Annotated in this window: 101 protein-coding genes and 1 pseudogene (2 of these 102 only partly in view); 47 read left to right on the top strand and 55 right to left on the bottom strand. The window is 64.1% G+C overall.

Annotation, left to right across the window (positions count from 1 at the left end; translation table 11 throughout):
* The 3 genes in view from catA to ACS13N_RS15810 are tightly spaced (at most 52 nt apart) and all read right to left on the bottom strand, a layout consistent with a single transcriptional unit that may run on beyond the window.
* Window positions 1-313, bottom strand: the 5' end (the start) of a protein-coding gene (gene catA / locus ACS13N_RS15820; RefSeq protein ID WP_438932512.1) for a catechol 1,2-dioxygenase. The gene continues 623 nt to the left of window position 1, outside the view; only the first 313 of its 936 coding nucleotides appear in the window; the start codon lies at window positions 311-313; the stop codon falls past the left edge of the window.
* A 52-nt stretch (window positions 314-365) separates the two neighbouring features.
* A complete protein-coding gene (gene catC, locus ACS13N_RS15815) occupies window positions 366-656 on the bottom strand; it encodes a muconolactone Delta-isomerase (protein WP_438932511.1) in 291 nt (96 codons plus the stop codon).
* Between the two features lie 38 nt (window positions 657-694).
* Window positions 695-1,804: a muconate/chloromuconate family cycloisomerase gene (locus tag ACS13N_RS15810; protein WP_438932510.1), complete on the bottom strand. Its 1,110-nt coding sequence runs from the start codon at window positions 1,802-1,804 to the stop codon at window positions 695-697.
* Window positions 1,805-1,914: 110 nt separating this feature from the next.
* Between ACS13N_RS15810 and ACS13N_RS15805 the strand changes: the two genes are divergently transcribed.
* The gene (locus ACS13N_RS15805; protein ID WP_438932509.1) at window positions 1,915-2,826 is read left to right on the top strand and encodes a LysR family transcriptional regulator; all 912 of its coding nucleotides are present in this window, start codon (window positions 1,915-1,917) and stop codon (window positions 2,824-2,826) included.
* A 101-nt stretch (window positions 2,827-2,927) separates the two neighbouring features.
* Complete coding sequence (locus ACS13N_RS15800) at window positions 2,928-5,963, top strand: transglycosylase domain-containing protein (protein ID WP_438932508.1); 3,036 nt, start codon at window positions 2,928-2,930, stop codon at window positions 5,961-5,963.
* Between the two features lie 274 nt (window positions 5,964-6,237).
* On the opposite strand, the gene ACS13N_RS15795 is transcribed toward ACS13N_RS15800, so the two are convergent.
* Window positions 6,238-7,803: an MFS transporter gene (locus tag ACS13N_RS15795; protein ID WP_438932507.1), complete on the bottom strand. Its 1,566-nt coding sequence runs from the start codon at window positions 7,801-7,803 to the stop codon at window positions 6,238-6,240.
* A gap of 64 nt (window positions 7,804-7,867) precedes the next feature.
* Between ACS13N_RS15795 and ACS13N_RS15790 the strand changes: the two genes are divergently transcribed.
* The 12 genes from ACS13N_RS15790 to ACS13N_RS15735 all read left to right on the top strand — a co-directional run bounded on the left by ACS13N_RS15790 (window position 7,868) and on the right by ACS13N_RS15735 (window position 19,910).
* Window positions 7,868-8,833: a LysR family transcriptional regulator gene (locus ACS13N_RS15790; protein WP_438932506.1), complete on the top strand. Its 966-nt coding sequence runs from the start codon at window positions 7,868-7,870 to the stop codon at window positions 8,831-8,833.
* 40 nt (window positions 8,834-8,873) lie between these two features.
* On the top strand, window positions 8,874-9,368 hold the full coding sequence (locus ACS13N_RS15785; protein WP_021194452.1) for a CreA family protein: 495 nt from the start codon (window positions 8,874-8,876) through the stop codon (window positions 9,366-9,368).
* A 161-nt stretch (window positions 9,369-9,529) separates the two neighbouring features.
* Window positions 9,530-9,706 (top strand): hypothetical protein, encoded by a 177-nt coding sequence (locus ACS13N_RS15780; protein ID WP_021194451.1) that lies wholly within the window; start codon window positions 9,530-9,532, stop codon window positions 9,704-9,706.
* Between the two features lie 377 nt (window positions 9,707-10,083).
* Window positions 10,084-10,608, top strand: a complete 525-nt coding sequence (locus ACS13N_RS15775; protein ID WP_438932505.1) for a (2Fe-2S)-binding protein — start codon at window positions 10,084-10,086, stop codon at window positions 10,606-10,608.
* Between the two features lie 20 nt (window positions 10,609-10,628).
* Window positions 10,629-13,007 carry a xanthine dehydrogenase family protein molybdopterin-binding subunit gene (locus ACS13N_RS15770; RefSeq protein WP_438932504.1) on the top strand — a complete coding sequence of 793 codons (2,379 nt, stop codon included), beginning with the start codon at window positions 10,629-10,631 and terminating at the stop codon, window positions 13,005-13,007.
* Between the two features lie 9 nt (window positions 13,008-13,016).
* A complete protein-coding gene (locus ACS13N_RS15765) occupies window positions 13,017-13,823 on the top strand; it encodes an FAD binding domain-containing protein (RefSeq protein WP_438932503.1) in 807 nt (268 codons plus the stop codon).
* An 8-nt stretch (window positions 13,824-13,831) separates the two neighbouring features.
* The gene (locus ACS13N_RS15760; RefSeq protein WP_438932502.1) at window positions 13,832-14,728 is read left to right on the top strand and encodes an AAA family ATPase; all 897 of its coding nucleotides are present in this window, start codon (window positions 13,832-13,834) and stop codon (window positions 14,726-14,728) included.
* Window positions 14,729-14,730: 2 nt separating this feature from the next.
* Complete coding sequence (locus ACS13N_RS15755) at window positions 14,731-15,954, top strand: vWA domain-containing protein (protein ID WP_438932501.1); 1,224 nt, start codon at window positions 14,731-14,733, stop codon at window positions 15,952-15,954.
* Window positions 15,945-16,610 carry an SRPBCC family protein gene (locus tag ACS13N_RS15750; RefSeq protein WP_438932500.1) on the top strand — a complete coding sequence of 222 codons (666 nt, stop codon included), beginning with the start codon at window positions 15,945-15,947 and terminating at the stop codon, window positions 16,608-16,610. Before ACS13N_RS15755 ends, ACS13N_RS15750 begins: the two co-directional genes overlap by 10 nt.
* 50 nt (window positions 16,611-16,660) lie before the next feature.
* A complete protein-coding gene (locus ACS13N_RS15745; protein ID WP_438932499.1) occupies window positions 16,661-17,692 on the top strand; it encodes an XdhC family protein in 1,032 nt (343 codons plus the stop codon).
* Between the two features lie 282 nt (window positions 17,693-17,974).
* Complete coding sequence (locus tag ACS13N_RS15740) at window positions 17,975-19,078, top strand: SDR family oxidoreductase (protein ID WP_438932498.1); 1,104 nt, start codon at window positions 17,975-17,977, stop codon at window positions 19,076-19,078.
* 109 nt (window positions 19,079-19,187) lie between these two features.
* A complete protein-coding gene (locus ACS13N_RS15735; RefSeq protein ID WP_438932497.1) occupies window positions 19,188-19,910 on the top strand; it encodes an MgtC/SapB family protein in 723 nt (240 codons plus the stop codon).
* Between the two features lie 4 nt (window positions 19,911-19,914).
* Here ACS13N_RS15735 and ACS13N_RS15730 read toward each other — a convergent pair whose 3' ends face one another.
* The 3 genes from ACS13N_RS15730 to ACS13N_RS15720 form a co-directional block, all read right to left on the bottom strand.
* The gene (locus ACS13N_RS15730) at window positions 19,915-20,382 is read right to left on the bottom strand and encodes a hypothetical protein (RefSeq protein ID WP_438932496.1); all 468 of its coding nucleotides are present in this window, start codon (window positions 20,380-20,382) and stop codon (window positions 19,915-19,917) included.
* 124 nt (window positions 20,383-20,506) lie between these two features.
* Window positions 20,507-22,048 carry a methyl-accepting chemotaxis protein gene (locus tag ACS13N_RS15725; RefSeq protein ID WP_438932495.1) on the bottom strand — a complete coding sequence of 514 codons (1,542 nt, stop codon included), beginning with the start codon at window positions 22,046-22,048 and terminating at the stop codon, window positions 20,507-20,509.
* Window positions 22,049-22,210: 162 nt separating this feature from the next.
* Complete coding sequence (locus ACS13N_RS15720; protein ID WP_438932494.1) at window positions 22,211-23,443, bottom strand: DUF2252 domain-containing protein; 1,233 nt, start codon at window positions 23,441-23,443, stop codon at window positions 22,211-22,213.
* Between the two features lie 35 nt (window positions 23,444-23,478).
* Here ACS13N_RS15720 and ACS13N_RS15715 point away from each other — a divergent pair, with 35 nt between their 5' ends.
* Together ACS13N_RS15715 and ACS13N_RS15710 are read left to right on the top strand one after the other, a co-directional pair.
* Entirely contained in the window at window positions 23,479-25,368 is a 1,890-nt protein-coding gene (locus ACS13N_RS15715; protein WP_438932493.1) for a glycoside hydrolase family 15 protein, read from the top strand.
* A 43-nt stretch (window positions 25,369-25,411) separates the two neighbouring features.
* Window positions 25,412-25,645 (top strand): DUF1289 domain-containing protein, encoded by a 234-nt coding sequence (locus tag ACS13N_RS15710; RefSeq protein WP_438932492.1) that lies wholly within the window; start codon window positions 25,412-25,414, stop codon window positions 25,643-25,645.
* 56 nt (window positions 25,646-25,701) lie between these two features.
* Here the strand turns inward: ACS13N_RS15710 and ACS13N_RS15705 are convergent, their stop codons facing one another.
* Window positions 25,702-27,138, bottom strand: coding sequence for an aldehyde dehydrogenase family protein (locus ACS13N_RS15705; protein ID WP_438932491.1), 1,437 nt, complete (start codon window positions 27,136-27,138; stop codon window positions 25,702-25,704).
* A gap of 152 nt (window positions 27,139-27,290) precedes the next feature.
* Here ACS13N_RS15705 and ACS13N_RS15700 point away from each other — a divergent pair, with 152 nt between their 5' ends.
* Entirely contained in the window at window positions 27,291-27,818 is a 528-nt protein-coding gene (locus ACS13N_RS15700; RefSeq protein WP_438932490.1) for a hypothetical protein, read from the top strand.
* An 81-nt stretch (window positions 27,819-27,899) separates the two neighbouring features.
* Here ACS13N_RS15700 and ACS13N_RS15695 read toward each other — a convergent pair whose 3' ends face one another.
* Both ACS13N_RS15695 and ACS13N_RS15690 read right to left on the bottom strand, forming a co-directional pair.
* Window positions 27,900-28,370: a DUF1348 family protein gene (locus ACS13N_RS15695; protein ID WP_438932489.1), complete on the bottom strand. Its 471-nt coding sequence runs from the start codon at window positions 28,368-28,370 to the stop codon at window positions 27,900-27,902.
* Window positions 28,367-28,999, bottom strand: coding sequence for a pyridoxamine 5'-phosphate oxidase family protein (locus ACS13N_RS15690; protein WP_438932488.1), 633 nt, complete (start codon window positions 28,997-28,999; stop codon window positions 28,367-28,369). Before ACS13N_RS15690 ends, ACS13N_RS15695 begins: the two co-directional genes overlap by 4 nt.
* Before the next feature lie 203 nt (window positions 29,000-29,202).
* On the opposite strand from ACS13N_RS15690, the gene ACS13N_RS15685 reads away from it, so the two are divergent.
* On the top strand, window positions 29,203-30,126 hold the full coding sequence (locus tag ACS13N_RS15685) for a LysR family transcriptional regulator (RefSeq protein ID WP_438932487.1): 924 nt from the start codon (window positions 29,203-29,205) through the stop codon (window positions 30,124-30,126).
* 88 nt (window positions 30,127-30,214) lie between these two features.
* On the opposite strand, the gene ACS13N_RS15680 is transcribed toward ACS13N_RS15685, so the two are convergent.
* The 6 genes from ACS13N_RS15680 to ACS13N_RS15655 all read right to left on the bottom strand — a co-directional run bounded on the left by ACS13N_RS15680 (window position 30,215) and on the right by ACS13N_RS15655 (window position 36,105).
* Window positions 30,215-31,837, bottom strand: a complete 1,623-nt coding sequence (locus tag ACS13N_RS15680) for an ABC-F family ATPase (RefSeq protein ID WP_438932870.1) — start codon at window positions 31,835-31,837, stop codon at window positions 30,215-30,217.
* Between the two features lie 112 nt (window positions 31,838-31,949).
* Window positions 31,950-32,873 carry a muramoyltetrapeptide carboxypeptidase gene (gene ldcA / locus ACS13N_RS15675; protein WP_438932486.1) on the bottom strand — a complete coding sequence of 308 codons (924 nt, stop codon included), beginning with the start codon at window positions 32,871-32,873 and terminating at the stop codon, window positions 31,950-31,952.
* Window positions 32,874-32,887: 14 nt separating this feature from the next.
* Window positions 32,888-33,430: a tRNA adenosine(34) deaminase TadA gene (tadA, locus tag ACS13N_RS15670; protein ID WP_438932485.1), complete on the bottom strand. Its 543-nt coding sequence runs from the start codon at window positions 33,428-33,430 to the stop codon at window positions 32,888-32,890.
* Between the two features lie 19 nt (window positions 33,431-33,449).
* Window positions 33,450-33,926 carry a 6-carboxytetrahydropterin synthase QueD gene (gene queD / locus ACS13N_RS15665; RefSeq protein WP_438932484.1) on the bottom strand — a complete coding sequence of 159 codons (477 nt, stop codon included), beginning with the start codon at window positions 33,924-33,926 and terminating at the stop codon, window positions 33,450-33,452.
* 75 nt (window positions 33,927-34,001) lie between these two features.
* Complete coding sequence (queE, locus tag ACS13N_RS15660) at window positions 34,002-34,640, bottom strand: 7-carboxy-7-deazaguanine synthase (RefSeq protein ID WP_438932483.1); 639 nt, start codon at window positions 34,638-34,640, stop codon at window positions 34,002-34,004.
* A 247-nt stretch (window positions 34,641-34,887) separates the two neighbouring features.
* A complete protein-coding gene (locus tag ACS13N_RS15655) occupies window positions 34,888-36,105 on the bottom strand; it encodes an MFS transporter (protein ID WP_438932482.1) in 1,218 nt (405 codons plus the stop codon).
* Window positions 36,106-36,241: 136 nt separating this feature from the next.
* Between ACS13N_RS15655 and ACS13N_RS15650 the strand changes: the two genes are divergently transcribed.
* The 5 genes from ACS13N_RS15650 to ACS13N_RS15630 all read left to right on the top strand — a co-directional run bounded on the left by ACS13N_RS15650 (window position 36,242) and on the right by ACS13N_RS15630 (window position 40,882).
* Window positions 36,242-37,186, top strand: coding sequence for a LysR substrate-binding domain-containing protein (locus ACS13N_RS15650; protein ID WP_438932481.1), 945 nt, complete (start codon window positions 36,242-36,244; stop codon window positions 37,184-37,186).
* A gap of 66 nt (window positions 37,187-37,252) precedes the next feature.
* The gene (locus ACS13N_RS15645; RefSeq protein ID WP_438932480.1) at window positions 37,253-38,092 is read left to right on the top strand and encodes a CmcJ/NvfI family oxidoreductase; all 840 of its coding nucleotides are present in this window, start codon (window positions 37,253-37,255) and stop codon (window positions 38,090-38,092) included.
* Window positions 38,085-38,756, top strand: coding sequence for a 2-hydroxychromene-2-carboxylate isomerase (locus ACS13N_RS15640; protein WP_438932479.1), 672 nt, complete (start codon window positions 38,085-38,087; stop codon window positions 38,754-38,756). Before ACS13N_RS15645 ends, ACS13N_RS15640 begins: the two co-directional genes overlap by 8 nt.
* A 3-nt stretch (window positions 38,757-38,759) precedes the next feature.
* The gene (locus ACS13N_RS15635; RefSeq protein WP_438932478.1) at window positions 38,760-39,596 is read left to right on the top strand and encodes an isocitrate lyase/PEP mutase family protein; all 837 of its coding nucleotides are present in this window, start codon (window positions 38,760-38,762) and stop codon (window positions 39,594-39,596) included.
* A 71-nt stretch (window positions 39,597-39,667) separates the two neighbouring features.
* Entirely contained in the window at window positions 39,668-40,882 is a 1,215-nt protein-coding gene (locus ACS13N_RS15630; protein ID WP_438932477.1) for an MFS transporter, read from the top strand.
* Between the two features lie 8 nt (window positions 40,883-40,890).
* On the opposite strand, the gene ACS13N_RS15625 is transcribed toward ACS13N_RS15630, so the two are convergent.
* Together ACS13N_RS15625 and ACS13N_RS15620 are read right to left on the bottom strand one after the other, a co-directional pair.
* Window positions 40,891-41,835 (bottom strand): endonuclease/exonuclease/phosphatase family protein, encoded by a 945-nt coding sequence (locus tag ACS13N_RS15625; protein WP_438932476.1) that lies wholly within the window; start codon window positions 41,833-41,835, stop codon window positions 40,891-40,893.
* A gap of 55 nt (window positions 41,836-41,890) precedes the next feature.
* The gene (locus ACS13N_RS15620) at window positions 41,891-42,793 is read right to left on the bottom strand and encodes a LysR family transcriptional regulator (protein WP_438932475.1); all 903 of its coding nucleotides are present in this window, start codon (window positions 42,791-42,793) and stop codon (window positions 41,891-41,893) included.
* A 111-nt stretch (window positions 42,794-42,904) separates the two neighbouring features.
* Between ACS13N_RS15620 and ACS13N_RS15615 the strand changes: the two genes are divergently transcribed.
* Both ACS13N_RS15615 and ACS13N_RS15610 read left to right on the top strand, forming a co-directional pair.
* A complete protein-coding gene (locus ACS13N_RS15615; RefSeq protein ID WP_438932474.1) occupies window positions 42,905-43,786 on the top strand; it encodes an MBL fold metallo-hydrolase in 882 nt (293 codons plus the stop codon).
* A 13-nt stretch (window positions 43,787-43,799) separates the two neighbouring features.
* Window positions 43,800-44,495: a DsbA family protein gene (locus ACS13N_RS15610; protein ID WP_438932473.1), complete on the top strand. Its 696-nt coding sequence runs from the start codon at window positions 43,800-43,802 to the stop codon at window positions 44,493-44,495.
* Between the two features lie 23 nt (window positions 44,496-44,518).
* Here the strand turns inward: ACS13N_RS15610 and thpR are convergent, their stop codons facing one another.
* The 3 genes from thpR to pcaH all read right to left on the bottom strand — a co-directional run bounded on the left by thpR (window position 44,519) and on the right by pcaH (window position 46,671).
* Window positions 44,519-45,103 (bottom strand): RNA 2',3'-cyclic phosphodiesterase, encoded by a 585-nt coding sequence (gene thpR / locus ACS13N_RS15605; protein ID WP_438932472.1) that lies wholly within the window; start codon window positions 45,101-45,103, stop codon window positions 44,519-44,521.
* A 132-nt stretch (window positions 45,104-45,235) separates the two neighbouring features.
* Window positions 45,236-45,931 (bottom strand): protocatechuate 3,4-dioxygenase subunit alpha, encoded by a 696-nt coding sequence (pcaG, locus tag ACS13N_RS15600; protein WP_438932471.1) that lies wholly within the window; start codon window positions 45,929-45,931, stop codon window positions 45,236-45,238.
* Window positions 45,931-46,671 carry a protocatechuate 3,4-dioxygenase subunit beta gene (gene pcaH / locus ACS13N_RS15595; RefSeq protein ID WP_438932470.1) on the bottom strand — a complete coding sequence of 247 codons (741 nt, stop codon included), beginning with the start codon at window positions 46,669-46,671 and terminating at the stop codon, window positions 45,931-45,933. The genes pcaG and pcaH overlap by 1 nt, the downstream gene beginning before the upstream one ends.
* 105 nt (window positions 46,672-46,776) lie before the next feature.
* Here pcaH and pcaQ point away from each other — a divergent pair, with 105 nt between their 5' ends.
* Window positions 46,777-47,736, top strand: a complete 960-nt coding sequence (pcaQ, locus tag ACS13N_RS15590; protein WP_438932469.1) for a pca operon transcription factor PcaQ — start codon at window positions 46,777-46,779, stop codon at window positions 47,734-47,736.
* A 471-nt stretch (window positions 47,737-48,207) separates the two neighbouring features.
* Entirely contained in the window at window positions 48,208-48,642 is a 435-nt protein-coding gene (locus ACS13N_RS15585) for a hypothetical protein (RefSeq protein WP_438932468.1), read from the top strand.
* A gap of 93 nt (window positions 48,643-48,735) precedes the next feature.
* Here the strand turns inward: ACS13N_RS15585 and ACS13N_RS15580 are convergent, their stop codons facing one another.
* The 4 genes from ACS13N_RS15580 to ACS13N_RS15565 all read right to left on the bottom strand — a co-directional run bounded on the left by ACS13N_RS15580 (window position 48,736) and on the right by ACS13N_RS15565 (window position 53,176).
* A complete protein-coding gene (locus ACS13N_RS15580; RefSeq protein ID WP_438932467.1) occupies window positions 48,736-50,124 on the bottom strand; it encodes an L-cystine transporter in 1,389 nt (462 codons plus the stop codon).
* Window positions 50,125-50,252: 128 nt separating this feature from the next.
* Complete coding sequence (locus ACS13N_RS15575) at window positions 50,253-51,470, bottom strand: DUF418 domain-containing protein (protein ID WP_438932466.1); 1,218 nt, start codon at window positions 51,468-51,470, stop codon at window positions 50,253-50,255.
* Window positions 51,471-51,600: 130 nt separating this feature from the next.
* Window positions 51,601-52,416 (bottom strand): DUF2182 domain-containing protein, encoded by an 816-nt coding sequence (locus ACS13N_RS15570; protein WP_438932869.1) that lies wholly within the window; start codon window positions 52,414-52,416, stop codon window positions 51,601-51,603.
* On the bottom strand, window positions 52,397-53,176 hold the full coding sequence (locus ACS13N_RS15565) for a DUF899 domain-containing protein (RefSeq protein WP_438932465.1): 780 nt from the start codon (window positions 53,174-53,176) through the stop codon (window positions 52,397-52,399). The genes ACS13N_RS15570 and ACS13N_RS15565 overlap by 20 nt, the downstream gene beginning before the upstream one ends.
* A 110-nt stretch (window positions 53,177-53,286) precedes the next feature.
* On the opposite strand from ACS13N_RS15565, the gene ACS13N_RS15560 reads away from it, so the two are divergent.
* From ACS13N_RS15560 to ACS13N_RS15525, 8 genes are all read left to right on the top strand, one after another.
* Entirely contained in the window at window positions 53,287-54,507 is a 1,221-nt protein-coding gene (locus ACS13N_RS15560) for a helix-turn-helix domain-containing protein (RefSeq protein ID WP_438932464.1), read from the top strand.
* 37 nt (window positions 54,508-54,544) lie between these two features.
* Window positions 54,545-55,213, top strand: a complete 669-nt coding sequence (locus ACS13N_RS15555) for a Vgb family protein (protein ID WP_438932463.1) — start codon at window positions 54,545-54,547, stop codon at window positions 55,211-55,213.
* A 147-nt stretch (window positions 55,214-55,360) separates the two neighbouring features.
* Window positions 55,361-55,735 (top strand): CHAP domain-containing protein, encoded by a 375-nt coding sequence (locus tag ACS13N_RS15550; RefSeq protein WP_438932462.1) that lies wholly within the window; start codon window positions 55,361-55,363, stop codon window positions 55,733-55,735.
* 8 nt (window positions 55,736-55,743) lie between these two features.
* Window positions 55,744-56,205, top strand: coding sequence for a DUF3828 domain-containing protein (locus tag ACS13N_RS15545; RefSeq protein ID WP_438932461.1), 462 nt, complete (start codon window positions 55,744-55,746; stop codon window positions 56,203-56,205).
* Between the two features lie 139 nt (window positions 56,206-56,344).
* Window positions 56,345-56,797, top strand: a complete 453-nt coding sequence (locus ACS13N_RS15540) for a MarR family winged helix-turn-helix transcriptional regulator (RefSeq protein ID WP_438932460.1) — start codon at window positions 56,345-56,347, stop codon at window positions 56,795-56,797.
* A gap of 16 nt (window positions 56,798-56,813) precedes the next feature.
* Complete coding sequence (locus tag ACS13N_RS15535) at window positions 56,814-57,143, top strand: hypothetical protein (protein ID WP_438932459.1); 330 nt, start codon at window positions 56,814-56,816, stop codon at window positions 57,141-57,143.
* Window positions 57,140-58,396, top strand: a complete 1,257-nt coding sequence (locus tag ACS13N_RS15530; protein WP_438932458.1) for an MFS transporter — start codon at window positions 57,140-57,142, stop codon at window positions 58,394-58,396. The genes ACS13N_RS15535 and ACS13N_RS15530 overlap by 4 nt, the downstream gene beginning before the upstream one ends.
* 374 nt (window positions 58,397-58,770) lie before the next feature.
* Window positions 58,771-61,104, top strand: coding sequence for a putative bifunctional diguanylate cyclase/phosphodiesterase (locus ACS13N_RS15525; protein WP_438932457.1), 2,334 nt, complete (start codon window positions 58,771-58,773; stop codon window positions 61,102-61,104).
* A 62-nt stretch (window positions 61,105-61,166) separates the two neighbouring features.
* Here ACS13N_RS15525 and pbpC read toward each other — a convergent pair whose 3' ends face one another.
* The 5 genes from pbpC to pedF all read right to left on the bottom strand — a co-directional run bounded on the left by pbpC (window position 61,167) and on the right by pedF (window position 72,336).
* Complete coding sequence (pbpC, locus tag ACS13N_RS15520; protein WP_438932456.1) at window positions 61,167-63,548, bottom strand: penicillin-binding protein 1C; 2,382 nt, start codon at window positions 63,546-63,548, stop codon at window positions 61,167-61,169.
* 1 nt (window position 63,549) lies between these two features.
* Entirely contained in the window at window positions 63,550-69,456 is a 5,907-nt protein-coding gene (locus tag ACS13N_RS15515) for an MG2 domain-containing protein (RefSeq protein WP_438932455.1), read from the bottom strand.
* Between the two features lie 809 nt (window positions 69,457-70,265).
* Window positions 70,266-70,463, bottom strand: a complete 198-nt coding sequence (locus ACS13N_RS15510; RefSeq protein WP_438932454.1) for a 3'-5' exonuclease — start codon at window positions 70,461-70,463, stop codon at window positions 70,266-70,268.
* A gap of 400 nt (window positions 70,464-70,863) precedes the next feature.
* Entirely contained in the window at window positions 70,864-71,757 is an 894-nt protein-coding gene (locus tag ACS13N_RS15505; RefSeq protein ID WP_438932453.1) for a substrate-binding periplasmic protein, read from the bottom strand.
* A 93-nt stretch (window positions 71,758-71,850) separates the two neighbouring features.
* Complete coding sequence (gene pedF, locus ACS13N_RS15500; protein WP_438932452.1) at window positions 71,851-72,336, bottom strand: cytochrome c-550 PedF; 486 nt, start codon at window positions 72,334-72,336, stop codon at window positions 71,851-71,853.
* 271 nt (window positions 72,337-72,607) lie between these two features.
* Between pedF and ACS13N_RS15495 the strand changes: the two genes are divergently transcribed.
* A complete protein-coding gene (locus ACS13N_RS15495) occupies window positions 72,608-74,617 on the top strand; it encodes a sigma-54-dependent Fis family transcriptional regulator (RefSeq protein ID WP_438932451.1) in 2,010 nt (669 codons plus the stop codon).
* On the opposite strand, the gene ACS13N_RS15490 is transcribed toward ACS13N_RS15495, so the two are convergent.
* Complete coding sequence (locus tag ACS13N_RS15490; RefSeq protein ID WP_438932450.1) at window positions 74,603-75,547, bottom strand: alpha/beta fold hydrolase; 945 nt, start codon at window positions 75,545-75,547, stop codon at window positions 74,603-74,605. The genes ACS13N_RS15495 and ACS13N_RS15490 overlap by 15 nt on opposite strands.
* Window positions 75,548-75,646: 99 nt before the next feature.
* Between ACS13N_RS15490 and pqqA the strand changes: the two genes are divergently transcribed.
* The 5 genes from pqqA (at window position 75,647) to pqqE (ending at window position 78,892) form a co-directional block, all read left to right on the top strand.
* Window positions 75,647-75,721 (top strand): pyrroloquinoline quinone precursor peptide PqqA, encoded by a 75-nt coding sequence (gene pqqA / locus ACS13N_RS15485; RefSeq protein WP_009277446.1) that lies wholly within the window; start codon window positions 75,647-75,649, stop codon window positions 75,719-75,721.
* A gap of 137 nt (window positions 75,722-75,858) precedes the next feature.
* Complete coding sequence (gene pqqB, locus ACS13N_RS15480; protein WP_438932449.1) at window positions 75,859-76,776, top strand: pyrroloquinoline quinone biosynthesis protein PqqB; 918 nt, start codon at window positions 75,859-75,861, stop codon at window positions 76,774-76,776.
* Complete coding sequence (gene pqqC, locus ACS13N_RS15475) at window positions 76,773-77,483, top strand: pyrroloquinoline-quinone synthase PqqC (RefSeq protein ID WP_438932448.1); 711 nt, start codon at window positions 76,773-76,775, stop codon at window positions 77,481-77,483. Before pqqB ends, pqqC begins: the two co-directional genes overlap by 4 nt.
* Window positions 77,464-77,736 (top strand): pyrroloquinoline quinone biosynthesis peptide chaperone PqqD, encoded by a 273-nt coding sequence (gene pqqD / locus ACS13N_RS15470; protein WP_048932035.1) that lies wholly within the window; start codon window positions 77,464-77,466, stop codon window positions 77,734-77,736. Before pqqC ends, pqqD begins: the two co-directional genes overlap by 20 nt.
* Window positions 77,708-78,892 (top strand): pyrroloquinoline quinone biosynthesis protein PqqE, encoded by a 1,185-nt coding sequence (gene pqqE, locus ACS13N_RS15465; RefSeq protein ID WP_438932447.1) that lies wholly within the window; start codon window positions 77,708-77,710, stop codon window positions 78,890-78,892. Before pqqD ends, pqqE begins: the two co-directional genes overlap by 29 nt.
* Before the next feature lie 62 nt (window positions 78,893-78,954).
* Here pqqE and ACS13N_RS15460 read toward each other — a convergent pair whose 3' ends face one another.
* From ACS13N_RS15460 to exaC, 6 genes are all read right to left on the bottom strand, one after another.
* Window positions 78,955-79,287 carry a c-type cytochrome gene (locus tag ACS13N_RS15460; protein WP_438932868.1) on the bottom strand — a complete coding sequence of 111 codons (333 nt, stop codon included), beginning with the start codon at window positions 79,285-79,287 and terminating at the stop codon, window positions 78,955-78,957.
* Window positions 79,288-79,368: 81 nt separating this feature from the next.
* Window positions 79,369-81,123, bottom strand: coding sequence for a PQQ-dependent methanol/ethanol family dehydrogenase (locus ACS13N_RS15455; RefSeq protein WP_438932446.1), 1,755 nt, complete (start codon window positions 81,121-81,123; stop codon window positions 79,369-79,371).
* A 219-nt stretch (window positions 81,124-81,342) separates the two neighbouring features.
* Window positions 81,343-81,930 carry a cytochrome b gene (locus ACS13N_RS15450; RefSeq protein ID WP_438932445.1) on the bottom strand — a complete coding sequence of 196 codons (588 nt, stop codon included), beginning with the start codon at window positions 81,928-81,930 and terminating at the stop codon, window positions 81,343-81,345.
* Window positions 81,917-82,990, bottom strand: a complete 1,074-nt coding sequence (locus tag ACS13N_RS15445) for a beta-propeller fold lactonase family protein (RefSeq protein WP_438932444.1) — start codon at window positions 82,988-82,990, stop codon at window positions 81,917-81,919. Before ACS13N_RS15445 ends, ACS13N_RS15450 begins: the two co-directional genes overlap by 14 nt.
* A 22-nt stretch (window positions 82,991-83,012) precedes the next feature.
* Entirely contained in the window at window positions 83,013-85,613 is a 2,601-nt protein-coding gene (locus ACS13N_RS15440; RefSeq protein ID WP_438932443.1) for a TonB-dependent receptor family protein, read from the bottom strand.
* 275 nt (window positions 85,614-85,888) lie between these two features.
* A complete protein-coding gene (exaC, locus tag ACS13N_RS15435) occupies window positions 85,889-87,409 on the bottom strand; it encodes an acetaldehyde dehydrogenase ExaC (protein ID WP_438932442.1) in 1,521 nt (506 codons plus the stop codon).
* A gap of 276 nt (window positions 87,410-87,685) precedes the next feature.
* On the opposite strand from exaC, the gene ACS13N_RS15430 reads away from it, so the two are divergent.
* From ACS13N_RS15430 to ACS13N_RS15415, 4 genes are all read left to right on the top strand, one after another.
* Complete coding sequence (locus tag ACS13N_RS15430) at window positions 87,686-88,456, top strand: quinoprotein dehydrogenase-associated SoxYZ-like carrier (protein WP_438932441.1); 771 nt, start codon at window positions 87,686-87,688, stop codon at window positions 88,454-88,456.
* Window positions 88,453-89,400 (top strand): quinoprotein relay system zinc metallohydrolase 1, encoded by a 948-nt coding sequence (locus tag ACS13N_RS15425; protein WP_438932440.1) that lies wholly within the window; start codon window positions 88,453-88,455, stop codon window positions 89,398-89,400. Before ACS13N_RS15430 ends, ACS13N_RS15425 begins: the two co-directional genes overlap by 4 nt.
* Before the next feature lie 40 nt (window positions 89,401-89,440).
* Window positions 89,441-90,370 carry an MBL fold metallo-hydrolase gene (locus ACS13N_RS15420; protein ID WP_438932439.1) on the top strand — a complete coding sequence of 310 codons (930 nt, stop codon included), beginning with the start codon at window positions 89,441-89,443 and terminating at the stop codon, window positions 90,368-90,370.
* Window positions 90,371-90,637: 267 nt separating this feature from the next.
* The gene (locus tag ACS13N_RS15415) at window positions 90,638-91,768 is read left to right on the top strand and encodes a porin (protein WP_438932438.1); all 1,131 of its coding nucleotides are present in this window, start codon (window positions 90,638-90,640) and stop codon (window positions 91,766-91,768) included.
* Window positions 91,769-91,910: 142 nt separating this feature from the next.
* Here ACS13N_RS15415 and ACS13N_RS15410 read toward each other — a convergent pair whose 3' ends face one another.
* The 16 genes from ACS13N_RS15410 to ACS13N_RS15335 all read right to left on the bottom strand — a co-directional run bounded on the left by ACS13N_RS15410 (window position 91,911) and on the right by ACS13N_RS15335 (window position 112,218).
* The gene (locus tag ACS13N_RS15410) at window positions 91,911-93,098 is read right to left on the bottom strand and encodes an acetate/propionate family kinase (RefSeq protein ID WP_438932437.1); all 1,188 of its coding nucleotides are present in this window, start codon (window positions 93,096-93,098) and stop codon (window positions 91,911-91,913) included.
* On the bottom strand, window positions 93,095-94,540 hold the full coding sequence (locus ACS13N_RS15405; RefSeq protein ID WP_438932436.1) for a bifunctional enoyl-CoA hydratase/phosphate acetyltransferase: 1,446 nt from the start codon (window positions 94,538-94,540) through the stop codon (window positions 93,095-93,097). The genes ACS13N_RS15410 and ACS13N_RS15405 overlap by 4 nt, the downstream gene beginning before the upstream one ends.
* A 9-nt stretch (window positions 94,541-94,549) precedes the next feature.
* A complete protein-coding gene (locus ACS13N_RS15400) occupies window positions 94,550-95,056 on the bottom strand; it encodes a hypothetical protein (RefSeq protein ID WP_438932435.1) in 507 nt (168 codons plus the stop codon).
* 9 nt (window positions 95,057-95,065) lie between these two features.
* Window positions 95,066-96,217 (bottom strand): ABC transporter permease, encoded by a 1,152-nt coding sequence (locus ACS13N_RS15395; RefSeq protein WP_438932434.1) that lies wholly within the window; start codon window positions 96,215-96,217, stop codon window positions 95,066-95,068.
* Window positions 96,218-96,227: 10 nt separating this feature from the next.
* Window positions 96,228-99,002 (bottom strand): ribosome-associated ATPase/putative transporter RbbA, encoded by a 2,775-nt coding sequence (gene rbbA / locus ACS13N_RS15390; RefSeq protein ID WP_438932867.1) that lies wholly within the window; start codon window positions 99,000-99,002, stop codon window positions 96,228-96,230.
* A 23-nt stretch (window positions 99,003-99,025) separates the two neighbouring features.
* Window positions 99,026-100,099, bottom strand: a complete 1,074-nt coding sequence (locus ACS13N_RS15385) for an HlyD family secretion protein (RefSeq protein WP_438932433.1) — start codon at window positions 100,097-100,099, stop codon at window positions 99,026-99,028.
* Window positions 100,096-101,610 carry an efflux transporter outer membrane subunit gene (locus tag ACS13N_RS15380; RefSeq protein WP_438932432.1) on the bottom strand — a complete coding sequence of 505 codons (1,515 nt, stop codon included), beginning with the start codon at window positions 101,608-101,610 and terminating at the stop codon, window positions 100,096-100,098. The genes ACS13N_RS15385 and ACS13N_RS15380 overlap by 4 nt, the downstream gene beginning before the upstream one ends.
* Window positions 101,611-103,368, bottom strand: coding sequence for a PHA/PHB synthase family protein (locus ACS13N_RS15375; protein ID WP_438932431.1), 1,758 nt, complete (start codon window positions 103,366-103,368; stop codon window positions 101,611-101,613). It lies immediately after the preceding gene.
* Between the two features lie 153 nt (window positions 103,369-103,521).
* On the bottom strand, window positions 103,522-103,974 hold the full coding sequence (locus ACS13N_RS15370; protein ID WP_438932430.1) for a hypothetical protein: 453 nt from the start codon (window positions 103,972-103,974) through the stop codon (window positions 103,522-103,524).
* Window positions 103,975-104,113: 139 nt separating this feature from the next.
* On the bottom strand, window positions 104,114-106,741 hold the full coding sequence (gene mgtA / locus ACS13N_RS15365; RefSeq protein WP_438932429.1) for a magnesium-translocating P-type ATPase: 2,628 nt from the start codon (window positions 106,739-106,741) through the stop codon (window positions 104,114-104,116).
* Window positions 106,742-106,744: 3 nt separating this feature from the next.
* Entirely contained in the window at window positions 106,745-108,319 is a 1,575-nt protein-coding gene (locus tag ACS13N_RS15360) for a thymidine phosphorylase family protein (RefSeq protein ID WP_438932428.1), read from the bottom strand.
* Between the two features lie 20 nt (window positions 108,320-108,339).
* Window positions 108,340-108,618 carry a DUF1488 domain-containing protein gene (locus tag ACS13N_RS15355; RefSeq protein ID WP_438932427.1) on the bottom strand — a complete coding sequence of 93 codons (279 nt, stop codon included), beginning with the start codon at window positions 108,616-108,618 and terminating at the stop codon, window positions 108,340-108,342.
* 55 nt (window positions 108,619-108,673) lie between these two features.
* On the bottom strand, window positions 108,674-109,636 hold the full coding sequence (locus tag ACS13N_RS15350; RefSeq protein WP_438932426.1) for a ribose-phosphate pyrophosphokinase: 963 nt from the start codon (window positions 109,634-109,636) through the stop codon (window positions 108,674-108,676).
* Between the two features lie 2 nt (window positions 109,637-109,638).
* The gene (locus tag ACS13N_RS15345; RefSeq protein WP_438932425.1) at window positions 109,639-110,997 is read right to left on the bottom strand and encodes an MBL fold metallo-hydrolase RNA specificity domain-containing protein; all 1,359 of its coding nucleotides are present in this window, start codon (window positions 110,995-110,997) and stop codon (window positions 109,639-109,641) included.
* Window positions 110,998-111,012: 15 nt separating this feature from the next.
* Window positions 111,013-111,435: an Hsp20/alpha crystallin family protein gene (locus ACS13N_RS15340; RefSeq protein WP_438932424.1), complete on the bottom strand. Its 423-nt coding sequence runs from the start codon at window positions 111,433-111,435 to the stop codon at window positions 111,013-111,015.
* Between the two features lie 189 nt (window positions 111,436-111,624).
* On the bottom strand, window positions 111,625-112,218 hold the full coding sequence (locus ACS13N_RS15335; RefSeq protein WP_438932423.1) for a rhomboid family intramembrane serine protease: 594 nt from the start codon (window positions 112,216-112,218) through the stop codon (window positions 111,625-111,627).
* Between the two features lie 177 nt (window positions 112,219-112,395).
* Here ACS13N_RS15335 and polX point away from each other — a divergent pair, with 177 nt between their 5' ends.
* Both polX and ACS13N_RS15325 read left to right on the top strand, forming a co-directional pair.
* Entirely contained in the window at window positions 112,396-114,144 is a 1,749-nt protein-coding gene (polX, locus tag ACS13N_RS15330) for a DNA polymerase/3'-5' exonuclease PolX (protein WP_438932422.1), read from the top strand.
* Window positions 114,145-114,351: 207 nt separating this feature from the next.
* Window positions 114,352-114,843, top strand: a complete 492-nt coding sequence (locus tag ACS13N_RS15325; protein WP_438932421.1) for a hypothetical protein — start codon at window positions 114,352-114,354, stop codon at window positions 114,841-114,843.
* A 37-nt stretch (window positions 114,844-114,880) separates the two neighbouring features.
* On the opposite strand, the pseudogene ACS13N_RS15320 reads toward ACS13N_RS15325, so the two are convergent.
* Together ACS13N_RS15320 and ACS13N_RS15315 are read right to left on the bottom strand one after the other, a co-directional pair.
* Window positions 114,881-115,057: pseudogene (locus ACS13N_RS15320) on the bottom strand (ABC transporter permease); the annotation flags it as partial.
* A 107-nt stretch (window positions 115,058-115,164) separates the two neighbouring features.
* Window positions 115,165-115,343, bottom strand: the end of a protein-coding gene (locus tag ACS13N_RS15315; protein ID WP_438932420.1) for a response regulator. It continues 469 nt past the right edge of the window; the window shows 179 of its 648 coding nt (coding positions 470-648); its start codon lies beyond the right edge, outside the window; the stop codon is at window positions 115,165-115,167.

The raw sequence follows: 115,343 nt of genomic DNA, 5'->3' as shown, positions 1-115,343 counted from the left end.
TCGTGCGCGGTGTCCCGCCGTTGAGGCCCAGCGCCGCGTCCGCAGCGTCCATGCGGATGTCGAGGTACTTCTCCAGGCCCACGCCAGCGGCAAGCAGTGCTGCCTCCCCATCCTGGCCAAGCTTGTTCAGATAGTTGATGCCCGCCCAGACTTCATCCGGCGTGATGTCGAGATCATCAATGGCCTTGAACAGGTCGGCCAGCAGACGGTGGGTGATCTGCTTCAGGCGGGCGTTGCCCTGGTTGCCATCCAGGTTGGTGGCGGCTTTCAGCAGGTCCTGCACTTCTTTCGTTTGGAATACGCGCGCGTTCATGATGGGTGTCTCCATGTGGTTTTCTGGGGAATGTCCGGGCGATCTTTCAGCTTCAGGCGTCGTCGCCGTGAATCGATGACGGGTGACGGCACAGCGGCGTCACGGCAATCTGCATGTACGGAAACAGCGGCAACGCGGTCAGGATGTCGTGCAGTTCGGCATTGCTCTGCACGTCGAAGACGCTGACGTTCGCGTACTCGCCAACGAGACGCCAGAGGTGGCGCCACTTGCCGCTGCGCTGCAGCTCCTGCGAGTAAGCCTTCTCGCGCGCCTTGATCTCGGTGGCGACATCGGCGGGCATGTCGGGCGGCAACTGGACATCCATGCGGACGTGGAACAGCATCGCGGTCTCCTTGGTGGGTTGTCTTGGTGTTGGTGTTTTTATTGCCGGCGCAAGCGGGTGAGCTTGTCGCGGTCGATCTGGATGCCGAGGCCGGGGCCGGTTGGCACCTGCAACATGAAGTCGCGGTACTGCAGCGGCTCGGTCAGCAGTTCTTGCGTGAGCAACAAGGGCCCGAACAGCTCGGTGCCGAACTGCAGGTCGCCGAAGGTGGAAAACACGTGGGCCGATGCCGCTGTGCCGACCGCACCTTCGAGCATCGTTCCGCCGTACAGGCTGATACCCGCAAGCTGCGCGATGGCCGCCACCTGCATGGCGGGGACGAGACCGCCGGACTGGGCGATCTTCACAGCGAAGACATCGGCGCTGGCGCTGCAGGCCAGCTCGAAGGCATCCAGCGGACCGTGCAGCGCTTCGTCGGCCATCATCGGCACGGCGAACTGGCGGGCGAGGCGTTCGAGTGCGGCGCGGTTTTCGGCGCGCACCGGTTGTTCGATCAGGTCGATGCCACCGGCTTGCAGCACGGCGATGCCGTTGGCGGCGTCGAGTTCGCTCCAGGCCTGGTTGACGTCCACGCGTACGCTCACGGCATCGCCCAGCGCGCGCTTGATCGCCAGTACGTGGGCCACGTCCTCGGCCACCGGGCGCAGGCCGATCTTCAGCTTGAAGATGCGGTGGCGGCGCTCGGCGAGCATCGTTTCTGCCTCGGCAATGTCTTTCTTCGTGTCGCCGCTGGCGAGCGTCCAGGCCACCGGCAGCACATCACGCAGACGGCCGCCGAGCAGTTCCGACAGCGGCACGCTCAGCCGGCGCGCCTGCGCATCGAGCAGCGCCGTTTCCAGCGCGCACTTGGCAAAGCGGTTGCCCTGGATGGTCTTGCGCACGCGTGCCATGGCAGCGGCCACGTTGCGCGCATCCATGCCGATCAGCAGCGGCGCGATGTGTGTGTCGATGTTGACCTTGATGCTCTCGGGGCTCTCTTCGCCGTAGTTCAGGCCGCCGATGGTGGTGGCCTCGCCCCAGCCTTCGATGCCGTCTTCGCAGCACACGTGCACGAGAACCAGCGTCTGCACGTGCATGGTGGCAACGGAGAGCTTGTGGGGACGGATGGTCGGCACATCCACTAGAATGGCCTCAATCGAGCGAATCATGTTTTCCAGGTATCAGAGTGACTGCGATCAACTTGGAAACCAGATTACGCAGCGCGATTTATTGCGTCCAACACCGATTTAGTATCAGCTTCATACCTATAAGGTTGGATATGGAACTGCGCCACCTGCGCTACTTCGTGGCTGTCGCTGAAGAGCTGAACTTCACCCGAGCGGCCGAGCGGCTGCACATCGCGCAGCCGCCCTTGAGCCGGCAGATCCAGCAGCTCGAAGAGGAAATCGGCGTGCTGTTGTTCGAGCGCGGCAGCCGCCCGCTCAAGCTGACGGAGGCCGGCCGCTTCTTCCACGCGCACGCGCGGCAGTTGCTCGCCCAGACAGCGGAGCTGGCCTCGATGACGCAGCGCATCGGGCAGATCGAGCGCCGCGTGTCGATCGGTTTTGTTGCCTCGACGCTGTACGGGATGCTGCCGAAGGTCGTCCGGCGCTTCCGGGCGGAGTACCCGATGGTCGAGGTCACGATGCATGAGATGACCACCATGGATCAGATTCAGGCGCTCAAAGACGGCCGCATCGACGTCGGCTTCGGCCGTATCCGCTACGAAGACCCGAACGTGCGTCGCATCCTGCTGCGCGATGAACGGCTGATCGTTGCCCTGCCATCTGGCCATCCGCTACTGAATGCCAAGCCGACAGCATCGCTGCGCGACCTGGTTGGCGATACGCTCATCATCTACCCGCGCGCGCCGCGCCCGAGCTATGCGGATCAGGTGCTCGCCCTGTTCCATGATCGCGCGCTGGAACCGAGCAAGATTTACGAGGCACGAGAATTGCAAATCGCGCTCGGGCTGGTAGCGACGGGCGAAGGCGTGTCGGTGGTGCCGCGCAGCGTGGCGGGCCTGAAGCGCGAAGACGTCTGCTACATGGAACTTGACGATCCGCAACTGGTCTCGCCCATTATCTTCAGCACACGGTTGTTGGATGAGTCCGAAGACATCCAGGCCATGCTGGCCCTGACCTACCGGTTGTACGACGAGCAGAAGATTCCGTATTACGCGCCGTCGTAATCCTTGCAACGGCGGCGCAAAGTTACACACCGCTGGACACGACGGCTGCATGGGCTAGATTGGAGCAAGGCGCCCGTCTGCCTGCGATTGGAGCGTAGCGAGTGAAAACAATACGCCGCCCCGTCAAGTTGGCCCTGATTGCCGCGCCGCTTCTGCTGCTTGCGGTGGCTGCCTGGCTTGTCTCCGACGAGTTGAAGACCTCCGCGTGGCAGGCCAGCTACCTCGCCCGTCTTGGCAAGTCGCAAACCTTTCCCGTCAAGCCAGGGCCCAACGCCTCCGCGCGCTACCCGAACTCCGGCCCGTACGATCAGCGCCTGGGTTACGACCAGCTCTCCACGTTTCTGGATCGCCTGCACACGCGCGGCTACATCGTCGCCCAGCAGGCGGTGCCGTCAAACGACATGCTCTCGCTCATGGAACGCGGTCTGAATGCCCCGTACCGTGAAAAGGATCAGGCCGGCCTGGAACTGCTCGACGATGACGGCCGCCCGATCTACCGCGTACGCCATCCCGAACGCATCTACGACCGCTTTGACGCCGTTCCGCCGCTGCTGGTCAATTCGCTGCTCGGGATCGAGAACCGCACCCTGTTTCAAACCGAGTATCCCAAGCGCAACCCCGCTGTTGAATGGACTCGCCTGGCGCGCGCCGTGTGGGACCGCGCCTTGCGCCTGGCCGATTCGGAACATGAATCCCCCGGGGGTAGCACGCTCGCCACGCAAATCGAAAAATACCGTCACTCACCCGAAGGCCGCACCGAATCCCCCAGCGAGAAGCTGCGGCAGATGGCTTCCGCCTCCGTACGCGCTTATCTGAACGGCGAAGACACCACGGCCACGCGTCACCAGCTCGCGGTCACGTACCTGAATACCGTGCCGCTGGGCGCGCGTGCCGGCTTTGGCGAGATCCAGGGCATTGGCGATGCGCTGTGGGTCTGGTACGGGCGTGACTTTGCGGAGGTGAACAAACTGCTGGCGCCAGACTCGACTGCGCCGGTGGCCGCCCGTGCGCTGGCGTACAAGGAAGCGCTGAGCCTGCTGGTATCGCAGCGGCGGCCGTCGTACTACCAGGAGAATCTCGACGATCTCGAATCGCTGACGAACGCCTACGTGCGCATCCTGGCCGCGGCGGGTGTCATCCCAGCGGACTTGCGTGACTCGGCACTTGCCCAATCGCTCAAGCAGCAGGCCCAGCGCGTGCACCCACCCACCACACCCATCGAGCGCAAAGGCACCAACGCTGTGCGGGTCAACCTGGCTGGCATGCTGGGCATGCCGCGCATGTACGCACTCGACCGGCTGGACCTGACGGCCAGCAGCACGCTCGACGCGCCGCTGCAGCATGAAATCACCACCGAGCTGCGCAAGCTGCAAGACCCGGCACGCGCCAAGGCCGCCGGCCTCGTCGGCGACAAGATGCTGGAGCACGGCGACCCGCGCGGCGTCACCTACAGCTTCACGCTCTACGAACGTGCGCCCGGCGGCAACCGCGTGCTGGTGCAGGCCGACACGTTCGACCAGCCGTTCGACATCAACGAGGGCGTGAAGCTGGACTTGGGATCGACCGCCAAGCTGCGCACGCTGGTGACGTATCTGGAGATCGTGGCCGAGCTGCACAAGCGTTATGTCGACCAGCCGCCGGCCGCGCTGCGCAAGCTCAACATCTCCCCGCAGAATCCGATCGAGCGCTGGGCTGTCGACTACCTCGTCCACGCACAGGACCGCTCGCTGAGCGCCATGCTGGAAGCATCCATGGAGCGCAAATACTCCGGCAACGCCGGTGAATGGTTTACCACCGGCGGCGGCATGCAGAGCTTCGAGAACTTCGAGAAATGGGAAGGCACCCAATTCTTCACGGTGCGCGAGGGGCTCAAGCACTCCGTCAACCTCGTCTTCGTGCGGATCATGCGCGACATCTCGCGCTATTTTCAGCACCAGTTGCCCAGCGCCGGCGCAGAGGCACTGGAGGACACGGACTCCCCCCAACGGCAGATCTACCTACAGCGCTTTGCCGACCGAGAAGGCAAGCTCTTCATGGGCCGTTTCTATAAGAAGTACCGGGGCAAAACGGCCGAAGAGCAGGAGGACACGCTCGTGCAGAGCACGCATGCGACCCCCGTGCGGCTGGCCACGATCTTCCGCAGCCTCAACCCGCAAGCCGGGCCCGACAAGCTGGCCGCATTCATCCGCGCCTATCTGCCAGGCGCCAAGCTGGATGAGGCGACGCTCGCCAAGCTCTACAACAACTATTCGGTCCAGCGCTTCGACCTGGCGGACCGCGGCTACATCGCACGGCTGCATCCGCTGGAGCTGTGGCTGGTGGCCTACCTGCGCGAGCATCCGCAGGCCACGTTGGCGCAGGTCAACCAGGACAGCGCAGCCGAGCGGCAGGCCGTCTACAAGTGGCTGCTGCAATCCCACCGCAAGGGCGCGCAAGACAAACGCATCAAGCAGTTGCTGGAGATCGAGGCCTTCCAGTCCATCCACACGATGTGGAAGCGGCTTGGGTATCCATTTGAATCGCTGGTGCCATCGTACGGCACAGCCATCGGCGCCTCGGCAGATCGACCCGCCGCGCTGGCGGAGCTGATGGGCATCATCGAAAACGACGGCGTGCGCCTGCCCAGCGTGCGCATCGATCGCCTGCGCTTTGCCGCCAACACCCCCTATGAAGTGCTGCTGTGCCGAGACCCAAGCGCGGGCGAACGCATGCTGCCCCCTGAAATTCCACGCATCGTCAAAGCCGCGCTGGCCGGCGTGGTGCAAGGCGGCACCGCCAAGCGCATCGACGGCACCTTCGTCGACACAGATGGCAAACCCATCCCAGTGGGCGGCAAGACCGGCACCGGCGACAACCGCTTCAAGACCTTCAGCCGCGGCGGCGGGCTGATTTCCGAGCGCGTAGTCAGTCGCTCAGGCGCCTTCGTCTTCTATCTAGGGGATCGCTACTTCGGCACCGTCGTGGCCTACGTGGCCGGCACGGATGCGGCCAAGTACAAGTTCACCAGCGCATTGACGGTGCAAGTGCTCAAGGTGCTGGCGCCCACCCTGATGGGCTACCTGGACTTGAACGACGCAGCACCCGCGTTCAACTGCAAGGTGCCGCAAGCCTCTGCACCGGAACAAAAACTGGATTGACCCCCAGCCAGCCAAGCACACCCAGCGTCAGCACATGCCCCCAGATGGTGTGGCCGTACCCTGCCCTAGATGGCGCCTTGAATTTGTGTAAGCGGGCGGAAAAAAGACGGGGAACTGTCTGAGCGCAGCGAGTTTTCCCCGTCTCCGCCCGGTTACAGAAATTCAAGGGATGGGTCGCCATCTCGGGCGCGCCTTTCTTTGCTTACCTTTCTTTGGCAAGACAAAGAAAGTAAGTCGGCCCCGGCAGGGGATGAAATAGGGATGCACCACAAACTCAGCGCAAATGCCGCTGCAACCAAATCGCCCCAGCACACACCAGAGCAACCACCGCCCCCCAAGCAAACAAATCGTTCACAGCCAACAACGTAGCCTGCCGATCAATTTCCGCAGAGATGCGAATCAACTCCACCCCTTGCAACGGATGCGGCCACTGCCAAGCAGGCGTGAGCGCACTCACATGCCCCACCAGATCCGTCCGATGCTGCGCCTGCCCACGCTGCAGCAGCAGCGTGGCGCCCATCGTGCCGAAGGCCTGCGCCCAGGCCCGCATGATCCCCTTGAACTGATAAGCGTGACCAAAATCCTTGGCCGGCAGATCCACATACGTCAGCCCCGCCACCTGGATCACCACGAACATCCCCACCATGCCCTCAATCATGAACCCGGGCACAAGCATGGAGACCGACGCACCGGGCATCGCCACATGCGACATCCACAACAGCGCCGTCGCCATCAGCACAAAGCCAATGGAAATCAGCACCCGCTTGGGCGGCAACACATTGGTCAACTGAAAGTTGAGGAACCCCAGCACGATCGTCACCAGCCCGCCCAGGCTCATGAGCTGCGCGGTGGTCTCATAGCGGAAGCCCAGGCCGTTCTGCACGAGGCTCGACGAGAGAAAGCCCCATGCGCTCGCAAACACGTAGTAGATGGCATAGAACACCATGCCCACCATGAAACGTCGCTGCAGCGTGGCACGCAGGTCCACCCACGGCAGCGGGTGCCCGGTCTGGCGAATGCCAATCCAGATGATCAGCGCCACCACGGCAATGATCGGCAGCACCTGCGCGGGCGAGCCATCCGGGTGCACGAAGCGCGCCTGCTGAAAGCCGTGCAGCGCAATCAGCGCCGCCAGCCCGAATGCAATGGCCGACGGCCAATCCAGCGAGGCAAAGTCGCCCTTTCGCTCCTGCATCTTCGGGTGCGGGTAGAACGCCGCCACCAGTGCACACACCACCACCGCCACCAGCAACTGCGCAATGAAGATCGCGCGCCAGCCAAATTGCTCGGTGAGCGCGGCTGAGAGCATGGGCGACACGCAACTCAGCCCGAAGATGCCGTAGATCATCCCCTTCATCAGCGTGCGGCGTTCGTGCGCGGGGCTGTGCTGCACGAAGATGCGCGAGGTGGAGAGCATCGGCCCACCGCCAAACCCCTGCACCGCCCGGCCGATGACCAGCATCGTGCCGCCCTCGGCCGACGCGCACATCAGTGTGCCGACAATGAAAACCGCCAGCGACAGCAGCGTGTGTTTGCGATACGTCATGTGATCGGCCAGTCGCCCCATGACCAGAATCGCCAGGCTGGCCGCCGCCGCATAGGCTGTCACGGCCCACAAGTACACATCCTGTGATGCCAGCACCCCGCCCTCGATATGCGGCCCGGCAATCGAGAACATCAGGTTGGTCATGTAGTCCACGCCCGTCGCCAGCCCGATCACCACGCCGACCATGCGCAACTCCAGCCGGCTGCCGACCGTGGATTCGGCAGGCTGGCCGGCCGCTTGACGGCGGGGCGCAGGGCTCGGGGAAACCATGTGGTCTGTGCTTGGCGTGTTCATGCTGGGATGGTAATTTGCCTGAAAACCGGCGGAAACCGCCATCCCACAAATTCATTGTTCAACCATGCGAACGACGGACTGGAACGACTGGGACACTTTTTGCACCGTGGCTACCCTCGGCAGCTTCACGCGTGCGGCTGACCGGCTGGGGCTGCCCAAGTCATCGGTCAGCACAGCGGTGTCACGACTGGAAGGCAAACTGGGTGTACGCCTGTTCGAGCGTAGTACGCGCCGCCTGCGCCTGACCGATGCCGGCGAGGCCCTGCTGCGCGACGCCGGCCCATTGTTCCAGCGGCTGCGCGAAGTGTCGGAAGATGCGGCGGCGACGTTTCAGTCGCCGGCGGGCACCCTGCGCATTGCCATGCCCTATGAATTTGCCGCCAGACAATTTGCCGAGGTCGTGCTGGAAGTCATGCGCGAGCACACCGGTCTGCGCATCGAGGTGGACGTGGCCCCGCGCCAGATCGACCCGCTCGCCCAGGGCTACGACATCATGCTGACGGTGCCGCGCGGGCCGCTGCCCGATTCCGGCCTGGTTGCCCAGCGCGTGTTCGACCTGCGGCGCGCGGTGGTGGTCGCCCCGCAGCTGCTGGAACGCCTGGGGCCGCTCACGCACCCGGACCAGTTGGTCGATTGGCCCTGCCTGGGCGTCTCGAACGAATCCGAATGGCAGTTCCGCACGCCCGGCGGCGAGACCATCAACCTGCCGCTGGATTTCCGCATGCGTACCTCCAACAGCGAACTGCGCATGCAGGCGGCCATCGCCGGTTTGGGTGTCGCACGCATCACTTCCGTATTTGCCACCGACCTGATCGCCTCGGGCGGGCTGCAAGAGGTGCTGACCGATTTCCAATCCCCACCGATGCGCGTGTATGCCATCTTCCCGGGGCGCCGCCTGATGCCAGCCAAGGTGAAGGTGTTCATGGACGCCCTGCACCGCCGCATCGAGCACTCCCGCCAGCATGCCGACGTCCGGCCCACCTTCGTCGACGAAACGACGCCGCCGTGGCCGCCGGAATCCTTGCTCTGACCTTGCCCCAAGACGCTTTCTTCTAGATACCCATACGACGATGCGCCCCTTTGCCCGCTCCCCCATCCGCGTTCTGACGCTTCTCCTGACCGTCGGCACGCTGTGCACGACGGCCTGCTCCCGTGCTGAAGACATCGGCAGCGTCAGCACCAATTTCCGCATCACCGGCTCCGACAAGATCGTCATCGAGGCCTTTGACGATCCGCTCGTGCAAGGCGTCACCTGCTACGTGTCGCGCGCCCGCACGGGTGGCATCAAGGGCACGCTCGGCGTGGCCGAAGACGTGAGCGAGGCTGCCGTGGCCTGCCGCCAGGTCGGCGACATCACTTTCGTCAAGCCGTTGCCGCAGCAGGACGATATGTTTACGCAGCGCCTGTCACTCATCTTCAAGACGCTGCACGTGGTGCGCACGGTCGACCGCAAGCGCAATGTGCTGGTCTACCTGACCTATTCGGACAAGGTCATTTCCGGCAGCCCCAAGAACAGCGTGACGGCGGTGCCGATCCCGGCCAGCCAGCCGATTCCCGTCAAGTAAGCGGCTTCATGCGGCGCTCGCACCGCATTGGTGCGTCGCAACGCAAGCGTGGCGGCCAAACAACGCCGACTGGTGCATACGTAGGCTTACGTATGGTGCATTGCAATATTTGGTCTATCATACGGGTATTCCCTAACCGGGAAATCCCTAAGAGGCCAATCATGCAAAACACGAACGACCTGAAGCTGACCGACCAACTCGAACGCGAACTCATCGAGCGCGAAATGTCGGAAGGTATCTACTACTATCGCCGCCCGTCGGGCCACGCGTTCTCCTTCGCCCAGTTCTTCTCGGCAATCGCGAACCTGTTCAGCACGCAACGCACCGCCAAGGCCTAATCCGCCGTTATTGTCGATGGGCGTGTGCCCGAGCTAGCTGTAGCGTAGTCATCGCAATACCAGCAGTACCGTGCGCCGGCCTGTGTCTTCACACAGCAGCCGCCACACCCGCCAGGTCATGACCGCCTGGTGCCAATCGAGGGCCGGATTCCGGCCCTTTGTCATTTCTGCGGTGCATATTTTGCGCAACCCGTTGCGTGCCGCGGCATCCTCCTTTCGCCCCTGCTGCCCCCAACCGCGCTGCGGTTGTCTTCTCATTCGCCTGTGCTTTACTGAGTAGAGCCGCGACCACCGATATCGAGACCACGCGCGCATTTCCGCTGTAAGAGGAAGGCACACAGCGTGGCACCCGGCGCCCATCCCCCAAGGAGACTTCCATGGCGATCAGCCTCAAGCTGTCGGTCAACGGTGCGCCTGTCACCGTCAGTGTCGAATCCCATACCCTGCTGGTCCAATTGCTGCGCGAGCACCTGCGTCTGACCGGTACGCACGTTGGCTGCGATACCGCGCAGTGCGGCGCCTGCACCGTGCACATGAATGGGCGCGCAGTGAAGTCATGCAACGTCCTGGCCGTGCAGGCCGACGGTGCCGAGGTGACCACGATCGAGGGGTTATCCAAAGATGGTGCGCTGCACCCGATGCAGGAAGCCTTTCGCGAATGCCACGGCCTGCAATGCGGCTTCTGCACCCCCGGCATGGTGATGGCGGCGACCGCTCTGGTCGCGCAACACCCACATCCGGATGAACACATGGTGCGTGAGCAGCTCGACGGCAACCTGTGCCGCTGCACCGGGTATCACAACATCGTGCGCGCCGTGATGAAGGGGGCTGAAGCCATGGCCGAAGACGGCGACAGCGCCTCCCTGCAAAGCCTGGCCGCCGCGCGCGCCCACGCTGCCTGACCCCCAGCGAGGAGACCACCATGAACGCTCCCGCAGAACCCAACAACCACCTGATCGGCGCGGCCGTCAAACGCAAGGAAGACTATCGCTTCCTCACTGGCGCCGGACAGTACACGGACGATGTCGTCCAGGCCCACCAGTCGTATGCCGTGTTCCTGCGCTCGCCTTATGCGCATGCGCGCATCAAACACATCAACGTGGATGCGGCGCGCCACCATCCAGGCGTGCTGGCCGTGCTCACGGGCGACGACCTGGCCGCCGACAAGGTCAACGGCCTGCCGTGCGGCTGGCTGATCCACAGCATCGACGGCACCCCGATGAAGGAGCCGCCCCACCCCGTGATCGCCCAGGGCAAGGTGCGCCATGTGGGCGACCAGGTGGCGCTGGTGGTGGCCGAATCGGTGAAGATCGCCAAGGATGCCGTCGAGATGATCGACGTGGAGTACGACGAGCTGCCCGCCGTGGTGGACACCGTCACCGCGCCGACCGCCGGCTCCGCTGTCCACGATGAGGTGCCCGACAACACCTGCTACACGTGGGGCCATGGCGACAAAGCCGCCACCGATGCCGCCTTTGCCAAGGCCGCGCATGTGACGCAGCTCCATATCGTCAACAACCGGCTGATTCCGAATGCGATTGAGCCGCGCGCCGTCAACGCCAGCTACTCGCGCCAGGACGACAGCTACACGCTCTATGTCGCCAACCAGAACCCGCACGTGGAACGCCTGCTGATGTCGGCCTTCGTGCTGGGCCTGACCGAAGCCAAGGTGCGCGTGATTGCGCCGGATGTGGGCGGCGGGTTTGGCTCGAAGATTTTCCTGTACCCGGAAGATGTGGCGCTCACGTGGGCTTCCAAGAAGGTTGGCCGGCCGATCAAGTGGACGGCGGAGCGGTCCGAATCCTTCCTGACCGACGCGCATGGCCGCGACCATGTCACGCACGCTGAGTTGGCGCTCGATGCGCAAGGTAACTTCCTCGCCATGCGCGTGCACACCACGGCCAACATGGGCGCGTACCTGTCGACGTTTGCCAGCAGCGTGCCGACCATCCTGTATGCGACGTTGCTGGCCGGCCAGTACAAGACGCCTGCGATTTACGCCGAGGTGAAGGCGGTGTTCACGAACACTGCGCCGGTCGATGCCTATCGCGGCGCCGGTCGACCGGAAGCGACCTACGTCGTTGAACGCCTCGTCGAAACTGCCGCGCGCGAAATGCAGATCGACCCTGCAGAGCTACGTCGCCGCAACTTCATCCGCACCTTCCCATACGCCACGCCCGTTGGCCTGACGTACGACACCGGCGACTACGAACCCCTCCTGCAACGCGCCATCGAACTGGCCGACGTGAAGGGTTTCCCTGCCCGCCGCGACGCATCACGTGCCAAGGGCAGGCTGCGCGGCATGGGCTACTCCTGCTACATCGAGGCGTGCGGGCTCGCGCCGTCCAACATCGCTGGGGCGCTGGGGGCACGGGCTGGCCTGTTTGAAGCCGGTGAAATCCGCGTGCACCCGACGGGCTCCGTCACGGTGTTCACCGGCTCGCACAGCCACGGCCAGGGCCACGAGACGACCTTTGCGCAAGTGGTGGCCGATCGTCTGGGCGTGCCCATCGAGAACATCGAGATCGTGCACGGCGATACGGGACGCATCCCCTTCGGCATGGGCACGTACGGCTCACGCTCGATTGCCGTGGGTGGCTCGGCCATCATGAAAGCGCTCGACAAGATCGAGGCCAAGGCCAAGAAGATCGCCGCGCACTTGCTGGAGGCCTCCGCCGAGGACATCGAGTTCAAGGACGGCGTCTTCCGCGTGGCCGGCACCGACCGCACCAAGACCTTTGGTGAAGTCGCGCTCACGGCGTACGTGCCCCACAACTATCCGCTCGACAAGCTAGAGCCGGGCCTCGACGAAAACGCCTTCTACGACCCGACCAACTTCACCTACCCGGCCGGCGCGTACATCTGCGAGGTGGAAGTCGACCCTGATACCGGCGAGGTCCACATTGACCGCTTTGTTGCGGTGGACGACTTCGGCAACATCATCAACCCGATGATCGTCGAGGGGCAGGTGCATGGCGGGCTTGGCCAGGGCATCGGCCAGGCGTTGCTGGAGCGCTGCGTATATGACGAAACCGGCCAGTTGCTGACCGGCTCGTACATGGACTACGCCATGGCCCGCGCCGGCGATCTACCCAGCTTCACGGTGGAAACCGCCAAGGGCACGCCGTGCACGCACAACCCGCTGGGCGTGAAGGGTTGCGGCGAGGCCGGGGCAATCGGCTCGCCGCCGGCACTCATCAACGCCATCGTCGATGCGCTGGCACCGCTGGGCGTGAAGGACATCCAGATGCCCGCCACGCCGCACCGTGTCTGGCAAACCATTCAAGCGGCCAAGGCCTAGGAGCGCACCATGTACGACTTCGAGTACCAGAAAGCCACCGATGCCCAGACCGCCGTCACCGCGCTGAAGACGCACGCAGACGCCAAGTACCTTGGCGGCGGGCAAAGCCTGCTGGCAGCAATGAAGCTGCGGTTGGCACAGCCCTCCACGCTGGTGGATGTCACGCGCATTCCCGGCATGTCGGGCATCCGCTCGCAGCCGGGCGTGATCACCGTGGGTGCGGCCACACGCCATGCCGATGTGGCCGAGAACGCCGACATCGTCCGCATGTTGCCCGCCCTGGCGGAGCTGGCGGGCGGCATCGGTGATCGCCAAGTGCGCGCCATGGGCACGCTGGGCGGGTCGCTCGCCAACAACGATCCGGCGGCGTGCTATCCGGCTGCCGTGCTGGGCCTGAACGCCACCGTCGTCACCGAGCGGCGCAATATCGCGGCGGATGATTTCTTCCTCGGCATGTACGAGACGGCGCTGGCACCCGACGAGCTCATCACCGAAGTGCAGTTTCCCGTGCCGGACCAGGCCGCTTACGTGAAATTCCGCAACCCGGCGTCGCGCTTTGCGCTGGTAGGTGTGTTTGTCAGCCGCAAGGGCAACAACGTACGTGTGGCGGTGACGGGCGCGGCGCCGTGCGTGTTCCGCTGTACGCCGCTGGAGCAGGCGCTTGCCGCCAACTTCACGGCAGAGGCTGCCCGCAAGGTGGTCGTGCCGGCCGATGAATTGGTGGGCGATCTGCATGCCTCGCCGGAATATCGCGCGCACCTGATCCCGGTGCTGGCGGCCCGCGCCGTAGAGCACGCCCTGGCGAAACACCACTAAGGAGCGGCATGCCGGTCGACTCCATCGACGACTGCATCGCGCAACTGCAAGGTCAGGGCTATTTCGCCAGCCGCGAGCTGGCCACGGCCCTGTTCCTCGCGCTGCGCATGCAGCGGCCGCTGTTTCTGGAAGGCGAACCCGGTGTCGGCAAGACCGAGCTGGCGAAGGCTGCAGCCGGGCTACTCGGCACGTCGCTGCTGCGGCTGCAATGCTATGAAGGGCTTGACACCGCCAGCGCCCTCTACGAGTGGGATTACCCGCGCCAGATCATGGCGCTGCGCCTGGCGGAAGCCGCCGGTGAAAAGCCCCACGCCGATACGCTCTACCGTGACGAATTCCTCCTCAAGCGCCCGCTGCTGCAGGCGCTGCTGCCTGACCCTGCCCATCCGGATACGCCCCGCGTTCTCCTGATCGATGAGATCGACCGCGCGGACGAACCGTTCGAGGCATTCCTGCTGGAGCTGCTGTCGGACTTTCAGGTATCGATTCCGGAATTCGGCACGGTGCGCGCACAGGTGATTCCGTTGGTCATCATGACCTCCAACCGCACGCGCGAAGTACACGACGCGCTCAAGCGGCGCTGCCTGTATCAGTGGATCGGCTACCCGGACAAAGCACGCGAGCTGCAGATCGTGGCGCAGCGTGCGCCCGAGACCGCCGCCCGCCTGCAGCAACGCGCGGTGGATTTCGTGCACCGCCTGCGCGGCATCGACCTGTTCAAGGCGCCGGGCATTGCCGAGGCCGTCGACTGGTGCCGTGCACTGGCCGCGCTGAACGTAACGGAACTCGACCCGCAATCGGTACAGGACACGCTGGGCGTGCTGCTCAAATACCAGGACGACCTCGCCCGCGTGGACGCGCCGACCATCGAGCAGTTGCTGGCCGCATCGGCGTTGCCGGAGTAGCCATGGACACATCGGCCGTGCCGCCCACGCCGTTACCCATCCTGGCCCGCAACGTGACGCACTTCGTGCGCTTGCTGCGCAATGCCGGTATGCCGCTGGCACCCTCGCGCGCCGTGGATGCCATCGAAGCCATGGCCCACATCGACATCGGCCGCCGTGATGACGTCGAGGCCGCCTTGTCCGCCCTGCTCGTCTCGCACCCAGACGAGCGCACGCTGTTCGATGCCGCGTTCAATGTGTTCTGGCGCGACCCGGACTGGGAAGGCAAGCTGCGCGCCCTGTTGCTGCCCAAGGTGCGTGGCGGCATTCCGGCCCCGCGCAGCAACCGCCTGGCCGATGCGCTGCGTGCGCAGCCATCAACGAACCTGCCACCCGGCCCCCAGCCCGATGGCGAGCGCCATGACATCGTTGCGCCGCTGGCGTTTTCCGCCAATGAAGCACTGCGCACGCGCGACTTCGACACGCTCAACGCGCAGGAATGGCGCACGCTACAACACATGATCCGGCGCCGACGCGCGCATCTGGCGCAGGAACGCACACGCCGGTTGAAAGCGGCCTCGCGCGGGCGCCATCCGGACCTGCGCGCAACGGCCCGCCAGGCCGTACGCGCCGGTGGTGAATGGACCGGCTGGAAGTACCGCCAGCCCGTCGACCGCACACCGCCGCTCGTGCTGCTGCTCGACATCTCCGGATCGATGAGCCGCTACTCGCGCGCGGTGCTGTACTACTGCCATGCGCTGGTGCAATCGCGCGAGCGCATCCAGGCCTTCCTGTTCGGCACGCGGCTGACAAACGTGTCGCGGCATCTGCGCGAGCGCGATCCGGACATTGCCGTGCAAGCCATCGCGCAGCTCGTGCCGGACTGGTCCGGCGGCACGCGCATCGGCGCGGCGCTGGCGGAGTTCAACCGCCGCTGGGCACGCCGCACGCTGTCCGGCCGCGCCACCGTGCTGCTCGTGACCGACGGGCTCGACCACGAACACATCGACCTGCTCGACGCCGAGATGGCCCGCCTGGCCCGCTTCGCCCACCGCGTCGTCTGGCTCAACCCGCTGCTGCGCTTTGCCGGCTTCGAGCCGCGGGCACGCGGTGTGCGAGCCATCCTGCCGCATGTCGACGCGATGATGCCGGCGCACCATTTCGATAGCCTGGCTGCGCTAGAACAGGAATTGGCGCATGCTCGGTATGCCCCCACTCCAGCCCGCCCGAGCGCACCATGGAACTGACCCAGACCCACCTCCTGCCCGTACCTCTGCAGACCGCCTGGGATGCGCTCAACGATCCGGCCGTGCTGCAGCGCTGCATCCCCGGCTGCGAGAGCATCACCGCCGCTGGCGAAGGTGGCAATCCCGCCTACGAGGTCGCCATGACCGCCGCCGTCGGCCCCGTCAAGGCGCGCTTCAAAGGGCGCATGGAACTCACCGACATGGCGCCGCCGCGCAGCTACACCTTGCATTTCGACGGGCAGGGCGGCGCCGCCGGTTTCGGCAAGGGCAGCGCACAGGTGCAACTCGCGCCCGAAGGCCCGACGGTCACGCGGCTGTCCTACACCGCCACTGCACAGGTGGGCGGCAAGCTCGCGCAGATCGGCTCACGTTTGGTCGACGGTGCTGCACGCAAGCTGGCGGATGAGTTCTTCCAGCGTTTTGCCGCAGAGTTCGGCCCCGCAGCCGATGGAACGGCCGTGCTCGACAGCAGGCCCGCTGAACAGGCCATCCCGGATCTGGCGGCCGGCGAACTGCGGGCGCATGGGGCACCGCCCCATGACGATGGGGCGCCGATCATCAGCCCTGCCGTGCAGCCTCGCAATCCGTGGCCGTGGATCATCGTGGCCGTCGTGGCCGTGGTGGCCGCCTACCTGTTTTTGCACCACGGGGCATAATCGGGCATCCCCCGCATTGAATAGCGCTCAATAAGCGCAGGAAACGCATCATGGACAGCGTCGATCTTGAAGTCTTGAAAACCAGCGTGCGCTGGCTGGCACAGGGGCGGCGCGTGCTGCTCGTCACCGTTGTGAAGACGTGGGGCTCGTCGCCCCGGCCCGAGGGCGCCATGCTCGCGCTGCGGGATGACGGTGTGGTGGTCGGCTCGGTCTCGGGCGGCTGCATTGAAGACGACCTCATCGACCGCGTCCGCCGCGAGGGCTTGCAGCAGGTCAAGCCCGAGGCCGTCAAATACGGCATCAGCGCGGAAGAAGCCCACCGCTTTGGCCTGCCCTGCGGCGGCACGCTACAGCTCGTGCTGGAGCCGCTGAACGCCGCCAGCGGTCTCGACGCCTTGCTGCATGCCGTGGAAGGCGGCCAGCTCGTCGCCCGCACGCTCGACATGGCAACGGGCGCGACGCTGCTGCAGCACGCCACCGTCACGGATGGCCTGCAGTTTGACGAAGAACGCCTGGTGACGATTCACGGCCCGCGCTATCGGATGCTCGTCATCGGCGCCGGGCAGCTCTCGCGTTATCTGTGCCAGATCGCCGTGGGCCTGGATTACCAGGTGACGGTGTGCGACCCGCGCGAAGAGTACAGCGAGGAATGGGACATCCCGGGCGTTGCCATGGTCCGCACCATGCCCGACGACACGGTGATGGCCATGAAGATGGATGAGCGCTGCGCCGTCATCGCCCTCACGCACGATCCCAAGCTTGACGACCTGGCGCTCATGGAAGCGCTCAAGACACCGGCCTTCTACGTGGGCGCGCTCGGCAGCCGCCGCAACAATGCCAGCCGCCGCGAACGCCTGAAGGAGTTCGATCTGTCCGAGGCGGAATTGGCCCGCCTGCACGGCCCGGTGGGCATCTATATCGGCAGCCGCACGCCGCCGGAGATCGCCATCTCCATACTGGCCGAGGTCACGGCGGCCAAGAACGGTGTCTCTCTGCCGACCATTCTGCAGGTGGAAGGGGCCAAGGCTGCGCGCGAAATTGCAGCAAATGCCACGTCCAGTTGCGCAGTGCCGCATGCGTGAAGTCAACTTTCTAGCGTGAAAGGTCTACAAAAGGACGTGCCGAAAGGCGCTTGAAAGGTTACATTCTTATAACTCGCTGATTCTGCGCGGGCTTCCGGCCGCACCGTACAACACCTGTGATGCGGCGCGGCGAGCCTCGCACCCTGCGCGCCCGCCGGATGTGCCCGTTCTGGGCTTGCGCGCACCACCAGCGTTTCGTGTCCGCGCATGCAGCGCCGATGCCGTTGTTTGCAGGCGAGTTGGTCGCTCGCCTCGCACGTCAAAGATTTCGAGCTTTCTCGCATGAGTATTCTGCTAACCGGCGCGACCGGTTTTGTGGGCGGCGCCATTGCCGCAGATTTGGCAGCCAAAGGTTTGCTAGCCGATACGCGTTTTGCCGTGCGTGGTGACACGCAGGCGGACGGGCTCGCGCGCCTGCGCAGCAACCTGCGCCGGTTTCAGATGCCTGAGTCCTTGCTGGACGGCATCACCGAGTCGCAGATCGTGCTGTTCGACCTGCGTGAAGGCGGCGCGGCCACGCTGGGCGATCCGGAAGTCATCATCAACTGCGCGGCACTGGCTACGTTCTCCAACCATCCGTCGCTGTGGGATACCAACGTGGGCGGTGTGCTGGCGCTGGGCAAACTGGCCGCACAGGGCTCGCGCCTCAAGCGCTTCCTGCAGATCGGCACGGCCATGTCGTGCGGCCAGTTGGCCAACCGCCATGTGCATGAGAGCTGGGATGTGCCGCCGATCGAGCAGCATGCCGTGCCCTACACGTATTCCAAGGGAATGGCCGAGCTGAAGCTACGTGAAGCCGTGCCCGAACTGCCGCTGGTCGTGGTGCGGCCGTCCATCGTGGTCGGCCACAGCACGCTGGGCTGCGAGCCCTCGGGCAGCATCTTCTGGATGCTGCGCATGGTGGCCATGCTGGAGACCTTCAGCTGCCAACTGTCGGATCGCGTCGACATCCTGCCTGTGGACGACTGCGCCGAGGCCATCGTCCGTCTGGCGACCAAGCCCACGCTGGCGCACGACCTGTACCACATCAGTGCCGGCGACGCGAACTCCGAGCGCATCGAAACACTGTACCCGCGCTTCAAGCGCTGCAAGACCCCAGAAGAAGATGCCCAGGCGCTGGCCGGGTACGTGTATCAGAAGAAAATCGCTGAGAAAGCCTTGGCACGTAAATTCCTGAGCATGACGGGAGATGGCAACGTGCGACTGGTCGCGCGTTGCATCCACCTGTACGCCAAGTTCGCCAGCATGAGCTACGTGTTCGACAACACGCGACTGGTGCAGGAGACCGGCTTCCAGCCGCGCTCCCTGCTCGCCTACCTCGACCGCTGCCTCGAGACGTCGGACGCTGTGCCGATTCCCGAGCAGATGCAGTGGGACTATAAGTAGCCGTCGGGTCCACCCGGCTCGCACGGCGTGTCATGGCGCCGTGCTATAACCATCGGCGCCTCATTTAGCACCTGAGCAAGACTCCGGTCTGCATAACAAGGAGCCGCCGATGCAGCTGCAAGCCATCACCCATCTCAACTTCGCCACACTGTTGGATTCATTCATCAGCCTTGCCGCCGCGTTTGCGCTCGGCTCGCTGATCGGTTTCGAGCGACAGGTCAGGCAGCGGACAGCGGGTTTGCGCACCAACGCCCTAGTGGCAGTCGCAGCGGCTGCCTTCGTGGACATGGCTGCGCAGATCGGCACCGCATCGGATACCACCCGCGTGATCGCCTATGTGGTCTCGGGGGTGGGCTTCCTGGGCGCCGGCACCATCATGAAGGAAGGGCTGAATGTACGCGGACTGAACACCGCCGCGACGCTGTGGGGCTCGGCCGCCGTGGGCGCGGCAGCGGGCTCGGACCTCATCGGTCAGGCGGTGCTGATCTCGTTGTTCGTGCTGGCATCGAACATTCTGCTGCGCCCCGTCGTGAACCGAATCAACCGCACGCCACTGGACAACCAGGCCAGCGAAGTCACGTACACGATGTGCGTGATCTCCACAAGCAACCGCCAGAAGGAAGCCCTGGCCGATCTGGAACGCCTGCTCGAAGAAGCCAGCTACCCGATCAGCGATCTGTCGGTCGAGCCCTTTGGCGAGGACCACGTGGAAATCGAAGCCATGCTGATGTCCACCGCAGTGAATGCCGCCGAGCTGGACCGCATCGTCGCGTCACTGCAGGCTCAGCCGCACGTTGCTCAGGCGTTCTGGAACCCGAGTACGACCGAGTAATCGCTCAAAGCTCCTGCGTTGCCGCCAGGGCGAAGATCTTCGCCCAGCGCTTCGCTTCTTGGCGATTGCGCATCGGGATCGGCCATTCCGCCTGCGCCTGATGCTTCAGGCGCAAATCCAGAGACCACGTTCCATCGCGTTCAACCGCATCGGCGCCGGCAATATCGGCAAAGAGGAATCGCGCGTCCTGGTCATGCAGGCACAATGACCCGCGCTTCTGTTCGGCGTCGACGGCAACCCGCCCCCAACTCCCGCTCAGAGACACGATCCGCTGCCCTTTCACGTTGACGCCATGCACCGCGCGATAGCGGCGGACAAGGCTGACGACGGCCCCGGCGATGAGCGCCGCTGCAAGCAATACCGCTGCGCCGCCTGCCACGGCTCCGTAAGCCGAGGCGACTTCTGCGTACAACCGGACTGCGCCGTAGATGAGCAGGCCAATCAGCGCAAGTGCGGCAATGATGAACGGCATGGTGTGATTCCTTGGTCCTTGAGTGAGCGTTCCGGTTATATCAACCGAAATGCCGCTCAAGGCAAGTCATTGCCACACATGCCGATCAAAACGACCGCTTGTATCAAATCCGGTATCGATACGGTCAGGCCAGCCGGAAGGCCGCGATGGCGGCGTTCAGCACCTGCGCCTGCTCTTCCAGTGATTCGGCCGCTGCAGCCGCCTGCTCCACCAGTGCGGCGTTCTGCTGCGTGGCTTCGTCCATCAGCGTGACAGCCTTGTTGACCTGTTCGATGCCCGAGCTTTGCTCGTTGGAGGCGGCAGCAATCTCGCCCATGATGTCGGTCACGCGGCGGATGGAGGCGACGATGTCCTCCATCGTGGTGCCGGCGCGCTCAGCCAGCGAGCTGCCCGTTTCCACCTTGGACAGCGACGCCTCGATCATCTCCTTGATCTCTTTGGCCGCTGCGGCGCTGCGCTGCGCGAGGTTGCGCACCTCGCCCGCGACTACGGCAAAACCACGACCCTGCTCGCCGGCGCGGGCGGCTTCCACGGCGGCGTTCAGCGCCAGGATGTTGGTCTGGAAGGCAATGCCGTCGATCACGCCAATGATTTCCGACACCGTACGCGACGACGCGCTGATCTCGCGCATGGTCGCCACCACGTCGGTCACCACCGCGCCGCCCTGGCTGGCCACGTGCGAGGCGCTGTCGGCCAGTTGGCTGGCCTGACGGGCGTTGTCAGCGTTCTGGCGCACGATGGAGGTCATCTCTTCCATGCTGGACGCGGTTTCTTCCAGCGAGCTGGCCTGCTCTTCCGTGCGTTGAGACAGGTCGGCATTGCCGGCAGCGATCTGCTTGGTGGCCGCGCCGATCGATTCGGAGCCGGTGCGCACGCGGCGCACGGTGTCGGTCAATGCACCTTGCATGCGGGCCAGACCTTCGAGCAGACGGCCCATCTCGTCCCCGCGGTCGACGTGCACGGGCTGTGTCAGGTCACCCGCGGCAATGCGGTCGAACTGCGCCAGCGTTGCGTTCAGCGGCCCGACAATGGCGCGCAGCAGCGACCATGCGCACACCAGCGCCACCAGCAATGCAAAGACGATGGCGGCAATCACGATCATGCGGAAACGCGCATAGGCTTCGCGCGACTCATCGTAGTTGGCCTTGGAGAAGGCGAGCTGCTTCTTGCTCAGTGCCAGGCTGGTGTCATTGGAATCGCGAAACGCCTTGGAGACGCCCTTATCCATGATCTTGTCGGCCGTGGCGCGGTCGCCGGCGCGCAGTGCCTTGATGATGTCGCGCAGCGTGCCCGATGCGGCCTCACGCTTGGTGGCGACATCCTTGGCCAGACGTTCCTCTTCATCGTCGCGCGGCAGGGCCAGGTATTTCTTCCACGCCTCGTCCGAGCGTGCGATCAGCTCTTCGGTGCGGTCGAGCAGCTGCATGGCACCCTTGTCTTCCGGATACAGCATCGCCTTGTCGAGCGCGGTACGGGCGCGCGTCAGACTCAGGTCGGATTCGCCCAGAGCAAGCGCAGACGGAAACTGATTGGTGAAGGTCTGTTCGTGCGCGCGATTGGCATCACGCAGGCCAAGCAGCCCGGCCACGCCAATCAGCAGGGCGAGCAGAAACAAAATGGAAACCGTGAGCACCAGACGGGTGCGGATGGTCAATCGGGCGGACATGGGCGCAGGAGGGCAACAAGCGGAGTGACGTGCGCGGCTTCTCACGCAGGCGCGACCATCGCGCCGGGCGGCCGGCTACCTTGGCACTATCGGTCACCCACGACGGGAACTTGAGGGCGGCATGCACAATGCATCACCTGACACCGCCCTTGCCCCGAGGCATCAGCCTGCCTTGCTGCCGCGCGCCTCGCGGTAGTCGTCCGCAAACTCCGCCCACTGTTTGAGCGACACCTTGCGCCCGTGCGTCGCCAGCTTCAGCGCAGACTTGCGCCACGCCGTGCCGGCAGCGTAGTCCTGCACCGTCTCGACCAGGTCCGTCCCGAGACGGCCACAACTGCGCAGATGGCACCATGCAGCCACGCGAGCCATAGTCTGCAGCGCATCGTCCAGGTTGGCGACGACGTGTTTGCCGGAGCCCAGCGCCACACGGTCAGCCGTCGGCTGCAGGCTCTTGACCACGTACGACTTCGGCTTTTCGCCCTTGGCCCCGTAGACCACGCCGCGCAGCAATGCCGGCGAGATCGCCTGCGAGATGCGCTGAATGCCGACCACGCGCCCGGCTTCGCTATGCCACGGCGCCACGCTGCACGAATCCCCCAGCACATCGGCCCAGACGCTCGGTACGGAGAGTTTGATGTCGATCAGGCGCAGGGTATCGGGGTCGTTCTCCGGGCGGGCCAGTACTGAATAGCGTTCCAGCCCAAGACTGCCGGTGCCGGCAATGCGGCGCGCCACATCCACGGCAACGAAGCGCTGGCCATGACCGTTGCCCTGCTCGGAATAGGCCTGGAGAATGCGGCGCGCACGGCGGACCTCATCCTTGCTGGCACGCAATGTGCGGCGTCCATCATTGCGCAGGTTGATCTGGTTGCCGTTACGTTCCGTGCGCTCGGCAATGTAGGCCGCGCGGTTGCGCCTGCGCAGATCGCGCAGCAGCGTACGCACGATACCGGTGGCGGTGGCACGCTCTACCCAGCGCGGTTTGCCGTCAACGAGCGCCGTGGCATAGGTGTCGAGAAACCGGCGGCAGAGGTTGTTCGCGTCTTCATCGGCCAGCTTCCAGCTATATGCAGCCACCTGCAGGCTCGACAGCACGCGTACGAGATCGACGGTAAACGGCGCGGTCAGCGCTTCGTCGAAATCGTTCATGTCGAAGTAAACGAGGCCGTTGTCGCCCTTGAAGCTGCCGAAGTTCTCCAGGTGCAGATCGCCGCAGACCAGTGTGCGCGGCGCCTCGTGCAGCAGCGGTGCCTCGATCATCGATGCCGCGTACAGATTGTTGGTGCCGCGGAAGAAGGAGAACGGATCGGCAGCAATGGCGGCCAGCTTGCGCGTGAGGCGCTCTGGGTCTCGCCCAGCGTTGTACTCAAGAATGACGCGGGTACTGTCGTGCATGGTCACGGCCCTATCGATTGTTGGAGTGGAGTGCAATGCCCTCGAAAATCGAAGATTACGCCCTGATTGGTGATTGCGAAACCGCCGCACTGGTTTCGCGCGACGGGTCCATCGATTGGCTGTGCTGGCCTCGGTTCGATTCAGGTGCCTGTTTTGCCGCGTTGCTGGGCACACCCGATCATGGGCGCTGGCAGATCGCGCCACAGGGTGGAGCGCGTTCGATCCGCCGCCGTTACCTGCCTGGCACGCTTGTGCTGGAGACTGTGTTCGAGACCGGCACCGGCACCGTCAGCCTGACCGACCTGATGCCTGTACGCCTGCCGGGCACGCCCAGCGCGCGCGACGATACGTCGGATCTCGTGCGCATCGTGCGGGGTATTTCGGGCGCGGTTGCCATGCGCATGGACCTGACGTTGCGCTTCGACTACGGCGCCTCCGTGCCGTGGGTCAGCCGCGTGGTCGAAACCACCGGCGCCCCTGCCGACAGCGCATGTGACACCCCCGACTGCGTGCTACGAGCCATTGCCGGCCCCGATATGGTGACGCTGCGCACGCCGGCCCCGCTTCGTGGCGAGAACCTCTCCACCGTGTCCGAGTTCACGGTGACCGAGGGCGAGGCCATGCCCTTCGTGCTAACGCACTCCCCATCGCACCTGCCGCTGCCGGCCTCCATCGACGCCCTGGAAGCCCAGTTCGACATCGAGGCGCGCTGGCGCGCGTGGTCGAGTCGGTGCCACGGCGCCGGTGAATGGACAGAGGCCGTCGAGCGCTCGCTCATCACACTCAAGGCGCTGACGTATCACCGCACCGGCGGCGTGGTCGCCGCGCCCACGACGTCGCTGCCCGAACGGCTCGGCGGCGTGCGCAACTGGGACTACCGCTACTGCTGGCTGCGCGACGCCACCCTTACGCTGCTCGCCCTCATGAACGCCGGCTACTACGACGAGGCAAGCGCCTGGCGCGCCTGGCTCGAACGTGCAATCGCAGGCAGCCCAGCGCAGGTGCAGATCATGTACGGCATTGCCGGCGAACGCCGCCTGGGCGAATGGACCATCCCCTGGTTGCCCGGCTATGAAGGCGCGCAACCCGTGCGCATTGGCAACGCTGCCGCCTTGCAACTCCAGCTCGATGTCTACGGTGAACTGATGGACGCGCTCTACCTCGCCCGCAAAGGCGGCCTGGCGGGCGACGACGCTTCATGGCGCTTGCAGCTCGCATTGATGACGCATCTGGAAGACATCTGGCAGTCCCCCGACGAAGGCATCTGGGAGGTGCGCGGCCCATCCCGGCACTTCACCCATTCCAAGGTGATGGCCTGGGTGGCCTTCGACCGTGCGGTCAAATGCATCGAGCAATTTGGCGTGGAAGGCCCACTTGAGCGCTGGCGCGCCGTTCGCGACCGCATTCATGCTGAGATCTGCACGCGCGGCATCCACCCACGCCGCGGCTGTTTTGTGCAGAGCTACGGCGGTGAAGAGGTGGATGCCGCCTTGCTGATGCTGCCGCTGGTTGGTTTCCTGCCCGCGACGGACAAGCGCATCCAGGCCACGGTGCGCGCCATCGAGGAGGATCTACTGGTCGATGGTCTCGTGCGCCGCTATCGCACGGAGGCCGTGGCGGATGGTCTGCCGGAAGGCGAAGGCGTCTTCCTCGCGTGCAGCTTCTGGTACGTCGACAACCTTGTCCTCCAGGGCCGCGACGAAGAAGCGCGCACGTTGTTCGTGAAGCTGCTGGCGCTGCGTAACGATGTGGGCTTGCTCTCGGAAGAGTACGACCCACGCGCATGCCGGCTGGTCGGCAACTTTCCGCAGGCGTTCTCGCATATCGCACTGGTGAATTCAGCGCTGACGCTATCTGCCGCCGCCGATCACGTCAGCCAGCGAACAGGGGCCCAGAACCCCGAATCCTCCGCCCCGGTAAAATAGCGGCCGAACTGACTCAACTGCGGATTCCACCGCCCTTGCCACCATGCCTGACGACATCTCCAGTGCGGCTGAAAGCACCCTGCTCGGCCGCCCCGACAGCCCGTGCGTCGGCATCTGCTCGACCCTTTTCGACGAGGTTTGCCAAGGCTGTGGGCGCACCCAGCTGGAAGTCAGCAACTGGGTCTTCATGACCGATGAGGCGCGCAACGCAGTCTGGACGCGCATCCTGGCCGAAGGCACGGCCCAGGGCTACAACCCCGACGGCAGCCGCAAGTAAGCCCCAAAAAGAAAACCCGGCCGAAGCCGGGTTTTTCATTGCTGCTGTAGCCCTCGTCAGGCCGTTTGCGCAGGCTTGAGCTGAAGCGCCTTGTACTCCAGGAACTCCTCCAACCCGTACTTGCCGTTCTCGCGCCCGTTGCCGGACTGCTTGTAGCCGCCAAACGGCGCCTGCATGTTGAACGGCCCGCCGTTGATGTCGACCTGCCCGGTGCGGATGCGTCGCGCCACGCGAATCGCCCGCGCCTCATCCCCCGACCACACGCCGCCACCCAGGCCGTAGATGCTGTCGTTGGCAATGCGGATGGCTTCGTCCTCGTTGTCGTAGCAGATCACGGTGAGCACGGGGCCAAAGATTTCTTCGCGTGCCACCGTATCGGTGGTTTTCACGTTACCCAGTACCGTGGGCTTGACGAAGAAGCCGGTGGACAGGCCCTCCGGCGCATCAGCGCCACCAGTGATGAGGTCGGCGCCCTCTTCCAAACCCTTGCGGATGTAGCCCAGCACACGATCGCGCTGCACAGCGGAGATCAGCGGGCCCAGGCGCGTGGTTTCCTGCGCCGGGTCACCCGGCACATAGGCCGCAGCAAACTGCGCAGCCAATGCCTTCACCTCTTCGTACTTGGCGCGCGGCACCAGCATGCGCGTGTGCGCCGAGCAGGTCTGCCCCGAGTTCAGGAAGCAGGCCGACAGCGTGCCCTTGACCGCCGCCGACAGGTCCGCGTCATCGAGGATGACCGAGGCCGACTTGCCACCCAGTTCCAGTGCCACGCGCTTGACCGATTGCGATGCCAGCTCGGCCACGCGCTTGCCTGCGCGCGTCGAACCCGTGAACGACACCATGTCGACATCCGGATGGCTCGCCAGCACCTCGCCCACCACCGGGCCATAACCCGTGACGAGGTTGAACACGCCCGGCGGCAAGCCGGCCTCTTCAATGACTTCCGCCAGCACGAACGCGTTGAGCGGCGCCACTTCCGATGGCTTGAGCACCACCGTGCAGCCAGCAGCCAGTGCTGGCGCCACCTTCAGCGTGATCTGGTTGAGCGGGTAGTTCCACGGCGTGATGGCGCCCACCACACCCACCGGCTCGCGCACCACTAGGGAGTTGCCTACCTGCTCTTCAAACTCGAACTTGCTGAGCAGCTTGGCGAAATTGCCCCAGTTGTAGACCGGACCGCCCACCTGGATCGCGCGCGCCAGCTTGATCGGCATGCCGACTTCACCCGCAATCAATTGCGCGAGTTCCTCGCTGCGGGCCTTGAGGCCGTCAGCAATCTTCTGGATGTACTCGGCACGCTTGGCCACGGGCGTGGCGGCCCAGCCATCAAACGCGGCGCGTGCTGCCGCCACCGCGGCTTCGGCATCGGCAGCGCTGCCTTCAGGGATCGTCCCCATCACCTCTTCGGTGGCCGAATGAATCACTTCAATGACGCCCTTGCCCTGCGGCGCCACCCACTTGCCATTGATGAAAAGCTTGTCGCGTTGCTGCATCGTTGCTTGTCTCGCTCTGGTGGATGCGCGGTTTGCGCGTTGTGCTATCCGGGTTGCGACTGAGATCGGCGCGCCCCCGGGGCGGTTATGATCGTCCTATTGTAGAGCCAGCAGAGCGCGCACTGCAGACGCGCCGGCCGAGGGAGACAAGCATGACCGCCAGCATCTATCAGAAGACGGACAAGGGGCAGGAAGAAATCCGAACACGCGCCTACCACCTGGATCAGAAGCACCGCGCGCTGCTGCTGATGGTCAACGGCGAGAAGACCTGTGATGAGATCCTCATCCAACTTGCACCCCTGGGCATGAACCGGGCGGTATTCGACGAGTTGGAGCAAGGCGGATATATCCGATCACATGGGGTTGGGGCAACGCCCGCCAAAAGTGAGCCGGCCTCCGCACCGGACACCCCTGCCGCACCTGTGCCAAACGCTACCTCCGGCGAGCACGGTGTTGAAGGCTATCAGCGCCTCTACCGCTTCTATACGGAAACCATCAGCCGTTACCTCGGCCTGCGCGGCTATCTGCTCGAAATGAAGGTGGAAAAGGCCGGCAATGTGGCCGACCTCGTCGCTCTGCGCGAAACGCTCAAGGCCGCCCTTGCCAAGGCGCGCGGCGAAACCGAGGCCAGCAACGTGATCGCGCAGCTTGATCTGTTGATTGACGAAGCAACAAGCTAACGCATCCGAGGCATTGAAGAACGCTTGCGGCCGAGCCTCCTGCGGGAAGTGCCACTGCTCTGCGCACGATACGCCGGGCCGCTAGAAGCCCAGGTCGCTCAGGCCCGGATGATCGTCAGGACGGCGGCCCAGCGGCCAGTGAAAACGGCGGTCAGCTTCGCGTATCGGCGCATCGTTGATGCTTGCGAGGCGACGGCGCATCAGCCCGTTTTCGTCAAACTCCCAGTTCTCATTGCCATAGGAGCGGAACCAGTTGCCGCTGTCGTCATGCCACTCATAGGCAAAGCGGACAGCAATGCGGTTCCCGTGGAACGCCCACAGTTCCTTGATGAGCCGGTAATCCAGCTCGCGCTGCCACTTGCGTGTCAGGAAGCCGACGATTGCCTCGCGCCCCTGTACGAACTCGGCACGGTTTCGCCATTGGCTGTCGACGGTATAGGCGAGCGCGATTTTCTCAGGGTCACGGCTGTTCCAGCCATCTTCGGCCAAGCGGACCTTTTCGATGGCGGTTTCCAAATTGAAGGGTGGAAAGGGCGGGCGCTGGGTGCTCATTGGCGGTCTCCATGATTCGCGAGGCGAGCACGTAGCTCGGCGTTTTCGGTTTCGAGCTCGGTCAGCCGATCGCGAAGCGGACGGACTGCCTCGCTGACTTCCTGCTCGGTAAAGCGCGACGTGATGTGCTGCGGGCAATTCCAGTCGAAGCTCGCGAGGTGCAGCCGGAAGATGCGTTCGGGCGTCGCCCGGTAGCCGGGCACGGCAACGCGTTCAGCCAGCTCCGGAGCCGCATCGAGTGCCAGCGTCTCAACATGGACATACATCTTCAGCCGCGCACGATGCGCGTAGTCCATCAAAAAGAGACAAGCACGATCGTCGGCCGCGAGATTGCCTGTGCTGATGTATTGGCGGTTGCCACGATAGTCGGCAAAGGCGAGCGTGCGGTCGTCCAGTAATTTGAGGAAACCGCGCGGGCCGCCGCGATGCTGCACGTAGGGCCAGCCCGTCTCTGAAACGGTTGCCATGTAGAAGCTGTCGCGATCGGCAATAAAGGCCGCTTCGTTGTCGGTGAACCGGTCGAATTCGCGGTGCCCCTTGAAGCCCTGCCAGACGTGCTCGACACCCATGCTGGCCTGCACACCCCGGACGCTGGGCGTCACGGCAATCACGAGAAAACCATACGACATGGGGGGGCTCCTCTCGTAAGAAAGCAGACCAGGGTTTCAGATGCCCCGGTCCATCGTCATCAGCCGCAAGGGCGGCGCGCACGACGGGAATCCCTGGGGAGTCGAGCCGGAACGCGCTCGACGAAACCGATCATGCCTCTTTCCATCCTTATTGATAATCCGGCAATATCAATAACGTCCCTACCAATTTTTGGAAGAATCAGATGGATCGCCTGGAAGCCATGTCGATGCTGGTGGCGGTCGCGGAGCAAGGCAGCCTATCCGCGGCAGGACGCGCGTTGAAGGTGCCGCTGGCGACCCTCAGCCGCAAGATTTCCGACCTCGAAGCGCTGGTTGGCGCGCGCCTGCTGATCCGCTCGACGCGCAAACTCGCGTTGACGGATGCCGGTATTGCCTACATTGCGGCTGCACGTCGCATCCTCGAAGCGGTCGAGGATGCCGAGCGAGAAGCTGCCGGCGAGTTCACCGTGCCCAAGGGTGAATTGGTCGTCACCGCACCACTCATGTTTGGGCGCTTGCATGTGCTGCCCGTTGTCGCCGATTTCCTGGCGGCGTTCCCCGAGATCAACATCCGGCTGATCCTGTCCGATCGGAACGTGGATCTGATCAGTGACCATGTGGACATGGCCGTGCGCATTGGAAAGCTGCCCGACAGTTCGATGGTGGCAACGCAAATCGGCGTCATGCGAACCGTCACGTGCGCCAGCCCCGGGCTCCTTGCCGATCGCAGCACGCCGCAGGTCCCCGACGACTTGCTGCACCTTCCCTGTGTGGCCGTGGATACGCCCATGCCGTCGCCATCGTGGTGGTTCCGCAATCCGCAGTCAGGCACCGCGATCGACGTCTCCATCCTGCCGCGCCTGAGCGTCACGACTCCGGAAGCCGCGGCACAGGCTGCAGTCTGCAAGGTCGGCTTCGTCCGATTGCTGCATTACCAGGCGGCTGAGGCTGTCGCGCGTGGCGAGTTGCAGATCCTGTTGGAGACGTACGAGCCGGAACCCGCGCCCATTCATCTTGTGCATGCGGCACGTGGGCAAATGCCGTTGAAAATGCGTCGCTTCCTTGACTTTGCCGCGCCGCGCCTCCGGCAGGCACTCAGCGAGATCCATTCCCCTCGGATCCAGTAAGCAACGCGCCCGCCTTACGTTGCGCGAAACTCCGGAAAAACAAAGGGCCGCACATTGGCGGCCCTTCGGTTGCGGCAGGGATGCTACCTCAGACTTCTACGCCCTGGCTCTGTAGATACTCGTCGTACGTGCCGAGGTAGTCGGTGAGCGTGCCGTCCGGGCGTACTTCGATGACGCGGGTGGCCAGGGCGCTGATCAGCTCGCGGTCGTGCGACACGAAGATCAGCGTGCCTTCGAACTTGTCCAGCGCGATCTGCAGCGACTCGATGGACTCCATGTCCATGTGGTTGGTCGGCTCATCCAGCGCCAGCACGTTGTGGCGGCCCAGCATCAGCTTGCCCCAGATCATGCGGCCCTTCTCACCACCGGAGAGCACCTTGACGCTCTTCTTGATGTCGTCGGCCGAGAACAGCAGGCGGCCCATCGTGCCGCGCAGGGATTGGTCATCGTCGCCGGCCTGCGTCCACTGGCTCATCCAGTCCATCAGGTCGCGGTCTTCGGGGAATTCTTCGTACGTGTCCTGCGGCATGTAGCCGACGTTGGCATTCTCGGCCCACTTGACGGTACCGCCGTCGATCTCGATGCCGCGCTGCACGCCGGTTTTGACCGCACCGTTGAGCAGCGAGCGCAGCAGCGTGGTCTTGCCTGCGCCGTTCTCGCCGATGATGGCGATCCGTTCTCCGGCCCGCACGGCCATGGTCAGGTTGTCGAAAATCTTGCGGTCGTACGTCTTGCGCGCGTTTTCGGTCTCGACGGCCAGGTTGTGCAGCTTCTTCTCGAACTCGAAGCGCACGAACGGGTTCTGACGCGACGACGGCTTGATGTCTTCCACCTTGATCTTGTCGATCATCTTCAAACGCGACGTGGCCTGACGCGCCTTGGACTTGTTGGCCGAGAAGCGGCGCACGAAGTCTTGCAGATCGGAGATGCGTTCTTTGGCGCGTGCATTGGCGGCCTGCAGGCGTTCACGTGCCTGCATGGAGGCTTCCATGTAGTCGTCGTAGTTGCCCGGGTAGACCTTGAGCGTGCCGTAGTCCATGTCGGCCATGTGCGTGCAGACCGAGTTCAGGAAGTGGCGATCGTGGGAGATGATGATCATGGTGGAATTGCGCTCGTTGAGCACCGACTCCAGCCAGCGGATCGTGTTGATGTCGAGGTTGTTGGTCGGCTCGTCCAGCAGCAGCACGTCCGGGTTCGAGAACAGCGCCTGCGCCAGCAGCACGCGCAGCTTCCAGCCGGGCGCGACGTCGCTCATCGGGCCGTTGTGCTGGTCGGTCGGGATGCCGACGCCCAGCAGCAGTTCACCGGCACGTGCTTCGGCGGTGTAACCGTCGTACTCGGCGTACTTGGCCTCCAGGTCGGCGGCCTTCATGTAGTCGTCGTCGGTGGCTTCCGGGTTGGCGTAGATGGCGTCGCGCTCCTGCGCGGCGGCCCACATTTCGGTGTGGCCCATCATCACCACGTCCAGCACGCGCATGTCTTCATAGGCGAACTGGTCCTGGCGCAGCTTACCCAGGCGCACGCCCGGTTCCAGCATGACGTTGCCTGCGCTCGGTTCCAGGTCGCCGCCCAGGATCTTCATGAAGGTCGACTTGCCGCAACCGTTGGCACCGATCAGGCCATAGCGATTGCCTTCGCCAAACTTGACCGAGATATTCTCGAACAAGGGCTTGGGCCCGAACTGCATGGTGATATTGGCGGTGGAAAGCACGTGGAAACCTTGATTTGGAAAGCGGTGATCTGGCGCGGCAAGCACTTGGCCGTTCGCCATTTAGAGAACCTGGGATTTTACCATCCGAGCGTGACCCGGATGGGCGGGCGGCTTATGCCTTGAGCGTCGGATAGCCGACCAAGTGCAGCGTAAAGCCCGTGGCATCGATGTCCAGCTCGGCCTGTGCGCCAATCGGCAGCGTCGCCTTGGTCGGGCAATGGCCGAACGGCAAGCCAGTCAGGACCGGAATCGGCAGCCGCGCGGCCAGGTAGTCGCACATGGGGCCGAAGTCGTAGCCAGCATCGTACGGCGTGGTGCGGTAGCCAGAAAAATCGCCGAGTACCAGCGCTTGCTGACGCTCCAGCACTCCGGCCTGCTGCAGTTGCAGCAGCATGCGCTCAACCCGGTATGGGTGTTCGTTGATGTCTTCAACGAAGAGGATGCCGCCGTCGATCTTGGGCAGATACGGTGTGCCGACCAGACTGCACAGCATAGCCAGATTGCCGCCCCACAGCGTGCCGGCAATACGCCCTGGGCGAGCTGTCGTCTGCGGAACATCCACGCGCAACGCGTAGTTTGGGTTGCGCAAGATGCCCCAGAAGTGCTCGACCATGTAGGCATCCACCTCGGGCAGCGCGAAATCCGAGCACAGGTGCGGCCCGGCAAAGGTCACGCCGCCCGTCGCGGCCAGATAGGCCAACGAAAACGCCGTGAAATCGCTATGGCCGACGATGATGGCGTCGGTGGCCAGTGCACGCTGATGGATCGCCGCAAAGTCGATGCGCTCCAGCAACCGCGTCAGCCCGTAACCGCCGCGGATGGCCATGGCGATCTCCTGACCGTTGCCGGTGCCGATCTGGTGCAGATCGGCCAGCCGTGCATCGTCGTCGCCGGCAAAGCGCTGGTGCTGGCGCGTGAGGCATTCCGTATTCACCAGATTGCAGCCCTGTGCCTGCAGCGCTGCAGCGCCGCGCTTGGCGAGCTCAGCATCGTTCGGGTAGCCGGAGGGAGCGATCAGGCGGACGGTGGTCGGCATGCGGTTAGTTAAGTTCAGGTCGGATCGGATTCGGTGGAGGCCAGCCGCGCCGCACGTTGGCTAGCGCGACGCTCGGCAAAGAAGGCGCGCAGCATGTCGCCGCATTCCTGCGCGAGCACGCTGCCGGTGATGGCGGTCTGGTGGTTCAGGCGCGTCTCGGCAAACAGGTCGAGGATGCTGCCGGCGGCGCCGGTCTTGGGGTCGGGCGCGCCGTACACGACACGTGCCACGCGGGCATGCAGCATGGCGCCGGCGCACATCACGCACGGCTCCAGCGTCACGAAGACTTCGCAGTCGGGCAGGCGGTAGTTGCCGAGTTTTTCGGCGGCCTGGCGCAGGGCGCGCATCTCAGCGTGGGCGGACGGGTCGTGCGTGCCGATCGGCGCGTTGTAGCCAACGCCGACGATCTCGTTGCCGCGCACCACGATCGCGCCCACCGGCACCTCGCCCTGCCCCCACGCGAACTTGGCCTGCACGAGCGCCTGCTGCATCCAGTAGCCGTCGCGCTCGTGGGCGGACATGTCGGCAGGCGGTGTGAGGACGTGGGGCGTGGTCATGCAGTTCGAGACGATCCGATCAATCCTGCTCGTGCGGGCGCGCGAGCTTCACGTCGGCCCAGCAGTTCGGGGTTTCGTACAGCACCAGCTTGGACAGGCGCAGATGGTGCCCGAACGTATTACGGAACACGGGTTCGAGAATATCGAACGCGACCTGCGCGAGATTCTCGACGGTGGGCACCTCGTTCAACACGACGGTCTTGTGACCACCTTCCATGCCGTTCAGGAATTCGACCAACTTCGTGTCGCCGCGATAGACCAGGAACGCGTGGTCCCACAGGTCGACGAGGTGCTTGTTGGCGAGCTGCTTGACGTCGCCGAAGTCGAGGATCATCCCGTCGTCGGCGGCCTTGTCGTTGTGCAGGACTTCGCCGGTGAGCGTGAGTTCGAGCTGGTAGCGATGGCCGTGCAGGTTGCGGCACTGGCCAGCGTGGCCGGGGATGCGGTGGCCGGCATCGAATTCGAGCCGGCGCGTGATGGAAACGGTCTTGGTCATGGAGCGCAAAGGACTGGGCGGCAGCGAACGCCGCGAAACAGCTGAGACGACTGGGACAAAATGCTGCGGCCCGCCTTAGCGGATGCCCAGCATCTTATGGGTTTGCAGCGACAGGCGCCAGCGCGGGCGGCGCTGGCACAGCTCAACGGCGAGCGCCGTATTCTGCCGCGCCAGCGGGCCATCCATGGCCTGCAGGAACAAATGCTGGAAATCCAGCCGTTCATATGCGTCCAGGTCCTGCCCGTCTTGCGGGATCACGACCTTCAGCTCATCGCCACGCGTGACGACCAGCTCCGAGCCCATCTTCGGGCTGACGCATACCCAGTCAATGCCGGGCGGGACGGCAATGGTGCCGTTGGTCTCGATGGCGATTTCGAAGCCGCGTGCGTGCAGGGCGTCGATCAGCGGGGCGTCCAGTTGCAGCAGCGGCTCGCCACCAGTGCAGATGACGAGCGGCTTGCCGCCCTTGGCGTCGGCTGGCCATTCGGCAGCGACGGTGTCGGCCAGGGCGTCTGCAGTGGTGTATTTGCCGCCTTGCGTGCCGTCCGTGCCGACGAAGTCGGTGTCACAGAACTGGCAGATGGCGGTGGCGCGATCGGCTTCGCGCCCGCTCCAGAGATTGCAGCCGGCAAAGCGGCAGAAGACGGCTGCGCGGCCAGTGTTGGCACCCTCGCCTTGCAGCGTGTAGAAGATTTCCTTGACGGCGTAAGTCATGTCTGAACGGTGGCATTCACAGGAAAACGACGCAAAAGCGACGCTTGTTCCCGCGCAAACCGTACCAGTGCCCACTAGTGATTAACCCGATATTGTTTCACAAATCGAGTTATTCCGCCGCCTTATCCGCAGAAGAACGCCAACGTCACAAAGGAGAACGCACTCTCCGGCGTCAACCACGCCGTAAAGATCAGCGCAGCGCCGGCCACCGCCAGCGTCCATGCCGCCCATCGTTTGAGTGACCTGATCATGCTGGCTGGGCCGCTGGCGAGCGCGCTAGTTGGCGGTCATCGATTGGCCAGTGCAGCAGCGCAGCCACTACGCCGAGCACCATCGCGCCCATCCAGATCGCATCGTAGGAATGCAGGCGGTCGTATACCACGCCACCCAGCCACACGCCCAGGAATGCACCGATCTGGTGGCCCAGGAACACGAAGCCGAACAGCGTGCCGATATAACGCACCCCAAACACCTGTGACAGCAGCCCGTTGGTGAGCGGCACCGTGCCCAGCCACAGCAACCCCATCACGACGGCAAATCCATACAGCGTGGCCGGAGACAGCGGCAGCAGAATAAACAGCGCAATCGCCGCCGTGCGGATCAGGTACAGCAACGACAGCAGATACTTGCGCCGGAACAGCCCACCCAGCGCGCCGCAGTAATACGTGCCGACAATGTTGGCGGCTGCGATGAGCGCCAGCGCAATCATGCCGTGGCGCGCCGTTAGCCCCTTGTCGAGCAGATACGCCGGCATATGCGCGCCAATGAAGGCGAGCTGGAAGCCGCACGTCAGGAAACCGAGGTTCAACAGCCAGAAACCCGGATGCGCGAAGGCCTCACGGATGGCGGCCCCCATGCTCTGGTGCGCCTCCTGCGCCACCGCGGTGGTGGCTTTCTCACGCAGCGGCGCGGCCAGCGGCAGAAACACCGCCATCACCACGGCCATGGCCACCAACGCCGTCACCCAGCCGACGTTGCTCAGCAGACCTTGTGCGGTCGGCACCATGATGAACTGGCCGACACCGCCCACCGCGCCCGCCACCCCCAGCGCCCAACTACGCCGCTCGGGCGGTGTGAGCCGGCTGATCGCGCCGTACACCACGCCAAATGACGTGCCCGACAGCCCAATCCCGATCAGTCCGCCTGCCGACAGCGTGAAGCCCAGCGGCGTGCCCGCATGCGCCATCAGCACCAAGCCCAGCGCATAGACGGCGATACCAGCCACCACCACTTTGGCCGCGCCATAGCGGTCCGCCAGCATGCCCGCAAACGGCTGCGCGGCGCCCCAGATCAGGTTCTGCAGCGCGATGGCCAAGCCGAAGGTTTCACGCGTCCAGCCGTGGTCCATCGTGACGGGCACCAAGAACAAGCCCTGCACGTGGCGGATACCCAGCGCCAGGCCGATCACCGCCCCACCAGCCAGCACCGGCAGCCAGGGCGATTGCGTCAGAGATTTCGATGTCATGGATGATTCTCCTGTGCGGCTGACATTCCCATCGCGCAAGTCAGGCTTTTCTGGAATGTCGCCAGATGGCTCATTAAACTGCCTGGAATGCCCGTTCTCAATTGATCTTTGAGAACGCTTCACATGAGAGAAACGCATGTCGACACCTTTGGTTCGATTGGCCTCGCTGGACTTGCTGCGCGGCTTCGTGGCGGTAGGCCGGCGCATGAGCATCACGCTGGCCGCCGATGACCTGTGCCTGACGCAGTCGGCCGTGAGCCGCCAGGTGTCGGTGCTGGAAGAGACGCTCGGCGTGAAGCTGCTGGTGCGCGGCCACCGCTCGATCGCCTTCACGCCCGAGGGCGAACGCCTGTTCCGCAGCGCCGACAGTGCCGTGCAGCAGTTGCAGGACGCCATCGGCGCCATTCGCGTGGCGGCCGAGCGCCGGCCGGTGACGATTACCGCCAGCATCGGCGTGACGGGCCTGTGGCTGCTGCCGCGCCTGGCACGCTTCCAGCAGCAGTACCCGGACATCGACGTGCGCGTGGCCACCAACAACCGCCTCATCGACCTAAAGAACGAGGGCATCGAGTTGGCCATCCGCTATTGCCCGCCGAGCGACGCCCCGCCCGGTGCAATCCGGCTGTTTGGCGAAACCGTGGTGCCGGTCGCCCACCCGTCGCTCGCCCTGCGCTCGCTCGATTCCGCCGACGCGCTGGCCGGCCAGACCCTGCTCGACTTCGACGACCGCGACCTGCGCCGCCCCTGGCTCCAATGGACCGACTGGCTGGCAGCCGCCGGGTGGAGCCACGCTAAGCCCCGCACCGTGCTGCGCTTCAACCAGCACGACCAGATCATCCACGCGGCCGTGGCAGGCCAAGGCATTGCGCTCGGGCGGCTGGAGTTGATTGCGCCGCTGCTGGCCGATGGCCGTCTGGTGACCGTCCCCACCACCGCCCCTGGCGTGCGCAACACGCATGCGTACTGGCTGATTCAGTCCGAGCCCAACCCGCGCCGTGACGTACGTGACGTGGCCGAATGGATTCGCGCTGAAGCCGCCGCCCAGGCTTCGCATGCGTCCAGCGCATCCGAACTTGCATGAAATGCGCTTGAGCGCACGCTGCTGCCAACGTGTAATGCAGCCAACGACACCCACGTTGGAGGCTGCATGGACACCCGCACCCGACCGCAAACGGTGGTTGGCGGCCTCAGCTACGTCAAGCCCGACGGCCCCTACCCCATCAACTACATGTACCCGCCGCCCGCCGGCGAGCCATGGCAGACCTGCGAATACGAACTGCGTGATGTCCGCATCGCCGACATGCGCACGGCGCAAGCGCCTGAACTGGAGCGCGAAGGCTTCATCCTTGCCGATGCGCCCACGCGCGTGACGGACTTTGGCGACGAAGACGCTATCCGCGCCATCTATTACGCAGAAGCGACTGAGCTTGCCCTTGCCGCGACCGGTGCACGCGGCGCCTATGTGTTCGACCATCTGGTCCGCCGACGCGACCCGAGCCGCCCCACCCTCACCTTCGGGCGCGAAGGCGACGGCGCGCCCTCCGCAGTCGGCCGCATCCACAACGACTACACCGAAACCTCCGGCCGCCTGCGCCTGGGCCGTGTGCTGACCGACCCGGCGCGGGCCGCCGCCATTGGACGCTACGGCATCATCAACATCTGGCGCTCGATCCGCGGGCCGGTGCTCGACACCCCGTTGGCGCTGTGCGATGCGCGCAGCGTGAATGTCGCCGACCTCGTCGCCGCTGAAATCCGCTACCCCACGCGCACCGGCGAGCTGTACCTCGCCACCCACAACCCGCGCCACCGCTGGTGGTACGCGTCGGCCATCGATCGGCACGAGGCACTGGTCTTCAAGCAGTACGACTCGCAGGTCAGTGGTGTGACGCGCTTCACGCCGCATGCCGCGTTCCTCCACCCCGATGCGCCGGCCGGCACGCCGCCGCGCGAGAGCATCGAAATCCGCTGCCTGGTGGTCTATGACTAAGCCCGCCCCCTACAACGCGACCTGGGAGACCATCGTGCCCACACCCACGATCGAGTTCTGGTTCGACTTCGCCAGCAACTACAGCTACCTGAGCGTGATGCGTATCGAGGCCGCTGCCACACGCCTGGGGGTACGCATCGCGTGGAAGCCGTTCCTGCTCGGGCCGATCTTCCAGTCGTTCGGCTGGAACAACTCGCCGTTCATGCTGCAGAAGGCCAAAGGCGACTACATGTGGGAGGACATCGCGCGCGAATGCCAGAAGATCGGCGTGCCGTGGACACGGCCCAGCACCTTCCCGAGTGCCTCCGTGCTGCCGCTGCGCGTGGCGCTGGTGGGTGCGGATCGAGCCTGGATCGGCGCGTTCTGCCAGCGCATCATGCTGCGCAACTTCGCGCAGGACCGCGATATCAACACACCCGACGCCGTGAGCGAAGAACTGACCGCACTGGGCCTGCCCGCCAAGGCGATCCTGGCCGAAGCCCAGTCCGACGCCAACAAGCAGCGCCTGCGCGAGCAGACACAGGCCGCGCAGATTCGTGGCATCTTTGGTGCGCCCACGTTCTTTGTCGGCGACGCGATGTTCTGGGGCAATGACCGCCTGGACGATGCGCTCGCCTGTGCCGCAGCATTGCAGTCCAATCCCCACCCACTCCACACCGGATAGTTCATGCCGACTCAGATCGCCCAAGCCGATAAAGCCCACACCTTCCGCGCACTGCACGAACGCAGTGGCACCTTCGTCATCCCCAATCCGTGGGACCCGGGCTCGGCCCGGCTGCTGGCGACGATGGGCTTCGAGGCGCTCACCAGCACCAGCGCGGGCTTCGCCTTCTCGCGCGGGCTGCCCGACTACGGCGTTGGCCGCGACCTCATCCTCGCGCACGTGGCCGACCTGGCCGCGGCAACCGACCTGCCGATGGCCGCCGACCTGGAAAACGGCTTTGGCGACGCCCCTGAAACCGTGGCCGAGACCATCCGCCTGGCGGGCGCCACCGGCATTGTGGGCGGCTCGATTGAAGACGCCACGGGCCGCGCCGATGCGCCCATCTATCCGTTGGAAGCCTCGGTCGAGCGCGTACGCGCCGCTGTGGAAGCCGCGCGCTCGCTGCCGTTTCCATTCACGCTCACCGCGCGCGCAGAAAACCATCTGCACGGCCGCAACGACCTGGCCGACACCATCCGCCGCCTGCAGGCCTTTCAGGATGCCGGCGCCGACGTGCTCTTCGCCCCCGGCCTGAAAACGCGTGAAGAGATCGCCACGGTGCTGCGCGAGATCGATCGCCCGCTCAACGTGATGACAGGCTTTGCCGATGGCAACTTGAGCGTGGCGGAGTTGAGCGAACTGGGCGTCAAGCGCATCAGCCTGGGCGCTGCATTGGCGCGTGCGGCACAAGGGGCGTTCCTGCGCGCGGCGGAAGAGTTGCGGACCAAGGGCACCTTCGACTTTGCGCGCGATGCCGCCAGCGGGGCCAAGCTCAACGGGCTGTTTGCGCCATTCGCCTGAGGCTGCCTGAAGCTCGCGGTTCTCACGTCAAGGCGATAAAGTGCACGGATCGCCTTGGAGTGAAACCACCCGTGCGCCCCATCCAAACGGCAGCCACGCGCGCCAGCGTTCTGCGCCAGATTCCGCCCGGCATCTGGGTGCTCGGCTTCGTCAGCCTGCTGATGGACATCGCCTCCGAGATGATCCACAGCCTGCTGCCGTTGTTCATGGTGTCAGTGCTGGGTGCCAGCGCGCTGACGGTCGGTGTGATAGAAGGCCTGGCCGAATCGACCGCGCTGATCGTCAAGATCTTCTCCGGCGCACTGAGCGACTATCTCGGCAAACGCAAGGGCCTGGCGGTATTCGGCTATGCGCTGGGCGCGCTCTCAAAGCCGCTGTTTGCGATCGCCCCCACCGCAGGTGTCGTATTGACGGCTCGCCTGTTGGACCGCATCGGCAAGGGCGTGCGCGGCGCGCCGCGTGATGCACTGGTCGCCGACATCACGCCATCCGCACTACGCGGCGCAGCGTTCGGGTTGCGGCAATCGCTCGATACCGTGGGGGCGTTTCTCGGGCCGCTTCTGGCGGTCGGGTTGATGCTGCTGTGGGCCAACAACTTCCGGGCCGTGTTCTGGGTGGCCGTCGTGCCAGGGCTGCTGTCGGTCGCGCTGCTGGCGTTTGGCCTGCGCGAGCCGGACGCCCGCGACGGCGCTCGGGGCACCAACCCAATCCGCCGCCACAACCTGAAACGGCTCAGCGGCGCGTACTGGTGGGTGGTGATGATCGGCGCGGTCTTCACGCTCGCGCGCTTTTCCGAAGCGTTTCTCGTGCTGCGTGCGCAGCAAGGCGGCATTCCTGTTGCTCTGGTGCCGTTGGTGATGGTGGCGATGAATGTGGTCTATGCGCTGGCGGCGTATCCATTCGGCAAGCTCTCAGACCGCATGAGCCATACGCTGCTGCTGGCGCTGGGGCTGGTTGTGCTGATCGCCGCGGATCTGGTGCTCGGCATGTCCGACCACTGGGGTGTGGTCATTGCAGGCGTGGCGCTGTGGGGCATCCACATGGGTATGACGCAGGGGTTGCTGGCAACCATGGTGGCCGATACCGCACCAGCCGACCTGCGTGGCACGGCTTATGGCGTGTTCAACCTGGTCAGCGGGCTGGCCATGCTCGTGGCCAGCGTCCTGGCGGGGCTGCTGTGGGACAAGCTCGGGGCGGCAGCCACGTTCCATGCGGGCGCGGTGTTCTGCGTGTTGGCGCTGGGTCTGCTGACCATGCGGCGCATCCATAGCGTGCGCACCAACTGACACCCTGCCTATTCGTCCGCTAGCGCTCGCAACGCATGCTCCTCGGTATTGGTATTGATCTGCACCCATAGCGGCAGGTGGTCTGAGAGCTGATACGTCATCGCCTGCTTGGTCAGGCGCGGGAACAGCGGCGTATGGTCGCCCTGGTAGAAGTCGAGCACGCCGCCCGCGTTGGTGAAGCTCTCGGGGTATTCCGGCATCTGCAGGATCTGGTCGTAGCGCTTGTTCTTCTCCAGGTTGCTGCCAAACGTGCCGCGCAGCAGCTTGTCCGGCACGCGCAGCCCGCGGGCGGTCAGCGCCTGGAACAGCGGACTCTTCTCGCTGGGGACATTGAAGTCGCCCATGACAAGCAGGTCTTTGCCGTCAGCGTCCTTCTCTTGCGCCTTGGCGTAGACCCAGTCGGCCAGCGCCTCGATTTCCGACAGGCGATCCCGCTCGCTGTTGCCCCAGCGAATGTGGGCGGAGATGCAGACGAAATCGAAGTTGCCGGAATGGAACGACACCATGTACGGCCGGCGCCACCAGGAAATCTCCGACAAATACTCCATGCCGCGCTTCGTGCGCGGCGGCTGCGCCTGCGCCGCCAGGCCAGTAAAGGCAACGGCGCGACGGTCATAGACATAGGCGATGCGCTCGCGGTTGCCGCCCGCATCGGTAATGGCATCGGAATAGACCGCGCGCCAATCGGGGCCGAGGATGTCGAGCACGCGCTTGAGGTCGCCCAGGTTGTCGCGCACCTCCTGCAGCCCGATCAGATCGAACTGCCGCAGAATCTCCGCGATGTAGTACAGCGCGGTCTTTGTGCGCGGTTTCCTGCCGAACTCGCGCACGTTCCAGGTGGCGATGTTGAGCGTCTCGTCCAGTTTGGAGGACGGGATCTTCGCCTGGACAATGCGTGCGCGCAGCTCCAGCAGGCCGCGTGCGATGTCAGTGGTGATGCCTTCGTAGTTCATGGGGGCTCCGTGCCTGAAAGCCCGCCACTCTAGTCATCGCACGCAGATTGCCCTATCAGACGACGCCCTGACGTGTGCGAAACCAATCGCTGAGGAAATCCAGCATCGCCCGCAATGCAGCAGGCATTTGCCTGCGCGAGCTGTACACGCCATGAATGCCGAGTGCCTGCGGCACATGCTCGGGCAGCAGGCGCACAAGCTGGCCGCTGGCAATGAGCGGCGCGGCAGCATAGACCGGCTGCAGCGCAATGCCTGCGCCCTCCCTGGCAGCGGCCAGCAGCGCCATCGATTCATTCGCACTCAGGTTTCCGCCGACGGGCACATCCGATGGCGCGCCGGTCTTCGCATCCGTGAACTTCCAAAGGCTCTTGCCGAAGTACGAGTACGTCAGGCAGTTGTGCACGGCCAGTTCCTCTACCCGGCGTGGCATGCCGTGCGCCGCCAAGTACGAGGGTGCGGCCACCACCACCGATTCGCACATGCCCAGCGGCCGCGCGATCAGGTTGGGGTCAAGATCGTTGGTGATGCGCACGGCCAGGTCGATGCGCTCTTCCACCAGGTTGATCGTACGGTTGTCGACCACCAGGTCGATGGCGGTTTGCGGATAGCGCCGCAAGTACGCCGTGACCGCCGCGCTCAGCACCTCCTGCGCGAGCGACTGTGCGCAGGCGATGCGCAACAGGCCGCGCGGCGTCTCCGCTTCCGGGCCGTCCGCCACGGCCATCTGCGCGGCAATCTCCAGCATCTGGCGGCAGCGTGCCAGCGTCGCCTCGCCGGCGGGTGTCAGGCCGATGCGGCGCGTGGTCCGGTGCAGCAGGCGCGCGCCGGACCAATCCTCCATCTGCGCCAGATAGCGCGTGACCATGGCGCGCGACATGTCGAGCCCTTCAGCGGCGGCGCTCAGGCTGCCGCGCTCGACAATGGCCACGAACACCTCAGCGGCAATGATCCGGTCCATATTTGATCGATTGACGAAACAAATATGCGCATCTTAGGTGGTTTTTCGATCGAATCAAGCAACCTACAGTAACGACATTGCCATCACACCTCACTTGCCCAGGAGCACCCGATGACCTTGATCCGCACCCTGCTTGCCGCCGGCCTTGTCAGCGCCGGCCTCGTTGCCCATGCCGCCGCCCCGGCGCCGCTGCACCTGGAGGTGTACAACCCCGGCGACAAGGGTGTCTTCCCCGTGTCGTCGGAAATCATCACGGGTGCGCACGACGCCATCCTGATCGACGCGCAGTTCCAGCGCAGTGATGCGCAAGCGCTCGTGCAGAAGATCAAGGCCAGCGGCAAGACGCTCACCACCGTCTACATCAGCCAGAGCGACCCGGATTACTACTTCGGGCTGGACGTCATCCGGGCCGCCTTCCCGAAGGCAAAGATCGTGGCCACGCCGCAAACCGTGGCGGCCATCCAGGCGTCGATGAACGGCAAGCTCGCCTACTGGGGCCCGATCCTGAAAGACAACGCCCCCAAGGCGCTCGTGCTGCCCGACGTACTGCACGCCGATCACCTCACGCTGGAAGGCCGCACGATCGAGATCAAGGGCTTGAACGGCCCAGACGCCGCACGCACGTACTTGTGGATCCCATCGCTCAAGACGGTGGCAGGCGGCGTGGTGGTCAACCACGGCGACCACGTATGGGTGGCCGACACGCAAACGCGCGAATCGCGCCTGGGCTGGCTCCAGACGCTCGATAACATCACCGCGCTCAAGCCGACGACGGTGGTGCCCGGCCACTTCACAGGACCGGTGCCCACGGGATTGGAAGCAGTACGCTTTACGTCGGACTACCTGAAGACCTTTGAAGTGGAAGCCGCCCGCGCCAACAACTCAGCGGAATTGATCAGGGCGATGAAAGCGGCCTACCCATCGCTGCCTGGCGATGCATCGCTGGAATTGAGCGCCAAGGTCATCAAGGGCGAAATGAAGTGGCCGCAGTAACCAAGGATTGTTCATGACGACGTTGCATTACATCTTCGACCCGCTGTGCGGCTGGTGCTACGGCGCCGCGCCGCTGGTGGATGCCGCCCGCACGGTGCCGGGCCTGACCGTCGCCTTTCATGGCGGCGGCATGCTGGCCGGCGCAAATCGGCGCATGGTCACGCCGCAATGGCGCGACTATGTCATGCCGCACGACCACCGTATCGCCGAGATGTCCGGCCAGCCATTCGGCAAACGGTACTTTGACGGCCTGCTGCGTGATACCAGCGCGGTGATGGATTCGGAGCCGCCCATCACCGCGGTGCTGGCGGCTGAAGCGATTGGCGGGCGCGGGCTGGACATGATCCACCGCGTCCAACGCGCGCACTACGAAGAAGGCCGACGGATTGCTGATCTGCCCGTGCTGCGCGAGCTGGCCCTCGAATTGGGCCTATCACCTGAGGCGTTCGATGCGGAATATGCGCGGCAGGCCGGCGCACTTACGCAGCAGCACATTGCGGCAAGCCGGCAGTGGCTGGATCGCGTGGGTGGTCAGGGTTTCCCGACGTTTGCACTGGAAGACGCGGAGGGCCGCCTGGGCACGATCGACATCGGCCCGTGGCTTGGCCGCCCGGAGCAATGGGCGCAGGCCCTTGCACAGCATATCGGTGCACCGGCGCCAGCAAGTGAGGCGGACGGCCCGGTTTGCGGACCGGATGGCTGTGCGTAACCGGGTGAAGAACGGCGCGAAGCTCAGCCCTTGAGTGCCCAGCGGCCAAGCTCGTCGTACCGCGTCTTGCCGAGCCAGCTATGGATGAGGACGAACTCGCGCACCGTCCAGGTGACGGGTTCGACCGGCTTGGGCGCAAAGCCGCCGCGGTCGTACAACAGCGTGATGTGCGGCTTGAAATGCCCAAGCGGCATGGGCAGGCCGGCATGCTGCAAGGCCTCGCCCAGCGCCGACTGAAACGCCATCAGATCAGCAGCACCCTCACCGCCCAGCAGCACGAAGGGCCGATGGTCGCGTCGGCCATGAAAACTCACCACCTGGTCGAAGGTGACATCAAAGGCCGGCAAGGCAAGCCGCTCGGCAGCCTGGCGCGTTCGCGCAACCAGATCCTCCGGCGGCTGCTGAACAAAATCGCCTAGGTGATACAGCGTGATATGCAAGCGCTCCGGGCGTAGCGCCTTCCCCTTGAAACCCACTACCGGCCGCAACTGCTCGACCAATCGTGCAATGCGCTCTGCGGTACCGGCATCGGGCTTGATCGCCAGAAACAGGCGGTGTGCGGGCAATTGCGGCGTGGCTTCGAATCCGGGAAGGGTGAGTTGGGTCACAGCGCGGGTGTCAGGTGTGGAGCATCAAGACCTCCATTATCGACAAGCGCATGACGTCTTGCGCATTGCTCCAAAAAACAACGCCCGGCGGGCGGACCCGTCGGGCGTTGTTTCATGTGATGCAGCGATCGATCAGATGTCGAAGAACACCGTTTCCGCACCGCCATCGGGCGTGTCCTGCAGGCGCACGTCAAAGGTGTAGACCACCTCGCCATTGCGCTCGGCGCGCTGGGCAATCAGCGTCTTGCGGCGCACTTCCCACTCAATGCCATTGAGTACCGGATCAGCACCGTTGGCGGTGGCCTCATCCGCAAAGTACACGCGCGTATGCAAGCCCAGGTTGATGCCGCGTGCAAACAGCACCATGCAGATATGCGGCGCCTGCTCGGTATTGCCGCGTCCGGCCACGGCACCGGGCTTGATGGTTTCCAAGCGGTAGACGCCTGTGTCGAAATCCGCGCCCGTGCGACCCCAGCCGCGGAAAGACGCGTCGACAGGCTTGTCCTGGCGGTCGGCCGGGTGGGCGTACTTGCCATCGGCATTGGCCTGCCAGATTTCGATCAGCACGTCGCGCACGAGCGAGCCGGAACCGTCAAACACGCGCCCTTCCAGCGCGATGCGCTCGCCGCGCGTGGCGGGCGTGGTCAGCACATGGCCGAATTCCTTCTCGTAGATGTCGAAGCCGGCCTGGCGCGGTGCGAGCCCGATATGCACGTAGGGGCCGCCCGTCTGCGAGGCCGTCTCATTGAAATGTGCGAAAGGCGGCGTTGTCGTCATGGCCGTTGCCTGCGCACGTTCGAGCGAGGCATGAAGCGTGGTCGTCGTCATCACTTGGCTCCTTGCAGGGCGTTTTCGAAATGCGTGGCGCGGCGGCCACGCAGCGTGATGTCGAAACGGTAGCTGCGCGCATCGAGCGGTACGTGGTTGGCCGTATCGAGCAGCGCGATCAGACCGCGCACCTGCTCTTCACTGGGGATGGTCTTGATGATCGGACACTGCGCGATCATCGGATCACCCTCGAAGTACATCTGCGTGATGAGGCGCTGCGCCCAACCATCGCCGGAGAGTGAATAGTGGATGTGCGACGGGCGCCAGTCGTTGATGCGGTTGCGCCACGGATACGGCCCCGGCTTGATGGTGCGATAGACGTAGTAGCCGTTGGCGTCCGTCAGCATGCGGCCGCAGCCGCCGAAGTTCGGATCGATCGGCGCGATGTATTGATCTTTCTTGTGGCGATAGCGGCCACCGGCGTTGGCCTGCCACACCTCCACCAGCGCATTCGGCACCGGGCGGCCGAATTCGTCGCGCACATAGCCGTGGACGATGATGCGCTCGCCAATCGGCAGGCCGTCTTTGGCGTAGTTGAGGATGAGGTCGTTGTCGAGCGCGCCGAGGTCGTCCGGGTGGAACACCGGCGCGGTTATCTCCGACAGCGTGTTGAGCGTGGAGATGAGCGCATTGCGCGGCGAGCGCAGCACGCTGGTCTTGTACACGGGGGTGAGCGCGGGCGGGTGCTGGGCGGTATCGCGCTGGGCGAACTCGCCGGTGCCGGAAAGCGGCAGGGTCATGGGGCGTCTCCGTTGGAATCTGTGGGGATGACTCGAGTTGGACTATATGGCCGCCGAAAAGTGAAGTAAATTGACTTCTGATCGAAAAATAGATAACCCCAAGTTATGGATAACCCAGCCCTACTCGGTGACCTGCCCTCGCGTATCCGCTTCCGTCATCTGAGCTGTTTTGTCGCCATCGCGCAGGAGCGCAACCTGCGGCGTGCGGCTGAGCGGCTGCACCTGAGCCAGCCGGCGGTCTCAAAAACACTGAGCGAACTGGAAGCGCTGGCCGGTGTGCAACTGGTCGAGCGTGGCCGGCAAGGTGCGCGGCTCACGGCGGCCGGCGAGCAGTTCTTGCGACATGCCGTGGGCGTGACGCAGGCACTGGAGTCGGCCACCGCTGCACTGGTGGGTTCGGGCGAAGCCTCCGCACCTGTCGTGCACGTGGGCGCCTTGCCGACGGTGGCAAGCGGTCTGCTTCCCCAGGCGATTGCCGCGCTGCATGCGCAGCGCCCGCATGCCGGCCTACGCCTGCGCACCGGCACCAATGCCGAACTGCTGGCAGCGCTCAAGGCGGGTGAACTCGATTTCGTGGTCGGCCGCATGGCCGAGCCGACCATGATGCAGGGGTTATCGTTCGAACTGCTGTACGCAGAAGCGCTTGCGCTGGTCGTGCGGCCGCAGCATCCGCTGGCCTCGTCTGGAAACGGCGCGATATCGCTGCAGGCGGTGCTCGACTATCCGCTGGTGATTGCCACGCCCGGCACCGTGCCACGTCATCACACCGACGCTCTGTTCCAGACCCACGGCCTGCGGCTGCCGGCGGGTGTGACGGAAACGCTGTCGGTGTCGGTCGCACGGCTGCTGGCCCGCCGCTCCGATGCGATATGGATCACGCCGGAGCGTGCCGCCCAGGATGACTTGTCACAAGGCTGGCTCACACGCCTCAACCTGCCGACACCCGGCACCGGGGAGCCTGTTGGCCTGCTGCGCCGCAGCGCCGCCACGCCCACCGAGTTGGCCGATGCTTTCATGGATACCCTCCGGGCGCTTGCGCATGCGGCTCCGGAAAAAACGCGCTGAAGCTATAACGTTAGTCGACGGATGGGCTGCGGCCTTCAGAATTCAAGTAATTAAATGACGATCTCATTGGCTGTCAAAAATATTAAATACAAATAACTTGATTGAAATCCGTTTTAAACGAAACCAAACCGCCAATCAATTTTATTGAAAACAGACCAAAGAAAATATCACCAATCACCTGAACGGCCTATGCAACATTGGTCATCATCCCTGCCGGGCAGCCGACGCCCATCAACACATTCATCGAAAAATCAATGAGTTGCTCACGCGCACGGCCTTTCAACCTCCTCTTATATTGCTTACCCGCCGTTCAAAGAATGGCAATTTTCCAGGGGTAAGTGCGTCGATCTAATAATGATTAGTTCGAGAAAGCGAGGCGCGGCATTTTCTGAAAAATATAATGACCCGACCAAGTGCATTCATGCCTTGGCACCCAGACTCCAAGACAACCCCATTTAATGAGGCGAAACAATGACGCAACAATCTCTTGCTGAACGCGTGCACGCAACGGAAAGCCAGGCAAAAGAGGCATTGGCTGTCAACGACTGGACGAAGTACGACGGAGAACGGGTTACAGGCAGCAACTCCTCGCCGGTCTACCTGGTCTTGCATGGCCAACTGCGCTGGATCCCCAACCCGGCCACGTACACCAACCTGTTCGCCTCGTGGGACGGCATCATCGTGAGCGACTACCTGGTCGACAACATCCCGCGCGGGCCGGCGCTGACCAACGGCGCCGTGCTGGCCAAGGGCAGCAGCGCAGCGACCTACCTTGTCACCAACGGACAGAAGCTGTGGATCCCCAACCCCGAGACCTTCAACAAGTTCGCCTTCAACTCGAACAAGGTCGTGACGGTGCCGGATGTCGTCATCGACTTCATCCCGACCGGGCCGAACGTGGGCTGACGCATCCCAGCGGGCAAGCGAAAGCGCCCCGTTGAGCGTTTCAAAAAAAATGCCGACCACAACAAGGTCGGCATTTTTCTTTTGGCGCGGAGATCAGCGATGCATCAGCTCGGGCTCGTCGCCGTCATCAAACACGCTTCGATCGGTCTGCCCCAGCAACTGGCTGGTGATCGTACCGGCGGTCATCGAGCCGTTGACGTTGAGTGCTGTACGGCCCATGTCGATCAGCGGCTCGATGGAGATCAGCAGCGCCACCAGCGTCACCGGCAGGCCCATGGCCGGCAGGACAATCAGCGCGGCAAAGGTGGCCCCGCCGCCTACGCCCGCCACGCCCACTGAGCTGAGGGTGACGATCGCGACCAGCGTTGCGATCCACACCGGATCAAACGGGTTGATGCCGACCGTGGGCGCCACCATCACGGCCAGCATGGCGGGATACAAGCCCGCGCAGCCGTTCTGGCCAATGGTGGTGCCAAACGATGCCGCAAAACTGGCAATCGACTCCGGCACGCCGATGCGCCGTGTCTGCGCTTCGATGCTCAGTGGAATGGTGGCAGCGCTCGACCGGCTCGTGAACGCAAAAGACAGCGCCGGCCACACCTTGCGGAAGAAGCGAATCGGATTGATGCCGTTGACCGTCAGCAGCACGGCATGCACGCCAAACATGATCGCCAGGCCAAGGTACGAGGCCACCACAAAGCCACCGAGCTTGATGATGTCCTGCACGTTGGACACGGCCACCACGTTGGTCATCAGCGCCAGCACACCGTACGGGGTCAGGCGAATGACGAGTCGCACGAGCTTCATGACCCAGGCCTGCGCGGTATCGATCGCGGTCAGCACGCGCTCGCCCTTCACCGCGTCATCCTTGAGCAGATTCAGTGCAGCCACACCCAGGAATGCGGCAAAGATCACCACGCCGATGATCGACGTCGGCTTGGCGCCGGTCAGTTCTGCAAACGGGTTCTTCGGAAGGAAGGACTGCAGCAGTTGCGGAACCGTAAGGTCCGCCACCTTGCCGACGTAGTTGTCCTGAATGGCGGTCAACCGAGCGGTTTCCTGCGCGCCTTGCACCAGGCCCTGCGCGGTCAGGCCAAACAGATTGGTGACGAACACCCCGACCAGCGCAGAAATCAGCGTCGTGAGCAGCAGCGTGCCGATCGTCAGCACGCTGATCTTGCCCAGCGACGCTGTGCTGTTGAGCTTGGCCACCGAATTGAGCACGGAGACCAGCACCAGCGGCATGACGATCATCTGCAGCAACTGGATATAGCCGCCTCCGACGATGCTGAACCACGCAATCGATTGCTTGAGCGTTGCGCTGTCGTCGCCGTAGATCAGGTGCAATACCAGACCGAACACGATACCCAGCACCATGCCCAGCAGCACGCGTTTCGCCAGGCTCCAGCTCGCGTTGACGCGGCCCAGAGCGATCAGGATGGCGACGAAAGTCGCGATATTCAGTAAGAGCGGAACGTTCATTTTCCCTTTGCGTTGCAAGCCGCGATCGAAATCGAGCCGGCATCTTACGCCAGATGCGCAAAGGGCGTCGGGGCACCGGCCGCATCAAAAACATGCATGACCGATGCGCCGCAACGTCCGCAACTGCCCTAGCCTGGCTGCGCTCCTCGTCCTGCTTGCTCTACGCGTAGTGACGAAAACTGCCCATGCGTGACCGCGCGCAGCAGCCACTCCACCGGGCCGTACGCAAAATGCCGCAGCCACCACCGGCTGATGACCGTTTGCACCGCAAAGATCGCAAACGCGATCAACAGCGTGTCCAGCGGACTGACCCGGCCCATCATGCGGAACCCATACGCCAGAAAGATCACCGAACACACCAGCGACTGCATCAGGTAATTGGACAGCGCCATCCGCCCGGCCGGCGCCAGCACGCGCAGCCACCACTGCCCCCAGCGGCTGCGGAACAGCAACTGCATCCCGCCGATATACGCGGCGGTCAACAACGGCGCTGTCAGCAGGCTCAACGACAAGCCCAGCAGATCCCACGGCGTGCCGGCCAGCCGCGTCGTGCCATAGGCATACGCCACGCCTGCGGGCAGGCCCACACAAGCACCGGCAATCAGCCATTGTTTGAACAGCGTGGCTGTGCCTGCGGTTGGCGACTTGGCCGAGAACAAGCCACGCCGGCCCGCAATACACCCCATCAGGAACATCGCCAGCGCGGTCGGTGCCTGCATCAGGACCGTCACAACCCACACGCCCTTGAGCTCTTCCACGTGCTGGGCGATGACGCCCGAGGGTGTACTGCGGAATGCCGTGAGCGCCGAGGTGATCTCCGCCAGCGTCCTTGAATCGCGTGTTGCGTCGACATCAAGCACGGAAAGAACGCCGACGATGGCCCACACCGTCGCCGTGCCCACAATCAGGCCGACGGCCAGCCTGGCTAGCTTCTTGTCTGCCAGATTGCGCAACATCAGCAGCACAGCGCCCACCACCGCATACGTGGTGAGGATGTCGCCGTGATACAGCAGCACGCCATGCAACAGCCCCAGAACCCAAAGCCCGGCAAGCCGCCGCAGCATGCGTGGCACGAACGCCTTGCCGTCGCGCTCGGCCGACTGCATCTGTAGCGTGAAGCTGTAGCCGAACAGGAACGAGAACAGCAGGTAGAACTTCCACTCGAACAGCAAGGCGATCCCAACCATCACCGCCTGGCTGACGCGGCTCTGCGCCATCGGATCGGGTACACCGGTGCCGTAGTATGGCGTTGCAAAGGCGATGATATTGACGACCAGGATGCCCAGCAGGGCAAAACCGCGCAGCGCGTCAAGGCTCGATTGACGCTCGATTGAAGATAGGGCCATGACGGATTCCGACAAGACAGCTTGAACGGAAGGCAGCATATTCCGCATGTTGGCGTGCTGCCTTGTGGCCCACTGACTGTGCACACCACGCGCTCAGCCGGCTGCAAGGGTGTTGCCCTGCGGGGCCAAGTCATCCAAGCGTTACCGCACGCACGATCAGGAGCACGCCCGCTGCTGCGGCAAGGGCACCGATGACGCGCGACACGCCCTCACCGCCAGGCACCAAACGCTCAAGCGTGACGGCCACGGTCACCACCGCCATCGCGCGCAGGTCCATGACCCCGGCAACGAACAGGATCGCCATCAACCCTGCGCAGGCGCCACAGCAATGCAGACCGAGTCGCACACCGTGTCGCCAGGCCGCGCCTGTATCGACGTGCAACGCGCAACGGGCCGGCGCCCCGCGGCAACATGCAAGCTGATGCGCTTTCCACGCAGAGAACTGAAGCACACCGGCCCCGAGGACAACGCTGCCCGCCAGCGAGGGGATGGCACGCGCCAGCATCGGCCAACGCATCTCCAGCGCAACCAGTGCGGCACCAAACGCAAACGCCACCATGCCAAACGCAGCCCACACCGCAAAGTAGCCAAGGCCTGCCAAGGTGGTCAGCACACCCAGACGACGCACCTCACCTGTTGCGCGCACGGTGTGCCGATACCCCTGCAGCATCGGCACCAGAGACGGCAGCATCATCGCCACCATCATCACGACCCACATGCCGAGAAACCCTGCGGCGGTACCTAGCCATGTCTGCCCGCACATCGGCATCCACGCCATCGACAGCGTCCAGCCGCCAGGCATCGGCATCTCGCCCATGCCCGACATCGATGTGCACCGCGCGACTGTCGCCGCCGTGCTGGCCACGAAGAGCAGTGCCGAGACGCCAAGGAAATCGCGCTCGGACGCTGCAGGCGCGCGTGATAGTTCAACGCTGCGCGTACTCATCATGGCGACGCCACCAGACACCCGCCTCATTACGCCCAAGTGGCGCGCGATCCAGCCACTGGTACGCGCCCCAGAGGCCATCCAGCCCACGCGCATAGGTGGAGTACGTGTGGTACACGGCGCCATCCTCCAGCACAAAGGCGCTCATGCCGGGCCGGTCACGTACGTAGGTGGGTGCATCGGTACCGCACATGGCTGCGAACTGCTGCACGGGTTCAGGCAGATCCGATGCATCCATCACATGGCTGCCGCGCACGTAGTTGTAGTCAGCCGTGCCGGCGCGCTGCTGCGCTTCGGAAATCGAGACGTTGAAGTCGTAGTTGAAATCACTGTCGACCGACGATACCCATGGGAAAGTCCAGCCCATGCGCTGCTTGTAGGCCTGCAGCTTCTCCAGCGGTGCACGCGACACGGCCAGCAGCATCACGTCATGATTCGCCAGATGGGTCGCGAAGCCATTGAACCCATCCGCAATCATCGAGCACGACGGGCAACCGGCCTTGTAGTCAGGCCCGAACATGAAGTGATAGGCCAGCAGTTGCGAGCGCCCGCGAAACAGGTCCGCCAGCGACGCGCTGCCGGTTTCGGTTTCAAAGCGGTAATTCTTGTCGACGCGAACCCACGGCAGCGCCTGGCGTTGGCGTGCGAGTTCGTCGCTGCGGCGGGTCAATTCCTTCTCCGCTGCCAGCAGCTCAAGACGTGCCTTTAGCCACGCTTGCCGCGTCGCGGTGGCATGTTGGGTGATGTGTGTTGTGGTCATGCTTGCCTCCATATCGGTGGACAGTTCGGATGGAAATTCGGGTGGAAACGCGTGTGCTAGATTAGGCGCCGACACCAAACGGAGGGAGTGACAAGTGTGGCGGGATTCAGATGGACTCGCTGATCACCGCAGCCGCACGCGCGCTTGCGGCAGGTGACCCCTTTGGGGCGTTGAACCGCGTCGCCTTGCGCGACGACCCGCCGGCACTCGCGCTGCGTGGTATCGCCATGGCACAGCTTGGCGACCTCACCCGCGCAAGAACGCTACTGCGCAGTGCCGCGCGCGCCTTCGGCTCAAGAGAAGCACTGGCCCGCGCACGCTGCGTGGTCGCTGAAGCAGAGATCGCACTCGCTTCCCGAGACCTTGGGTGGCCTGAGAAAACACTCGACGCAGCGCGTGTCACGCTCGAAGCGCACGGTGATCACGTCAACGCCGCGCATGCGCGCTACCTCCACATTCGGCGCCTTCTCCTGATCGGCCGGCTGGACGATGCCGAGCGCATGCTGGAGGGGCAGAACCCTGCCACCCTGCCCCCTGTACTGCGGGCCGCGCACGAACTGGTCATCGCTGGCATTGCGCTGCGCCGCCTGCAAACGGTGCCAGCACGTGCGGCGCTTGCGCATGCCGAGCGCGCGGCGCGCCAAGCCGGTATTGCCGCATTGACGGCAGAAGTCGAAAGCGCTGCCATCGCCTTGCGTGCACCCGCTGCCCGCCTGATCTCGCACGGTGAGGAGCGCATCCTCCGGCTCGAAGATGTGGAAGCGCTGTTCGCGTCAAAAACGCTCGTTGTGGATGCATGCCGCCTTGCCGTGCGCGAGACCGACACCGTTGTCTCGCTCGCCACACGCCCGGTACTGTTCACCCTCGCCCGCGCACTGGCTGAAGCCTGGCCGGCAGACGTACCAAGAGACACGCTCATCGCCCAGGCATTCCGCACCAAGCACGCCGACGAATCGCATCGCGTGCGCCTGCGCGTGGAGATCGGGCGGCTGCGCACGGCACTCGGCGACCTGGCAACCGTGAGTGCAACCAAGCGCGGATTCGCCCTGCAGCCACGGCGCGCACGCGAGATCGTCATGCTGGCGCAACCCGTTGAAGCGCCGCATGCCGCCGTGCTCGCGTGTCTGGCGGATGGGGAATCGTGGTCCAGCTCCGCACTGGCGCTCGCGCTCGGCAGCAGCCAGCGCACCGTGCAGCGCTCGCTCGATGCCCTGGCGACGGCCGGCAAGGTGCAGTTCTTCGGGCATGGGCGCGCGCGTCGCTGGATGACGCCACCGGTGCCCGGATTCGCGACCACCTTGTTACTCCCCGCGCCGCTGCCGAGTGACTAGGATGAAGACTCCACAACCGAATCCACAGGACACGAAGATGAAACGATCCGCCGCCGAAATCGTGCGCGAATATGGCCCGTTTCCGGGGGCCGACAACGTAGGTGGCGTGACGTACGATGGTCAGCATGTCTGGTTTGCCGCTGGCGGCCATGTGCAGGAGGTTGACCCAGCCAGCGGCGAAGCACTGCGTGCGATTGACGTGCCCGCGCATGCCGGCACCGCCTTCGATGGGCGGCACCTGTTCCAGATCGCTGAAGACCGCATCCACAAGATCGACCCGCAAACGGGCAAAGTGCTCGCCACCATTCCTGCACCGGGCGCTGGCGGTGACTCCGGGCTCGCCTGGGCTGAAGGCACGCTCTGGGTGGGCCACTATCGCGACAGGAAGATCCGCCAGATCGACCCTGACACCGGCGCCGTGCTGCGCACCATCGAGTCGAACCGCTTCGTGACCGGCGTCAGCTGGGTTGACGGCGAACTCTGGCACGCCACCTGGGAAGGCGACACGAGCGATATCCGACACATTGATCCGCACACGGGCGAAGTGCTGGAGCAGATCGACATGCCAACAGGTGTGGTTGTATCGGGGCTTGAATCGGACGGCGCCGACCAGTTCTTCTGCGGCGGCGGCACCAGCGGGAAGATTCGAGCCGTACGCCGCCCTGGAAAAGCCTCGACGGCACCGGCCGATAGCACCGCCGAATAGCCCAGGCAGACGCCCCAGAATGAAGCCCGCCATCACGCGGGCATTTTTCTTTGTTGCGCGCCTGCGTATTTGAAAGCCTCATAACATTCCGACGCAGCACTCCTTGTACGATGGCCGCGCCCGCAGTCGTATTTCAGGAGAGACACGATGCCCTACGACGGAAACCGCGCCGCCAACTACGCCGACAGCCACGTGCAACCGAACAGCACCGGAAACTGCGCCAAGTACGTGCGCAAGGCGATTGAATGGGGTGGCGCAACGCTTGGGCGGACCCACTACGCCAAAGACTACGGCCCCGTCCTCGAAGAAGCCGGCTTTCACACCGTGCTGACCGCCCCGCGCAAGGGCGACATCGTCGTCATCCAGCCGGCACCGGGTCATCCGTCCGGGCACATGGCGATCTATAACGGCACGGTATGGGTGTCCGATTTCACGCAAAACGCTGGCGAGCAGGGTTTCTACCCCGGACCGGCCTATCGGACCGCACAGCCCGCCTACAAAATCTATCGCCACGACGACTGAGGTCCGCTATGAAGACACGACTTTCCAGGGCGCTGGCATGGCTGGTTCTGGCAATCGGCCTGCTCGGCATGCAGGCCGTCATGGCACAACAGGGCAAGGCCGCCACGCCCGAAGCCGATACAAAGGCGTTCTACGCGTGGTACATCAAGCTGCAAGCCAAATCGGTCTACCCGCTCACGGACAACGGCATCTACACCTACGTTGCGAAAGACACGGTGGACCGCCTGCGCGAAGCCTACCGCCGCAATGAGTTGCCTGGCGACGCCGACTACTTCATGAAAGTCCAGGACTACGACGAGAAGGACTGGACCGAGCACACCGTGGCCCGCGCTCCGATCCTGCTGGAGGGTGTTGCCGTGGTACCGGTCACGTTCGGCTCGAAAGACAAGGTGAGCGTGCTCGTCTTTCTGCGCAAGCTGGACGACGGGTGGAAAATTACCAAGGTAGAGGACACGCTGGACTTCCAGTAGCGCCCGCTGCACACGTCAAAAAGCCCGCGTTGCTGCGGGCTTTTTTGTGTTCCGGAAGTGGTGGATCATCCTCATTCCACCGCATCAAACAATACAGTTTAACTGCACAGTTAAACTGTATTCATGCTACGCTTGGCACATGGCCAAGCAACCCCTACCTACCGAACCTTCCCCGCCAGCCACACTGGCGGGTGATCTGCGCATTGCCCTGGGAAAACTATCCCGACGGTTGCGCGAACAAGTGCATCCGAACGATCTCACCCACGCACAAAAGTCGGTTCTCCTGCGCCTGGACCGTAACGGCCCCGCCACGGTTTCGGCACTTGCCCGTGCGGAGAGCGTGAAGCCGCAGTCCATGCGCGTCACCGTTGCAGGACTGGAAGGGATAGGAGCGGTTGCCGGCAAGCCGGACCCGACGGATGGGCGGCAGACACTGATCGAGCTGACGCCCGGCTTCCGCAAAGTGCTTAAGGAAAGCCGCGCCGCCAAGGACGATTGGCTCTTCCGTGCACTCCAAGCCCAACTGTCCGCCCAGGAACAAGCCGAACTGGCCAGCGCCATCAAGCTGCTGCAACGGCTTGCCGAATTCTGAACAAGGAGCCCCTGACATGGCATCACTGCATCTCGTATCGTGGTTCTTCGGTGGTGCATTTCTTGCCAACGCCGTGCCGCATTTCGTCTTCGGCATCGCCGGCAAGCCGTTTCAAAGTCCGTTCGCAACGCCGCGTGGCGAGGGCCTCTCGTCCTCGACCGTGAACGTGCTCTGGAGCCTGTTCAACCTGGTGGTCGGCTACGTGCTTGTTCTCCACGTGGGGGATTTCAACCTGCGAGATACGGCGGATGCCGCTGCACTCGGCCTGGGCATCCTGGCCCTCAGCGTGCCGTTGGCGAGGCGCTTTGGCCGCTTCAATGGCGGCAACCTGCCACAACGCCAATGAGCACCGCATCCACGGGCGTTTTCCGTTCACTGCGCGTCTACAACTACCGCCTCTGGGCAGTGGGTTCACTGGTCTCCAACGTGGGAACGTGGATGCAGCGCACCGCTCAGGACTGGCTAGTCCTGACACAGCTCACCAATCACAACGCTTCTGCAGTGGGCACGGTGATGGCGCTGCAGTTCGGGCCGCAGCTTCTGCTGCTGCCCTGGACGGGCGTTGCCGCCGATCGCTACAACCAGCGCAAGCTGCTGATGGCCACCCAGGCAACGTCGGGCGTATTGGCGCTGATACTCGGGCTGCTGACCGTGACCGGTGCGGTTCAGCTATGGCATGTCTATCTGCTCGCGTTTCTGTCCGGCTGCGCGTCGGCGTTTGATGCGCCGGTGCGCCAGACATTCGTGGCGGAACTGGTGGGCGATGGCGATTTGCCCAATGCGGTGGCGCTCAACTCCACGTCATTCAATGCGGGGCGCATGGTCGGGCCGGCGGCGGCGGGCATCGCCATTGCCACCCTCGGCACAGGCTGGGCGTTCCTGGCCAACGGGCTGTCGTTCATCGCGGTGCTGACTTCGCTCTTCTTCCTGCGCAAGTCCGAGCTGCGCCCGAATGCGCGTGCACGCCGTTCGCAAGGCGGCTTTGCTGAGGCCATCCGCTATGTGTGGGCCCGCCCCGACCTCAAGGCCATGCTGGTCATGCTGTTCCTGATCGGCACGTTCGGGCTGAACTTCCCGATCTTCATCTCGACGATGGCTGCGAGTGTCTTCCATTCGGATGCGCGCGGCTATGGCGTGCTGTCGTCGATGATGGCGGTGGGTACGATGTCCGGCGCGCTGTTTGCCGCGGGGCGTGAGCGGCCTGAGTTCAAGTCCCTGCTGATTGGGGCCGCCATGTTTGGCCTGGGGTGCACACTGGCGGCCATTGCACCGAGCTATTGGCTGTTTGCGGCGGCGCTGGTCCTCACCGGCATCGCGGCACTCACCTTCACCAATACGAGCAACAGCCTGATGCAGTTGTCCACCGAGCCGGCCATGCGCGGCCGCGTCATGGCGCTGCGCGTGGCAATCGCGCTGGGCGGCACCCCCATCGGCGCACCGATCGTGGGTTGGGTGGCGGACCATCTCGGGCCGCGCTGGTCGCTCGGGGTGGGTGCACTTTCAGGCTTGCTATCGGCCGCTGTTGCCATTTACGTGATGCGCCAGCAGATTCATCTACCTCAGCAAACGCCGCCAACGTTGGGGCAAGGCACGTCCTGAGATCACGGTCTCGATGCATCGCCATCTGGGAGCATCGAGCCCACGGCCTCTCACGCGAGGCCTAGTCCTTTCTTGCCGTCACCCCTCATACGAATGTGCTATGCAGAAAGGGACGAATCGTCCGCTTCTTTTGCATAGCCGTGTCAAAAACAGGCCGCTCTGTCGCACCCAAAGGAATTGCCATGCCGCTCGCTGGTGGCCCACCAACCCTGTCGTCTAACGGTTCTGGGATAGCGCCGTTCATGGTCGTGATGTCGATCCACGCTGCAACTGCCGCATATGCCCAGGGCCCTGCCCCGACCTAGTACTCTGTCGTTGCCCATCGTGTCGGATACCTGCTCGCACCCCGACCGTTTCGAACCCTGGAGCGTTCCATGAACATCAGAACGTTTGCGAGCACAGTCATTCACTTCATGGGGGTGTCTTCGGACAACCCCGAGCTGCTCAAAGCGCAGTACCGCGCCTTCTCGCGCCAGTTGCCGATGATGTATTTCATCCTCATCACCAGCACCTGGGCCGTTGCGCTGACCTTCCGTGCCGTCACCCCCATCTGGCTGTCGATCGGGATTCCGCTGCTGCTGACTGCGGCCTGCGCCGTGCGCGTGCTGCATTGGTGGCGGTCCAGACGCATCGATCCGACGCCCGAGCTTGCGCTCAGCGCCCTCAAACGCACCAATCGGCTGGCGAGTGTCATTGCCGTGTCGTTCACAACGTGGTCGCTGGCGCTGTTTCACTATGGCGACCCCTACACGCGTTCGTATCTGGCCTTCTACATGGCCATCACCGTCATCGCATGCATCTTCTGCCTGATGCATCTGCGCCCGGCTGCCGTCACGGTCACGGTGGTCGTCAACGGCGCATTCATCGCGTTCTTCGCAGCAACGGGGCAACCGACGTTCGTGGCCATCGCCATCAACATGGCCCTGGTGTCGTTCGGTCTGCTGGTCATCCTGATGATCAACTATCGGGACTTCACCCTCATGGTGAACGCACAGACCGAGGCCCGCCGCCGAGAGGCCGAACAGGGCCGCCTGTTGCACATGATCGACGACATGCCGATCGCGGTCATGACGGTCAAACCGGACACGTTCACCATCAACTACGCCAACAACACCTCCAAACGCCTGGTCGATCGGATTGCGCATCTGCTGCCGGTCAGGCCAGACGCATTGTTTGGCACCTCGATTGATATCTTCCACGCGCACCCGGAGGTGCAGCGCCGCTTGCTCGCCGACCCGGCCAACCTACCCTACAACACGCGCGTGCAGCTTGGGCCGGAAGTCCTGGACCTGAAGATTTCAGCCGTGCACGCCAACGACGGCAGCTACATCGGCCCCATGCTCACCTGGGAATTGGTGACCAAGGAGGTGGAAGCCGAGAACCGCATCCGCCAGCTTGCCCATTACGACATGCTCACTGGGCTAGCCAATCGCACCAACTTCCGCGAAGAGCTGGATGCCCGCCTGGCAACGCCGGAGACCCGCCTCGGACTGCTGTATATCGACCTCGACGGCTTCAAGCTCATCAACGATACCAAGGGCCACCGCGCGGGTGACGCGCTGCTGGAGCAGGTCTCAGCGCGGTTGTGCGCGGTCTGCAACCACGCCAGCTCGACCATCGCGCGGTTGGGTGGTGATGAGTTTGCGGTGCTCGTGCCGCATGACGACGCTGACCGCGCCAACGCACTGGCTTGCGCCATCATTACGGCCCTCAGCGCGCCGTACCCGCTCGGTACGGATCAGAGCGTGCGGATCGGGGCATCCGTTGGCATTGCGCTGGCGCCTGCCCACGGTCAGGACGCCGAGAATCTGCTCTCACGCGCTGACATTGCGCTCTATGCCGCCAAGGCGGCCGGCAAGGGCACGGTACGCCTGTTCAGCACGACCATGGAAACCTGCATCCAGGAACGCGCTCGGCTGGAAGCCCAATTGCGTGCCGCGCTGGAGAGCCAGGACCGGTTGTTTGTCTTCTATCAGCCGATCATCAATCTCGAGACCGGCGAAGTGACCGCGCGCGAGGCGTTGGTGCGCTGGCACCATGCGCAGCGCGGCTGGGTCCCGCCGGCGGAGTTCGTGCCGATTGCGGAGCAAAGCGGCCTCATCGACCAACTCGGCCGTTTCGTACTCCACCACGCCTGCCGTGAAGCGACGCGCTGGAAAGACGGTGCCCGCGTCGCCGTCAATATCTCGCCCATGCAACTGGGCAAGGCGACGCTGGCGCAGACGGTGCGCGCGGCCCTGCTCGACTCGGGCCTCGCGGCCGAGCGCCTGGAGATCGAGGTCACGGAAACGGCCCTCATCCAGAATGAGGCGGAGAGCTTTGAAGACCTGCGCCAGCTCTACAACATGGGTGTGCGTGTCGCGCTCGATGACTTCGGCACCGGCTATTCCTCGCTGGCGCATCTGCGCGCGTTCCCATTCGACAAGATCAAGATCGACCGCTCTTTCGTCTGCGACCTGCCCGAGCGATCTGACAGCGCAGTGCTGGTCAAGGCCATTGCAGACCTGGGCCGCCAGCTGGGTGTGACCACCGTGGCCGAAGGCGTGGAGACGCAGGCGCACGTCAGAATGATCTGTCAGGCAGGCTGCACCGAAGCGCAGGGGTACTTCTACGCCCGGCCAGCGCCGTCCGATGAAGACAAAGCCACCGTGGATGCGTGCTATGTGGAGGGACCGGACACCTCGGCGCTTCGGGCGTGCGTCGGTTGACCAGGTTGCGCTGCGGGCTTTCTTGCGCTTGCTGATGCGGATCACCCGCACCGCATCAACGGCTACTCAACAAGTTGCACCTGCAACCGCCGCCGATCATTCCGGCCGTGGTCGTCCACCACACGCACGTTGTACTCACCCGCAGTCGGCGGTTGCCAGAACAAGACTTCACCGGCCGCCGTCTTTCCGGCATAGGCGTCGTTGACGAACCAATACAGCGCATGCGCGCTCGCATCTGCGGTGGCATTGAATGCGATGCGCGTATCGGCCGACTGCTTGATCCGCACCGCATACACGCTGCCGCGCACCGGTGAGGTGATCTGTGGCGGATCGCCCTCCACCGCGCCTGCGCTGCGGCACGCCGGGTTCTGCGGTGGCTTGCGGCGCGGGATGCCCGCCTGCGCAAACACCTGCTGCAGATCGGTCGGCCAGAACTCGTAGATCTCCTGGTGCGTGCGCTTGTCGGTATAGGGCGGACAGGCCGCGAGCCCCGTGGCGTCGTCAATCATGACGGGCCGATGCACGCTGCTGACGCGAATCGGTGAAACGCCTGGAATGAACCACGTCGAGCCGGTTTGCGGACACCACTGGTTTGGCAGGTCGCCACTGGCCAGGCAAATCTGTACACGTTTGATGTTTGCCGGGATACGCCGCGCAGGCTCCACCAGCTGCGGCTGCTCGGCCTGCAACGCATCGACGATCTGGAAGAACAACGGCGCCGCCGCATCCACGCCAACAAAGGAGGCGTTGCCCGTGTTGTCGAAATTGCCCACCCACACCACCAGCACATAGGGGCCGAAACCACCTGCTGTCCACGCGTCGCGAAATGCCCACGACGTACCGGTCTTCCAGTACACCGGCAGGCGCGAAGGCTGGGCGCCGCTGGTTTCATCCGGACGCAGGTGCTGGCGCAGCATGTCCGTCACCATGAAGCTGGCTTCGGCGCTCAGCAGGCGCTTGCCCGGCACCGTGGGGGCGTCTGCGCGCAGGCGAAGCGGCTTGAACAGGCCGCCGTTTGCCAGCATGGCGTACAGGCCGGCCAGATCCTGCATGGTGACCTCGCCGCCGCCCAGCACCAGTGCAAGGCCGTAGTGCTGCGGGCTCGCCAGCCGGCTCACGCCGGCCTGCTGCAGCAACTGATAGAGATCGGGCTCGCGAAGCTTCGATGCCACCCAGAGCGCCGGGATGTTGCGACTACGGTTCAGCGCATCGGTTGCCGTGATCGGGCCGAGAAAGTGGCCGTCGAAATTCTCCGGCGAGTACGGCCCGAACGAGGTCGGCACGTCGCGCAGCACCGTCTGCGGATGCAGCACGCCCTGGTCGAACCCCAGCCCATAGATGAACGGCTTGAGCGTCGACCCCGGCGAGCGACGCGCCAGCGTACCGTTGACCTGCCCCTGGATCGTCTTGTCGAAAAAATTGGCCGATCCAACCAGCGCCTTCACGCCCATGTCCCGCGTATCCACCAGCAACGCCGCGGCGTTGCGGATGCCGCGCCCGCCGTTGCGCGCCACATAGCGATCGATCTGGCGCTCCAGCACATGCTGCACATCCAGGTCGATGGTCGTCACGATGCGCGCGTCGCGGTTGTCGGTACCGTTCCAGTCGCCTTGTGCACGGCGCGCTGCCAGGAGCTGATCGGACGCGTGCGGCGCCTCGAATGGCAGTGTCATCAGCGGCCGCAGCGCAAACGGCAAGGCAAACAGCGGCTGCAATGCGGCGTCTTGCGGATGCAGTTCGCGCCAACGCGCATACAGCCGGTTGCGCGCAGTGGTGAGCTGTCGGTTGATCTGATCCTGCTCGGGCAACCCACGCAGCCGGCGCACCGGGTCCTGCGGGATCACGGCCAGCGCCAGCGCTTCAGGCAGGGTCAGGTTGGCGACCGGCTTGTCGAAGTAGACGAGGCTCGCGGTTCCCGCGCCTTCGACGTTGCGGCCATATGGCGCATCGTTCAGGTAGGCCTCAAGAATCTGCCGCTTGGAATAGAACAGCTCCAGCTGCACAGCCCGCGCCACCTGCTTGAGCTTGCCCAGCGGCGTGCGTGTGTTGAGCTGCCACAACGAGCGCGCCAGCTGCATGGTGATGGTGGAGCCGCCCTGCGGACTGCCGCCGCGCACGTAGGTCACCCACGCTCCGCGTGCCAGTCCATAGGGATTGAAACCCGCGTGCCAATGGAACCAACGGTCTTCGTGCAACAGCACCGCTTCAACCAGCTGCGGCGACATCTGGTCGAGCGGCACCCACAGCCGGTAGCGGTCGTCCTTGGCCAGCGCGAGCCGCACCAGCCGGCCCTGGTCGTCCAGTACGGCAATCGACGAGGGCTTCCAGTCGCGCAGCGGCGGATGCGGCCACAGCCTGCACCCCGCCAGCACCGCCCCAATCAGCAGGGCGCCGACCAGCCAGTTCTGCCAGCGAACCAGCCAGCCGCCCAAAGCACGCAACACGTTACGGTGCCCGCACCACGTTAAGCGCCGCCCCACCCGCAGCCTGCGCCTGCACGCGCCGGTCGTACATCGACTCGCCATAGGCGGGCGGCACGATGAAGCGGCCCGCGTTGGTTGCCTTGATCCGGTAGACGAACTCGCCGACATCGGCGCTGGCCGTGCCGTAGATGATTACGCGGTCTTCGCGCACATCCGCGTACTGCGGCTGCCAGCTGGAGCCCGGCAACCCCACCGGCGAACGCCACGGCGCCGGCGCAGTATTGGCCGCGGCGTTCGGGTCACCCTGCCCGTCCCCCTCCGCAGCATCGGTTGCCGGCGGCGGGGTGATGACCGGATCGAACCCGCCCGGCAGCAGATCGACAATCGCCACGTTGCCGAGGCTCTTGCTGTCGGTCGCGCGGATCTTCAGGTGCACGTCGATCTCCTGGCCGAGCGTGACCTTGTCCAGCGGCTTGCCGTTCGCATCGGTGTACTCGCGGATGATTTCGAGGCCGTTCTTGATCGCCTGCGTAGACGCGGTACGGTCGTAACCCGACTGGCTCGTGATCTGCCACGCTGGCAGGCTGCTGCCGTTGACAAAGCGCAGTTGCGATGCCGCCGTACTCCACGTGCCTGAGCGCATCACACTGCCCTGGACTGCGGAGATGTCCTTCGCGCTACCATCCGGGCGCACCTCCTCGATTGCTAGCTTGTCCAGCCCGCTGGCGTTCTGCGACGCGTAGGCATCCAGCGCCAGGATGGTCATGGCGGACGAGAGCGTGTTGAAGCGGTTGTGCTGAACCGGCCCGGCAAGGTTGTCCAGCACACGCGGCGGCAACGCTTGCGCACGCTCCGGGAAGTGCTTGGCCAGCAGGTACAGAACACTGGCATCGCGCGTCAGCGGATCAATGTAGTAACCGTAGGCGTAGGGCTCGTCGCGTGATGGCTTGCGCTCCAGCACCTCCTGCGGCCCTGCGATCAGTTTGTTGGCCTCCTTGTCCTGCTTGAGCAACTGATACGACGCAGCCAGCCAGCCTGCGGCGAGGTCGCTCTTCCACGCGTTCGGGAAGGCGTCCTGCAGGCGCTTCTGCACGGCGGCCAAGCTGTTGGTCGTGACGTTCCCCAGGCGCGTCAGCAGGTAGACCGCGTAGGCGCGCTGCCGTAGTTGATCGAGCGTGCCAAGGCGGTCGTTGGCGGCAAGCTGCTGCAGGTACGCGGTGCCGGCGTCGAGCATCTCCTTCGGCACGGTAGTGCCATGCTCTCGCGCATCGATCAGCACGTGCATCGTGTACGCCGACACGAACGGATCGGCATCGGGCGTCGCCGTCCACACGCCAAAGCCGCCCTGGCCGTTCTGGCGTGCACGCAAAACGTCCAGGAATTGCGCGATTGCCGCCGTATTCGCACCCTTGTCGTCGGCAGGTTGCGGCGTCAGGGCGCTGTGCAGCACATTCTGCAGCGACGGCGTCGACATCCACTTCGATGCAAACAGGCGCGGCACCGCAGCACTCACCACCTGTTCGCTGCAGTAGTGCTGATAGTTGACGAGATAGGAAGCCAGCCCCTGCGACAGCACCAGTGGCCCGGTGGACATGCTTGCCTCGCGCGCCGCATAGGCGTCGTACATCTTGCGCAGATTCGGCAAGTTCGCCTTCTTGTCGGCATCGATGCGCGCCACGTCCAACTGCGTGCGGAAGGCCGCTGCCGGTCGGATCGACACGTCCACGCCCTGCTGCGCAGACTTGCCGCCCGCACGCGCGCTGAAACTCAGGTTGCCCGAGCCCAGGGTGTCGGTTGCCTTCACACGGAACAGCGCCACGCCTTCATGCATGGGCGCAAGCATCACGCTCTGCGTGGCGGGGCCGACCACCTGCAATTGCGGGCCAACCTTCAGCGTCACGGCAATCGGCATGGGCTTGTCACCGGCACCGGTCACGTTGTTGGCTACGCCCACGCTCACCTCGGCCTCATCACCGGGGGCCAGTGTCGTGGGCACGTTTGGCGACAGGACGAAATCGCCCCGCACGGTGGTCGCGCCTTCATAGGTGCCCACCAGATCAGGCGACACCGACACCGCCATCACACGCAGCTTGCCGTTGAAGTAATCCGGCACGGTGTAGCTCAGGCGCGTGTCGCCATTCACGTCGACGATGCCCGACCAGTAGACCACCGGTTTGTCGCGCTTGCGCTTGAACGGATTGAGCTGCCGGCCGATCGCATCGTCGGCATCACCGCCCGGCGCGGCCATCGACATCAGCTTCTCGAAGTCGGGCAGGATCAGGTCGAGAATCTGCGATGTGCCGACCTCCAGCATGCGCTTGCGGAAGAAGTACTTGAGCGGATCGCCCAGCTTGTAGTGCGCGACCTGCAGGATGCCCTCGTCCACCGCAAACACCACCACCTTGCCTGGCCGCGTGGAGTGCACGTTGAAGTTGACCGTCTCGCCCGGTTTGACCAGCGCCGGTGCATCGATCTTCAGCCCATTGCGCCGCGCGTCCATGTTGACCGAAAACGGCACCACGCCGTAGCTCAACGGGCTCATGAAGATCTCGTCGGAAGACGGATCGCGGATGTACTGCACGTTGATGTAGCCGTTGCCTTCAAAGCCGGCCGGCACGGTGATGCGCTGCACAGAGCTGGTCGTATCGGCATGGAACCATGCTTGCGCGTAGACCTTGTCGCGCTCGATTGTGATCAGGCCGCTGCCCGCATACGGCGCACGGATGGCCACCTCCACCGACTCGCCTGCCTTGTAGTCGTGCTTGCTCAGGCTGATCTGCAGCTCGGTGTTGCGGTCGAGTGAGCGCGATACGTTCGCCTCGCCGGTCACCAGGTACTGGATGCGGTTGACCTCGGTGCGGTCCGCACTGCGGATCACCAGCGCGTAGTTGCCCGGCTTGTCGGTGCGAAGGGCGTAGTCGAGCCCGGCGGCGGGAATCGCCAGCGGCTTCTCGTCGACCGGCACCTCCTTGAGCCGCGAGTCGTATTTGTAGGCGCCGGAATCCTGCTTGGTCAGCACCGACACGTAGCGCAGCTCGACCAGTTGCGCACGCAAGTCCTTCAGCTCGATCGCCTTCGCGCCCGGGTCAATGGCGACGAGCTTGACCGTGCGCGGGCTGCCACGCTTCACATAGCCCAGGTCGTCGACTGCCTTGTAGCCGACCAGCCACGGATTGTTCGACACCAGCCCCTGTGCATTTGCAGCCACGCTGCGCCCGCCCTCGGCTTCGAATGCCTTGGATTGGAAGTACAGCTGATACGTGGCATCGGCGTACTTCTTCAGGTCGAGGTCGAACTCTGCGTGGCCCTTCTCATCGGTCTTGCCGTCCTGTAGCTGGGTCGTGTAACCCTCCTTCGCGCGCCGCGCATCGAAGAACTGGTAACCCGGCCAGCTGCGGAATGCCGGCCATGCCGGCCGCAGGGTCAGCGATGCCGTCACGCGGCGGTTCGCCGCCGGTGTGCCGAAGAGGTTCTGCGCATCGACGATACCCTTGAGCTGATCCGGCTTGACCCAGCCCTCGGCCACCTGTTGCGACAGCTTGGCCTCGACCTTCATCCGATCCGGCAGGAACTCCTTGATCAGCACCGTGGTGCTGCCGATCGGCGCATCGACGGCCTGCCCATTCTTGACGATGTAGAGATTGACCGCCCAAGTGCCGGTGGGCGCCGTCTCGGCCGGGGTGTAGTCGAGTTCCGTAAAGCCCGAGGCATCGACGGTCACGGGCTGGCGCTTCACCGTCATGCCGCGCGGGTCGACGATCTCCGCCTGCAACGGAATGCCCGCAGGGCTGCGCGCCCAGCTGGCGGCACGCACGATCAGGCCGATATGGAACTGATCGCCCGGCCGGTAGATGCCCCGGTCGGAGAACAGGTACGCCGACAGTTGCCCCTGGTTGGTCGCGTTACGCTCGCCACCAACGTCAAAGCGCGAGAAATCAAGCTGTCGGTCGGAGTTCGCAATCGGCAGGAACGACAGGTCTTCGCCCTTCTTGACGATGTACAGCTTCGGACGCTTTTCGCGTTCCAGGCCCTTGAAGGTCGGGAAGTGCACGACGCCGTCGGCAGTGGTCGTCTGCGTATAGAGCGTCTGGCCATTGATCGCCACGACCGACACGGATGCCCCCGCCACCGGGCGCCCGGTGCGGATCGACTGCACGAACACGTCCTGGCTGCCGTCCAGCGCGCGCTTAACCAGCATGCCGAGATCCGTCACGACGATCAGGCGGGTATCTGTCGGCACCTGGCCGTTGTCGCCGTCGCTATCGCCATTACCATTACCGGCTTCGCTGTCACCACTACCGTCGCTGTCGACCCCTGATTGCGTATCCGCATCCGCTTGAGCGGCGTCCGCCTTTTTCTTTTCGGCGGCTGGGTCGTAGCCCGACAGGTGCAACAAGAAGACGCCGCGCTTGCCGTTCTTCAGGTACTGGCCAAGATCGACACCCTCGTAGTGCGCTTTGCCCGGGTCCGTTTCCGGGAAGGCAAGCTTCTGCTCGAAGCGTTCAACGATGTGGTCTTCGCCGAAGCTGTAGCTCAGTTGGGGGCGCGCATACGTGCCTTGGTTGAAACTCACCAGATGCTGAAGCTGATCGGGCCTGACGCGGCCAATCTCCAGCTTCATCCCCGGCAAATTGCGTGACACCACCGAGATGCGCTTGCTGCCGCTCATGGAGAGCAATGAGCCGTCGGCCATGAAGCGCAGCAGCTTGGGATAGTCCGGCACGGTCAGGACCTGCTGCACCGGCTTGCCGAGTTGGTAACCGCCGAACGACTTCAGGCCGGCATCCACCCGCACGTAGACGCGCTGCCCGGGTTGCGCGCGGTACTTGAAGCTCTGCAGCGGCGCGTAGTCGCCTTCCGTTGGCGTCAGCTCGAGATTGAGCGACTGCGATTGGCGCAGCACGTCTTCGCCAACTTCCGTGATGTTCCAGGAATACGGCGGCTCGTCGTCCCCCTGGTCGACGCCAGGCTTGCGCTTGGGCAGCACCCAGGCCTTGACCAGACCCGCGAGATCGCTGCCGCGCACGGCGCCACTCAATTCCGCCAGCAGCACCTGCTCCGGCTCGTAGCGGTCGTTGTCGACCAGCGTCGGGGCAAGCTGGTTGACAGCCAGGCTGTACAGCCCCGGCACGCGGACGGCCGTCTGCTGCGGCGCCTTGGTACCGTCGCCACCGCGGATGCTGCGCACGCCACTGTCCAACGTCAGACGCGCCGACAGATCATCACGTGGAATGTCGAGCTGCTGGGAGTGCACCCAGGCATTGAGCTTGGCCGCATCGTAGGTGACGCTGAAGCGCAGCGGCGTGCTGGTTTTCCCATCGCGGCCGACCATCTCCAGCGCAATGCGCTTCTCAAACTGGGCTGCATCGACCGGGTAATTGAACCGGATCGGGAAAATCGTCTTCTTACCCGCGGCATTCTGCGGGTCCTGATAGAACTCGCTTGCGCCAAACTGCACGCCAAATGCTGGGACATTGAACTCGAGATGGTCATCCGCCAGCAGCACATGCTTGGCAAACACCTGGGCCACGTCGAACTTCACCTCAACGTGCGCCCCAATCGGCCAATCGGCGGCCGGCATGAAGTGCAACGTACGATCGTTCAGCCACGTCCACTCTCCCTTGAGGGCGGGCTCCATCGAAATGCCGTTGCCGGCCGGTTTGCCAACCAGTTCGATTGGCGCCGCTGAATGCGAGAAATCAATGTCGAGCGGATGAATGGTGACCTTGGGCTTGCCCTCTTCATCCATATAGCTGGTCAAGGCGGGCGCCCTGACCTTGAACGTGATGCGCTCGGGCTCGACTGGCTTCGGACGGTGCTGATACCAGTGCCAGCCGAACGCGCCAGCAATCGCCAGTGCAATGGCTGCTGCGACACCACCACCGAAGTGCCAGGGCCGGCGTCGGGCCACGGCTGCCGTAGCGGGCATCCATGCGGGCGCCGACCAGGCAACGCTGCCGAATATTGGCCGCAATATGCGCGCAATCAACGACAGCAGAAAACTGGCGACCCGAACGGGCAATCGCAGCAGAAAGCGCAGCAAGTCCATTGTTATTGTTCCTTAGCAGAACGTTGCCACTTTCAGGCACGCCCTTCTGTCTTCTGTTTGTGTCGCCTTGGTGTCCCTATTTGCAGAAAGCCAAGCGCGCACAAAATTATCCAACAGCTATCCGAAAAAAATACAACGACCGATGCCTGCATCGAGAAAAACAACAATTCCTCAATCCGCGTCGCCCACGTTCGGCTTAACTCTGTGCCTCTCCAATTTGCGTATATCCAAACACGGCAAAATCGGGCACGCCACCAAGATCGTTTGTTAATGCCTTGAAACACACCGGGTACCTCGCCTGCATGGCACCGCCGGACGAAAAAAACCCGCGCAATGCGGGCTTTCTTCTCAATGCCTAGCTAGGGAAGTGCAACCTCATTCCCACTCGATCCTCAACAGGCTCCCCAAACCCACGTGGTCAGTGGGAACGACTGTGATCAACCTGGTGCTTTACCGTCGCTTTTACCGCCAGAGCCGTCCGCTTGTGCCGAAGCCAAGGCTTTGCGGGGATTCCGGTCTTGCTCCGTCGTCTTGCTAAAATCCCAAGGGGGCGGCCACGGAGCTACGTCAGCTCTGTCGCACAGCCGCAGCCAAAGAACCAGAATCGCAGCCGCAAAGCACGCCCATCAGGACAATGCTCGGGAAACCGAAGCCCAAAGACACTGGTCGCTCCTTGAAAGTCAGATCAACTAGGCTGCCTTCCGAATAAACGAAATCAGCGGCGACTCGTCTGACTCGTAGGTCAGATGAATTTGTGTTTTGGCGCGCGTCACGCCTACATGGAAAAGACGAGCCACCTCTTCCAACTGCCCTTTAGTCCTGTCCAAGCCACTAGGGAACACACCGTTCTCCAGCCCTACCATGATGCCCGCTTGGAACGCCAACACTTTTGAGCTTGTGTAGCCCCAATGGCGAGACGCATCTCGCCGACCTCTACGTTCGCGCTGAAGGTGTCGATGGCCCTACCCCGCGCTGGTACAGCTTAATAGCCTCGGCTCCGCCCGGGAAACGGGAAATGCTTTACCGAGTCGGCCTTCCGCGCCGGCTGGCCGGGCGTGGTGTTTCATCGCTGATCGTCGACCAGCAGTGTCGGGCGAAGCGCTGCGGCTGCACAGCATGACTGCTGTCTACGACGCCAAGACATTGGCCAGCAAGATTGTGGATTGGGTCGAAACGCGTCGGCTGGCGTAGGCTCACCGCTATCCGGCCGAATGCGTGGCTCGCAAGATCAACAAACCTGTGTTGATGGTTCGCAATGAGGTGGAGAGTCAGGGGCAATATTTGCCCTTAAGGCGCCACGATCGACACCCCATACCGGGCAAAAATGCGCTGCAACTCACCGCTCTCGCGCAGGGCTTGCAGCGCACTTTCCAGCGCCTGCGCCAGCGCGCGCTGATCCTCCTTGACCGCCATGCCAATGGCCCAGCCACGCGGAGGTAGAACGGGCGACTCAAGTTCAGTGATTGGGAAGCGCGCGGCAGACTTGCCCTGTGTTTTCAGCGCGCTCTCGTACTGCGAGCGCGTCACCATCACCGCGGCGATTTCGCCGGAGAACAAAGCGCGCAAGGCCTCGTCAGCTTCAGCGTAGATCTTCACCTTGTCGCGCAGCGCGCCTTGGGCGCCCGAGAGCAAGGCATTGGCACCTGCCGACCCCTGTTCCGCACCGGTCGGCTGGCCGGCCAAGTCCTCGAAGCGGCTGACCTGATGGATACGGTCATGATCGTAGGCCAGCACGAACCCCTCACGGTGATACGGCGCGAAGATCAGCACCTGGTCGTTTTGACGAACGAAGTTCGGGTCCACCGGCACGTGCAGCATGACGTCGGCCGGGCCATACCCCAGATAGTGTCCCTTCCAAACCATGTTGCGCAGGTCGCCCGACATGCCGTCGTCGTCGGCATCGAACGGCAGCAGCGTGGCAGACAACCCCATCTGCTTGCAGAGTGCGTTCGCCAGCGCAACGTCGATGCCGGTGAACTGGCCGCCCACATTGTCTGAGAACGGCGGCAGCCCCTTATACAGAGCGACCTTCAGGCTGCCACCCTGGCGAATCTTTGCCATGTCGGCATGCGCCGGTGTGGCGCCTACCCAAATGATTGCCGCAGCAACTAGGAAGCTGGCAAGGCTGCGGCCAAGACGACAAAAGAACCGAGCCATGTCCAACCAAAGACGGGCGTTCATGAGACCTCTCCTGGCGGATCAATAGACGAGCCGACGCAACACGCAGACTGGGACAGCGCCGGCTCGCGAAACAGCAAACAACGGGACGGCCGCTTAGTCCTGCACGCGGCGCGACTCAAGATAGGTCTTGATCGCCCAGACGGCTTCCTGGCTCAGCACGCCGTCGAACGGCGGCATGTAGACGCGGCCGTCGCGCGTGCGGCCATGGCGCACGGTGCTCGTCATGTACTGCGAGACCTCTGCGAAACAGGCGTCCTTCTTCTTCGCGTCGGCCAGCGACATGCAGTCGGTATCGAGCTTGCGCAGGTCAGGCGCAATCCCACCGGAAATGGCTTCCAGCCCGTGGCAGCGCGCGCAGTTCTGGTTGTACGCCGAGGCCCCGATGCGCAGTGCCTCGTCATGTGCGGGGCCTGCGCGGTATGGATTGTCCTGACGCCAATCGACGCCCAGTTGCGGTAAGGTGTGCGTGTCCACGGCCTGCGGCGTGACATCACCATGAGCGGTTGCGGTGGCGGGCAATCCCCCAGCCAGAAGTGCGCAGGCAGAAAGCAGCGCGAACAAGTTGCGAGGCGTTTTCAAGGTTTGTCTCCTGAGTGTCGTTAAAACGATTTTTGGAGACCTTTCTGCAAGACCCATACCAAGGCGATAACGCTACCGGCAAATCGGGGAAACATCCGCGAAGCGGTCTGGAGATCCGGCGTGTGGGTTGGCAACAGGTGCTCAGGAATGCAACACCCTGGCAAGGGTCTTGCTTCATGGCGCAACACTTCCGGCTTGTCTCTGGCGATAGCGACCAGGGCGAGCCGGGCGACCCGCACACAGATTGCGGGCGAGTTTAAGGAGACCGACCATGACCCCTCACGCGGCAGCCACCCGCGCGTCCGAGAACACCCCTGCCACGCTCGGTGACGGCCCGAACGACCAGCCCGAGCTGATCGCGCAATCGCACGAACGATCCAAGTCCTATGGCTTGCGGCCCTACGAGTCGCCCGACTTCAGCCCGGTGCTGCAAAGCGAGCTGAAAACCGAGATCGAGCGCAGCCAATCGCTGTTTGCGCATGCGCTGCCCGTGATGGAGACGCTCTACAGCCAGATCGTCAACACGCAAAGCATGGTGATCCTGACCGACACGTCGGGCCTGATCCTGCATTCGCTGGGCGATGACGATTTCCTCGCCCAGGCCAGCAAGGTGGCCTTGCAGCCGGGCGCGTCATGGTCGGAGGAAAGCCGGGGCACCAACGCCATCGGCACGGCGCTGGCCGACGGCAAGCCCACGCTGGTCCATGCCGCCGAACACTATCTGCAGGCCAACCAGTTCCTCACCTGCTCCTGCGCGCCGATCTTCGATCCGTACGGCGCCACGGTGGGCGCGCTGGACGTGACCGGCGACCACCGGGGCTTTCACAAGCACACCATGGCACTGGTGCGCATGTCGGCGCAGATGATCGAAAACCAGCTGTTTGCCAACACGTTCCAGGACGTGGTGTGCATCCATTTCCACTCGCGCCCGGAATTCATCGGCACGTTGGTCGAAGGCATTGCGGCCTTTACGCCCGCCGGGCGCTTCCTGTCGGCCAACCGCAGCGGGGAATTCCAGCTTGGGTTGTCAATCCGCTCCCTGCATGCGCATACCTTCTCGTCGCTGTTCGGGCTGTCGATGTCGCAGCTGATCGACCGGGAGCGCAGCGCGCCAGCGGGCATCGTGCAGTTGCAGTTGCCCAGCGGCGTGAAAGTGTTTGCGCGTGTCGAATGGAAGCAGCCTGCCAACCGCATCGTGGGCGGTGCAATCGGCAACGATATGTCGACTGACCGTGATACGGCACCGCGCCGCCCTTACATCGAGCCGGCCAGGCAGCCCGCCAGCCTGGAGGCGCTGGACACGGGCGACTCGCAGATCAAGACCGTCATCGGCAAGCTGCGCAAGGTCATCGGCAAGGACATCACTGTCATGGTGCTGGGCGAAACCGGCACCGGCAAGGAACTGCTGGCCCGCGCCATCCACGCCGACAGCCCGCGCCACGCCGGGCCGTTTGTCGCCGTGAATTGCGCGTCGATTCCGGAAGCGCTGATCGAATCCGAACTGTTCGGCTATGAGGAAGGCGCCTTCACCGGGGCCCGCAAGAAAGGCGGCATTGGCAAGATGGTGCTGGCCAATGGCGGCACGCTGTTCCTCGATGAGATCGGCGACATGCCGCTGCATCTGCAGGCCCGCCTGCTGCGCGCGTTGCAGGAGCGCGCGGTGTCACCGCTCGGTAGCAACAAGCTGATCCAGGTCGATGTGGCGGTGGTGTGCGCAACCCACCGCAATATGCGCGACATGATCGCCAGCGGCCAGTTCCGCGAAGACCTGTACTACCGGCTCAACGGCCTGGTCGTACGCTTGCCGGCGCTGCGCGAGCGCAGCGACCTCGATGTGGTGGCCGACAAGCTGCTGAAGCTCGAACAGGCCGACGCACCGCCTATCAGCGACGCGGTGATGCAGATGTTCCGCAGCTACCACTGGCCAGGCAATATCCGCCAGCTCGGCAACCTGCTGCGCACCGCCCGGCTGATGGCCGATGACGCCCCGGAAATCACGGAAGACCACCTGCCCGACGACTTCCTTGAAGACTGGCAGGCACGTCACGGCGAGCAGCCCGCCCCGGTCAGCGCAACGGCTGCGGACGCGCCACCGGCTGCGGCCATCCCCGGCAACGCCCACCCCAAGCGGCTTGCCGATGTGGAAAGCATGGCCATCATGGCGGCCGTGAAGGCGCATAACGGCAACATCTCCGCTGCTGCCAAGGCGCTCGGCATTTCGCGCAACACCATCTACCGCCGGATCGACGAGGCCGGCGGCCTGCCCTCAGACACCGACTGACCACGCCGACGCGCGAATGGCGGCACCCAGCGCCTGCGCCATTGCGCCCTCGGCCAAGTGCCCGCCCCGCACCCACACCAGCCGCGCTTGCGGTATCGCTGCAGCCAGACGCAGCGCATTCTCCGGACGGCAAACGTTGTCTTCCCGACCATGCAGCAGCGTGACCGGCAACCCTCGTGCACCGATACGTGCAGCAGCCCGCAGCAACGCAGATTTCCCTAGCCCTGCCCGGCGATACAGGTAATGCGCCTGAATCTGGTATTTGCGCACCAGGGCCATCTGCTGCAGCCACGTTGGGCGCCCCACCTGCGACCGTAGTCCCAACAGTCGACGCTCTGCACGCTGCCACTGGGTGGCGATGTTCAATTTCTGAACAGTTGTACCAACCTGCAACATATTTGTTGCAACGAGAAGGCGCCCGCGCGCGCCGGGAAGACCCTCCCCTTTCCGATCCATACCACGCAGCAGATCACGGCCGGCACCACGCGCGTTGAACAGCGCCTGCACATCGTCGAAGCCGGTCAGGAAGGTGCCGCGCAACACCAGCGCTGCCACCGCGTCGGGAAAGCGGTCCGCATAGGCCAGTGCCAGCGCCGCGCCCCATGACCCGCCGACCACGCCCCAGCGTTCGATGCCCAGCGTGCGGCGCACTTGCTCGAGATCGGCCAGCAACGCCGTCACCGTATTGCGCCGCAGGGTACCGGCCGGGCGCGAGCGTCCGGCGCCGCGTTGGTCCGGCAATACCACGCGATGCAGTTGAGGATCAAACCACGCGGCCATCGAAGGCGAGCAGCCGCTGCCGGGGCCGCCATGCAACACCAGCCAGGGCTCGCCGCCGTCCGGCCCGCATTGCCGCACATGCAGGACGTGGCCGTCCGGCGTGCGCAAGTCAAGGCAAGTGGTGTTGGTTGGCCAGTCTGGAGTGGGCATGGATGTTGCCTTCATGATGGGCGGCTGCGTTCGGCAGAATGCCTGCGTCAGCTGCGGAACACTGCACTCACTAACTATGCCAACCCTCACGGAGGAGACATGAACTGGACAACGCCCGCCTACACCGAACTGCGACTGGGGTTCGAAATCACCATGTACATCGCCAACCGCTGATGTCGCACGACTGAGCACGCAAAGCCCTCCAGGCCCGCTGGTTGTTCACGGCGGGTTTTTTTTTCGCCTTCGACTTGCCTCGCGCATCTTCCTGGCCGACTTCTTGCTCAATCCGCTCAACACGTTGGGCTCGCATCATGACGATACTCAGAGTTCTTGGCTCGGCCGCCGGCGGCGGTTTCCCGCAGTGGAACTGCAACTGCCGCAACTGCGACGGTGTACGGCGCGGCACCGTGCGCGCCGCCCCGCGCACGCAATCTTCCATTGCGTTGGGCGATGGTCTGCACAACTGGATCGTGGTGAATGCCTCGCCGGACATCCTCGCGCAGTTGCGTGCCTCGCCGGCGCTGCAACCGGCGCGCACGCCGCGCGATACGGGCATCGCGGGCGTGGTGCTGATCGACGCGCAGATCGACCACGTGACCGGTCTGCTGATGCTGCGCGAGCACCGTCAGGCGTTGCCGCTCTATGCCAGCGCGGCAGTGCTCAGCGATCTGTCCACCGCGTTCCCGCTCACACACCTGCTGTCGTATTACTGCGGGCTGGATGCACACACGCTTTCGCTGGACGGCAACGCATTCACCATCCCGCCGCTCGACGATCTGGCACTGACGGCGATCCCGCTGGAGAGCAAGTCGCCGCCGTATTCGCCCAGCCGCAATGCCCACCGCGTGGGCGACAACATCGGCCTGCGCATCGTCGATCGCAAGAGCGGCCGACGCGCCTTCTATGCGCCGGGCCTCGCGCGCATCGAGCCGCACGTCTTCGACGAGCTGGGCGCGGCTGACGTGGTGCTGGTGGACGGCACCTGCTGGCGCGACGACGAGATGCTCGCCCTCGGCTTCTCCACCAAGACGGCGGCCGACATGGGGCACCTTGCGCAGTCCGGCCCCGGCGGCATGATCGAAACGCTCGACCAGTTGCCGGCCGCACGCAAGATTCTCATCCACATCAACAACACCAACCCGATCCTCGACGAAGACTCCTCGCAACGCCGGGAGCTGGACGCGCACGGCATCGAGGTGGCTTACGACGGCATGGAAATCGCGCTATGACACACCCTGTTGCCTGGACCGCCCACGAGTTTGAGGCCCGCCTGCGCGCAAAGCAGGCCGGCTACCACATCCACCATCCGTTCAACCTGCGCATGCGCGCCGGGGAATGTACGCCGGAAGAGATCCGCACCTGGGTCGCTAACCGCTTTTACTACCAAGTCAACATCCCGCTCAAGGATGCGGCCATCCTCTCCAACTGCCCCGACCGCGAAACACGCCGTGAGTGGATCGTCCGCATTCACGACCACGACGGCGACGACGACCGGCCGGGCGGCATCGAGAGCTGGGTGCGTCTGGGCGAAGCGGTTGGGCTGAAGCGCGACGCACTGTGGTCGCACCAGCATCTGCTGCCGGGCGTGCGCTTTGCGGTGGATGCGTACGTGAACTTCGCGCGGCGTGCGCCGTGGCAAGAAGCCGTGTGCTCCTCGCTCACGGAGATGTTTGCACCGGACATCCACAAGGAGCGGCTGGCCGGCTGGCCTGAGCAGTACCCCTGGGTGCAGCCGGAAGGGCTGGCGTATTTCCGCTCGCGCATTCCGCTGGCCTCGCGCGATGTCGAACACGGCCTGCGCGTCACGCTCGACTATTTCCGCACGCCGGAGCAGCAGCAACGTGCGCTGGACATCCTGCAGTTCAAGCTCGACATCCTCTGGTCGATGCTCGATGCCATCCAACAGGCCCACGCCCATGACGCCATCCCTGCCTGATCCCAGCCACCCCACGCTGCACCGGACCTTCCGGCTGCAGTGGGAAGACATGCAGCAGAGCTGGGTCCTGCTGTACCCCGAGGGCATGGTCACGCTCAACGACAGCGCCGCCGCGATCCTGCAGCGCTGCGACGGCGCCCATACCCTCGACATGCTGATCGATGACCTGCAGTCCGCCTTCGGCGTGCAGGGCATCGCGCCGGAGGTCCACGCCTTTGTCAAACATGCATTCGAACGCGGCTGGCTCGTTTGAGGCCGCCTCCCCTCCGCTCCCGGGCCCGCCGCTCTGGCTGCTGGCGGAGTTGACCTATCGCTGCCCGCTGCATTGTCCGTTCTGCTCGAACCCGGTCGACTACACGCAGCACGATCGGGAACTCACTACCGAGCAATGGTGCGATGTCTTCACGCAGGCGCGGGCGCTGGGCGCCGTGCAGCTCGGCCTGTCCGGCGGCGAGCCGCTGATGCGCAAGGACCTCGAAACGCTGGTCGCACAAGCCCACAAGCTCGGGTTCTACGTGAATCTGGTGACCTCGGGCGTGGGCCTGACCGATGAGCGGCTTGGTGCGTTGCGTGCGGCGGGGCTGGACCACATCCAGCTGTCGTTCCAGGATTCCACGCGCGAGCTGAACGACTTCCTGTCTAGCACGCGCACCTTTGACCTAAAACGCCGCGTCGCCGACCTGATCAAGGCGCACGGCTATCCGATGGTGATGAACTGCGTGATGCACCGGCACAACTTGCCGCACGTGGGCGCCATCATCGACATGGCGCTGGAGATTGGCGCCGAGTACCTGGAACTCGCCAACACGCAGTACTACGGCTGGGCATGGGAGAACCGCCTGGCGTTGATGCCGACGTTCGAGCAGTTACGCGACGCCGAGGCCGTAGTAAATGAGTACCGCACACGCATCGGCAAACGCTGCCAACTGCTCTACGTGGTGCCGGATTATTTCGAAGACCGTGCGAAGAAGTGCATGAACGGCTGGGGCACCACGTTCCTTGGCATCGCGCCCGACGGTGTGGCGCTGCCGTGCCACTCGGCGCGCATGCTGCCGGGGCTGGCGTTGCCCAACGTCCTCAACCAGCCGCTGCGCGAAATCTGGCAGACCAGTGATGCCTTCCAGCGCTTCCGTGGCACGCATTGGATGCCCGAGCCGTGCCAGTCGTGCGAATCGCGCGAAGAGGATGCCGGCGGCTGTCGCTGCCAGGCCTATCTGCTGACGGGCGATGCCACACGCACGGACCCGGCATGTGGCCGCTCGCCGGACCACGGTGTGCTGCAGAAGGTTGTACTGCAAGGCCGGATGGCCGCGATGAACGGCTTCGGGAAGATGCGCGACACCCGCACCGGCGAGGTGCCCATCGTGTTCCGCACGGATGCGAACTCGCGTCAGCTCACACCGTCATAGCAGACAACCATGAAGAAGGGCCGGACAATGCCGGCCCTCTTCATTGCAACAGCGGCTGAAAATCAAGAGCCCGTACTCAGCACCCAGGCCACCAGCTCTTTCGCCTCATCTTCCTTGAGATTGGGATGCGGGGGCATCGGGATGCGGCCCCAGGCGCCCTTGCCGCCATCGCGCACCTTCTGCGCCAGACGTGCGGGCGCTTCTGCGTCACCCTTGTACTTGGCAGCCACGTCGGCAAATGCCGGCCCGACGATCTTGGTATGCATGGCGTGGCACGAGAAGCAACCGCTCTTCTCAGCCAGGGCCTGCATGTCGGGCGCCGCGTGGGCGGGCGCCGCTCCGATTGCTGCGGACACGATGGCCAACAGCGAGAACACTCCATTGCGCGTGATCACGTTCTCAAACTCCATGACGCGGTAAATCGGCCGCGCCGGGTTGCACACCGTTGGGAGCGCACACCCCGGCGCGGTACAGCTTTAGTTCTTGTGCAGCTTGAACACCCAGACCGAACCGCCCTGCTCCAGGAAGTTCACGCGCTTGGCCACCTCACCGCCCCACAGCGGCACTGCACCGCCCCAGCCCGACACCACGGCCACGAACTGCTCGCCGTTGTCTTCCCACGTAACGGGCGGCGCGACGATGCCGCTGCCGGTCTGGAATTCCCACAGTTCCTTGCCGGTCTTGGCATCGGCCGCCTTCAGGTAGCCCTCCGGCGTGCCCCAGAACACCAGGCCGCCGGCGGTCGTCATCACCCCACCCCACAGCGGCGCGTTGTTCTTGATTTGCCACTCGATCTTGCCGGTCTTCGGGTTGATCGCGCGCAGTGCGCCGATGTAGTCCTCATTGAGCGGCTTGATGGTGAAGCCGGCACCCAGGTAGGCCGCGCCCTTCTTGTAGCTGATCGGCTCGTTCCAGATGTCCATGCCCCACTCGTTGGCGGGCACGTAGAACAGGCCGGTCTGCGGGCTGTACGCCATCGGCATCTGGTTCTTGCCGCCCAAGAAGCCAGGCTCTGCAAACACCGACTTGCCCTTCTTGTCTTCACCCGTGGCTTCGGCCGGATCGCCCGGGCGGTGGTCCAGTGCGTAGTTCGGGCGGCCGGTCTTGAGGTCGATGCTGGTGGCCCAGTTAACCTTCACGAACGGGAACGCGTTGAGCAGCTTGCCGGTCTTCGCGTCGTTCACATAGAAGAAGCCGTTGCGGTCGGCCTTGCCGCCCACGCGCTTGCCGTCCATGTCGAACGTGACGAACTCGTTCACGCCGTCGAAATCCCAGCCGTCATTCGGGGTGTTCTGGTAGTGCCAGACGATCTTGCCGGTATTCGGGTCGATGGCCAGCGTCGACGACGAATACAGGTTGTCGCCCTTGCGGACGTGGCTGTTCCACGGCCCTGGGTTGCCGGTGCCGAAGTAGGCCAGGCCGGTCTGCGCGTCATACGTGCCGCCCAGCCACGTCGATGCGCCACCGGTCTTCCACGTCTCACCCGGCCAGCTGGCGTTGAGCGTGCCGGTCATGCCGTTCTCGGTCTTGTTGCCGTCCTTGTCGTACTTGTAGCCCATGTGGCCTTCGACGGTCGGACGGGTCCAGATCAGGTTGCCGGTCTTGGCGTCACGCGCTTCCACGCGGCCCACCACACCAAACTCGCCGCCCGACACACCGGTTAGCACCATGCCTTTGACGATCAGCGGGGCGGCGGTGCTCGAATAACCGGCGGCGTAATCGTCGATCTTCTCTTTCCAGACGATCTTGCCGGTGTCCTGGTTGAGCGCGATCAGCTGCGCATCGAGCGTGGAGAAGATGACCAGGTTGTCATACAGCGCCGCACCGCGGTTGACGACGTCGCAGCAGGGCATGATGCCTTCGGGCAGGCGCTGCTCATACTTCCACAGCTTCTTGCCGGTCTTCAGGTCGATCGCGTAGATGCGCGAGTACGACGCCGTCACGAACATCTTGCCGTTGTAGATCAGCGGCTGGGCTTCCTGCCCGCGCTGCTTCTCACCGCCAAACGAGAACGACCAGGCCGGCACGAGCTGGCTGACGTTCTTCGTGTTGATCTTGGTGAGCGTCGAAAAGCGCTGCCCTTGCGTGCCCATGCCCCAGGTCAACACGTCGCCCGACGATTTGGCGTCGTTGTCGATCATGGCGTCGGTGACGGGGGGCGTTGCCGCGTGCACGGCAACACTTGCTGCCGCCATCGCAGCCGCAAGTGCAATCACTCGTAGTGTCCTCATTCTTATCTCCTCTACCTCTGTCTTTATGGTCCGGGTCTGGCAGTGTGATGTCACACCGAAGGGACCCAGGGCAAATCCCGTGCCATCGGAAAACGCCGTGAAACGGCGGTTTCACACGGGGCGAAACGCCACGGTGCGTGCCATACCGGAACACATCGTGTGTTCTGTTGCGAAATGGAACAGTGCAACCGAACCAGGGTTCTTCATCGATACCTCGGCCTACAGGGTGCGTTCGCCCTGGCCGGGCAACATGCGCTGCACGCAGCGCTGTGCATCGAACCATTGATGCTTGATCACCCCGGCGACGTGGAACACAACCAAACCGAGCAGCAGATAGGCGGTCATGCCATGCAGCGTGTAGAACAGGTGCTGCAATGCGTTATCGACCCAACCCCAGCGCGGCAGCGGCACGCCCCAGAAGCGTGTTCCGTACTGGTTGAACGACGAACCCAGGTAGCCCGAGAGCGGCATCACGACCATGCACATGTAGAGCAGACGATGCGTGATGCGCGCCAACTCCGTCTCCCAGCAATGCAGGCCCGGAATCGACGGTGGAGCCGACTGGCGCATTCGCACGATCAGGCGCCATGCAATCACCAGTGCGGCCGTCAGCCCGAGCGACTTATGCAGATTCACCAACGCGGCTTTTCCGGGGGCGCCCTTCGCCAGGCTGGTCATGTAGTAGCCCAGTGGAAACAGCGCGAACAGCAGCAAGGCGCTGGCCCAATGCAATGCGATCTGGATGCCCGTATAGGTCGTGGCAGCGCCTCGCATCAGCGGGACCACAGGTCGATTAGTGCGGCGCATCGAGGCTTCCCACTGCAGTTGGATAGGTCACCACACCCCACGGCAGCTTGTAGCCCTGGAGCGTATCGACCACCGCGTGCGTCTGCGGGTCGATCACCTGCACGCTGTTGGACCGGCCGCAGGCCAGCAGCAGCTTCTGCGCATCGGGCGTGAAGCTGAAATGCCAGCAGCGTTTGCCGACGGGAATGGCAGCCACCGGCGCAAAGGTGCGGGCATCGAACACCTGCAACTGATCCGCGCGGCTTGCAGCTACCCAGAGAAAGCGGCCCTCGCGGTCGAACGCAACGCCATACGGCCCGCGCTCGGTCGGCACCGCCTTGATCGGCTTGAAGCCGGCGTCGAGCAACAACAGGTTGTTCGAGTTTTCCAGCGTCACAACGTAGGTCTTGCCGTCCGGCGCAATCTTGATGCCACGCGGCCGATTGCCGAACGGCGAGACATCCACCGACCGAATCTGCTTGAGCGTGGACAAGTCATAGACACCGACCGTGTTGTCGCCCTCGTTGGCCACCAGCAGCAACTTGCCACTTGGCGAGAACTCGATGGCTTCCGTCTCGCGCGCCGCCTTGATGCGGCCGACAACGGCCCATTCACTGAGATCGATGATGGCCACCTCAGCCGGGGCGTCGTCCCGATCGTCGCGATTGTTTTTCTGAGCCCCATCGCCCTTGCCCGGCGGCCCGCCTTCCGATGACGGCTCGTAGGTCACGAACGCCCGGCGGCCATCCGGCGAGATGCGCATGAATTCGACATTCCTGCCGACCGCGATGCGCTTGATTTCCTTGCGCGTGCCGGTGTCGACCACCGACACATCCGCGCTGCCCTGATTGGCTGTCAGCAGCCAGCGGCCGTCGGGCGTGACGGCGAGACCGCGCGGGTCTTTCCCCACGGCAATCTCAGCAACGGGCTTGAGCGTGCGGGCATTCAGCACGGTCACGCCGCCTCCTTGATTCGTCACGTAAGCGACGGGGTCCGGCACCTCGGCACCCGCCTCAAGGGTGGACACCAAACCCACGCAGACCAACGTGGCGATCTGGAGGTAGTAGGTCAATGCATTCATGGTTGTCTCTTCTTCGATGAGTTCAGTCCTTGTCGGCGCCGGAAGCCTTGCCGCCAAACGAATAGGTCAGACCAATCCAGATCGCGCGCGGTGGCGCCGGCGTCATGAACTGCTGCGTCGCCAGCGTGTAGATACTCGTGGTGCCCGACAGGCCGTACGTGGAGTAGCGCTTGTTGAACAGGTTGTTGATATAGGCCGAGATCTCAAGGTTCTTCGTCGGCTTGTAGTGCACGTTCAGGTTGACGAGGCCGTATCCAGCCACCACGCCGTTCGGGTCGGCATTGCTTTCATTGCCGTGGGCAATCTGCTTGCTGACCAGGATCACGTTGGCGCCCATCGACAGGCTCGGGCTGAATGCGTACGACGCCCCCAGCTTGAGTGTCTTGGCGGGGATGCCCGGGATCTTGTTGCCGCTGACCACGTTCTGCCCGCTGGCCGTGGTGAATGCCGACTTGTAGATCGCATCGACGTAACCGAAGTTGGCCGACAGGCTCAACTTGTCGATCTGCGTGCTGGCGCCTACCTCGAAGCCACGCCGCTCGGTCTTGCCAACGTTGGCGAAGTAGCCGTACGTGTTCGACGTGGCGATGAACTGGATGTCGTTGCTGAGCCGCGAGTCGTAGACCGACGCACTCCAGTAGGTGGACTTGCCCACCTTTCCGCGCCCGCCGAACTCGATGGTTTTGGCCACCACGGCCTTCAGGTCAGGGTCGCCATTGAAGCCGGTGGGTAGCGAACACGGGCTGTTTGGATCGGCGCACGAGAGCTCGATCGAGGTCGGGGCCCGCATCGATTCGCTGTAGCTGCCGAAGATGCCCTGCCCTTTGCCAAGGTCGTAGTTGAACCCCAGCGCAGGGTTGAAACGCTGGTAGTGGTGCGAACCGGCAAGGCTGTTCGTTTCTGGCCCGGCCACCGCCCCCGCCGGAACGCCATTCGGGCTGGATGCGACTCCCGACCCGGAGTTCGCATACCGATAAGCACCCAGGTAGTCGGGGTTGTAGTAAGACGTGCCCGATACGCCGTCCGTCCAGGTGTAGCCGCCGTCTTCGTTCAGGAATTTGCGGTTTGCACCGCCCTGGTTGAGCGCCGTGTAGTTGAAGCTGCCGGATGCCGTCACGCTCAACTGTTTCGTGACGCTGAACGTATCGGTGAAATACAGGCTGAAGTTGTTGACGTTGGACGCGAGGTTCACCGCCCCGATGACGTTGCTGCCGGTAAACGACGCGGGATTCGATGCGGACGGTGCCAACCCATTGGTGGTGAAGCCGTATTCCTGATTGGGGATCACCACCGTCTGATAGTTGATCAACCGGGCCAGGTAGGTGGTCTGGTCATAGGTGATGCGCGAATGATCGAACGCGCCGCCCAGCGTGAACGCATTCTTGTGCCCGGCCAGGTTGTCGAAGTTTGACCACTGGAGGGACGAGCCCACCGTGTCTTCATGCGTGGCGGAATCCACCACGCTGGTATTGATGGCATTGGTCCAGCGGCCATAGCCCAGCGCCAGCGCATTGGCACCGGTCACGGCATTCACGGCGGTGCCATTCGGCGCCTTGTTCGCGCATTTGTAGACGGTGACGCCGCCGGCAGTGGTCGTTGCCAGTGAGCCGTCGTCGTTGCGGCAGCCATCGTCCAGTTGCGCGTTGCTATTGACGTTGTGCAGGTTGGCCTTGCGGTAATAGACGCTGCCGGCAAGCTGGTTGTTGTCGTTCAGCCAGTGGCTGCCTTTCAGGTTCAGCAACGCCATCCGGTTCGTGATGGTGTCTGGCCAGGTATAGGCGGCGCTGCGGTTCGACATCATGTCTACCGGCAGCGACTGGGTGCCGCTCAGCGACGTATCCGCCAGCGCCGCGGACAGCTCCAGTTGGGTCGCGCCTTCGTTGCCGCGCCACCGTACCTTGCCGAACAGTTGCTTGACCTCGGAACCGGAGTGGTCGCGAAAGCCGTCCTGCTTATCGAAGTTGCCGGCCGCGAAATAGTCGAGGTTGTGCGCCTCGTCGACGCCGCCGGTCTCGAAGCTCACCGCCTTCCGGCCGAACGATCCGCCAAGCACCTCGATCGACGTTCCGGGGTTGTCCTTCCCATTCTTCGTATTGACGACGAGTGCCCCGCCCAGGGTGTTGAGCCCGAACATCGGGTTAGAGCCCGGCAGGATGTTGACGCTGGACATCGCGTTCATGGGAATGAGATCCCAGTTCACGATCGAACCGAACGGCTCGTTCATCCGCACACCGTCAAAGTAGACCGATACTCCGATCGGCACGCCCAGCAGCGAAGACACCTGGAACCCACGGTAGTTGATGTCGTTCTGGTACGGATTGCCCGAGCCGTTGCTGACGCTGACCTGGCCGAGGTTGTCATTCAGCAGGTCAGCCAGGTTCGAACTGCGCTGCTCGCGCGCATCCTTTGCGCTCACGCGCTGCGCATTGGCCGGAAACTGGGATAGCGGCACGCCGATGCTATCGATCGGGGTCGACCCGATGACCTGGGCCGTGGGCAAAGCCACAGCGATGATCTGGTCCTCGGCCAATGCCGGCGAGTGCAGTCCCGCAGCGGCGAGCGCCAACACCACACCGCTCGCGCGGGGTGCGGCTTTGCACAGATGGCGGGTGCTTGAATGCACAGCGTGTCTCCCTGGTTCTTCTCTCTCGCCGTGCCTGGGTGTGCAAGCGGGGCATCCCAAAGAAAAGGCGTGGCGATGACGATTCCCGATCAGGAATCAATGGCAACAGGTAGACACCCGCCGTCATGCAACAGCGTGTGTGGTTGGCGCATGGCCATGTCTCCTCTTCTCTTGTATTTGCCTGCGAGGTCTGCGCCCCGCAGGTCAGCGGCAGGCGCACGGGTCTCGATGACCGCGCGCCTGCCTGTTCCTGCCAACTACCAACGGCTACACCATCAGAAGAAGCCCAGCGGCTTGGTGTCGTAGCTCACCAGCAGGTTCTTGGTCTGCTGGTAGTGGTCGAGCATCATCTTGTGGGTTTCGCGGCCCACGCCCGACTTCTTGTAGCCACCGAAGGCCGCGTGCGCCGGATACAGGTGATAGCAGTTCGTCCACACACGCCCTGCCTTGATGGCGCGACCCACGCGGTAGGCGCGGTTGATGTCGCGCGTCCACAGGCCGGCACCCAGGCCGTACTCGGTGTCGTTGGCGATCTGCACGGCCTGCGCCTCGTCCTTGAAGGTCGTCACGGCAATCACGGGGCCGAAGATCTCTTCCTGGAACACGCGCATGCTGTTGTCGCCCTTGAGCAGCGTCGGCTTGATGTAGTAGCCCTTGGCCAGATTGCCGGGCAGCACTTCCACATCGCCGCCAACCAGGCATTCGGCACCTTCTTCCTGCGCGATTTCCAGGTAGCTGCGGATCTTGTAGAACTGTTGCTCCGAGGCCTGTGCGCCGACCATGGTGTCGGTGTCCAGCGGGTCACCGCGTTTGATGGCGGCCACCTTGGTCATCACCGCGTCCATGAAGCGGCTGTAGATGGATTCCTGCACCAGCGCGCGCGACGGGCACGTGCACACTTCGCCCTGGTTGAAGAAGCCCAGCACCAGGCCTTCGGCGGCCTTCTCGATGAAGCTCGGCTCGGCCTGCATGATGTCTTCGAAGTAGATGTTGGGCGACTTGCCGCCCAGCTCCACCGTCGACGGAATGATGTTCTCGGCGGCGCACTTCAGGATGTGCGAGCCCACCGGCGTCGACCCCGTGAACGCGATCTTGGCGATGCGCTTGCTGGTGGCCAGCGCCTCACCGGCTTCCTTGCCGTAGCCGTGCACGACGTTCAGCACGCCGGCGGGCAGCAGGTCGCCAATCAGCTCCAGCAGCACGCAGATGCCCAGCGGGGTCTGCTCGGCGGGCTTCAGCACGACGCAGTTGCCGGCGGCCAGCGCGGGGGCCAGTTTCCAGGCGGCCATCAGCAGCGGGAAGTTCCACGGAATGATCTGCCCGACCACGCCCAGCGGCTCGTGGATGTGATACGCCACGGTGTGCTCGTTGATCTCTGCCGCTGAGCCTTCCTGCGCACGGATGCAACCGGCGAAGTAGCGGAAGTGGTCAGCCGCGAGCGGGATATCGGCGTTCAGCGTTTCGCGCACGGGCTTGCCGTTGTCCCATGTTTCGGTCACGGCCAGCAGTTCGAGGTTCTGCTCGATGCGGTCGGCAATCTTCAGCAGGATCAGCGAGCGGTCCTGCACCGAGGTGCGGCCCCAGGCGTCGGCGGCAGCGTGTGCGGCATCGAGTGCACGGTCGATGTCTTCGGCGGTCGAGCGCGGGAATTCGGCAATCGTCTCGCCCGTGACCGGCGTGGTGTTGGTGAAGTACTGGCCCTTGACCGGCGCAACAAATTCGCCGCCGATGAAGTTGCCGTAGCGCGATTTGAACGAAACGATGGCGCCGGGAGTGCCGGGGTGAGCGTAACGCATGGGTTGTCTCCTGATGTTTGCGTGATGACGTCAGCGTCGTGATGTGCGCTGTGTCTGCCCGTCATCTGCAAAACCCGGGCCATGCCCTGCGACAGATGTTTCGCCTCTGCGGAATCGGCGGTTCTTCCTCGTTTGCGCACACGACTGCTCCAGAATGGAACACCGGGTGTTGCAAAGCTCAACGCCCCGTCCTCCGGTGGCCCGACACGGAGCACGCATCGCGCATGGCATGACTTTCGCAATGCTCTCTGGTCATCCGAACCAGAAAAACAAACGATGAGAACGGCTCCCCGCCTTGCCGCTGCACTGCTCCTTGCATACGTGTCCTGGTCTGCACAGGCGGACACGAACACCGACCCTGCAGGCTCACCGCTCTGGCCAATGATTCATCAGCAGATGTTCGGCGCCGCGCGGGCCACGTTCGACAACCGCATCAAGATCACCGGGCCCGCATTTGCGGAAGACCCGATGCAGGTGCCCATTGCGTTTGACGCGTCTGCGCTTGGCAAGGTCGAACGCGTTGTCGTCGTGGTGGATCGCAACCCGATCCGCAAGGTGCTGGAGTTCGAGCCGATGCGCATGCGCCCCGCACTGTCGTTCCGGTTCAAGCTGCAGGAGGCATCACCGGTGCGCGTGGCGGCGCGCACGCCGGATGGCATCTGGCATGTCGGCACCTTCATGGTGGATGCCACCGGCGGCGGCTGCACACTGCCCGGCGCCACCCGCAAGGACGCCAGCTGGAGCACCACGCTCAACCAGGTCGAGTCGCGCGTGTTTCCGGGCTTCAACGGCGCGGGCAGCCGCATCCGCCTGCGCGTGATGCATCCGATGGACACGGGGTTGGTGGCAGGCATTCCCGCCTTCCATATCGAACAACTCGACCTGCTCGATGCACGGCGCCAGCCCATGCTTCGGCTGGCGCTGTACGAACCGGTGGCGGAGAACCCGATCTTCTCGTTCGATCTGGATGGTCCCGTGGAGCACGGCATCAGCGTGGCCGGCGTCGACAACAACGGCAACCGCATCCGCGCACAGGTGACACGATGAGCTGGCTGAACCGACAGTTGGGCATCCTGCTGTGTCTGGCGGTACTGATGGCGAGCGCACATGCGCAAGGCCTCGACTACCACCTCGTGCCGCGCGCCGTGGCGCCCGACATCTGGGTGCTGGAAGGCGCCAATGCGGATTTCTCTGCGCGCAACGGCTGCAACATCATCAACACCGGCTTCATCGATACCGGCGACGGTGTGCTCGTCATCAACACGGGGCCGTCCGTGCTGTACGGCGAGCAGCAGCGGCAAGCCATCCGCCGGGTCACGTCCGCACCCGTGCGCTGGGTGTTCAACCTGAACCTGCATCCCGACTACTTCTTCGGCAACCAGGCCTATGCGGACGTTGGCGCGCAGGCGCTGCCGGGCACCATCGCCGGTGCACAACGCGAGGGCGAAGCCTATGCGGACAACCTCTACCGCCTCTGTGGCGACTGGATGCGGAACACGGCATCGACGCCGCCCAGCCTGCCGTTGACACCGGGTGAGCGCACCCTGGGCCGCCATCACATCGACCTCATCCGGCTCGAAGGACATACCGACGATGATCTCGTCCTGGTGGACCGGACAAGCGGCGTGGTCTTCGCGGGCGGCCTCGCATTCCGTGACCGGATTCCCACCACACCACACGCCAACATCCAGCACTGGCTGACCAGTCTCGATCAGTTACAGAAGATCGTTGCCGAGAGCGGCACGCGCATCCTGATCCCCAGCCACGGCCCGGCACTCGGCCAGACAGACGCCATCGCACAGACGCGGCAATACCTGCTCTGGCTGGATGCACGCATGCGGCATGCGGCGCAAGAGGGGCGAGATCTGGCCGAGGTGATCGCCATGCTGGTGGATGCGCCCTACGCGCAATGGGGCGGCATGCCAGCGGAGTACGTGCGCAACGTGACCCGCTTCTACCCGAGCTATGAGAACGCCGCGCTGGCGCCCTGACATGGCGCCAGACCCTGCCCGGCGACGCTGGATGCGCCTGATGCTTGCAACCACGATCAACCCGGCCCTGACTGCTTCTGCAGCGCCCGTGCAGGTCACGCTGTTGCGCCTGCAGAACGGCCTGTACGCCGCGCGTGCCGACAACGCCGAAGCCTCGCGCGCCAACGCCGGTGAAGTCGTGCCAACGCTGGTGCACGTGACCGGCAACGGCGTGCTGGTGGTCGACCCCGGCCCGCACGCGCGATGGGGCGATCGATTGATTGCCGCCATCCGGCACATCACCGCCGAGCCCATCCGTTGGGTGGTCAACACGCACGCGCACCCCGAGCACGTGCTGGCCAATGCAGCCTTCGCGCAACTGCAACCTCGCCCCGCCTTTCTGGCATCGGCAGCCACCGCCAGCCTGATGCGGCAGCGTTGCGAGGCCTGCCTGGCCAGGCTAACCGCCATGCTTGGCGAGCGCGTCATGCACGAGACGCAGATCGTAATTCCCGAGCCCGCACTGCGCGATGGCGATTGGCTGCACACTGGCAAGACTGCGTGGCAGGTTCATGTCTACGCGGCAGCGCATAGCGCGTCAGACACGGTGCTGTACGCCCCGCAGCGGCGCGTGCTCTGCGTGGGCGGCCTGGCCTATCGGCAGCGCGTTCCGGACCTGCAGGAAGGCTCGCTGGTGGGCTGGCAACACGCATTGCGTGCGTTGACCCCACTGCCGGCCGGCATCGTCGTCGGCACGGCCATCGGCACCCCGGCGCTGATGCTGCAGCCCACGCTGTCCTATCTCGACATGCTCGATGGCGTGATCACCCAGGCCATCGAGGCCGGCGCAGACGCGGCCCGCGCGCTCGACTATGTGCCGGGTGATGCCTATCGCGACTGGCGCCACTTTCATCCTCGACACGCATTCAACGTAGCGCGCGCCTGGCGCGAATTGGAAGACCGCTGGATGCAAAGCGCGCCGTCAACCTGACAGCGTTGCGCGCTGCTCCATTGCTGAACAGACGCAGCACAGGTGTTGCGCCGACTGTCCCGCCACGCCACAGCACCGATCCCGCTCTCAGCACCCGCAAACGTTGCCTACCCGTTTGCAATGCGCCGCAAACGTCCGCATGCGCCTTGGTACGCGTATTGCGAAAGCCCCCGCCGGCGTTGAGCGCGCTTCGCGCAATTGGCGCCCATCCCAATGCGTCCGAGCCGAATCCATGGGCGCATCACACAAAGACAATACGGAGACAACATGCAGAACAAACGCTTTCGACAATGCGCCCTGGCGGCCCTTGCAACCGCTCTCGGCAGCGCAGCGGGTAGCGCTACCGCGCAATCGTCCGTCACGATCTACGGCACGGTCGACGCCGGCTTGCAATACCAGAACCGGAGCGCAGCCGGCGGCAGCATCACGGAGTTGCATTCGGGCGGCATCAGCCCAAGCATCTGGGGCCTCAAGGGCGTGGAAGATCTGGGCAGTGGCCTGAAGGCCAACTTCAACCTCGAAGGGCATTTCAGCAGCGACACCGGCACGCTCACCACCGGCCCCGGCTTCACTTCAGAGCTCTTCCGCCGTCAGGCGAACGTCGGCCTCAGCGGCAATTGGGGCGCGATCACGCTGGGCCGCCAATACAGCCCGGCACTTATCGGTACGATCGGCACCGAAGCACGCGGCTTCAAAGAGCAGTTCTCGAACCTGTACGGCTGGGCCTACAACCAGCTCCCCGCCCCAGGCAACGCGATGGGCGCCGGCACGAACCCCGGCAACGATGTCGGCGTGTTCATCGGCAACGCCGTGCAGTACGCCAACAACTTCGGCCCCGTGTGGTTGGGTGTCGCGTATTCGCTGGGTGAAACGGCAGGCAGCGTCAAGCGCGGCAATGAGCTCTCGCTGGGGGCCACCTACACGGGCCCGGTGACGGTCGGCCTCGGCTACCAATCTACGTCGGACAGCGGCACCGGCCAAACACTGAGCCGGCTGTGGAGCGCGGGTGTGGCGGTGCCGTTCGATGCCTTCACGGGCAGGGTGAACTACATCGGTGTCACCAACAACGCACCCACCGGTGGACGCGTGTCCGACGTCAAATCGCTCGGCGTCGGGCTTGACTACAAGTGGAGCCCTGCCAATACCGCCACACTGGCCGGCTACTACAGCAAATACGAAAGCAGCACGCACGACAGCTCCACCAAATCGGTCGTGCTGAGCAACGACTACGCGTTCTCCAAGCGCACCACGCTGTATGTGCAGTTGGTCTACGTGGACGCAGGCACCGTGGGCACGGCAGATCCGCTCGAAAGCATCAAAACGTCAATCGTTGCCGGAGGCACTGCACCCGGTGCAAAAACGGTGCTGGCTGGAGTTGGCCTGAAACACGCATTCTGATCAGCTGAGCGCAAGCCCCTCTTCCGTGGCGGATGGGCGGGTCAGGAATGACCTTGCCTGAAGGAAGAGGGGCGACAGGCCGAAGGGCACCGCTGTCGTCCGCAACGGGCTTGTTGACCCGCAACGTACTGCAGCAGCCCGCTCAACCTCGTCTCTGCACGCATCGGGCACCGTGCTGGGCAGCAACCCACTCCTCGTTGGTCGGCTCCACTGCCACGCGAATCCGGCTGGCCGAACTGGAGATGATGGCGGCATGCGTCTGGTTGGCCCCGTCATTCAAATCCGCACTCAGATAGCCGAGCGCATGCACGACGCGCTCGCGCAGCACGGCGTTGTGTTCGCCAATTCCCGCCGTAAAAACCAGCAAGTCCAGACCGCCCAGAACAGCCACCAGGGCGCCGATCTCGCGGACGATGCGGCGCACGTAGAGTGCCAGCGCTGCCTGCACGCGCGGGTTGTCGGCTTCCTGCGCCAACAGGTCACGCGGGTCAGATGACACCCCCGACACGCCCAGCAGACCGGATTCGTGATACAGCACATGCCCCACCTGCGCCGGAGAAAGATGCTCCTTCTCCATCAGGTAAAGCACCGCGCCTGGGTCCAGCGCCCCGCAGCGGGTGCCCATCATCAGGCCGTCGAGCGCGGAAAACCCCATCGTGGTCGCCACGCTCTCCAGCCCGCGCATGGCACACAGGCTGGCACCGCTGCCAAGGTGCGCGACGACGACCCGCCCATGGGCAATGTCGCCATGTCGCTCGGGCAAGACGATCGACATGTACTCGTACGACAGGCCGTGAAAGCCGTAGCGCCGCAGTCCACGCTCCCACGCTGCATACGGTAGCGGCAGCATCATTTCAACGTGCGGCAGCGTGTGGTGGAACGCTGTATCAAAGCACGCGACCTGCGGCACCTCCGGCAGCTCTGACAGAAGGGCCTCGATGGCCTCCAGCGCAAACGGCTGGTGCAGCGGCGCAAGCGGGATGTAGCTGCGCAGATCAGAAAGAACCTCCGCGTCCACGCGCACGGGTGCGAAGTACTTGGCGCCGCCGTGCACCACCCGGTGCGCCACGGCAACCAGCCGACGGTTGCCGAGCATGTGCTCGACACGCTGGCGAATGTGCAGCAGCGCCGCGTGATACGGCCGCGCGGCGTCAAGCTCCACGGCCTGCGCTGGCGCCCCGGCTTCCGTCGCCGTGGGGTGATCGGTGCCGATGTCCTCCACCTTCCCGCTCCACACGGGGGTACGGGCCAACGGAAGCTGCGTGACATCGAACAGCGCAAACTTGATGCTCGACGAGCCGCAGTTCAGTACGACGATGCAATCGGTCATGGCGGCAGGATGCGGTAACGGTGTGCCAGCAACGTGGCGATGGCACATGACGCAATGCGCGATTCACGCGAATCGGCACGGCTGGTCAATACGATGGGCACGCGGGCACCGAGCACAATGCCAGCGCTGGCAGCTCCGCCCAGGTACTCCAACTGCTTGGCGAGCATGTTGCCGCTTTCCAGATCCGGCACCACCAGCACATCGGCCTGACCTGCCACTTCTGAAACAATGCCCTTGATGCGCGCGGCAGCAGCCGATACCGCGTTGTCGAAGGCCAGTGGCCCGTCCAGCACGCCCCCTTCAATCTGCCCACGGTCGGCCATCTTGCATAACGCCGCTGCGTCGAGCGTGGCGGGCATGTGCGGGTTCACGGTTTCGACGGCCGCCAGAATCGCCACGCGTGGCCGCTCCACGCCAATCGCATGCGCCAGATCGATGGCGTTGCGGATGATGTCGGCCTTCTGATCCAGGGTCGGCGCAATGTTGATAGCGGCATCCGTCACGATAAACGGGCGCGGATACGCTGGCGTCTGCATGACGAAGCAATGACTGATCCGGCGCTTGGTGCGCAGCCCGGCTTCGGCCCGCACCACGGCGGCCATCAGCTCATCGGTATGCAGGCTGCCTTTCATGAGCGCCTCGGCCCTGCCCTGCGTCACGAGCTCCACGGCGCGCGTGGCCGCGGCGCTGCTGTGCGGCACGTCTTCGATTTCCATGCCGCTCAGGTCAAGCCCGGCTTCAGCGGCCACGCGCATCAACTTGGCGCGCGGTGCTACCAGGCACGGCACGATGAGCCCTTCAGCACGCGCATCCAGCGCGGCAGACAGGCTCAGCGCGTCGCACGGGTGCACGACCGCCATGCGGATCGCCCCAAGGGGCCGCACATGGTCGAGCAGCCGGTGGATGCCATTGCCACCGGTGGTGATGCGCACATCGGGCAGCGTGGTGCGTGGCCGCTCGATCCGTTCGGTGGGCGCGATGACCTCGGCCTCCCCCGTGATGGCGACGGTGCCACTGTCGTTCGTGCAGGCGCACGCCAGCTTGAGCCGCTTCTTCTCGTCGTCCTTGCTGGTCACCGTCACGCGGATGGTCAACGTATCGCCAATGCGCACCGGCGCATGAAACTGCAGTGTCTGCCCAAGGTAGACCGTGCCGGGCCCAGGCAGGCGCGTACCAAGCACGGCGGAAATCAACGCGCCGCCCAGCATGCCGTGGGCAATCACACCGTGAAAGCGCGTGGAGGCCGCAAACTCGGGATCCAGGTGCTGCGGGTTGACATCCCCTGACAGCACGGCAAAGAGCTGGATATCCTCCGCTCTCAGCGTACGCTGGATGGCAGCCGTCTCACCAACGGCGATTTCGTCGAACGTGCGATTGCGTACCACGCTCAGATCGCCGCCCGGCAGTGATGCCGGCGGTGCCGGCAGATGATCGGGACCCATGCGCGCTCCTCAGGAAGCCGTACGAAGTTGACCGTTACCCTTGCCGCGCGCGGGTGCCGTGCTTGGCGACACCGCTGCCGCACGGATGAACACATCGGCCGGCGCCCCCAACGACGACAGCATGCCCTGCAGCGCCGTATGCACCGGCATGGCATTCCCGGCTGCACTCAGTGCCTGCACCGAAGCTTGCTGCCATTCCAGCATGGCGCGCTGGTAATCCGTTGCAAAGCTGGCTTGATTGGCGATGGCTGTCTGCATCACGCCCTGCAGCACATTCATTGCGCGCTGGTTGGCCTGCCAGAACGCGTTCGGCAGCCCTGTTGCCAATGCGTTCCAGTCTTCAACGCCTTGCAGATCGGTCAGCGCGGATTCTGTACGTGCTACGTCTTCGGCCAGCAATTCTGCGCCCAGTGCATACCAGCGCTGGCGCGCCGTCTTGAGCAAGCCCAGCGTTTGCAGCCCGAGTGCGGCTTGCGCCTTGAAAAGCGCGAGAGGAAGGTTGGCAGGTGTATCCATGTTGGCTCCTTATGCCATCTGGCTGATGGTTTTTCGAAAGCGCGTCAATGATGCGACAAACAGTACGGCGCCGATTGCGCAGATGGCCAGGCACTGCGGCCACACGACGGACAATCCTGCGCCCCGATAAAGAATCGCCTGTGACGCCGATACAAAATGCGTGGTCGGCGCCGCCAGCATGATGTCCTGCACCAGTGCGGGCATGCTCTCGCGCGGGGTGGTACCGCCCGAGAGCAACTGCAGCGGCAGCAGCACCAGAACCAGCAGCATGCCGAACTGCGGCATGGACCGCGCCACCGTCGCAAGGAAGATGCCCATGGATGTGGTGGCAAACAGGTGCAGCGTCGCCACCAGCATGAACAGCAGGATCGAGCCTTCAATGGGCACGTGCAGCGCGCCTTGCACCACGAACACCAGTGCCACCAGCGCGGCCAGCACCACCACCAGCCCCATCGACCATACCTTGGCCGTCATGATCTCGAACGGCGTGACGGGCATCACCAGCAGGTGCTCGATCGTGCCGTGTTCCCGTTCACGGATGAGCGCGGCGCCAGTCAGGATGATCGACAGCATGGTCACGTTGTTGATGATCTCCATCAGCGAGCCGAACCACGTCTGTTCCAGGTTGGGGTTGAAGCGCGTGCGCAGCACCAGATCGACCGGCGCGGCAGGTGCGGCACGGTGGCGTTGCAGGAATTCGTTCACCTCACCCGAAACGATCTGCTGGATGTAGCCGTTGCCGGTAAAGGCCTGGCTCATGCGGGTGGCGTCAATGTTGAGCTGGATGGCTGGCGTGCGCCCCGCCAGCACGTCGCGCTGGAAGTTGGGCGGGATGTCGAGCACAAAGGTGTAGCGCCCGCTGTCCATGCCGGCATCCATCTCGGTGAGCGGAATCAGCGCCGGCGTGCGGAAATGCGGTGGATAGAAACTTGCGACAATGCGCGCCGACAGCGGCGAGCTGTCTTCATCCACGATGGCAATCGAGGCGTTGTGTAGGCTCTCCGGCATGGCCGTAGCCGCCACGTAGATCGACAGCGTGAAGGTGTACGCGATCAGCACCAGCATCATCGGGTCGCGCACCAGGCTCCATAGCTCCTTGACGCCCAGGCGGAAGATGTTGCGTAAGCGGGCCGCGCGGCGATCGGTCGGATGGTCTAACATGGCGCGGCCCCTACCGGTCCTGCTTGCGCAGCATCAACAGCGTGGCGGCCAGGATGACCGGCACCGCCGCCAGCAGCGGCCAGAAGGCGCTGCCCAACGCCCCCACATCCAGCGCCTTGCTGAACACGCCCCGGCTGATGGTCAGGAAATGGGTGGCCGGATACACGCGCCCGATCATGGCCCCCACGCCCTCCAGCGACGACACGGGGTTGAGCAAGCCCGCAAACTGCACACACGGGATGATCGTGCCGATCATGGTGACGAACATGGCGGCAATCTGGCTTTGCGTGAACGTGGACGCAAACAACCCGAAACCCGTCGAGCACGTCACGAAGATCAGCGCCCCCAGCGCAAGCGTCGCAAAGCTGCCCTTGATCGGCACACCAAACACCGTCACCGCCAGCAATGCCAGCAGCAGGAAGTTCAGCATCGCCAGCACGATGTACGGCGCCTGCTTGCCCAGCACGAATTCCGCGCGGGTGACCGGTGTCACATAGAAATTGATGATGGAGCCCAGTTCCTTTTCGCGCACCACCGACAACGCCGCCAGCATGGCGGGAATCATCATCAGCAGCATCGGAATCACGGCGGGCACCATGGCGGGCAGGCTTCTCACATCGGGGTTGTAGCGATAGCGCGTCTCAATCGTGCTGGGCATCGCGAGCCGCATCCCCAGCCGGTGCACGGCGGCGTCTGCCAGCCAGAGCTGGTGGATGGCCTGCACGTAACCGCGTACGGTTTCCGCGCGGGTGGGCATGGCGCCGTCCACCCAGGCGCCGATCTGTACGGCCGCGCCGCGCTCCACATCGCGCGCGAAGCCTGGAGGAATTTCAATCGCCAGCGACAACTCGCCGTTGCGCATGCGGCGGTCCAACTCAGCGTAGTCGCGAATCGCGGGTTTTTCGATGAAATACCGCGAGCCGGCCAGGTTGAGCGTGTAATCGCGGGAGATTGCGGTCTGGTCCCGGTCGAGCACCGCGTAGGTAAGGTTCTCTACATCCAGGCTGATGCCGTATCCGATGATGAACATCAGGATGGCCGTGCCCAGCAGGGCCAGCGTGGCGCGCACCGGGTCGCGGCGCAGTTCCTGTGCCTCGCGTTGCGAGTAGCTCAAGGCACGCGCAAGGCTGAAGTGACGGTGGGTAGACGTGCCGGTTGATGCGGTGGTTGTTGTTACGGGTGCCGGCGCGGCAATCTCGGCGGTGTCTGGCGCAGCGTCGGACACCGTTTCAGACGCTTCCCGCAGATAGGCAATGAATGCCTGCTCCAGCGTCTGCGTGCCGCGCGTACGTACCAGCGCGGCAGGTGCATCGCTCACCAGCACCCGGCCGGCATGCATGAGCGAGATGCGATCGCAGCGCTCGGCCTCGTTCATGAAGTGCGTGGAGATGAAGATGGTGACGCGGTCCTGCCGTGCGAGGTCCACCATCAGGCGCCAGAACATGTCACGCGCGACAGGGTCCACGCCGGAGGTGGGCTCATCCAGGATCAGCAGTTCCGGCTTGTGCACCATCGCCACGGCCAATGACAAGCGCTGCCGCATGCCCAGCGGCAGGCTCTCGGGCAGGCTGTCGGCCACCTCCTGGAGCCCGAAGCGGGCGAGCATCTCTGCCGCGCGCGGCTGCACCTCGGGTTCGGGCAACTGAAACAGGCGTGCATGCAGCACGAGGTTCTGGTGCACGGTCAGCTCGCCATACAACGAGAATGCCTGCGACATGTAGCCCACGCGCCGGCGCGTGTCGATGTCCTTCGGGTTGACCGGATGGCCGAACAACCACGCCTGGCCCTCGCTGGCGGGCAGCAGGCCGGTGAGCATCTTCATGGTGGTCGACTTGCCACAGCCGTTGGAGCCGAGAAAGCCGAAGATCTCTCCGCGACGGATGCGGAAGTCGACGTGGTCGACCGCCACAAAGTCGCCAAAGCGCATGGTCAGCCCGCTCGCCTGCACGGCCACATCGTCGTCCGCGCCGGCCACCAGCGGCGGCACCACCACGGCCTGGTGCCCCTGCCGGCGTGCGGGCGGCAGCAACGCAATGAATGCAGCCTCCAGCGTGTCGGTGCCCGTGCGGCTGCGCAGGGCTGCCGGCGTGCCGGTGGCGAGCACCTGTCCGGCGTCCATGGCAACCAGCCAGTCGAAGCGCTCGGCTTCTTCCATGTAGGCGGTGGCCACGATCACGCTCATGCCCGGGCGCTCGGCCCGAATGCTGGCAATCAAATCCCAGAACTGGCTGCGCGAGAGCGGATCAACGCCCGTGGTCGGCTCGTCGAGAATCAGCAGATCCGGGTCGTGGATCAGCGCGCAGCACAGCGCCAGCTTCTGTTTCATGCCGCCCGACAACTTGCCCGCCGGCCGCGAGAGGAATGGCCGCAGGCCGGTGCTGGCTGTGAGCGCATCAATGCGTCGGCGGCGCTCCGCTGCGTTGTGACCGAACAGGCGGCCGAAGAACTGCAGGTTCTCTTCGATCGACAGCGTGGGATACAGATTGCGCCCCAGGCCTTGCGGCATGTAGGCAATACGCGGGCCGACCGCGGCACGTGCGCGACGATCGGCCATGTCGCTGCCCAGCACATGCACGGCCCCATCCTGCAAGGCCCGCGCGCCCGCCACCAATGACAGCAGGCTCGACTTGCCCACGCCGTCGGGCCCAATCAGGCCCACCATGCAACCGGCCGGCACGTCGAGCGTGACGCCATCCAGCGCCAGCGTCTTGCGGTAACGCAGGCTCACGCCGGCCAGGCTGACTACGGGTGGACCAAGCGGCGGCCCAAGCTGAGCCTCGCGCAGGGTGAGCGGATTGGCGAACTGGGTCACTGCGGAACCTTGATCGCCAGGTTGGCCGGCCATTCGGCTTGGCCGTCGAGCTTGAGCCACGCCATGCCGGGCAAACCGGTCTTCACCAGCTTGAGGTGCTTGCGCAGCAGATCACGATCAATCTGCGCCTTGACCCGGAACATCAGCTTCTGGCGCTCGGTGGCGGTTTCCACGGTCTTGGGTGTGAACTGCGCGGTGCTGGCCACGAACGACACGCGGGCCGGAATCACATACTGCGGCGCGGCATCGAGCACGATGCGCACCTCGCTGCCCATGGCAATGCGCCCGGCGTCCGTCTCTGGCACGAAGAAAGTCATGTAGACGTCGGACAGATCCACCAGATTGAGCAGCCGCCCGCCGCCGGCCAGTACCTCGCCGGGCTGGGCGATGCGGTATTGCACACGGGCGTCACGCGGCGCGGCCAGGGCGCTGTCGTCAATGTCCGCCTTCACACGCGACACCGTCGCGTCTGCGGCCTTGACGGTGGCATTGGCGCCGGCCACCTGCGTGCGGGCTGCGGCCACGGCGGCCTGCGCCGCTTCCGCTTGCGCGCGGGCCGCCACCAGTGCGGCTTTGGCGCTGCGCACGCGAGCGCGGTCGTCATCCAGCTCCTGCATGGACGACGCCCCTTCGTGCGACAGCGTTTCAGAACGCGCCAGCCTGCGCTGTGCGGCATCCAGATCGCTCTCGCGCAGGGCGATCTGCGCCAGGGCCGCCTGCCGGTCAGCCTCGCGCACCGCCACCTGAGCCTGCGCGCTGGCCACGGCAGAGACGGACTGCTGCTGCCTTGCCTGCGCCTCATCGCGCTGGGCTTCCAGCGTCTGCACCTGCATGTGCGCCAGCGGCTGGCCAGCGGTCACGAAGTCGCCCTCGTCCACCAGGATGTCCTGCACGCGGCCGGGGAGCTTGGTGGCCACGTCGATCTCGGTGGCCTCGATGCGGCCGTTACCGCTGGCAAAGCCCTTGCCGGGGCCGTCCTGCCGCAAGGCCTTCCATGCAAATGCACCACCGGCAATCACCAGGGCGGCAGCGATCAGTGCAATCCATCGTTGTTGGGGCGTTGTTGTCATGGCGTTGTTTCTCCCGATGCGCGCGCAGTGGGCGTCAGGCTCAAATGGGTATGGGGATCGGATGCCGATTCGACGGCCTGCGTGCCGCCGCCCAGCGCTGCATACAGGCCAACGCGGCTGGACAGCAGCGCGCGGCGCACCTGCACCAGTTGCTGCTGCGCGGCCAGCAGATCGCGCTGCGCGTCGAGCACCTCCAGAAACGTCGAGGCTCCGGCATCGAAACGCAGTTGCGACAGTCGCGCACGCTCGGTCTGCGCCGCCAGCGCGGCCTGCGCGATGTCGAGCTGCTCGGCCAGCCACTTGCGCGCAGAAAGCGCGTCGGACACATCGCGGAACGCGCTTTGTACGGTCTTCTCGTAGCCGGCAACGGCAAGGTCACGGCGGGCTTCCGCCAGGTCGAGATTGCTGCGCAGCTTGCCGCCTTCGAAGAGCGGGATGGTGACGCTCGGCGCAAAGACCCAGGCGCGCGTGCCGGGTGCAAACAGGTTGCCGAGTTCGGGGCTGACCGTGCCGTACGCGCCCGTCAATGCCACGCGCGGGAAGAACGCCGCGCGTGCCGCGCCGATGCTGGCATGCGCGGCACGCAGCCGGTGCTCTGCGGCGGCGATGTCCGGGCGTTGCGTCAGTAGATCGGACGGCAGCCCTGCACGCAGTTCAGCCAGCATCCGGCGCTCATCGAGCGGCTCGGCAACCGGCGGTAGGTCAATCGGCTTGCCCACGAGCAGCGCCAGGCCGTGCGCTTGTGCGTCGCGTGCCTGCTGCAGTTGCGTGAGCAGTGCCTGCGCCTGGGTCAGCAGGGTCTCAACCTGGGTCTGGTTCAACCGCGATGTCGCCCCCACCGCCACGCGGCGCGAGAAGATGCGCAGGGTCTCGGTGCGGCTGTCCACGGTCTGCTGCGCCAGCGCGATGCGCTCATCCAGTTCACGCAGGACCAGATAGCTGTCGGCCACCTGTGCGATCAGCCCGAGTGCGACTGCACGGCGCGCCGCATTGGACGCCACGTAGGTTTCCAGCGCGGCGTCATTGAGATTGCGCACGCGACCCCAGAAATCGATCTCCCAACTGGAGACACCGGCGCCCACCTGGTACTGGCTCACCCGCATAGGCATGCCGAAGGGGCTCAGGTCTGCCGGAATGCTCAGGCGATTGATGCCCGCCTGCGCATTGAGGTGCGGAAACGTTTCCGCCCGCTGGATACCAAACGCCGCGCGTGCCTCTTCCACACGCAGCACGGCGGTCCGCAGGTCGCGGTTGTTTTCCAGCGCCTGGGCAATCAATGCCTGCAGACGTGTGTCCGTAAAGTACGCTTGCCAGCCGACGGCTGCGGCGGACAGGCCATCGCGGCCATCGTCGGCGTCATAGTGCTGGGCCACGGGCAGCGCCGGAGCTTCGTAAGGCGGCGCCATTGAGATACAGCCCGGCAGCACCAAGACGGCCGTGGCTGCGGCCATTGCGGCCAACCGTGTGCCGGCGTACCAGCCGCACGCCAAGGGTTGTTTCTGCACACGCATTTATTTCTCCAGCACGTAGGTGCCAGGCGCATCGTCCAGTGGCGGCAGACCCGGAGCACCCATCTTGGGTGGCTTGACCGGTGTGGGGGCAGATGCATGCGCGGTCAGCCATGCATGCCATGCCGGCCACCATGAACCGTCCACGGTGGGGGCGGATGCCAACCAGTCATCCGGCGCCAGCGAAACCGCGCCTGCGTGGCGTGTCTGCATCTGGAAGCGCCGATGCGAGTTTGCCGGCGGGCTGACGATGCCGGCATTGTGGCCGCCGCTGGTCAGCACGAACGTCAGCTCCGCCTCGGTCAGGTGATGCAGTTTGTAGACCGAGCGCCATGGCGCGACGTGATCAGTCAGCGTGCCCACCACGAAGATCGGCAGGTCCAGATCGTTCAGGACCACCGGCTTGCCGTTGACGGGGTAGCGCCCCTCGCTCAGGTCGTCATTCAGGAACAGGCGCCGCAGGTACTGGCTGTGCATGCGCGCGGGCATGCGCGTGGCATCGGCGTTCCAGGCCATCAGGTCGTTCATGGGCGCGCGATCGCCCAGCAGGTATTCGCCCACCACGCGTGACCACAGCAAGTCGTACGATCGCAACATCTGGAAGGCGCCAGCCATCTGGCTTGCACGCAGGTAGCCGGTCTGCGCCATCTGCGCTTCAAGCAGACTGACCTGCGCCTCGTCGATGAACAGGCCGAGTTCACCCGGTTCGCAAAAGTCTGTCTGCGCGGCAAAGAGCGTCATGGACGCCAGCCGCGCATCGCCATCGCGCGCCATGGCCGCCGCGGCAATGGCCAGCAATGTGCCGCCCAGGCAGTAGCCCGTGGCGTGCACGCGCTGATTCGGCACGATGGCATTGACCGCATCGAGCGCGGCGAAGACGCCGAGCTTGAGGTAGTCATCCATGTCGAGATCGCGGTCCGCCTCGTCAGGGTTCTTCCAGGAGATGCAGAACACGGTATGGCCCTGCTCCACCAGATAGCGGATCAACGAGTTCTGCGGGGACAGATCCAGGATGTAGTACTTCATGATCCACGCCGGCACGATCAGGATGGGCTCGGCCTGGACCTTGGGCATGACAGACGTGATGGGGGTGTACTGGATCAGCTCCATCAGGCGATTGCGCAGCACGACCTTGCCGGGCGTCACCGCCACGTCGCGCCCCACCACGAAACGTTCGGTGCCGGCGGCGGGCGCCCCGCTCATGGCGCGCTCCAGATCGTCAAGTGCATTGAGCGCGCCCCGCACGAGATTCGTGCCGTGCTGCTCAACGGTCTGGCGCAGGACGACAGGGTTCGTCGCCAGCTGGTTGCCTGGCGACATCATGTCGAGCCACTGCCGTGCGGCAAAAGCCACCACGTCTTCATGGTGCCTGGCGACGCCCCACACGCCGCGCGTGGCCGCCTCCCACCATTGCTCGGTCAGCAGAAAGGACTGGTGCAGCACGTTGAACGGCCACAGGCGCCACTCGTCCGCTTGGAAACGACGGTCTTGTGCCGGCGGCAGAACGCAAAGACACGGCTGCTGAGGGCCGGCCGCCGTGCAGCTCTGGACGTAGCGCCCGAGCTGCTCGGCCTGGGTCAGCGCCAGGCGGCACAGATCGAGCCGCTTACCGGGTGACACCGCCAGGTGCAGGGCCCAATCGAGCAACGCCAGTTGCATCGACACCAGCGAGAGCGAACTCGACGTACGTGCAAGCGCAGCGTGAAACGGTGGATCAATCAGCTCGGCGGCTGGGGAAGACGGCACGGGGGCGGTGCGCATGGTCGGGGCGTCAAACGGTTGCAAATATGCAACCCATTAGATGCCAGCTGCCGCGGCATGAACTTGATGCATCTCAAACCGAGACAAGAGTGCCGACTCTAGACGCCCTTCACAGCAATGACACGCGGCCGTGGAAAGGCATCACAGCGGGCATCACACCGGCTGTGGCGGCGGCGCGCCCCGATACAGTGCAAAGTCGTGCCGTTTGTCTTGCGCGGTGACGCGAATCGAGTCCACGTCGTCAAAGAACAGCGCTGTCGGCACCGTGCGGTTGATGCTGAAGCCGATATCCGCTGTCAGTTCAGCGAACTGCGACTCAAGCTCAGCACTGAGCCACTCGCCAATGCGTTGGCGCACCTCTTCCCGCCCCGGGTGGCCCAGAGCGCAGTAGACACGGGACTCGGCGGCAGGAAAATGGATCGCCAGCGCGCACAACATCGAATTGCCATGTGTCCCCAGCCAGGGCCATTTGGCTTCAACGTTGTAGCCTCCGCAATCCGAGCGCGTCGCGCGAATCAGCGCGCTCCATGGCAAGGTCGCTGCCACCGTTGCCTCAAGCTCCCAAAGCGTGGCCGCAACGACTTCATCGGGCTGTTTTTCCAGCATGGTTTCCCCCTTCCCGGGGCGTATTCCCGCCCCTTCTTTTCTTGACTCATGCTACGACGCCAAATCCACGGCGCGGCTGACGATAGTCAAAAGGCTGTACTCGCGCGCTCAATACATGGCGCCTACGCTGCCGACCGGCTTAGTCGAGCCCGTACCGGCGCACGTACCAGGTCTTCATCAGATGGGTGAGCAAGGCATAGACGACAACAATCGCCACCAGGCAGGGCCAGTAGGCCAGCGGCAACGGCACGAAGCCGAACAGCGTGCCCAACGGCGTCAGTGGCATGGCAACCCCGGCGCAAGCAATGGCGACGCTGGTTGCGATCAACGCCGTACTTGCCCGGCTTTCCACGAAGGGCACCTTGGCGGTTCGGATGATGTGGATGATGAGCGTCTGGGTCAGCAATGACTCGACAAACCACCCCGACTGGAAGAGTTGCGGATTGCCCCATGCATGAAACACCCACAGCATCAGGGCGTACGTCGCAAAGTCGAATACCGAACTGACGGGCCCGATGTACAGCATGAACTTCAGGATGTGGCCGATCTCCCACCGACGCGGCCGGACAAGGTACTCCTCATCCACGTTGTCCGTCGGGATGGCGGTTTGCGAGAAGTCGTACAGCAGGTTGTTGAGCAGCACCTGGACCGGCGCCATCGGCAGGAACGGCAGAAACAGGCTGGCGCCCAGCACACTGAACACGTTGCCGAAGTTCGAGCTGGCACCCATCTTGATGTACTTGACGATGTTGCCGAAGACCTTGCGCCCTTCCGTCACGCCCTCGCCCAGCACGGCCAGACTCTTCTCCAACAGGATGATGTCGGCGGATTCCTTGGCGATGTCGACGGCGCTGTCCACCGAGATACCGACGTCGGCCGCCTTGAGTGCAGGCCCGTCGTTGATGCCGTCCCCCATGAAGCCGACAACGTGCCCCTTGCGATGCAGTGCCTCGACAATCGCCGCCTTCTGCGCGGGCGACACCTTGGCAAACACCGAGGCACGCTCCGCCGTCTCGGCCATCTGATCCGGCGACATGGTGGACAGCTCCGTACCCAGCACAACCGGATCGACGTCCAGACCGACCTCCCGACAGATCTTGCGCGCAACGATGGCGTTGTCACCCGTCAGGATCTTGACGGCCACGCCGCTGGCCTTGAGCGCGGAGATGGCTTCAGCGGCGGTCTCCCGCGGCGGGTCGAGAAACGCGATGTAGCCAAGCAATATCAGGTCCGACTCATCCGCCACGGCGTATTGGGACTGCTGCTGCGGTAGCTCCTTGTATGCCACCGCCACAGCACGGAAACCATCGCCATTCAGGTCCTCCGCCATGCGCTTGGCGTGTTCCAGATGCCCTGACTCCAAAGGGCCGACCTCTTCGCCATTGGCGTAGCGCGAGCTGGCGCCCAACACCTCTTCCACCGCGCCCTTGCAGATCAGGACGTGGCTGCCATCGCCCCGCTCCAGGACCACCGACATGCGTCGCCGCTCGAAGTCGAACGGCAGTTCATCAATCTTGCGAAAACGCGCGTGAACGTCCAGCCGCTGCTCCAGTTCAACGTGCTTGAGCACCGAGATATCCAGCAGGTTCTTCAGGCCAGACTGATAGAAGCTATTCAGGAATGCATACTCCAAGACCTGATCGGACTCCTCGCCACGCAAGTCCAGGTGGTGCTTGAGAATGATGCGGTCTTGGGTAAGCGTGCCCGTCTTGTCGGTACACAAGACATCCATGGCGCCAAAGTTCTGGATGGCGTTGAGCCGCTTGACGATGACCTTCTTGCGCGACATGGCGATCGCGCCCTTGGCAAGGTTCACCGTCACAATCATCGGCAGCATCTCGGGCGTCAGGCCCACCGCAACCGCCACGGCAAACAGGAGTGCCTCAAACCAGTTGCCCTTGGTCAACCCGTTGATGAGGAAGACGGTGGGTGCCATCACCAGGATCAACGTCAGCATGAGCCAGGTAAAGCGCGTGATGCCACGATCGAAGCTGGTCTGCACGCGCTGTGCGGCAATCAGGTCTGCCACGCGTCCGAAGGCGGTCTGCTGGCCGGTCGCCAGCACCACTCCTGTACCGAATCCGCTGACGATCGCGCTGCCCATGAAGCACAGGTTGGGCAGGTCGAAGTCTGCGTCGACTATCCCGCCATACTGCTCGGCGTGCCGCTCTTGCGGCATGGCTTCGCCGGTCAGGGCTGACTGATTGACGAACAAGTCCTTCGCACTGAGCAACCGCAGGTCCGCCGGCACCATGTCGCCAGCGGCGAGTTGCACGATGTCACCCGGTACCAACTGTTCGATGGGAATCTCTGCGTTGCACGGGGTGCCATCGTCGCCCAAGCGGTGTGCAGCCGCGGTGGTGTGAACCATGCGCCGCAACGCCTCTGCGGCCCGGTTGGAGCGATGCTCCTGCAGAAACCCCAGCGTCAGGCTCAGCACCACCATCACCGCAATCAGGACTGCCGCCCGAATGTCCCCAAGCGCGGCCGAGATGCCCGCCAGGGAGATCAGCAGTACGTTGAGCGGATTGAGTGAGCGATTTGCCAGCTCGGCGAGCACGGATGCATGGTGCCCGTTGGCCACGCGGTTCAGGCCGTACGCGCGAAGGCGCGCGGTGGCCTCCTGCTGCGTCAAGCCTTGCGGTCGTGTCTCCAGGCTGTCGAGCACGTCCTGCGGCTGCATCGCCGCCCATGCCGATGGGCTCGTGCGGCTGGAATGCGGTTGCATCACCTTTGGGATTGCCCTCCAGGATGGCCGCCCGCGCATCGTTCACTGCCCTTGCTGACAAGCAGGTACCACAGGCGAGCACACGCCGGCATGCTCGATTGGGGCCAGAGATACCGCCGAGTGCATCCGCGCATAGGCTGAGGAATACTCCAGCTCGCCCGAAGCCTGGGCGTGAATGGTAAAGAGCGGCTGCCCCGCCTGAACCTGATCATGCAACCTCGCGTGCATTTCCACGCCGGCCACTTGGCGCACCGGTGCCCCGGCAAGTTTGGCGATACGGGCGAGATGCCGGTTGTCGATCTCGGTCACGATGCCATCCTGCTCAGCAACAACATCGCGACGGAAGATCGCTTCGCCCGGTACACGCAACCCGCCTTGCGCTTCACAGATCTCCTCGAACTTGCGCCACGCAGCGCCACTGTCAAGCAAGCGCGTCGCCAGTTGAAGTCCCGCGCCCTGCTCTGTCGCCTCGCAGAACTCCAGCAGCGCCGCAGCCAGCAGCAACGACCGTTCCCGCAAATCAAACGGTGCCGTTGGCGAGCGCTGCAGCACGCCCAGAACGTCTCGCGCTTCAAGCGCCGGGCCAATGCCTCGGCCAACGGGTTGAGCGCCGTCGGTACGCACGATCATGACGTGCACACCAAACGCTCGCGCTACGCGTTCGAGCAGCATGCGCAAACGCTCCAGATCCTGCAGGCGGCGCACTTTGGCCGTTGGCCCCACCGGCACGTCGATCAACACGTGGGTCGACCCAGCGGCGATCTTCTTCGACAGGATGGAGGCCACCAGTTGGGCATCGCTGTCGACATCCAGCGCCCGCTCCACGCGGATCAGCACATCGTCTGCGGGGCTCAGGCTCAGCGCACCTCCCCACGCCAATGAAGCCCCCACCCGATCAACGACGCGCCGCAGTTCCGTGGCGCTCAATGCTACGCGGGTGAGTGTTTCCATCGTGTCGGCAGTGCCGGCAGGTGAGGTGATCGCGCGTGAAGACGTCTTGGGCAGCAGCAGACCCGCCGCCGCCGCTATGGCCACCACGATCGGGCTGGTGCGATTGCCGGGCAGGCCGCCCACGCAATGCTTGTCCGCCACGATGGCGCGGTCCCATTTCAGACGTTCACCCGTATCCACCATGGCCTGCGTCAGGTCGATGGTCTCTTTGATGCTCATGCGCTCGCCGCCGCAAGCGCTTAGGAATGCTGCGATGTGGACATCGGCATAGCGCTCCTTGGCGATATCGCTCACGACGCTCGTCAGTTGGTGCGTATCCAGATGCGCTCCATAGATCTTGGCGCGCACCGCGCGCAACGACTCCAGCGCGGGGGCATGGCTGACCGTCACCACATCACCAGGTCTCGCCATCAGCGACTCGACGGCACTGACGGACAGGCTGACCTCGCACGTCTCCAGCAGGCCTGAACCGACCATATTGAGCGTGGCAATCAAGGACCGCTGACCAATCCGTACCTCCACCCGGGCCTGCGCGGTGAACCCTTCCGACCGGCAGATCGCACAGTCCGGATGCATATAGATGACGTGCTCCTGCCAGGTGTCGATGCCCAGGGGCTTGAAGGTCAGCCGGTCTGGCAGTACCGCTACCTCGGGCGGAGCAAGCATGGCGACGGCTCCCGATCGGCTTAGAGGCGAAAGCGGAAGTGGCCGCTATGCAGGGTGATCTGCTTGGACCCAGTCATCTCAAACATGGCCCGTGCTACGGCCTCGATATCGTTGCGGTGGCCGGAGAAAGCCTGCACAAGATCTTCCGAGCGGCACGACCGGGCGCCAAAGTGGTCTTCGAGTGCTTCTGCGGTAATGGCATAGGAGGCACTATTGCCATCCACCGAGGCGCCGCACAGCAACGTTGGGCCCGTCGCGCAGTAGGTTGGCTCGCAAGCCTGGAATTCGATCTGTTTCATGGTGCATCTCACACAGGGTTGGGGTCTTGCCTTTGTCAGCGTAGGAACCTCGCCCTTACCGCACAAGGCGCCGCGTAGCGGTGGGCAGAGGTAGATCAAACATGCTCGAAATCGCCACGACGATGGGTTCCGTCAGCTCAATGCGGTTCGTGGGGTGGGCAATGGTGTCGCAGGTGACCACGTCTGCGGCCACGGCACTCAGCTCGCTGTAGGCATCGGCGGAAAACACGGCGTGCACTGCTACGCATACGGGGCGCGGTAGCCCTGCCCTGCGTAACTGGTTGGCCGCTGCAATCATGGTGCGGCCCGTGGAGATGATGTCGTCGACCAATACAGGCGTGCGCTCCGCCCGCAAATCGGATCGGACTGCCGACACCTCCACGCTCCAGGCGCTGTGGCGCGTCTTGCTCAGAACAGTCCAGGGCGCGCCGCAGAGGTTGGCCACGTGTTCGACCCATTGGCGGCTTTCCTCGTCCGGCCCAACCAGCAGTGGATTGGTGACGTGGCTCTGCACCCACGCGGCCACGGCGGGTGCCGCCTGCACGGCGGTAGCGGGTACGCCATAGATGTCCGACAGGTTCGGAATGCGGTGCAGGTGAGGGTCGACGGCGACCAGCCAGTCGAAATAGCGCGTCAGCAGCTCGGCAAAATGCCGTGCCGCGCAGATCTCCCCCGGCTGGAAGATGGCGTCTTGCCGCATGTAGGCCAAATACGGTGCGACCAGTCCAACACGACTCGCCCCACCCTGGTGGGCGGCAATGGCAAGCCACAGCAGTGCCATGACCTTGTCGTCCGGCCTGTCCAACGTGCAGACGATGACCACTTCCGCATCGCTCACGGGCGTTTGCAGCCTCACGTGGAATTCACCATCGGGAAAGCGTTTCAGTGCGGCGTGTCCGATTTCGGCAGCCAGAGGCACGGCCAGCCGGGCAGCGGCGGCCTGATTGCCTGGCAAAGCCAGTACGACCCGCCTTTGCGGCTTGCCCGAGAACGTACGAAGTGACGTGAGCGGTTCCATGATCAACTCAGCGCATAGGACTGCCGGTACTCCGGCATGCACACAGGCCATTGCAGTTCGCGTTCGATCCGCTGACGCAAGGCGTCACTGGCGGCCGGCTCGCCATGGACGATGAACGTCTGCTGCGGCGCGCGCGAGAATCCACGCAGCCAGGACATCAGCTCGTTGGCATCGGCGTGGGCAGAAAGATTGGCGATCTGCTCAACCGTCGCACGGATGGCAACATCGCGGCCATGCACGCGCAACTGCCGCTGCCCGGCCAGCAGCGCCGCCCCACGCGTGCCGGCAGCCTGGAACCCTGACATCAGAATGGCATTGCGCTTGCCGCCGCCGAAGCTCTTGAGGTGATGCAAGACGCGGCCGCCCGTGGCCATGCCGCTGGCGGCGAGGATGATCTTCGGCGCGCGGTCGTTCGACAGATGCATCGACTGCTGCGGGCTTTGCACTGGAATCGCCAGCGCACAGGCCGCCTGGCAATCCACGGCATCGATATGCAGCTCGTCAACGTGACGGGCAAACACCTCGGTAGCCCGCTCGGCCATCGGGCTGTCAAGATAGATCGGTACGTGCGGAATCCGATGCGCCTGGATCAGCTTGTAGAGGCAATACAGCAGCGCCTGCGTGCGACCGACCGCAAATGCTGGAATCAGCAGCGTACCGCCCTGCTCCATGGTCCTGTGTACGATGCGTTCGAGTTCGTCGAGCGGATCGCCGGATGGATGCAGCCGATCCCCGTAGGTGGATTCCACCAGCAGGGTGTCGGCCTCTGCCACCGCCTCCGGCGGACGCATCACCGGATCGGTCTGCCGCCCCAAGTCGCCCGAGAACACGATGCGCCGGCCTTCCGCCAGCAGCGTCACGGTGGAGGCACCGATGATGTGTCCGGCACGGTGAAACTCGGCCTCAACCCCATCGGCCACAGAAAAGCGTTCCCCATAGTTCACCGGATGCAGCCTGCGCAACGCTTTGGCAGCGTCGTGCTCGTCGTAGAGCGGCAAGGCGGGATGGTGGCGTGAGAAGCCCTGCGCATTGGCGTACTGGGCATCTTCAACGGCAAGCCGTGCGCTATCGGGCAGCAGGATGTTGCACAGCTCGGCCGTGCCCTTCGTGCAGTAGACGGGGCCGCGAAACCCGTTGCGGACCAGCAGCGGCAGGTAGCCGCTGTGGTCGATATGGGCATGCGTGAGGACGACGGCGTCGATGTGGTGCGGATTGACAGCGAGCGCGTCCCAGTTCCGCAGTCGCAAGGACTTGTAGCCCTGGAACAGCCCGCAATCGACCATGACGCGATGCCCGCCTGCCTCCAGCACGTACTTCGAGCCGGTCACCGTTTCGGTGGCCCCGAGAAACTGCAATCGCATGCGCCGCTCCCGCGCTTAACGAATCGTGATGCGTTGCTGCGGAGAAGCCTCCTTCTTGGGCAACGTCACGCGCAACAGCCCGTTCTCGTAGGTGGCTTCCACCTTGCCTTCGTCGATGACGGCATCCAGCGTGAACATGCGTTGCATCGATCCGCTGTAACGCTCGCTGCGGATGACGCGCTCGCCTTCCTTCTTCTCGGACTGGCGCTCCACCTTGGCCGAGAGCATCACCGTGCCGCGGTCGACGGTCACGTCAATGTCTTCCTTCTTCGCGCCCGGGATTTCCGCAACGACGTTGTACGCGGTGTCGGATTCCGTCACGTCGACTTTGAACGGCAGTGCGCCGTCCACGCCACCGCGAAACGAACGCAGAAGCCCTTGAAAGATGTCGCCTACCGGTTCGATGGCGAATGGGTCGTAACGCCTGAGTTGGCTCATGACAGCCTCCTGATGAATGGCCCCATCACGCGCGGGGCCGACGCATTCATCGTGACACGGCGGGTCTGGTGCGTTTTGCGGCAGATCAACTGCCAAGCGTCTTGCCACCAGCGTGTACCTCATCGAGCGCACCTCGCATGGCCAGCGGCTGCCATTGCGGTGGTTTCGACAAACCGTGACTAAGCGCCGCTAAGTCTTCCGTGCCGTCGTACGCAACCAGCGCCATAGCAGCAACCCGCTGCCGGCCATGCCACCAAGATGTGCGAAGTGCGCGACATTGCCTTGTGTTCGACTCACGCCAAGTACCAATTCGACAATCGCGTACAGCGTTGCCAACAACCATGCTGGCATCGGAATGGGCGGGATCAGCGGAATGACCGTTCGATTCGGAAACAGAATGCAGTACGCCAGAAGCAAGCCAAATACGCCGCCAGAAGCACCAATCACCGGGCCGGCAGGCACGATTCCAAAGAAGGTGCACATGATTTGAGCGAATGCGGCACTCAAAATGCTGGACACATAGAGCAGCCAGGAACGTGGTGCACCCAGTGTCCGCTCAACATCGCGTCCAAACATATAGAGGCCGAGCATGTTGAGTGCCAGATGTGCGCCGTTCGCATGCAGGAATGCGTAGGTCAGTGGTTGCCATGGCATGAACACGCCGTGTACATCGCCCATCGATGTGGCCACCGGCCATAGTGCGAAAGCTCGTATCAGTACGTCTCCGGCAAAGAGCTCGGCGACAAACACGACCACATTGGCAAGGATGAGCAACTGAACCATGCGAACCCCTTTGATCTGTACTCACGATACGGATGCCAGCATTGGCGGGGTTGATCTGGCGCAACTCGGCGCTGGCCACACATGAAACCATGAGGTACTTGCGCACGGCGCAGCCGCCAAGCTCAGTCGCCACGCACGGATACCAGGCAACCCAGAGCACAAAGTTGAGGTTCTCTCATGCCGAAAGCGCTTGCAGCTCAGCATCCGGTCAACCAGACGATCGCCACGGTCTTCAATGAGATTGCCGATCTTCTTGAGGTTGAAGAGGCCAACCCATTCCGGGTGCGCGCCTATCGCAACGCCGCACGTGTCGTCGAAGGCTTGACGGAGGGTATCGACGCCATGCTGGCACGTGGTGCAGACCTGACTGAACTGCCGAGCATCGGTACAGACCTCGCCGCAAAGATGCGTGAGATTGTTGAAACAGGAACGTGCGCCATGCTCACCCGCGTGCGCGCAGAGGTTTCGCCATCCCTGGTTCAGCTCCTCGAGTTGCCGGGGCTCGGCCCCAAGCGTGCTCGCATCCTTCAGCATGAACTGGGGATCGGCACCTTGGATGAGCTGGCCAGAGCGGCGACGGCACATCAGATTCGCGAGCTTCATGGCTTTGGCCCCCAAAGCGAACTGCGCTTGCTGGAAGCCGTCAACGCGCGCCTGGAACGCCATCGCCGTTACGGGCTGGTCGTCGCCAAGCCATGTGCGGAAGCGCTGACGCGCTACCTGCTGGCAAGCGGCACGGTAGCGCAACTTGTGGTCGCGGGCAGCTATCGAAGGGGTCTCGATACCGTTGGCGATCTAGACCTCCTGGCAACGACCCAGCACGCTTCACAGGTCATTGCGTCCTTTGTACGCTACCAAGAAGTGGCTCGCCAGATTTCAGCCGGAACAACCCGCGCAAGCGTCGTATTGAAGAACGGCATGCAGATCGACTTGCGGGTGGTACGGCCCGACGCCTTTGGGGCCGCGCTGGTGTATTTCACGGGTTCGAAATCGCACAACATCAAGCTGCGCAAACTCGCGCAGGCGCAAGGCCTGAAGATCAACGAGTACGGTGTGTTCCGAGAGAAAGCGCGCGTGGCCGGCAAAACCGAAGCATCGGTCTATCGTGCCATTGGTCTGCCGTGGATCTGCCCGGAGCTGCGCGAAGACCAAGGCGAGATCGAGGCCGCACACCAGGGGCACTTGCCCTCGCTCTTGGAGGAGCGCGACATCAAGGGGGACCTTCACGTCCACACGTCTGCCAGCGATGGCACAGCAAGCCTGGAAGCGATGGCCACGCAGGCTCGCTCGCGTGGCCTTCAATACCTAGCGATTACCGATCAATCACCGCGGCTCGCTGTCACGCATGGCTTGACCGCTGAACGACTGGCCGCACAGGCCGATGCAATTGACCGATTCAATGCCGAGCACGCTGGGTGGCCTGTGCTGCTCAAGGGTGTCGAAGTCGACATTCTGGAAGACGGCTCGTTGGATCTGCCCGACGCTGTCTTGAAGCATCTGGATCTTGTCGTCGGCGCCGTCCACAGCCACTTCAGTCTGCCGGCGCAGAAGCAGACCGCCCGTCTCCTCCGCGCGATCGACCATCCGCATTTCACCATCCTGGCGCACCCGCTGGGGCGGTTGATTGGCGAGCGCAGCGCCTGTAATTTGGACCTGCAGCGCGTCCTGAAGGCAATTGCGCAGCGCGGCTGCTACGTGGAGGCCAACGCGCAACCGGCGCGACTTGACCTGGCTGATCATGGATGCCGGCTGGCAAAAGCCGACGGCGTACTCGTGAGTATCGCTTCAGATGCGCACGGCCCGGCGGACCTGGCCAACCTGTCCTTTGGTATCACACAAGCACGGCGAGCGTGGCTCGGGGCAGCAGACGTGCTCAATACGCGCTCGCTCGAGGCACTGCTTCCCATGTTACGGCGAACCATGTGAGCGTCACTCACACCTGGGCTGGCTCTCGTATTGGTGCATGAAATACGCGCATGCATGGCCGGAGGATGACCAACCGCCCAAGACACCGCACAAGAGCGACACGTTTGCGCGACGTCAATCCAGAAACTGTTGCAGCGTCTACCCTTCGTTTGAGCACGGATCCCACAGGGGCCGCTTCCTTCCAAAAAGCTGCACACGGAGACAGCAATGCAACAACCACTGGATATGACTGGCAATCTGGCATCCGCGACATTGCGTAGTGCCGGACAAGCCGCGGAATTCCTTCTCGAAGCGCAGATTGAGTTTGCTCGCATGCGTCTCAAGATTGCGGAAGCCGCGTTGGAAGATATGCGCGAGATGGAGCACGAACTTGGCAGTGCAGGTGACTTGGCATCGTTGGCAGTCCTGCAGAGCACGTTTGCCAAGATGCAGTCGACGCATAGCGCTACCGCTCTGCGATCATGGATCGATTTCATCAACAGCCTGCAAGCAGCCTATCTTCGCCAGCTGACGAGTTGGAATGGCCAGATGCAGAGCCCTGAAGCCCAGACTGCAAGCGCACAGCTATTCACGGCATCCGCCGATTCGCTGCGATCCTTCTTCAACAGTTTCAGCGTGGCTGCCGAGCGCAACGCTGCGGCACAGGAAGCCAATCAACCACAACCGGCGGCGAAAACGCCACGTGTGCGCGCTGCCTAGCTCAGTGCAAAACCAAGCCGAACGGCCCGGTCCTGAACCACATGCGCGCGCCATTGTTGTACACGGCAGAGGAAGACCGGTTCAGCACCCTGGCAAATAGCGAGGTCATCTCGATCATCACAAACACCGCAAAGGTGATGCCCACCAGCAAGCCGCTCAGCTTGGCCTTGTCGTTGACCCAGCGCTTGTAGGCGAGTTTGAGAGTGGCTGGCACATGTGCCCTCCGCGGTCATGCACGGCGGGCGTGTCAGGCCTTGTAGCGAGTCACGCGCCGGCCTTTGATGTGCCGCAAAGGCGGCGCACGTCTTGCGTGTGGATGCGCTACAGGGTGTCGTCGTCCGGGAACAAGCGATGGCGTATCGCATAGCGCACCAGCGCGGCCTCGCTGGACACCTGCAGCTTGTCCATCAAGCGCATCTTGTAGGTGCTGATGGTCTTGGCGCTCACGCACAGGCTGGTAGCAATCTCCGTCAGCGGTTCCCCGCGTACCAGCCGGCGGT

Origin of the sequence: Ralstonia sp. 24A2 (assembly GCF_051783885.1) — a bacterium.
GTDB lineage: Bacteria > Pseudomonadota > Gammaproteobacteria > Burkholderiales > Burkholderiaceae > Ralstonia.
The sequence above is the reverse complement of the archived record's forward strand: the minus strand, read 5'-3'. Positions and strand labels throughout refer to the sequence as shown.

Coding starts and splice junctions, on each gene's coding strand:
- ACS13N_RS15725 (WP_438932495.1), bottom strand. CDS start 22,048: ATGTCCGCCCGATTGACCATCCGCACCCGTCTGGTGCTCACGGTTTCC.
- ACS13N_RS15645 (WP_438932480.1), top strand. CDS start 37,253: ATGGACACCCGCACCCGACCGCAAACGGTGGTTGGCGGCCTCAGCTAC.
- ACS13N_RS15615 (WP_438932474.1), top strand. CDS start 42,905: ATGACCTTGATCCGCACCCTGCTTGCCGCCGGCCTTGTCAGCGCCGGC.
- ldcA (WP_438932486.1), bottom strand. CDS start 32,873: ATGCCGACCACCGTCCGCCTGATCGCTCCCTCCGGCTACCCGAACGAT.
- ACS13N_RS15695 (WP_438932489.1), bottom strand. CDS start 28,370: ATGAGCACCCAGCGCCCGCCCTTTCCACCCTTCAATTTGGAAACCGCC.
- ACS13N_RS15755 (WP_438932501.1), top strand. CDS start 14,731: ATGGACACATCGGCCGTGCCGCCCACGCCGTTACCCATCCTGGCCCGC.
- ACS13N_RS15585 (WP_438932468.1), top strand. CDS start 48,208: ATGACGCAACAATCTCTTGCTGAACGCGTGCACGCAACGGAAAGCCAG.
- ACS13N_RS15450 (WP_438932445.1), bottom strand. CDS start 81,930: ATGCGCCGCACTAATCGACCTGTGGTCCCGCTGATGCGAGGCGCTGCC.
- ACS13N_RS15650 (WP_438932481.1), top strand. CDS start 36,242: ATGTCGACACCTTTGGTTCGATTGGCCTCGCTGGACTTGCTGCGCGGC.
- ACS13N_RS15495 (WP_438932451.1), top strand. CDS start 72,608: ATGACCCCTCACGCGGCAGCCACCCGCGCGTCCGAGAACACCCCTGCC.
- ACS13N_RS15715 (WP_438932493.1), top strand. CDS start 23,479: ATGCCCTCGAAAATCGAAGATTACGCCCTGATTGGTGATTGCGAAACC.
- ACS13N_RS15355 (WP_438932427.1), bottom strand. CDS start 108,618: ATGAAACAGATCGAATTCCAGGCTTGCGAGCCAACCTACTGCGCGACG.
- queD (WP_438932484.1), bottom strand. CDS start 33,926: ATGACCAAGACCGTTTCCATCACGCGCCGGCTCGAATTCGATGCCGGC.
- ACS13N_RS15385 (WP_438932433.1), bottom strand. CDS start 100,099: ATGACAACAACGCCCCAACAACGATGGATTGCACTGATCGCTGCCGCC.
- ACS13N_RS15415 (WP_438932438.1), top strand. CDS start 90,638: ATGCAGAACAAACGCTTTCGACAATGCGCCCTGGCGGCCCTTGCAACC.
- pcaQ (WP_438932469.1), top strand. CDS start 46,777: ATGGATAACCCAGCCCTACTCGGTGACCTGCCCTCGCGTATCCGCTTC.
- exaC (WP_438932442.1), bottom strand. CDS start 87,409: ATGCGTTACGCTCACCCCGGCACTCCCGGCGCCATCGTTTCGTTCAAA.
- ACS13N_RS15740 (WP_438932498.1), top strand. CDS start 17,975: ATGAGTATTCTGCTAACCGGCGCGACCGGTTTTGTGGGCGGCGCCATT.
- ACS13N_RS15620 (WP_438932475.1), bottom strand. CDS start 42,793: ATGGACCGGATCATTGCCGCTGAGGTGTTCGTGGCCATTGTCGAGCGC.
- ACS13N_RS15795 (WP_438932507.1), bottom strand. CDS start 7,803: ATGAACACGCCAAGCACAGACCACATGGTTTCCCCGAGCCCTGCGCCC.
- ACS13N_RS15745 (WP_438932499.1), top strand. CDS start 16,661: ATGGACAGCGTCGATCTTGAAGTCTTGAAAACCAGCGTGCGCTGGCTG.
- ACS13N_RS15550 (WP_438932462.1), top strand. CDS start 55,361: ATGCCCTACGACGGAAACCGCGCCGCCAACTACGCCGACAGCCACGTG.
- ACS13N_RS15710 (WP_438932492.1), top strand. CDS start 25,412: ATGCCTGACGACATCTCCAGTGCGGCTGAAAGCACCCTGCTCGGCCGC.
- ACS13N_RS15640 (WP_438932479.1), top strand. CDS start 38,085: ATGACTAAGCCCGCCCCCTACAACGCGACCTGGGAGACCATCGTGCCC.
- ACS13N_RS15780 (WP_021194451.1), top strand. CDS start 9,530: ATGCAAAACACGAACGACCTGAAGCTGACCGACCAACTCGAACGCGAA.
- ACS13N_RS15445 (WP_438932444.1), bottom strand. CDS start 82,990: ATGAATGCATTGACCTACTACCTCCAGATCGCCACGTTGGTCTGCGTG.
- ACS13N_RS15380 (WP_438932432.1), bottom strand. CDS start 101,610: ATGCGTGTGCAGAAACAACCCTTGGCGTGCGGCTGGTACGCCGGCACA.
- ACS13N_RS15700 (WP_438932490.1), top strand. CDS start 27,291: ATGACCGCCAGCATCTATCAGAAGACGGACAAGGGGCAGGAAGAAATC.
- ACS13N_RS15770 (WP_438932504.1), top strand. CDS start 10,629: ATGAACGCTCCCGCAGAACCCAACAACCACCTGATCGGCGCGGCCGTC.
- ACS13N_RS15580 (WP_438932467.1), bottom strand. CDS start 50,124: ATGAACGTTCCGCTCTTACTGAATATCGCGACTTTCGTCGCCATCCTG.
- ACS13N_RS15515 (WP_438932455.1), bottom strand. CDS start 69,456: ATGCCCGCTACGGCAGCCGTGGCCCGACGCCGGCCCTGGCACTTCGGT.
- ACS13N_RS15635 (WP_438932478.1), top strand. CDS start 38,760: ATGCCGACTCAGATCGCCCAAGCCGATAAAGCCCACACCTTCCGCGCA.
- ACS13N_RS15735 (WP_438932497.1), top strand. CDS start 19,188: ATGCAGCTGCAAGCCATCACCCATCTCAACTTCGCCACACTGTTGGAT.
- ACS13N_RS15400 (WP_438932435.1), bottom strand. CDS start 95,056: ATGGATACACCTGCCAACCTTCCTCTCGCGCTTTTCAAGGCGCAAGCC.
- ACS13N_RS15405 (WP_438932436.1), bottom strand. CDS start 94,540: ATGGGTCCCGATCATCTGCCGGCACCGCCGGCATCACTGCCGGGCGGC.
- ACS13N_RS15535 (WP_438932459.1), top strand. CDS start 56,814: ATGGCATCACTGCATCTCGTATCGTGGTTCTTCGGTGGTGCATTTCTT.
- tadA (WP_438932485.1), bottom strand. CDS start 33,430: ATGACCACGCCCCACGTCCTCACACCGCCTGCCGACATGTCCGCCCAC.
- ACS13N_RS15540 (WP_438932460.1), top strand. CDS start 56,345: ATGGCCAAGCAACCCCTACCTACCGAACCTTCCCCGCCAGCCACACTG.
- ACS13N_RS15350 (WP_438932426.1), bottom strand. CDS start 109,636: ATGGAACCGCTCACGTCACTTCGTACGTTCTCGGGCAAGCCGCAAAGG.
- ACS13N_RS15430 (WP_438932441.1), top strand. CDS start 87,686: ATGAGAACGGCTCCCCGCCTTGCCGCTGCACTGCTCCTTGCATACGTG.
- ACS13N_RS15570 (WP_438932869.1), bottom strand. CDS start 52,416: ATGAGTACGCGCAGCGTTGAACTATCACGCGCGCCTGCAGCGTCCGAG.
- queE (WP_438932483.1), bottom strand. CDS start 34,640: ATGACTTACGCCGTCAAGGAAATCTTCTACACGCTGCAAGGCGAGGGT.
- ACS13N_RS15555 (WP_438932463.1), top strand. CDS start 54,545: ATGAAACGATCCGCCGCCGAAATCGTGCGCGAATATGGCCCGTTTCCG.
- ACS13N_RS15360 (WP_438932428.1), bottom strand. CDS start 108,319: ATGCTTGCTCCGCCCGAGGTAGCGGTACTGCCAGACCGGCTGACCTTC.
- ACS13N_RS15565 (WP_438932465.1), bottom strand. CDS start 53,176: ATGACCACAACACACATCACCCAACATGCCACCGCGACGCGGCAAGCG.
- ACS13N_RS15325 (WP_438932421.1), top strand. CDS start 114,352: ATGCAACAACCACTGGATATGACTGGCAATCTGGCATCCGCGACATTG.
- pqqD (WP_048932035.1), top strand. CDS start 77,464: ATGACGCCATCCCTGCCTGATCCCAGCCACCCCACGCTGCACCGGACC.
- polX (WP_438932422.1), top strand. CDS start 112,396: ATGCCGAAAGCGCTTGCAGCTCAGCATCCGGTCAACCAGACGATCGCC.
- ACS13N_RS15335 (WP_438932423.1), bottom strand. CDS start 112,218: ATGGTTCAGTTGCTCATCCTTGCCAATGTGGTCGTGTTTGTCGCCGAG.
- ACS13N_RS15730 (WP_438932496.1), bottom strand. CDS start 20,382: ATGCCGTTCATCATTGCCGCACTTGCGCTGATTGGCCTGCTCATCTAC.
- ACS13N_RS15705 (WP_438932491.1), bottom strand. CDS start 27,138: ATGCAGCAACGCGACAAGCTTTTCATCAATGGCAAGTGGGTGGCGCCG.
- ACS13N_RS15395 (WP_438932434.1), bottom strand. CDS start 96,217: ATGTTAGACCATCCGACCGATCGCCGCGCGGCCCGCTTACGCAACATC.
- ACS13N_RS15530 (WP_438932458.1), top strand. CDS start 57,140: ATGAGCACCGCATCCACGGGCGTTTTCCGTTCACTGCGCGTCTACAAC.
- ACS13N_RS15575 (WP_438932466.1), bottom strand. CDS start 51,470: ATGGCCCTATCTTCAATCGAGCGTCAATCGAGCCTTGACGCGCTGCGC.
- ACS13N_RS15790 (WP_438932506.1), top strand. CDS start 7,868: ATGCGAACGACGGACTGGAACGACTGGGACACTTTTTGCACCGTGGCT.
- ACS13N_RS15775 (WP_438932505.1), top strand. CDS start 10,084: ATGGCGATCAGCCTCAAGCTGTCGGTCAACGGTGCGCCTGTCACCGTC.
- pcaG (WP_438932471.1), bottom strand. CDS start 45,931: ATGACGACGACCACGCTTCATGCCTCGCTCGAACGTGCGCAGGCAACG.
- ACS13N_RS15420 (WP_438932439.1), top strand. CDS start 89,441: ATGCTTGCAACCACGATCAACCCGGCCCTGACTGCTTCTGCAGCGCCC.
- ACS13N_RS15610 (WP_438932473.1), top strand. CDS start 43,800: ATGACGACGTTGCATTACATCTTCGACCCGCTGTGCGGCTGGTGCTAC.
- catC (WP_438932511.1), bottom strand. CDS start 656: ATGCTGTTCCACGTCCGCATGGATGTCCAGTTGCCGCCCGACATGCCC.
- ACS13N_RS15370 (WP_438932430.1), bottom strand. CDS start 103,974: ATGCTGGAAAAACAGCCCGATGAAGTCGTTGCGGCCACGCTTTGGGAG.
- ACS13N_RS15560 (WP_438932464.1), top strand. CDS start 53,287: ATGGACTCGCTGATCACCGCAGCCGCACGCGCGCTTGCGGCAGGTGAC.
- ACS13N_RS15425 (WP_438932440.1), top strand. CDS start 88,453: ATGAGCTGGCTGAACCGACAGTTGGGCATCCTGCTGTGTCTGGCGGTA.
- ACS13N_RS15750 (WP_438932500.1), top strand. CDS start 15,945: ATGGAACTGACCCAGACCCACCTCCTGCCCGTACCTCTGCAGACCGCC.
- ACS13N_RS15625 (WP_438932476.1), bottom strand. CDS start 41,835: ATGAACTACGAAGGCATCACCACTGACATCGCACGCGGCCTGCTGGAG.
- ACS13N_RS15375 (WP_438932431.1), bottom strand. CDS start 103,368: ATGCGCACCGCCCCCGTGCCGTCTTCCCCAGCCGCCGAGCTGATTGAT.
- ACS13N_RS15765 (WP_438932503.1), top strand. CDS start 13,017: ATGTACGACTTCGAGTACCAGAAAGCCACCGATGCCCAGACCGCCGTC.
- ACS13N_RS15410 (WP_438932437.1), bottom strand. CDS start 93,098: ATGACCGATTGCATCGTCGTACTGAACTGCGGCTCGTCGAGCATCAAG.
- ACS13N_RS15810 (WP_438932510.1), bottom strand. CDS start 1,804: ATGATTCGCTCGATTGAGGCCATTCTAGTGGATGTGCCGACCATCCGT.
- ACS13N_RS15690 (WP_438932488.1), bottom strand. CDS start 28,999: ATGTCGTATGGTTTTCTCGTGATTGCCGTGACGCCCAGCGTCCGGGGT.
- ACS13N_RS15685 (WP_438932487.1), top strand. CDS start 29,203: ATGGATCGCCTGGAAGCCATGTCGATGCTGGTGGCGGTCGCGGAGCAA.
- ACS13N_RS15760 (WP_438932502.1), top strand. CDS start 13,832: ATGCCGGTCGACTCCATCGACGACTGCATCGCGCAACTGCAAGGTCAG.
- ACS13N_RS15655 (WP_438932482.1), bottom strand. CDS start 36,105: ATGACATCGAAATCTCTGACGCAATCGCCCTGGCTGCCGGTGCTGGCT.
- ACS13N_RS15505 (WP_438932453.1), bottom strand. CDS start 71,757: ATGAACGCCCGTCTTTGGTTGGACATGGCTCGGTTCTTTTGTCGTCTT.
- mgtA (WP_438932429.1), bottom strand. CDS start 106,741: ATGCGCGGGCGGCCATCCTGGAGGGCAATCCCAAAGGTGATGCAACCG.
- ACS13N_RS15805 (WP_438932509.1), top strand. CDS start 1,915: ATGGAACTGCGCCACCTGCGCTACTTCGTGGCTGTCGCTGAAGAGCTG.
- ACS13N_RS15720 (WP_438932494.1), bottom strand. CDS start 23,443: ATGCACGACAGTACCCGCGTCATTCTTGAGTACAACGCTGGGCGAGAC.
- ACS13N_RS15345 (WP_438932425.1), bottom strand. CDS start 110,997: ATGCGATTGCAGTTTCTCGGGGCCACCGAAACGGTGACCGGCTCGAAG.
- ACS13N_RS15525 (WP_438932457.1), top strand. CDS start 58,771: ATGAACATCAGAACGTTTGCGAGCACAGTCATTCACTTCATGGGGGTG.
- pqqE (WP_438932447.1), top strand. CDS start 77,708: ATGCATTCGAACGCGGCTGGCTCGTTTGAGGCCGCCTCCCCTCCGCTC.
- ACS13N_RS15490 (WP_438932450.1), bottom strand. CDS start 75,547: ATGCCCACTCCAGACTGGCCAACCAACACCACTTGCCTTGACTTGCGC.
- ACS13N_RS15545 (WP_438932461.1), top strand. CDS start 55,744: ATGAAGACACGACTTTCCAGGGCGCTGGCATGGCTGGTTCTGGCAATC.
- pqqB (WP_438932449.1), top strand. CDS start 75,859: ATGACGATACTCAGAGTTCTTGGCTCGGCCGCCGGCGGCGGTTTCCCG.
- pcaH (WP_438932470.1), bottom strand. CDS start 46,671: ATGACCCTGCCGCTTTCCGGCACCGGCGAGTTCGCCCAGCGCGATACC.
- ACS13N_RS15785 (WP_021194452.1), top strand. CDS start 8,874: ATGCGCCCCTTTGCCCGCTCCCCCATCCGCGTTCTGACGCTTCTCCTG.
- ACS13N_RS15340 (WP_438932424.1), bottom strand. CDS start 111,435: ATGAGCCAACTCAGGCGTTACGACCCATTCGCCATCGAACCGGTAGGC.
- pqqC (WP_438932448.1), top strand. CDS start 76,773: ATGACACACCCTGTTGCCTGGACCGCCCACGAGTTTGAGGCCCGCCTG.
- ACS13N_RS15455 (WP_438932446.1), bottom strand. CDS start 81,123: ATGAGGACACTACGAGTGATTGCACTTGCGGCTGCGATGGCGGCAGCA.